Genomic DNA, 110935 nt, shown 5'->3' on the forward strand with positions numbered 1-110935 from the left:
ACGTCTATGTGCAGCAGCCACCGCAGGTCATCTATGTGCATCAGGCGCCTGTGGGCTATGCGCAGCCGCCAGCCGGAACCGCGCGCGTGATCTATCGTGAAGGGCCGACGCAGGTCGCTCCGCCACAATATGGATATGGCTATCAGCCGGGTTACGGCGGGGTCCCTACCTATCTGCCGGCCGGGGCGCAGGTCGTGGCATTCGATCGCAACGCATGGCTCGAGGAATGCCGTGCCCGGCTCGACACTTATGAGAGCGATAGCGATCGCGGTGAAATCATCGGCGCCTTGGTCGGAGGCGTTGCAGGAGGAGTGCTCGGCAATCGCATAGCCGGACGCGGCAATCGCACGGCGGGCACCTTGATCGGCGCGGGCACTGGCGCGCTTGCCGGAATGGCCGTCGGGGATGCAATCGAGGATGCCAACCGCCGTCCAACCGACAGCTACGGGCAATGCCAGGCCTATCTCGACGACTATATGCGAAAAGCCACCGCCAGTGCGGGAACCACACAGTATGTCCAGCCGGGTCAATACATGCTGGTCCCGGTGACCGTGGCAGTGCCCCAGCGCGCAGTGTATCGCGACGGAACACCCGCGAACTAGCCCCAAGGGTGATGGTGATGCAGCGCACCGCCATGTCGGACACCAAAGGCCGGCGAAGGTGAATAGCGCGCGGACGGAATAACGGTCTCTAGCCAGGCTATATGCGCCGCCCCGCGAATGTGCAGGTTCGTTACTCCGCGCCGCGCCCCGCGGACTTGGCTAGCACGAGGGGCGACGAAAGCCGCGATTTGCGCGGGCTCCACCCGGTCGAAACGCGTCGAGATGCGAATGGACTATCCCCGCCAGAGGGGGAGCAGTGCCCGCAGCTCCCAAGTCGCGCCGCGCAACATCGATGGCGCTGGGACCATGGCCGGGCCGGAGACTTCTCTACCGCCAGTCGCCGGATTATACGATCGAAGCCGAGCGAAGCGATTCCTGATCAGGCAGCCTGATGAAACCGATAATCCCGGACCATCCCTATCGCCCTCGATAGCCTGAGCCCCTCTCGGCCGCGAAAGGGTCTTCTGCTCGATCACCAAGGTAGACAAATGCTGTCAGGCCTCGCTTCTGTTAGCCGCCCCTAAATATCGCCGCCCGTAAGCCTCTGACAAATAAGGTCAAGTTGATCGAGCGTGCGATAGCGAATGGTGACGCTACCCGTGTTGGGCGTGACATCGGTGGTGATCTTGACCGGCATGCCGAGAAATTCTTCGAGGTGACCCTGCACGGCAGTGATATCGGCGTCGTTTTCGCTTTGATGGGGGTGGGCCGAAGGCGTATCCGACCGCGATTTTCGCGGCTTGCGGGTCAGCGCCTCCATTTCGCGCACGGACAAACCGTCGGAAACCGCTTTTTCCGCGAGGCTTTCGGCCTCATCCCGGCCGACCAAGGCACGCGCATGCCCCATGGTAAGTGCTCCCTCGGCCAGTAACGCCAGCACGCTGTCCGGGAGGCTCAGGAGGCGCTGGATATTGGCGACGTGGCTGCGTGACTTGTCGACAAGCTTTGCGATCTCCGCTTGCGTCATCCCCTCATCTTCGGCGAGCTTCTGATACGCACGCGCCTCATCGACCGGATTGAGATCCTCGCGCTGGAGATTTTCGATGAGCGCCAGCGCCATCACTTCGCGCCGGTCAAGCTCGCGAACCAGTGCCGGTATCTCGTGCAATCGCGCCTTTTGCGCCGCGCGCCAACGGCGCTCGCCCGCAACCAAGCGGTAACGACCCTGCCCTAGTGGCGACACGATGACAGGCTGGATCACGCCACGCGCTTCGATGGAAGAAGCGAGTGCTTCGAGCGATTCCTCGTCGAAGCGCGTCCGGGGCTGTCCGGGAAGCGGCTCGATATCCGCCACCGGAATGGAAGCGAGCCCATCGGTCGGATGAGCCTGGCCCATACCCCCCGATGCCCCCGTCTGCTGGCCCCCGCCCCCATCCGCGCCCGACCGGACGAGCGGTTCCTCGCGGCGGGTTTCGCCCAACAGGGCTCCAAGTCCCTTCCCCAGCTTCTTCTTGCGATCGATCGTCCTGGCTCCCGATTTTTCCGCGCCGTCACTCATGCCGCCTTTTTCCTTTCCGGCAGACGCCCGATGAGTTCCCGGGCCAAGCCGATATAGGCCCGGCTTCCGGGGCAATTGTGGTCGTAGACCAGCGCCGGCATTCCATGGCTCGGCGCTTCGGAAAGGCGCACATTGCGCGGAATCACATGTTCGAAGACCAGATTGCCGAGACAATCGCGCACATCGTCGGCCACTTGATCGGTTAGCCGATTACGGCGGTCGAACATCGTCAAAACAATCCCGACGATGCCCAGATCGGCGTTGAATCCCTGTTGTACGCGCTCGACAGTCTGGAGAAGCTGGCTGAGGCCTTCAAGCGCGAAGAACTCGCACTGCAGCGGCACAAGCAACGTATCTGCGGCGGACAGGGCGTTGAGAGTCAGAAGCCCGAGCGAGGGCGGACAATCGATGAAACATACATCATAGCCCGCAAAACTCCCGCGAGCTTGTGACGAGAGCGCACGCCTCAGCCTTGCTGTGCGATCATCGACGGAAACGAGTTCAACCTCTGCTCCCGATAGATCTTGCGTCGCCGGAACGATATCGAGGCCGGGTATGTCCGTCGGCTGTGCACATTCTGCCAGCGACGCCTGGTCCAGCAGGAGATCGTAGCTCGTATTTTCACGCGCGGCAGCCGCTATGCCAAGCCCGGTCGACGCATTGCCCTGAGGATCGAGGTCGATCAGCAAAGTCTTCCACCCCGTCGCAGCCATGGCCGTCGCGATGTTGATGGCAGTGGTCGTCTTGCCCACTCCGCCCTTCTGATTGGCGATAGCAATGGTGATCATGCTTTTGCGCTCCATTTTCCGCGACCAACCACGATCCCCGCCTCCGGATCGGTTACCGATTGTTCCACGTGAAACATGGCACGGCGATTCTTGGGCAGTCCCGCCACTTCATGCGCCGCCGATCGCCCCTTGGGCAACACCCAATGGGTAGAGCTTGTGGAGAAGGGCGCGGATAAAGTCAGCAAGCGGTCGAGTGGAGCAAAGGCCCGAGCGGAGATGGTCCGGGCCTCGAACGGGATAACATTCTCCAGACGCTGCCCCTCTACCCGACAATTATACAGCCCCAAATTCCCAATGGCGCCTTCGAGCCAATCTATACGGCGGCGTCTCGACTCCACGAGAACCACCGAAAGATCCGGGCGCATCGCGGCGATGATCAGGCCTGGAAATCCCGCGCCGCTTCCGAGATCGAGCCAGGGGCCGTCGCACGGCTCGCACAGCTCGAGCAACTGGGCCGAATCGGCGATATGCCGCTGCCAGACCATCGGCAGTGTCGCTCGGGCAATCAGGTTCTGCCGCTGATTCTCCGCGGATAATTCCCTGACGAGCATATCGAGCCGATCGAGCGCGAGACGGTCGGAAAGGCGGGCAACATAGGTGCGGGCTTCGTCTTCGCTGGCGATCATGCCGCGCGATCCCTCTTTCGGACATGAACGAGCAAAGCGGCGAGCGCCGCCGGCGTGACACCGCTGATACGGCCCGCTGCCGCCAGCGATTCCGGCCGTGCAACCGACAACCGTTCTATCATTTCATTGGACAGTCCAGGAACCTCGGCGAAGGGAAAATCGGGAGGCAGGCGCTGCGCTTCGCTTGTGCGCAGATCGGCAAGCTCGGCCCTTTGCCGCGCGAGATAAGGCGCATAAAACGCATCCTCGGCCAACTCGGTGGCAAGCGAATCGTCGGGATCAACACCGTCCAGCCACGGCCCCAGAGCGGATAAATCGGCATGACCGCCGGCTATCCACTCGGAAGCCGGACGAGGTCCGGTGTCACGTTTCACGTGAAACCCCGCCTCCGCCAGAACTTTCGAATGAATAGGGGTAGCGAGCGCTTGTTCAAATCGCGCGCGACGCTCTTCACGCCTGTCGTACCATTCCGCACGTTCTTTTCCGACCAGACCGTGTTTTATTCCCAGGGGCGTCAGGCGCGTATCGGCATTGCTCGCCCGAAGGCATAGCCGGTATTCCGCCCGTGAGGTCAGCATGCGATAGGGTTCGGTGATACCCTGAAGCGTCAGATCATCGAGCATCACGGAAATGTAGGAATTCGCGCGATCCAGCGGCAGCGCTTCGACGCCAAGGATCGTCGAAGCGGCATGCATACCAGCGACGATCCCCTGAGCCGCCGCCTCTTCATAGCCCGTCGTACCATTGATCTGCCCCGCGCAGTAAAGGCCCGGAATAGCGTGAAGCTCCAGCGAAGAAGCCAGTGCGCGCGGGTCGATATGGTCATATTCGACTGCATAACCCGGAACGGACATTTCCACCCGGCTCAAACCATCCATCGCCCGCAGCATGGCCAATTGAACATCAATGGGAAGCGATGTCGATATCCCGTTCGGATAAACAAGCTCGGTATCTAACCCCTCCGGCTCGAGGAATACCTGATGCCCGTCGCGATCGCCGAAGCGATGGATCTTGTCTTCGATAGAGGGGCAGTAACGGGGGCCTGCCGCGCCGATGGCTCCCGAAAACAGCGGTGACCGATCGAGGTTGGCGCGGATAATGTCATGCGCGCGTGCATTGGTACGGGTGATTGCGCAGAATAGCTGAGGGTTTGATCTCGCCTCCGTCAGCGAACTCATCGTCCAGCATTCACTGTCAGACGGTTGCTCCTCCAGCGAAGCCCAATCGATCGTGCGCCCGTCCAGACGCGGAGGCGTGCCGGTCTTAAGCCTTCCCATCGGAAGATCGGCCTCGCGCAATTGCGTCGCCAGACGGTGGGCAGCCCCCTCCCCTATCCTCCCGCCTTCGAAGCGTTCTTCACCGCGATACAATATACCGCCAAGGAAGGTGCCGGTGCACAAGATCACCGCACGCGACGTGATCTGCGTTCCATCCGCCAATTCCAGTCCGCACACCCGCCCCCCTTCGAGACGAAGGGCAGCTACCTCCCCCGCGACCAGTTCCAGTGATGGCTGCGCGCGGACCATCGCTTGAACCGCCCGATGAAACAACTTCCGATCCGCTTGAACGCGCGGCCCCCATACCGCGCTGCCCTTGGACCTGTTCAGCATGCGATAGTGTATCGCTGCGGCGTCGGCAGCACGGGCGATTACGCCGTCGAGCGCGTCGACTTCGCGGACGAGATGCCCCTTCCCCAGCCCCCCGATTGCCGGATTGCAGCTCATGGCGCCGATCTTCTCGAGATCGAGCGTCACCAGAGCCGTACGCGCGCCAATTCGGGCGGCTGCGCAGGCCGCTTCGACCCCAGCATGGCCGCCGCCGACTACAAGAACATCGAAATCGTGCATGGGATCGGCGCTCTACCGAAAGCCGGGATTCACGTCAAAGGCGCATGTTTCACGTGAAACAACTATTTCCCGATACAAAATTTGCCGAAAAGCGTGTCGAGCATTTCCTCGGTCGACTCGCGACCAACCAGTCGATCGAGCGCGCGCCGCGCGGTCCGAAGATGTTCAGCGGCAAGCAGGAGGTCGTGGTCCGCTCTCACGGCGGAGAGGGCCTCGGCCGCGGTCAACGCCCACTCCCGCTGACGACGATTGAAAGCCAGTCTATCCACGGGGGGCAAAGCGGTGCGCCCCCGCTCAACCAAAAGCGCGGTCAATCGTTCGATCCCGGCACCAGTTACCGCTGAAACTTGTAAACCGTCACTTTCTGAGGGGCGCAGATCCGATTTGGAGTGCACGCAAATCGCGCCTTCGGGCGCGTCTGCCTCCTCACCCAACCACAGGACGATCTGCCCCGCCGAGACCTCGCGCCGGGCTCGCTCTATCCCGATCTCCTCGATGGCGCCCGCCCCGCTCTCCCGCATTCCCGCCGTATCCACGAGTACGAATGGAACTCCGCCAATCGCTACGGGGCGTTCGAGAACGTCGCGGGTTGTCCCCGCCTCGGCAGTGACGATCGCGGCATCGTCCGCCAACAATGCATTGAAAAGCGACGATTTCCCCGCATTGGGAGGACCCGCCAAAACGACCCGAATGCCATCCCGAAGGCGCTCGGTGGCAGGCTGGGCGGCGATGCCGCGGATCTCCGCAGCGAGATCTTCCAACCGGCGATAGAAGTCACCCGGCAGGCCGACAACATCGTCCTCGTCGGCGAAATCGATGACGGCCTCGACCGCAGCGGCGAAGCCAAGGACGCGTTCACGCCACCCCTCAATGCGGCGCGATAGCTCCCCTCCGACCGAGAGCATCGCTCCCCGCCTCTGCATTTCGGTTTCAGCTGAAAGCAAATCGGCGAGACCCTCCGCCTCGGCCAGATCGATCTTGCCATTGCCAAAAGCACGCCGCGTGAACTCTCCCGGTTCGGCCTCGCGCAATCCTAAGTAAGTCCCGAGTTCCTCAAGTATGGCCGCGATTACCGCTCTGCCCCCGTGGCAGTGAATCTCGGCCAGATCCTCACCAGTCACGGTCGCCGGACCGCGAAACCACAGGACCAAAGCCTGGTCGAGCGTATCGCCGACGCCATCGCGCAGGGTTCTCAGGCGCGGGGAACGTTCGGGAGGAAGGCCCCCGCTAAGCCGTTCGAGCGCCGCCCCGGCACCCGGCCCACTTATGCGGATAACACCGATCCCCGCAGGCGGCGCACCGCTCGACAGGGCATAGATCGTCTCGCTCATCGCGCCGTAATGGCCTCAATCTTCGTCGGAAGTCTTCTTCGCCGATGAGCTACGCGCTGCATTGGCGCCTTCCATGAAACTTTGAAAAAGTTTGAAACCGGCCTGCCCCATCGGTGCCAACTGCTTCGCATATTCCTGCAATTGGTCCGTGTTGTTCACACCCTTCATCGCCTTCGACATCATGTCGACATAGACGGCATTTGCCTTGCCCACATCGGGCAGCCCCATAAAGGTCCTTGCCTCTTCGGGCGTGCAATCGATTTCGATATGGACCTTCATCGCGCTTCCTCCGTTATGGCTTGCGAGACCCTATTTGGGTCTGCAATGCGCGTCATGCAAGCATAAGACACCATTCGAAGCGAGCGAGGCACCAATCCCATGACCGAAACCGTCACCATCCCCACACTGTCTGGCACGGAAGAATTCACCGCTTACGTCGCAAGGCCCACCGAGCGTCCCAAGGCCGCGATTCTCGTCATCCAGGAGATCTTTGGGGTCAATGCGGGCATCCGGCGCAAGTGCGACAAGCTCGCGGAAGAGGGTTATCTCGCGATCGCTCCCGACCTGTTCTGGCGGCTAGAACCCGGAGTCGAGCTCGATCCTGATATCGAACCCGAATTTCAGCGCGCACTCGATCTGATGGGCCGCTTCAATCAGGATCAGGGAATTCGGGATATCGAAGCCACCATCCATTACATCAGGCGTGAGGAAAGCATTCCCAAGGTTGGTTGCGTTGGTTACTGCCTGGGTGGACGTCTCGCTTTCATGACCGCCGCCCGCACCGATATCGATGCAAGTGTCGGCTATTATGGCGTCGGTATCGACGGCCTTCTCGGTGAAAAGCATGCAATCGCGAATCCGCTCATGCTGCACATTCCCACAGAGGACGGTTTCGTCGACAAGAATACGCAAAAGGCCATGCATGAAGGCCTGGACGACCACCCGAAGGTCACGCTGCACGATTATGAAGGGCTCGATCACGGTTTCGCCACCGAATTCGGCAAGCGCCGATCCGAGGACGCCGCGCAATTGGCAGACAGCAGAACCGCTGAGTTTTTCGCCCGGCATCTCGGCTGACGCGTGGAGCATATCCCCTTTCGGTATGTCGTGCCCGCCGGCCTGCTCGCGCTGGGCGGGCTCGCTTGGTGGTGGGAACCGGCGCGCTGGACGCTATGGCTCCTAATTCCGCTTGTCATCCTGGCGCTCTGGGATTTTCTACAGCACGAACATACACTTAGGAGAAATTACCCGATCCTCGCGCGGATTCGCTGGTTGATGGAGGACCTGCGCCCCTTCGCACAAGCCTATATCGTAGAGGACGATCTCGATGGTCGTCCTTTCAGCCATCAGGCGCGAGCGCTCGTCTATGCCCGGGCAAAGGGCGACCTCGATTCTCATCCGATGGGAACCGAGCTCGATGTCTATTCCGATGAATATGAATGGCTCAGCCACTCAATCGCACCGAAACAGGATGCACCCGATCATTGGCGCGTCACCGTGGGCGACGGCACCTGTGCCAAACCCTATTCCGCCGCCCTGCTGAATATCTCGGCAATGAGCTTCGGTTCGCTTTCCGCGCGCGCGATTGAAGCTCTCAACGCGGGCGCCGCCCTTGGCGGGTTTGCGCACAATACCGGCGAAGGCTCGATCAGCCGCTATCACCGTTCCCCCGGCGGCGATCTCATCTGGGAGCTGGGCAGCGGCTATTTCGGCGCGCGCCGGTCCGACGGGCATTTCGATCCGGACCAGTTTCGGGACAATGCCTCCAGCGATCAGGTGAAGATGATCGAAATCAAGCTGAGCCAGGGTGCCAAGCCGGGGCATGGCGGTGTGCTGCCGGGCGCCAAGGTGACCGAAGAGATCGCAGAGGCGCGCGGCGTGCCCGTGGGTGAGACGGTGATTTCGCCGGCGGCCCATCCGGCCTTCTCGACACCGGTTCAATTGCTCGAATGGCTCACCTCTCTGCGCGATCTATCGGGTGGCAAGCCGGTGGGCATCAAGTTGTGTGTCGGGCAGCCGCACGAACTCTTCGCGCTTGGCAAAGCGATGTTGGAAACCGGCTTGCATCCCGATTTCATTACCGTCGATGGCGCCGAAGGAGGAACGGGCGCGGCACCGCTCGAATTATCCAACTCGGTGGGCATGCCCTTGCGCGAGGGGCAAATCATGGTGCGCAACATGCTCGTGGGGCTGGCGCTCAAGGACAAGGTAAAGATCGCCGCTTCGGGCAAATTGCATTCGGGCGCGCAACTCGCCAAAGCCTTCGCGCTCGGTGCCGATTGGTGCAACGCCGCCCGGCCCTTTATGTTCGCCCTGGGCTGCGTACAGTCGATGAACTGCCATAAGGGAACTTGCCCCACCGGCATCGCCACCCAGGACGCATGGCGGCAACGCGGCCTGGTGGTAGAGGAGAAGGCTCCACGTATCGCGCGCTTCCAGCAGCAGACGCTCCACTCGCTCCGCGAAATCGTGGTGGCCATGGGGCTCGCCAGTCCTTGGGAAATCGACCCGCACGATATGCGCGAACGGTTGAACGGAGCGCGCTCCGATGCCATCGACCGTATCTACACCTTCCTCGAGCCGGGTCAGCTGCTCGAGGATGCCGACGCGACACCCTATGCCCGGCACTGGCATGCCGCCCGGGCGGACACTTTCCGGAGAGCAGAATGAGCGCAGAGCTAGGCTTGAAACGCTGGCACGAAGTGATCGAAAACGGCAGCTGTGCCGAAGAGCTCTCTGCCATCATCCGTGACGACGCCGTATTCCATTCGCCCGTCGTGCATACCCCTCAGGTCGGCCGTCCCATCGTAGTCGCCTATCTTTCCGCCGCCGGAAATACACTCGGCAATGACAGCTTCGAATATGTCCGCGAACTCATCGACGGTGATAACGCCATGCTCGAATTCACGACCGAGATGGACGGCATTCACGTCAACGGTATCGACCTCATCCGTTTCGACGCGGACGGCATGATCGTCGATTTTAAGGTGATGGTGCGCCCACTGAAGGCAGTCAACAAAGTGTGGGAGCAGATGGCCGCGATGTTGGAGAAGATGAAAGGCTGATTGGCCTTCCCTGTGCCTTCTCCTCGGCGGCATGGTCGAATGGAATGCAGGGCAGCAATCCAGGACAGATAGCCACTGCCTGCATTCAGCCGCATCGCCAATGCACCGAGCACCGACGATTACATCCTGTCCTCGCGTAGCTGGTTGAGCACCACGTCCGCTCCGATCCAGATCGGGGAGCACTGCCTTCGGTCCCACCTGCTGTAGCCGCATGCCCAAAGAGCCGAAGGATATCAGCATCTTTCAACATGCGGGACCGAGACGTTACTGATTCATCGTCGCGAAGAAATCTTCGTTGGTCTTGGAATCCTTCATCTTGTCGAGCAGGAATTCCATCGCATCGATTGTGCCCATCTGCATGAGAATCCGGCGCAAGACCCACATTTTCGAAAGCTTGTCCTTCTCGACAAGGAGCTCTTCCTTGCGCGTCCCGCTCTTGCCGACATCGAGCGCCGGGAAGATGCGCTTGTCCGCAACCTTGCGGTCGAGCACGATTTCGCTGTTGCCCGTGCCCTTGAACTCTTCGAAGATGACCTCGTCCATACGGCTGCCGGTATCGATCAGCGCGGTCGCGATGATCGAAAGTGATCCGCCCTCTTCGATATTGCGGGCCGCGCCGAAGAAGCGCTTGGGGCGCTGCAATGCGTTTGCGTCGACACCGCCGGTCAGCACTTTGCCCGAGCTGGGCACGACCGTGTTGTAGGCACGACCGAGACGCGTGATCGAGTCGAGCAGGATAACCACATCGTGCTTGTGTTCGACGAGGCGCTTGGCCTTCTCGATGACCATTTCGGCAACCTGGACGTGCCGGTTTGCAGGCTCGTCGAACGTGGAGGAAATCACTTCGCCCTTCACGCTGCGCTGCATGTCGGTGACTTCTTCCGGACGCTCGTCGACGAGCAAGACCAGCAGGAAGACTTCCGGGTGATTATCCGTGATCGCTTTGGCGATGTTCTGCAGCAGCACGGTCTTACCGGTGCGCGGCGGCGCGACGATCAGCGCACGCTGGCCCTTGCCCTGCGGCGAGATGATATCGATCACGCGCGCCGACTTGTCCTTGACCGTCGGATCGAGCGTGTCGAGCGTGAGCTTTTCTTCCGGATAGAGCGGCGTGAGGTTGTCGAAATTGGTGCGATGGCGAACCGCGTCGGGATCGTCGAAATTGACCTTGTACAGTTCGGTCAGCGCAAAATAGCGCTCGCCCTCCTGCGGGGCACGGATTTCCCCTTCGACCGTATCGCCGGTGCGCAGGCCCCATTTGCGGACCTGATTGGGAGAGACATAGATGTCGTCGGGTCCGGCGAGATAGTTCGCTTCCGGGCTGCGCAAAAATCCAAAGCCATCCTGCAGCACCTCGATGGTGCCGATGCCCATGATCTTTTCTTCGTAATCGTCGTCCTCTGCCAGTTCGCGCAGAATGCAGAACATCAGGTCCTGCCGGCGCATGGTAGAGGCACCTTCGACACCCAGCTCCTCGGCCATCGCGACCAGGTCTGCCGGAGTTTTTTCTTTCAAATCCTTGAGATGCATGTGTTTTACTCGGTATTCTCAGTTTGGGTGTCCGACGGGTCGGTATGGGCTTGGAGAAAGCGGACCCGGCCTCGTGCGAATGCGAGACCTGTAGCCGGGAGATGGGAGTGCAGTTACGCCCGCGCCGAATGGGCGTCAATCGGCAAAGCGATATAGCGGTCCCTCACGGGCTCCAAACGAGCAAGGAATATCGCACAGACGCGGGTCAGAATGGCTTGACGACCACCAGCACCACGATGATGGCCAGCGCGATCCCCGGAAATTCCCCCCAGATACGCAATTGCTTCTCGGTCATCGGTCGTTCGCCCGCGATCATTTTCTTCGCCCGCGCAACCATGATGCCGTGAAAGGCCGTCAGGAGCACGACAAAGAGCAATTTCGCGTGGAACCAGCCCTGGTCCCAGGCGCCGATCGCCATCGCCAGGAGCAGGCCCAAGACCCAGACCACAATCAGGCTGGGTGTCAGGATGACCTTGCGAAGCAGCCCCATCCGCTTCCCCCACAGGGCGGACGCTTCGGATCCCTCGGAGGCAGGGTGGAGATAAATCATCTGCCGTGGCAGCATGAACAATCCCGCCATCCAGAACACCATGAAAATGATGTGGCCGGCTTTGAGCCAGAAATAGGTCATCGCGAGAACATCTTGCATCGCACTGTCATCTAGGGACGGCTCTCGCTTCCGTCACCCTCGAAATCGCGAACGACCGCAATCAATCGCTCGACATGCTCGATCGGGGTGCGGCGATCGATACCGTGCCCGAGGTTGAAGACATGCGGTCGGTCGGCAAATGCCTCCAGGATGAAGCGCGCGCGGCTTTCCAGGCCTGCGCTTCCCGCAAGCAGCAGCAAGGGATCGAAATTGCCCTGTACCGGCATGCCCGCAGGCAATTCGCGCGCGACCCATTTCGGATCGAGTGTCTCGTCGACGCCTACCGCCTGAACGCCGGTCTCGCGCGCATAGGCTGGCAGTTTTTCGCCCGCCCCCTTCGGGAATCCGATGATTGGCGTTGCCGGGTGGCGCCTGCGCAGTTCGGCAACGATTTTCGCATTCGGAGCGATAACCAACCGCTCGAACTCATCGGGAGCAAGGCTGCCCGCCCAGCTATCGAACAGTTGCACCGCTTCCGCACCGGCTTCGATCTGGCCGGAAAGATAATCGATGGTTTCGGATACGATCCGCTCGAGTATCGCATCGAGCTTGGCCGGGTCGCGATAGGCCAGCGCGCGCGCCTCGTGCTGGTCACGGCTACCCTCGCCGGCCACCATATATGTCGCCACGGTCCAGGGGCTGCCGGCAAAGCCCAGCATCGTCACCCCTTCGGGCAGGCGCCGACGACAGAGGCGTACCGTCTCGTAGATCGCTTCATAGCGCGAGGGATCGGGAGTCAGGCCTTCCAGCGCTGCATCGACAAGCGGCGGCGAGAGCTTGGGACCTTCGCCAGCAAGGAACTCCAGATGCTGGCCGATGGCATGCGGCACGATGAGGATGTCGGAAAACAGGATCGCCCCGTCGAAGCCGAACCGGTCGATGGGCTGCAAGGTGATCTCGCAGGCCGCCTCGCTATCATAGGCCATGGCGAGAAAACCGCCCTTTTCGGCGCGCAAAGCCCGATATTCGGGAAGGTAGCGACCGGCCTGGCGCATGAGCCAGAGAGGGACGCGTGCCCCCCGTTTGCCATTCAACGTGTCGAGAAGGAGACCGGGCATCGATGAGTCCAATCCAATAAATAATAGTATTTATATAGAGGTAGAAGGAGTCTGTTGGCCCTGTGGATTTCAGGGATAAGCGGCCCCTGCCCGATTTCTCCGGCGCTGCAAAGGGTGGAGCGGCAAATCCGACTCGCCAGCCTCCTTGAGTCGAGTCAAACTTATCCTCGCTGTCCTCACCCCTGCGTACAACTTCCATTTGCTGTGCGGGAATCGGCCCGCGAAGGACTCGTTTCGGGGAGGGTTTTTGTTCCCGAACTTGTCGCCAGCTTTCTCCCGTGGTTTATGCCTCGCGTTCTCCACAGGCCCCAGGGTACCGAAATCTCCAACCGGATTCATCTCCACCTGCTGTCCGATTCCACCGGCGAGACGCTCGAAATGCTTGCGAAGGCAGCGCTTGCACAGTTCGAGGATGCCGACGTGGTGCGGCATTTCTGGCCCATGGTCCGCAGCCACCAGCATCTCGAACGCATATTGCCCGAACTCAAGGCCAATCCCGGTCTGGTGCTGTTCACCCTGGTCAATCCCGAAACGCGCGAACGGTTGGAACAAGCGTGTACGCAGTCGGGCCTTCCCGCGGTACCGATCCTCGATCGCGTGACCGAAGCGCTGGAAAAGGCGCTCGGCCAGGAAGCGCATGGGCGTCCCGGTCGGCAACACGCCATGGATCAGGCCTATTTCAACCGGGTCGAAGCAATCCAGTTCACCATTGCGCATGACGACGGTATCGGTTGGGAAGACTGGGAAGAAGCGGATATCCTGCTCGCGGGGGTTTCGCGCAGTTCCAAGACGCCGACCAGCATCTATCTTGCCAATCGCGGCTACAAGGTGGCCAATATACCTCTGGTTGTCGAAAGTCCCCCACCTTCCAAACTGTTCGAGCTCAAACATCCGATGGTGGTCGGTCTGACCACGGCGCCCGAACGCCTCGTACAGATCCGGCGAAATCGGCTGCTGACGCTCAATGAAGAGCGTCAGACCGATTACGTCGATAACGAGCGTGTAAAGGACGAGCTCAAATTCGCCCGGCGGATGTTTGCCGACAATGGTTGGGCGGTAATCGACGTGACACGCCGCTCGATCGAGGAGACCGCTGCCGCCGTGATCCGCCTCTATAACGAACGAAAGGCGCGCGGAACGCGTCAGGGAGCCAAACCGATATGACACGGATTACAGGGAGCGGTTTGATCCTTGCCTCCAACAGCGCCTCTCGCAAGGCGATGCTGGAGGCGGCGGGTATCGCTTTCACGGCAAGCGGCGCGGATGTCGATGAACGCGCCCTCGAATCCGAAATGGATGGAGCCGATCCCGGGGAAATCGCGCAGGCGCTGGCCGCGGCCAAGGCTGCGGCGGTCTCCGACGGGCAGCCCGATGCTCTGGTGCTGGGGTCGGATTCTCTGGTCGAGGTCGATGGCAGACGGTTCGATAAACCTACCAGCCGGGAAAGTGCGGCGGAGCATTTGCGGTTCTTTTCCGGCAAGGTCATGACCTTGCACAGCGCCGCGGCGCTTGCGCGTGACGGCCAGATCCTCTGGATCGGCTCCGATTTCGCGCGTTTGCGGGTGCGTGACCTGTCGGACGATTTCATCGCCGCCTATCTCGATGCGGAATGGCCCGTAGTGAGCTATTGTGTCGGTGTATTCCGGATCGAAGGGCCGGGCGTACAGCTTTTCGATAGCATTGTGGGTGATCAGTTCACCGTGCTGGGTATGCCCTTATTGCAGGTTCTGGACGCCTTGCGGGGGCAAGGTGCGTTGCTGTCGTGACTCGATATGCCGAAGTGATCGGCGATCCGATCCGTCAGTCGAAATCCCCCGCGATCCATGGATTCTGGATAGAGAAGCTCGGTCTCGCGGCTGAATATCGCGCGCAGCATGTCGAATCCGCCGCGCTCGAGGATTTCATCGCCGAACGACGCGGCGATGCGGACTGGCGCGGTTGCAATGTCACCATGCCGCACAAGCAGGCGATCATGCCGCTCATGGACCGGCTGGAACCGCTCGCCAAACGTGTCGGAGCGGTCAACACGGTGGTAAAAGCGTCCGATGGCAAGCTGGTCGGGCGGAACACCGATGTCGCAGGATTTCTGGAACCGCTCTCGGTTCGCCTGCGCACCAAGCACTATTTCCGCATGGCTCGCGTGATCGGAACCGGCGGCGCGGCCCGGGCCATCGTGGCCGGATTGGCCGGAGAGGGGTTCACACTGGTTCTTGCGGGCCGAAACCCGGACAAGGCGCGAGCTTTGCTCGACGAGCTGGATCCGAGGGGGGAACACCATGCCGCTCCGCTAAGCCATTTTGTCGACGCCACCGATTTCGCCTTCGATGACCGGGAGGGATGCTGCGATCTCGTCGTCAACGCCTCCCCGCTCGGCATGCGCGGGCAACCCCCCCTCGCCTTTGACTGGTCCCACGCTCCGCCTGGTTCGATCGCTTACGATATCGTCACCGATCCGGTGGAAACCGAGTTCCTGCGCAAGGCGCGCGAGGCCGGCTTCGAAACCATAGACGGTCTCGCCATGCTGATCGGCCAGGCCGCCGCGGCGTTCACCCATTTCTTCGGTGTCGAACCGCCACGAGATCATGATGCGGAACTGCGCGAAAGGCTGATAACGTGACTCGCCCGCTGATTATCGGCCTGACCGGGTCCATCGGCATGGGCAAATCCACCGTGGCCGCCATGTTCGAAGCGGCGGGTGTTCCGGTGTTCGATGCCGACGCGGAGGTCCGCGCCATGCAGGGGCCGGGGGGCGCATTGGTCCCGGCCATCGAAAAGGCCTTTCCCGGAAGCACAGACGAAAACGGCGTTGCGCGAGACAAGCTCGGGGCACTGGTGTTCGGCGATTCGGAAAAGCTCGCCCGGCTCGAGGCGATCGTCCATCCTGCCGTCGCGGCAAGGCGGGAAGCATTCCTGATCGAGCATGTCGGCGCGCCGATGGTGGTTTTCGATATCCCCCTATTGTTCGAAAAGGGCGGTGCCGAAGCGGTCGATCAGGTGATCGTCGTTTCTGCGCCCGCTGAAACGCAGCGCATGCGGGTTCTCGCCCGCCCCGGCATGACCGAGGAAAAGTTCGCCCACATACTCGAACTCCAGGTCCCCGATTCGCAAAAACGCGCCCGCGCCGATCATGTGATCGACACCGGAACGACATTGGAAAAAACCGAAGACGCCGTGATCGCCCTGATCACCGAATTGGGCGATTCCTACTCCGCTCGCCAAGCACCGTAACCCTCTTGTAATCTTGTTCAGCGAAGCCGATAGAAGACTCGATGCGTGAAATCGTGTTCGATACCGAGACCACCGGACTCGATCCCAAGACGGGGGACCGGATGGTCGAGATCGGCTGCATCGAGCTGGTCAATCTCGTGCCGACCGGTGAAAGCTACCACGCCTATTTCAATCCCGAGCGTGACATGCCTGCTGGCGCCGAGGCCGTGCATGGTCTGTCGTCGGCGTTCCTGTCCGACAAGCCGTTGTTTGGCGATCTGGCCGACGAAGTCCTCGACTTCATCGGGGATTCCCCTTTGGTCGCCCACAATGCCGGGTTCGACTTCGGCTTTCTCAATGCCGAACTGACGCTCATCGAGAAGGAGCCGGTCTGCACCACAAGAATGGTGGATACCGTGGCCCTGGCGCGTAAGCGGCACCCCGGCGCGAAGCTGTCGCTCGATGCGCTGTGTTCGCGTTACGGAGTCGATCGGAGCCACCGGGTAAAGCATGGAGCGCTGCTCGATGCCGAATTGCTGGCGCAGGTTTATGTCGAGCTCAGGGGCGGTCGCCAGATCGGTCTCGAACTCGCGGCAGAGGCGGCTGCGGCACATACTTCCCGGCCGGTCGAAATCTCGGCAGTGCGTAAGGCGCCTGCGGGTCCCCGGCGCGAACCGCGTCGGCATGTTCCGAGCGAGGCCGAACTGGCGCGGCACAGGAGCTTTCTGGCCGGGATAGAGAACCCTTTATGGGGCTAGATCGCGGGCCATCGGGAACCGGCGAAGGGGCCGGGGATTTGGGATCGCTCGAGGGACGGTAAAGGAGAAAACGACAAGATGGATATTCGTGTTTCCGGCCACCAGATCGATACCGGCGCAGCCTTGCAGGAGCATGTCGGCGATCGTTTGAACTCCATCGTCGAGAAATATTTCAACCGTGCGATTTCCTCGCATGTCACGTTCGGCAAGGGGCCTGGAGGCTCCTTCACGTCGGATATCGTGACTCATGTGATGCAGGGCCTGATTCTCAAGGGCCATGCCGAGGCGCATGACGTCCATCAGGCGTTCGACGCGGCGGCAGGCAAGATCGAAAAGCAGCTACGCCGGTATAAGCGCCGCATCCAGGACCGTCACAAGCAGACCGCGCAAGCGGTTCGGGAAGAAGAGGCTGCCTATACGATCCTTGCTGCGCCGGAACCCGACAATGACGAAGAGATCACCGCCGACAGCCCGCCGGTCATCGCCGAGACCAAGGCGATCATTCCCGAATGCAGCGTTGCGGATGCCGTGATGATGCTGGACCTGCAAAACGCCAATGGCCTGCTGTTCAAGAATGCGGGTAGCGGCGAACACAATATGGTCTATCGGCGCCACGATGGCTCGATTGGCTGGGTCGAGCCGCGCTGAGGGAGACCGCATCACCGTGACCGGGGCTGCAACCAGCGGGGCACAGCGCCATTATCGCGCGCTTGAAAGCCTCTATGCATCGGCGCCGGTCAATGCGCTGTTTTCCTCACGGCTCGAGATAACCGGCGAAGGTACGGCGCGGATCACCTTCGACGTTACGGAAGAGGTCTATCACGCGGCGGGGGCGGCGCATGGCACGATCTATTTCAAGATGCTCGACGATGCCGGATTCTACGCCGCCAACACCTTCGTTACCGACCGTTTCCTGCTGACGACTTCTTTCAACCTACATTTTACCAAACCTGTACGGGTGGGCGAAGTCGTGGCCGAGGGGCGCTGGGTGAGTGGGCGCAAGCGCGTGTTTGTCGCCGAATCGCGGCTGGTCGACGCCGAAGGTGACGAAATCGGCCGAGGAACCGGCACATTCATGCGCTCGCACATCCCCTTGTCGAGCCTGCCTGGCTATCTGGCAAATCCCTGATCCATATGGATGAACGTCTGCCTGCCCATATCGAGGTTTCCGGTCTGATCAGAGCGGTGGAGGCTGCAGGGGGCTTCGGAATGGTGCTGCAAAAAGGCGAGAAAGATGCAGGAGTCATTCTGATATTGACCACACATAGTGGCAAAAATACCCGCCTGTGGGAGCGCATGCCCCAGCTCGACGGGTCCCGGCGCTTCATATGTACGCGTGAGCAAGGTTCTGAAAATCTGAGAGAATTTGACGAGTATGTAGCAAAACGGCGAGCTTCCGACCCGGATTGCTGGGTCATCGAGCTAGACGTCGAAAATGCCGAACGCTTCGTCGCAAGCGCGGTCGATTGACTTGACTTGATTTCAGTTGCGACTATTTGGCCGCCAACTTCGATGCGCAGGCGGCGTAGGACGGCAATGGGGTCGGTACGCTAGCACGCAGACGGGGGGTGGCCGGCAGGCCCGTTAACGGATCCGCCATCAAGGACGCAATCAACGCGCCATGGGTCCCAGCCTGCGACAGACCGCCAACCGCTTAGTTGTCTGCCAATAATGATTCGCAAGTTCACTGGTTTCACCGCGCTTGTCGCGGCGATTGCCCTTACGACGTTTGCCGGAGCGGAAGGTTCCGGCGCCAACGCCCAGGTTGCGGCGCAAGCAACCGAAACAGCTACCACCGAAGCCCCCCTCACCGAGGAAGTGGTGCCGGTATTCGTTGAAAACGAGGTGGTACAGGAGCTTCCCGCCCAGGCGGAAGCCGAATCCGAGAATTCCGCCGATGACGTGCCGCAGGCCGATAGCCTGCGTGCCCTTATCGATGCCATGCCCGCTGCGGGGCAGTTGTCCGAAGAACTGCATTGCCTCGCCGGTGCGGTCTATTTCGAATCGCGCGGCGAACCGCTTGAAGGCCAGCTCGCCGTCGCCAAGGTAATTATGAACCGCGCCGAAGATCGCCGTTGGCCCTCAAGCTACTGCGCCGTCGTGTATCAGCGGTCTCAGTTCTCCTTCGTCAAGAACGGCCGCATGCCGCGCATCAAGACAGGTTCAGCCGCATGGAAGCGCGCGCAGGCCATTGCGCGTATCGCCCATCGCGGCCTGTGGGACAGCAGCGCGGACGATGCAGTGTATTTCCATGCGAAATATGTGCGCCCCGGCTGGAGCCGCCGCAAGGTAGCCGTGGCGACGATCGATACCCACGTCTTCTATCGCTGAGAGCGAGCTTCGCTTACGGATGAAGGGGCTGCCGCTTGCGCGGTGGCCCCTTCTTCTTGAGCTACGTCAGCGTCAGTCTCGCAAGTCGACCCATACCGGCGCGTGATCGCTGGCTTTCTCGCGTCCGCGATATTCCCTGTCGACACCCGCCGCATTCATCCGGTCGGCCAATTCGGGCGACAGCAGAAGGTGGTCGATCCGGAAACCATGATCGCGCTGCCAGGCGCCCGCCTGATAGTCCCAATAGGTCCACACGCCGCCCCGCAGGTTGAGCGTATCGATCGCATCCGTCCATCCATCGGCGAGTATCCGCGCATAGGCATCGCGCGATTCAGGCTGCATCAGCGCGTCCGAGGCCATCGCGCGGACCGACCACACATCCTTGTCTTCGGGGATGACGTTGAAATCCCCCAGCACCACCGCCGGAACCTGCTCTTCCCAGATAGCGCGCAATCTCGTGCGTAATTTCTCCATCCAGGCCAGCTTGTAATCGAATTTCGGCCCGGGCTGCGGATTGCCATTGGGCAGGTAGAGATTGCAAATGCGCAGGCCCTTCACGTCCGCTTCGAGATAGCGGGCCTGTTCGCCCTCTCCATCCTTCGGTCCGTCAATGCCCAGGCCGCGCTGAATCTCCACCGGCTTTTCGCCATCGGCAAGGATAGCGACGCCATTGAAACTCTTCTGGCCATGCCAGATCGCCCGGTAGCCGATGCTTTCGAATTCTTCGGCCGGGAAGCCCTCATCCATTGTCTTGATTTCCTGCAGGCAGGCGACGGTGGGGCGGGTTTCCTCGAGCCATTCCTTCAGGCGCGGCAAACGGGCCTTGATCCCATTGATATTGAAACTGGCGATACGCATGGCGTGGGTCTTATGGCGTCGCCCCGGCCTTGGCTAGCATCAAGGCCGACACGCGGGTTCCGCGCGTTCCGCGCGTTCCCCTCGCCAAGCGGCGGCCGGGCTGCGCAAGCGAATGCGCCGCGGCGCCGGGGAAGCGTGCAACCCCTTCCGAACAGGCGGGCAGGACCTTAAATCCCGAAACTGGACCCACAGCCGCAACCGGCGGCGGCTTGCGGATTTTCGACCTTGAAAGCCGCCCCGCCGAGCGACTCGACGAAATCGACCGTGCTTCCGGCGACAAGGTCCATGCTGACTGCGTCGACGACCAGTTTCACACCGTCGTTTTCGCTCACCGAATCGTCGCTTTCGGGCGACTCCGCGAGGTCGAATTTGTATTGGAAACCGGAACACCCGCCCCCTTCGACCGACAGGCGCAATATTGCGGGCTTGGCCTGCTTTTCGGCGATCGCGGCAATGCGGGCCGCAGCGGCATCGGTCAGTGTCGGGGCGGTGGTCATGAGCTGGATGTAGGGAGCGCTGCGGCCGGTCTCAAGCGGTCTGGATATATTCGCGCATCGCTTCCGCCTCGTGCTGGATCTCGTCGAGCCGAGCCTTGACGAGGTCGCCAATCGAAATGAAGCCGCACATCTCGCCTCCATCGACGACCGGAAGGTGGCGAATGCGGCGGCGTGTCATCAAGGCGAGCGCTTCGAGCACCGGCGTATCGCGGTTCACGGTGATCGCCGGCGCGGTCATCACGTCGCCAAGCGGTCTGGAAAGGCATGCATCGCCTTCTTCGGCAAGGCGGTAGATTACGTCGCGTTCGGAAAAGATGCCGACCACCTTCCCGTGTTCGGTTACGGGAATGGCGCCGATCCTTTTCGAAGCCAGAAGAGCGATGGCTTCGCGGACCGGTATGTCCAACGCACAGGAAATGATGTCCGAACTCGTGCGCCCTTCGATCAACCTGCGGATTTCCATACGCCTTATCCTCCTGTGATGAAGGTGTCAGAATGCCATCTCCGACCCGAAAAAGCGAATCGGATTGCGGGAAGCGTTGATTATCATGCCGGTGCGCGCCATGTGGCTTGCCGATGACGCACAAATCCCTCCTCGACGACCCGGAAAGCGCGGCCTTTGCCTGGGCTCGCTTCAGGCGCATCATGCGCTTCATGTTCCTGCTGACCGTCGGGATCGTGGCGATCGCGATGGCGCTGCTTTACAAATTTGGCGACGAAGAGGTGTCGATTCACTTCTACATCGCCACTGCGCTCGGCGTTGGCTTCACCATGTTGCTCACCAGCGCGCTGATGGGGCTCGTATTTCTGTCTTCAGGTACGGGGCATGACGAATCGATCGAGGAACCGCTCAAGAAAAACGATTAGTCGCCCGGCCTGAGCCGGTATTCCTCGACCGGCACGCCGCCGATCAGATGGCGCTGGATGATCGCCTCGAGCACTTCGGGCGTGCATGAATGATACCAGACATTATCCGGCCAGACGACGGCGATGGGGCCTGAATCGCAGATTTGCAGGCAATCCGCCTTGGTGCGCTGAACCGTTCCTCCCCTACCCGCCAGACCCAGTTCCTTGAGCCGCCGCTTCAGATAGTTCCAGGCCTCTTTCCCATCGGCGCGGTTACAGCATTTCTGCTTTTCCGACAGGGCGCAAAGGAATATCTGGCGTTCCGCGCGCGCACCGCCCGTCTTGGCCAGCGCTTGTTCGGCCTTGCGCAGCGATTTGGGCTTCACGGTCAAGGTGTTCGAATGCGCGCCTAGCTGCGCTTGCCGGCGATCCGGGATATCTCGGCCTTGACCAGCTCTTCGACCATTCCGGGAAGATTATCGTCGAGCCATTGCGCAAGCATCGGACGCAGCATCTCGCGAACCAGGCCTTCGAGCGAGGTTTCCCCCGAGCGCACGATTTGTGGTTGCTTGCCCGGTTCGGCCAGCATTGCGAGCGCGGCGAAGTTCTGCCGCATAGCTTCGCGTGTATCGCCCCGGGTCAGCGCGTCTTCGCCGCTATCCCCATCGTCGAGAGCGGTTTCTTCCGGCAGCTCGAACACTTCTTCCGTCTCGCCGGAAGCGGCCGGTTCGGTTGCTTTTTCAGCGGGTGCTGCGCGCTTGCGCCGTTCGAGGATCGCGCCTTCGCGATTGTCGCGTGCGATGACCTTCTTGATTGAGTCGAGAATTTCTTCGACCGAGGGTTCACCCGGTTGCTGCATCGTCTCTCAAGCCCCTGCTGGCGAATCGGTACGTTCCGATTCGGTATATTCTCTCAATAGCCTGATTCGGTTCCGGTTTCATCCTCTGGCGGAACATCGGCGTTCGGGGCGGGTACCGCAACGGTGCTGGTCGAGATCGCGACCGGTTCGGGATCTCGATCCCAGTCCCAGACGCGCTCGCGCACTCGCTCGTAATTTTCCGCCGGATCGTAAAGCAGGCCTTCGCCGATGAAGCCGAGGTCGCGGGCTTCGGCACGGCCCATCGCCGCGAGCAGCGTGAACCCTGCGACATAGGCATTGCGGCGAGCAGTGACGAGCTGGACGCGCGCATTGAGCAGTTCCTGCTCGGCATTGAGCACATCGAGAATCTGGCGGCTGCCGATCGAATTTTCCGCGCGCACGCCTTCGAGGCTGAGAGCGGCCGCATCGACGGCGATACGACTGCTTTCGATCACGGCGAGCGAGGCCTGCCAGCTCGACCAGGCGGCCCGCACCTGCGCTATGATCTCGCGCTCGGTAGCGATCACCTGTTCCAGCGCCGCCGTCTCCCGCGCCTGTGCCTGGCGCTGGCGCGCCGCCGGCAGACCACCCTGAAAAATAGGAATGGTTATCCGCACGCCGGCATTGGCCGTCGTTTCCTCCTGAGCGATACCGCCCGCGCCACCGGCAAGAGTGTCGAAATAGTCGGTATAGGCCGTGTTTGCGAACAGGGACACATTCGGCAGGCGCCCCGAACCGGCGACCTCGCTATCGAAACCGGCGGCCTGGGCGCGTTCCTTGGCGGCGATCAGATCGGGATTGCTGGCCAGCGCGGTATCGACTGCGGTTTCGACATTCGCCGGTAAATTGGGGAGGGGCGGCGGCGGCTGCAGATCGGTGGGGGCTTCCCCTACGAGACGGATATATGTTTCGCGGGCATTGATAAGGGTGGCCTGCGCATTGCGCAGATCGCCCTGGGCGAGAGCGAGGCGCGATTGCGACTGGGCCACGTCGGTCCGGGTGAGGTCTCCGATTTCGAAACGGTCGCTGGTCGCCTGCACGTTGACCGACAAGACTTCCACCTGATTGGCGGAAAGCGAAACCAGCGCCTGACTGCGCAGAACATCCATGTAAGCGGCGACAACCTGGTTGAAGAGCGCGCTCTCGATGGCGCGCAAATCGGCCTGCCCAGCCGTTACGCGTTCCTTGGCCGCCTTGACAGCGTTGCGGATCGCCCCGCCGGCATAGACCGGAACTTCCAGGCTTGGTCCGATCTGCAAGACCCTTTCTGGTGCCGTAAAGCTGTTGGGCGAATTCTTGATGAATTCGGTATAGGTCGCAGTCGTGTTGATGCTTGGAATGCCCCGGGCTTCGTTGATCGGCACGTCTTCGTCGACCGCGCGCTGATTGGCGCGGGCGGCAAGCAAAGTCGGATTGTTCCGATAGGCCTGCGTCAGGGCTTCCTGGAGGGTGTCCGCATGGGCCGGTGCGGACAGTGCCAGCGCACCCACGCTTACCCCCAGAACAAGATTTTTCGAAAACCCTCCGCGACGCATTCAGAAACTCCAGCTTTGCGGCCGGTCGAATGCGCCGAGCCGCGGGATCCCCATTTCGGCAAGCGGCAACAATGCCAGCGCCTTGCCCGATTTGCGGCCGGTGGCGAGACGGGTGACGCCGCGCTCGACCATGCCGGTTACGATCCGCCCGCCATCCGCCACCAGCTTGGCCAGCGCGGCGGGCACATGTTCGATCGCCCCGTCGACCAGGACGAGCGTGTAGGCGCCCCGCTTTGCGCCATTGGCAGCCTTGTCGGGCGTGACCGTGTCGAGCTTCCCAACCAGCGGCTCGACCAGCGCGGGCAGATAACCGCTCCCGCCGTCGATCACGAGGACGCTGTCGTCCATCGTGGGGCGCGCTTCGGCCAGCATCGCGCCATGAAACAGCGGGGCGGGCAGGAATCCACCGCTCTCGAGCCGAATCGCGCGGTCCATATAGGCCGTGGCCTTCGCGCCTTGGGGGACGAAATCCTCACGCGCCACGGTGCCCATGCGTTCGAGCACGAAATCGTCGTTGACGCCGCTGGTTCGCAACTGGCTGTCGAGCATCGCCTTGCGGGCGGCGGCATAATCGAGGCGGGTAGTGGTCAGGGTCATGGGTCGTTCCGCGAGCTGTATTACATCAATAACACGCTTATGCAAGCTCCGGTTGCCTTAGGCGCAAGGCCCGTTGTGGCCAAGCGCTTTGACCGATGGCGGCAAACGCGCCTATCGGGGAGCGCAAATCTGCAACATGGGAATTTGCGGCGATGAGCGACATGACCGTCATCAGCGAAAACGACTTGATCGAGAGCGTGGCCGACGCACTCCAGTATATCTCCTACTACCATCCGATGGACTACATCCGCGCGCTGGGTGAGGCATATGAGGCGGAAAAAGGTCCGGCGGCGAAGGACGCGATCGCGCAGATCCTCACCAACAGCCGGATGTGCGCCGAGGGGCATCGGCCGATCTGCCAGGACACCGGCATCGTCAACGTCTTCGTCAAATGGGGCATGAATTGCCGCCTCGATAGCGACCGGTCCTTGCAAGAGGTCGTCGATGAGGGCGTGCGCCGCGCCTATAATCATCCGGACAATAAGCTGCGTGCCTCGATCCTAGCCGACCCGGCCTTCACCCGCCGCAATACGCGCGACAACACGCCGTCGGTGCTGTCGGTCGAAATGGTGCCAGGCAGCACGGTGAGCATCGATGTGGCCGCGAAGGGCGGCGGCAGCGAGAACAAGTCCAAGTTCAAGATGATGAACCCGTCGGACAATATCGTCGACTGGGTGATCGAGCAGATCCCGTCGATGGGTGCGGGCTGGTGCCCGCCGGGCATGCTCGGCATCGGCATTGGCGGCACGGCGGAGCATTGCATGAAGCTCGCCAAGCTGAGCCTGATGGACCCGATCGACATGGGCCAGTTGAAACAGCGGGGCGCGCAGAACGATATCGAGCAGCTCCGCATCGACATCTTCGATGCCGTCAATGCCATGGGCGTCGGCGCGCAGGGGCTGGGCGGTTTGTCGACCGTTCTCGACGTGAAAATTCTCGACGCACCCTGCCACGCGGCGGGCAAGCCGGTGGCAATGATTCCCAATTGCGCCGCCACGCGCCACGCGCATTTCACGCTCGATGGCTCGGGGCCTGCCTATCTCGAACCGCCCAGGCTCGACGAATATCCACAGGTTACCTGGAAGCCCGATGCGGCGGCCAGGCGAGTCGATCTCGATGCCCTCACTCCCGAGGAGGTGTCGAGCTGGAAGCATGGCGATCGCCTGCTGCTCTCCGGCAAGATGCTGACGGGGCGCGATGCGGCGCATAAGCGCATCAAGGACATGCTCAATGCGGGCGAAGAGCTGCCGGTCGATTTCAGGGGCCGGGCCATTTATTATGTCGGCCCGGTCGATCCGGTGATGGGCGAGGTCGTCGGCCCGGCCGGTCCGACCACTGCCACACGCATGGACAAGTTCACCGAGATGATGCTCGATCTCGGCCTCCTCGCCATGATCGGCAAGGCCGAACGCGGTCATAACGCGGTCGAGGTCATCTCCAGGTTCAAGGTCGCCTATCTGATGGCGACGGGCGGTGCTGCCTATCTCGTCAGCCGCGCGATCAAGGGGGCCAAGGTCGTCGCTTTCGAGGATTTGGGGATGGAAGCGATCTACGAATTCGAGGTGGAGGACATGCCGGTTACCGTCGCTGTCGATGCCGCAGGCAACAACGTCCACACGCTTGCGCCGGCCGAATGGCGTCGGCGGATCGCCGAAGGGGACCTCGAGCCCGCCGAATAGCAGGGCTCTCGACCAACCGCACAACCCATTCGACCGCCGCGCTGGCAATTGCGCGTGCGAATGGGCACATCGCAAAGCGTGTCGATCGATGAACGTCAGATGAATCCGCCAGATGAGCGCCTGTCCGGCAAAGTTGTCTTTGCCTCGATGGTCGGTCTGTGGCTCTGCTATTTCCTTCTGATCACGCTTCGCGGCGTGGTCGTCGGCCTTGAATTCCAGGACGAGCTGCTCTGGCGCCGCGCGCTGGTCTGCGTCATCGGCGTCGGGGTGACGGCTCTTTTGTGGCTTTGTCTACGTGCCGTTGAGAACCGGTCGCTGGGTATAAAAATCGCCGTTGCGCTGATCGCGGCAATGCCGGGCGCCATGATGATCGCGCAGGCCAATCGCTGGATCTTCGATTCGATCGAAGCCAAGGTCGAGCAGCAGATGGGCAAGGAACGCGGAATCGCGTTGCGGCGCGACGATGCCGGGAATCTCCTGATCGACCTTCCGCGCAGCCAAATGGGCGAAGAGGTAGAAGAGGCGGAGCAATCGGTGCCGCAGAGCGTGGTCATCGCGCCCGCGCCCACTTCGCTCGATCAATGGCGGATGACATTCGACCTTGCGATCGGGCGGTATTTCCTCCTGCTTGCCTGGGCGGCGCTATTTCTGGCTCTCCTTGCCGGCGCACAGGCGCGTGCCGCGGAACGTCGGGGAGAACGGTTCCGTAGCGCGGCGAAGGCGGCAGAGCTGCGCTCCTTGCGCTATCAGGTGAATCCGCATTTTCTGTTCAACACGCTCAACTCGCTTTCAGCTCTGGTCATGACCGGCAAAGCCGAACGCGCCGAGCAGATGATTCAAACGATATCCCGGTTTTACCGCCACAGCCTTGCCGACGATCCGACGGGCGATGTGACTCTGGAGGACGAGATCGATCTCCAGGAACACTATCTGGAAATCGAATCGGTCCGCTTCCCCGAGCGGTTGAAGGTTAAGGTCGATCTCCCGTCCGAACTGGCCGGTTTCAAAGTCCCTGGCATGATTCTACAACCACTCGTGGAAAATTCGGTAAAATACGGCGTCTCGGCATCGAGCAGGCCGGTGACGATCACCATCGCCGCGCGCGAGGAATATGGGCGGCTCGTGCTCACCGTTAGCGATGACGGGCCAGGCGCGTCTGGAACCCACGGCTTCGGCATAGGTCTCGCCAACGTTCGCGACCGCCTCGAAGCCCGGTTCGGCAATGCCGCGACGATCGTTTCCGGGCCATCGTTGACCGGCTATGAAACCGAGCTGAGGATCCCGATGGTGAAGCATGGCTGAGGAAGAAACCGAAAAACTCAAGACCCTGATCGTCGATGACGAGCCTCTGGCGGTCGAGCGGATGCAGGTGATCTGTTCGAAGATCGACGAGCTGCAGGTCGTCGGCACCGCCAGCGATGGCGCGCAGGCGCTGCGCTTGGTCGACGCGCTCACGCCCGACCTCATCCTGCTCGACATGACCATGCCGGAAGTGGACGGAATGTCGGTGGCCAAATCGCTGGCCAAGAAAGCGGAGCGACCGGCGGTGGTCTTTGTGACCGCGCATGACAATTACGCGGTCGAAGCTTTCGATCTCGATGCCGTCGATTATGTGCTCAAGCCGGTCAAGCCCGAGCGATTGGAACGGGCCGTGTCGCGCGCGCTCGCCCGGAGAGGCGATGGCGAGAGGACCGACAGCACGTGGTTGGACGAATTGTGGATACCGCACCGTTCGGAACTGATCCGCATTGCAACGTCCGAAGTTGGCCGGATCGATGCAGAGCGTGACTATGTCCGCCTGCATGTCGGGGAAGGTGAGGCCGGGAGGACTTATCTTCTCCTGCAGACCATTGCCGGGCTGGAAAAGCGGTTGGACCCCACAAAATTCATCCGCATTCACCGTTCGACCATCCTTCGCAGAGATCGCATTACCGGCCTGCGACATGATGGTCTGGGGGTCTGGTCGGTCGAACTCGACGACGGGGAAGCGCTGCGGATCGGCCGAACCTATCTGCCGAAGGTGAAGGCGATGGCTGGGCGCTAAAGGCGCTCACGCCGGTTTCCAACGACTACATACCTGACGTTATGAAGCGTGTCAGAGATGCGTGTGAGACATGCCGGGTCGCGGTGTGTTCGACCTGCCGACTGTCCGCTCGATTGCAGCGGGCAAAAAGTGACCCCGGCCGGGGGACTGCATCCGGCCGGGGTCGGTGGTTGGGCGGGAATGGGGTTTCAGCCGCCCAGGGACTCGTCCTTGATGCGCGCTGCGATCTGCTCGCTGGCGCTGATCTTGGCCGCCTCATAACACTCGCGCGAGCCCGGGCTTCGGACCCTGGTTCCAGTGCGCTGACGCTGGAAGCCGCATGCTTCACGCGCTGCGGCGTCGATACGCCGTTCGAGGGTCTTCTGGCCTGCGGCCGTGTCGAGATTGAGATCTTTGTAGGTGACGTTTACCGATTCGGCCTGCGCCGTGGTAGCGGACAGGGCGAGGCCCAGGGCGGCGAGTGTAGCGAGAGGTGTCTTCATGGTATCATCTCCGGGTCTGCGGCCGGCTCTATCGATGAGGGGAAACGCCTGCCGCACCAACTGTATTGCACGGCTACATCTGTAATCACACCTTCCGTTCGACAGGCAGCAGAGCGATTTGACCGGAGGTGTAGATTTGCCGACCAATGGTATTTGGCCATCGGCGGACGACGAGCGTAAGACACTCGTCCTATGGCGCTCGGTATCATCTTCGTGCTCGGGATCGTGAATTTCGCGCTTCACAGGGCAGTTCTCGATTCGAACCACCCCTTGCTCGATACGCTGCCCGCATCTTTCCGATCGGGTGGCGGGCGATTTGCCCTGGCGTTCGAATTCGTGGTCTTGCTCACGGCCATGCTTCTGGCCGGTCATGGCTGGCCCGCAGCGGCCTGGGCATATGGGTTTTACAGCTTGCTCAACGGAATAACCGCGTGGCTGATACTGAATGGCCGTATGTGACTGCGGGAACCGGGCGTGCGTTTCGGCGCTTCATCGTCATGGATTCCCCACGTTCCTGGTTGGTCGTCAATTCGCGCAGCGGTAGCAATAGTGACGCCGCGTACGATTCTTTGCTGGGCGCGTTGGCCATGCGCGGCTTGTCTCCAGATCGGACCGTGGAATTTCCTGCTCGGGCTTTGCCAACGCCGACCAGCCTTCGGGATGATGGAGTGACGCGTCTGGTCGTCTTTACCGGTGATGGCAGTCTGAACGCAGTGATCGAGGCTATGTCGGGATGGGACGGCGAGATCCTGGTCTTGCCCGGTGGCACGATGAATCTCATGAGCGCGCGCCTTCACGGCCAGGATGTCGCTTGCGAAGAGATACTCGATTGTGTTTCGCGGGGTGCCTACCGCCCGGTTCGTCCCATGATGGCGCGTTGCGACGCGGGCAGTGCGCTCGCAGGCCTTCTGGTAGGCCCCGGGACGGCATGGGCGGAAGTGCGCGAGGCAATGCGTGACTTTGACGTTGCCGGTTTGGCTCAGGGTGCCGGCGAAGCCATAGCCGAGACGACCGGAGGATCACGCGTGCGTCTGATCGAACCAGTGATTGGTCATAAGGATGGCTATCCGCTGATCGAATTGACACCAAGCCATCGCGGGCTGCAGGTCGACGGATATCGTCCCGAAAGCGCTAGCGATATCCTCCAGCAAGGCTGGGCGGTTCTGCGACGACGGTTTCGCGAAGGGCCTCACGAGCGGTTGGGTCTGCTCGACAGGGTGCGAATGGAAAACTGTGCCGGCGAACCCTTGCAGGTTCTGATCGACGGAGAGCCAGCGACTCTCCCCTCGCGGGCGGAATTCACTGTAGCTGATTGCCCCGTCGACCTGCTAGCGACATCCCATGGCTTCTGACTTCCGGCGGATTTTTCACCTCTCCGACATCCATTTCGGGCTGGAGAACAATCGCGCGCTTGACTGGGTGAAACAGGAAATCGCGGAAAAACGGCCCGATGCGGTCGCAATCACAGGCGATTTGACGATGCGAGCGAGGCATCGCGAATTTGCCGCGGCAACTCGCTGGATCAACTCGCTAGAGGCGCCTGTCACGGTCGAAGTCGGCAATCACGACATGCCATACTTCAACCCGATCGAACGCTTCTTCGCGCCCTATAGGCGGTTTCGTGGAATGGCGGAAAAGGTCGAAAAAGAACTCGATCTGGGCAGACTCGCGATTGTCCCGCTCAAAACGGCGGTCCGCATGCAGCCGCGGTTCAACTGGTCGAAGGGGTGGGTCAGCGGTAGAGCGCTTGCGCGATGTCTGGACGCCCTCGACGCTCTTCCAAGCGGGACGCGTGCGATAGTGGCAGTGCACCATCCCTTGCGTGAAGTCGGGACCCAGGGAACAGCCCTTACAAAACATGGCGGCAAGGCGCTGCGCGAACTGGCGAAACGCAATGTCGAAGCCGTTCTGTCAGGTCACGTCCATGATGCGTTCGATATCATGGAGAAGACCACCGAAGGGCCGGTTCGAATGATCGGTGCGGGCACCTTGTCGCAGCGCACGCGATCGACTCCGCCCAGTTTCAACGAAATCGAATGGGACGGCGAGAAACTGAGCGTCCAGGTGCGCAATCTGCAGGATGTCGACACGCGAGACATGCAGATCGACGATGTTCCGGAGAATGCGCTGCCGCCACGACAGGAGGGTGAGCCGGTCGCTCCGGTGCGCCAGGTCCCCCGCGTGGATCCTCCGATCCATTAACCACTGAGACTAATCCCGTTCGTCACCGCTCTGGAAATGCGCTTGCGTTCACGAAAGGATGCGCAACGGTGCAACGGTGCAACGGTGCAAGGGGGCTAAACGATGGAGCTCGTCAAGGCGGTGCCGCTGGGCGCCATTCTCACTCTGATAGTGGCGCTGACAATCGGGTCGCAGGGGTCCCGGGGTGGGCAGTTGGCGATTTTCCGGGTGGAGCTTTACCAGTTCGATTTCTGGTGGTCCTGGCCGCTCTTCATAGGCGGCACCGCGCTGGCCTGGGGCATTATGCTGTTGCAACGCTAGGCAGGTGCGCAAACAAGAAGGGCGGCTCCTCGCGGAACCGCCCCCCTTGGTGATCGGATGATCGGGTAAAGCCCTAGCGCTTCGAGAACTGGAAGCTGCGGCGTGCCTTGGCGCGGCCGTACTTCTTGCGCTCGACCACGCGGCTGTCGCGGGTCAGGAAGCCAGCGGCCTTGACCGTGCTGCGCAGCGCGGGCTCGTACTTGGCGAGAGCCTGCGAAATGCCGTGCTTGACCGCACCGGCCTGGCCCGAAAGACCGCCACCGCGAACGGTGGCGACGACATCGTACTGGCCCTGGCGATCAGTGATCGTGAAGGGCTGGTCGATGATCAGGCGTAGCGTCGGACGTGCGAAATAGACTTCCTGGTCCTTGCCGTTGACGGTGACCTTGCCGCTGCCGGGCTTGAGCCACACGCGCGCAGTGGCGTCCTTGCGGCGACCGGTGGCATAGGCGCGGCCCTGCGCGTCGAGTTCCTGCTCGCGCAGGGGAACTTCGGCGACTGCCGCGATGTCGGCGGCATCGCCCTGGGGCGCGTCACCGGCGATGTCCTTCAGATCGGCGAGATCCGAGACGGTTTCGTTCTTGGTTTCGTTCGGCGATTCGGGGGCCATTACGCGGCAACCTTGTTCTTGCGGTTCATCGAGGCAACGTCGAGCTTTTCGGGCTTCTGGCCGTCATAGGGGTGCTCGGTGCCGGCGAATACGTGGAGCGCGCGCATCTGTGCACGGCCAAGCGGGCCACGCGGAATCATGCGTTCCACGGCCTTTTCCAGGACGCGCTCGGGAAACTTGCCTTCCAGCACCTTGGCCGGAGTGGTTTCCTTGATGCCGCCCGGATGGCCGGTGTGCTTGTAATACACCTTGTCGTTCAGCTTCTTGCCGGTGAACTTCACCTTGTCGGCATTGATGACGACGACGTGGTCGCCGCAATCGACGTGCGGGGTGTAGCTCGGCTTGTGCTTGCCGCGCAGGATGTTGGCGATGATCGCCGCGACACGACCGACGACGAGACCTTCGGCGTCGATGATGTGCCACTTCTTTTCGACCTCGGCCGGTTTGATCGACCGGGTGGTCTTCGTAAGAGCCTTCATGGCTGGTTTCCGTTCCTAGTGTTCGTGCCGGGTCCCTAAGGTGCCGGCGTCAGTCGGCGAATCCGCGCAAACGGAACCGCAAAGCGCGCGGCAAATGACGGTCCTTGACGCTGTAGTCAAGCAATTCCGCGCGTGTCAGAGGAGGTAAAATAAAACCACAACCTATTCGAGGCGCAGAGACCAGCTTTCGCGAGCCAGGCGCGCATCGTCCCTTACCCGAGTGGCAATTCGGCGTTCAAACGTGTCGAGCAGGCCTCCCGGACCGGCGCTGGCCTTGAGAACAACAGAAACCTGGCCTTCCTCTCCCCCGGGCAGTGTCAGTGTCCTGCGTTCGCTTGCCTCCCCCACTACCGGAAAGAAGAGATCCGCCGGAATCTCTCTCGTCATGGCGTCGGCCGAGCTGGCCAGACGAGAGAGATAGGCCCTGCTTTCGTGCAATTGGTCAAGTGTGTGGCCCGCACGTTCCAGCATGGTCATGGCCACCTTCACTGCTTCGGCCTTGCCAGCAGCGGATTCGGTTGCTTCACCCACAATCCTGCCGTCCATGTCGAGACGCGCGGGAAATGGTCCGGAAGAGCGCCGTGCGCGCTCGATGGCGGCGATGGGCTCGAGATGAGCGGGGGCGACAACCCGGCTCGATATCTGTTCGCCGGTGACCAGTGCCGTCTCGCCATTGGTTTCGAAGCGTCCACGCCATGCGCGCGCGACCAGCAGTGTGGCTCCACGCGCCATCTCCCGTTCGAGTTCTCGGCGGAGGATGAATTCGCCACGCGGGAAGGTGATTGCGGTGCCCTGCGCAGCGAAGGCCGGACCGCCAGAAATGAAGAGCATGGCAGCTGAGGCCAGCCCGGTGAAAAGCTCCAGACTTTCCCTGCGGTCGATCGTTCTCAACAATGCCCCCGTTTGTCGACGTCATATCGCACCGAGCCAGCGTTGCGTTGCCCGCCCGGCTGCGTCGCAATTCCAGCCCACTATTGCGGGGGTATCATAGGGGTGCAAGTCTTCGAGACGCGCAATGGCCCGTGCGAGCAGTTTGCTCGACGTCTTCAAAAGGCAGGGGGCTTCCTCGCCTTCATCCACCGTTCCCTCCCACGCGAAGATCGATCGAACCGGCGAGCCGATATTGATGCAGGCCACGAGGCGTTCCTCGATCAAAGCACGGCCTATGGCCTCTGCGCTCACCGCATCCGGGAAGGGACAATAAATGAGCGCGGTCACGATCTGCGACCGAGCACGTGGGCACCCCAGGCGAAGCTGGCGACCAGCAGCGCGCCGACTACTTGGTGCGCCACCGCGACCCATAGCGCCACGCCGGTCCAGACCGTTGCGATCCCGAGCAATATCTGCGTGCCGAAGGCGGAATGGATCGCGATCGAGGCCGGTCGCGCGAGCGGTTTCACCTGCCTCGCCATCACGACCAGCGCCACCACCGCGACCCAGGCCCACCAGCGGTGCAGGAAATGTATCAGGAAGGGATCGTGTGTGATCGCGTAAAGGAAGCCGCGCGAATTGTCATATTCGGGAACAAGCCGACCCTGCATCAAGGGCCATGTATCCGAGGCGAGCCCGGCGTTGAGGCCCGCCACCCACGCACCCAGAAGGAGCTGGAAGAAAAGGATGGCACCAGCCCAACTTGCCGTGAAACCCCAGCGCGCCGGCCTGGAATTGCCCCTTGCCAGTTGCCTGAGGTCGAGCGCGGTCCAGACCAGCCCGCCAAGCGTGAAAAGCGCCGTGAGCAGGTGGATGGAAAGCCAGAAGTGACTCACATCGGTCATCGTTCCGGCAAGTCCGCTGCGCACCATGAACCAGCCGAACACGCCCTGGAGCCCGCCCAGGGCCAGCAGCGCTACCAGCCGCCATTTGTAGCCCTGCGGTATCGCGCCGCGTATCCAGAACCAGGCGAGTGGCAATGCAAAGGCCAGCCCGATCAAGCGGCCCAACAGGCGGTGAAACCACTCCCAGAAAAAGATGAACTTGAAAGCCGCGAGGTCCATGCCCGCTGGCCCGGTGACATTCTTGTATTCGCCGGTGGCTTTATAAAGATCGAATTCGGCCTGCCAGGCGCTTTCCGTCAGCGGCGGGATTGCACCGGTAATCGGTTTCCACTGGGTGATCGACAGGCCGCTTTCGGTCAAACGTGTGATACCGCCCACGGCGACCATCAGGACAACCATCGTCGCGACGACGAATAGCCAGTTTGCCAAGGCGACCGGTCGCCTGTTTCTGCTGGTTTCAGACATGGCTCTTTCTGTGGTTTCCACGCGAGCGCAGTGCAAGTGCAAAACGGACAAGCGCCAGCCCGGCCGTCGCAATCGATGAAAAGAGACGATCCCCAAGCGGTTTTCCTTGAAACGGGATACAACATAACATAACTGCCACACCATGCTGCAACGCGCCATCTTGCCGATTCGTCGGAGGCTCGACCGGGCGGGAATTTTCCTTTCCGGGGCCTGTGCATTGCATTGCCTGCTGTCGATCGCGCTCGTGTCGGGCCTGGGGATCGGGGGTGAACTTTTCCTGGCTCCCGAAATCCACGAGATCGGGCTCCTGCTGGCAACCTTGATCGCGGGCGTGGCGATCGGCTGGGGCGCGCTGCGCCACCGCATGGCCGCACCCTTCGTCATTGCCATGACCGGCCTTACTTTCATGGGCGCCGCGCTGGCGGTTCCGCACGGTATCAAGGAAGCCGTCCTGACCATCATCGGCGTCGCGCTGGTTTCTTTCGGACATATCCTCAATCTGCGCCATGTGCATTCCTCCGCTTGCAAGGAGCGCTGCGGGGACTAAGTCGGGCGGCATGATTGCCCTGACCGTAAACGGCGAAAGCCGCCGCACAGCCGCCACCACCATCGCTCAGCTCGTGCAAGAGCTGGAACTCGATCCCGCCAAGGTCGCGGTGGAGCACAATGGCACCATCGCTCCGCGCAGCGCCCTCGCCGATCGCGCGATCGCGGAGGGCGACACGCTGGAAATCGTTCATTTCGTGGGGGGCGGCCAGGGCGATGATACATGGTCGGTCGCCGGGCGCACATTCACAAGCCGCCTGATCGTGGGCACCGGCAAGTATAAGGATTTCGAGCAGAATGCCGCCGCGCTCGAGGCATCGGGTGCGGAAATCGTCACCGTGGCGGTGCGCCGCGTCAATGTCAGCGATCCGAAAGCGCCGATGCTGACCGATTACATCGATCCCAAGAAGGTCACCTATCTGCCCAACACTGCCGGCTGCTTTTCTGCGGACGATGCAATCCGTACGCTGCGGCTGGCGCGCGAAGCCGGCGGTTGGGACCTCGTCAAGCTGGAAGTTCTGGGCGAAGCCAAAACGCTCTACCCCGACATGCGCGAAACGCTCACCGCGACCGAAACCCTGGCCAAGGAAGGGTTTCTGCCGATGGTCTATTGCGTCGACGACCCGATCGCCGCCAAGCAGCTCGAAGATGCGGGCGCGGTCGCGGTCATGCCGCTGGGTGCGCCGATCGGTTCGGGTCTGGGCATCCAGAATCGCGTCACCATCCGCCTGATCAAGGAAGGCGCAAGCGTCCCGGTGCTGGTCGATGCGGGCGTCGGTACTGCCAGCGATGCGGCAGTGGCGATGGAACTCGGCTGCGACGGGGTGCTGATGAACACCGCCATCGCTGAGGCCCGGGACCCGATCCGCATGGCCCGCGCGATGAGGCTGGCGGTCGAGGCGGGACGCGATGCCTATCTCGCAGGTCGCATGGCAACGCGGAAATATGCCGATCCGAGCAGTCCGTTGGCAGGATTGATCTAGCCCCTAGAAGGCGACGCCCGAACATTCGCCAAGACACGCAGCGCGAGGGGATACTGCGTCTATCGGCCCGTAGGCCGAACAGCAAAAAGCGCAGGCAGCCAGTTCAGCGCTAACGCGACTTACCGCTTGTTAACCATATTCGGTGACACTCGGCCTTGTAGCTAGGGAGTGCCGATCATGGCCGCAACGGGTACCGCATCGATCACTATCGCCGAAATGCGCGAATTCGCCGGACTGACTGCCGCCGAGCAGCGCTATATCCGCCGCAGCCTCGATATAGGTCTTGGCCGCTGCGATGCCTTTCGCATCTGGGGCCGCAATGCGAGCGAAAACGCCGCGATCCGCAGCCAATATGTCGCCTATCAGGAACTGAAGGCGCTGCGCCAGTCGATCCCCGAACAATCGGGCCTCGACAGCGTCGAAGGCTTTGTCGGCAAGCTCACCCGGGTTGCCGCCTTCGATCTGGCGCAGGAGAGGATCGACAGCTTCTCTGCCTTCCGCTTCCTCTATGAACGCCTGATTTCAGCCGATGTGCGTCCGTGGCTGCCAAGCGCCTTCTGTGCTGCCTCCGCCTTGCCGCACATCCGCCCCGAACGCCGCAAGATGCTGCTGCAGTCGCTCAGCGAAGCCGCCGCAACCGCGCCGGGCTGGAGCGACCGCGCACCGAGCTTCTATCCCGAGTTTATCGAGGAAGTCGCGGCTTAGCCCCGATACAGCCCATCGAGCCGCTCGCCGTAGCGTTCCTTGATCTTGTGGCGGCGGATTTTCATCGAGGGGGTCATTTCCTCGTTCTCGATGGTGAACGGCTCGTCGGCGAAGGCGAACTGGCGGACCTTCTCGACCACTGAGAGATCCTTGTTCACCCGGTCGACCGCGGCGCGGATAGCGTTGCGGAACTCGGGTAGTTCCTGGACCTTCTTGCAGTCGAACTGCTTGCCCTGTTCACGGCACCATTCGAGCGTCCATTCGGCATCGGGCACGATGAGGCCGACGATGTAGGGCTTCTTGTCGCCTGCCACCATCGCCTGACCGATCTCTGGCTGTAACGTCAGCATGCCCTCGACCTTTTGCGGGGCGATGTTGTCGCCCTTGTCGTTGACGATCATGTCCTTCTTGCGGTCGGTGATGACGATCCGGCCCCTTTCATCGAGATGGCCGATATCGCCGGTGTGCAGCCAGCCGTCCTTGATCGTCCGCGCGGTCTCGCTCTCGTTTTGCCAGTAGCCGTGCATGACCAGCTCGCCGCGCACGAGAATCTCGCCATCCTCGGCGATCTTGATGTCGACCCCGCGCATGGCCGGGCCAACCGAATGCATCGCAATCCCCGCCGCCGGACGGTTGCAGCTAATCACCGGGCCGGCCTCGGTCTGGCCATAGCCCTGCAGCATGGTCAGACCCATCGCGTCGAAGAAAATGCCGACTTCGGGATTGAGCGGCGCCCCGCCGGAAACCATGGCTTTGATCCGCCCGCCGAAGCGTTGACGAATTTTCGGTTTGAGCAGGCGCGTGACTGCGAAATCCTTGAGTCCGTCGCCGAATTTCGAGCTATCTGCTGCACGCCGTTCCCCCACTTCGATCGCGGTGTTCATCAGTTTTTCGGCGAGACCGCCCTGCTTTTGGATCTGCTTCATGATCCGGGTGCGCAGCACTTCGAACAGGCGCGGGACGACGACCATGATCGTGGGGCGGGCTTCCTCGATATTGCTGGCGAGCTTTTCGAGTCCCTCGGCATAATAGATCTGTGCGCCAACGCTGATGGGCAGATACTGCCCGCCAGTATGTTCGTAGGCATGGCTGAGAGGGAGGAAGGAAAGAAACCTTTCATCTTCGGCAATACCGAAATCCTCGATCAGGATTTCCGCTGCCCCCGCAATGTTGCACAGGATTGCACCGTGGTGCTGGAGCACGCCGCGGGGAGCCCCGCCCGTGCCGCTCGTATAGATAATACAGGCGGTGTCGCCGCGGCCAATGCCGGAAATCCGCTGTTCCACGGCGCCGCGCGCGCCAGACGCGTCACCTTCGAGCATTTTATCCCAGTTATGGAAGGTAAAGCTGCCCGATTGCTGCCGGTGCAGATCGTCGATGCCGATCACATGTTCCGCGATGCCCGAAGCCTGAAGCGCGCCGTGGAGCGGCCTGAGTAGTTTCTCGGTTGAGACTATGACCGCTTTCGCGCCCGAATTGTCGAGAATGTGGACATGGTCGCGTTCTGTATTGGTCGTATAGGCCGGAACGGTGATGCAGCCCGCCGCCATAATGGCGAGATCGGAGATGCACCATTCGGGCCGGTTTTCCGATACCAGGCACACCCGGTCGCCGTCTTTCAGGCCCAATTCGCGTAAATTTTCCGCCAGAAGACACATTTGGTCGGCCGCTTCACGCCAGCTCAGCGTTTGCCAGGCACCATCGATCTTGGCGCCGAGAAAAGGCTGGTCGGCCTTTTCGTCGGCGCGCTTGAGAAAGAGTTCGACGAGATTGTTGGCTGAATCGATATCCGTCAGCACGGCAGGCTCCTCAGCAGTTCTTTTTATATATGTCGCTTTATGGGCACTGGCTTAGGATGCCTGCTGCGCTACGGCAAGCGGCCGACCATGCGGATCACGGTGTGTGGATTTGGTCCGCGAGTCTCGGATCGCGGGCCGCTTTCCAACCTGCGGCGGTGCGCAGAACCGCGCCGCCCTTCACCGGCGCCTCGCGGAGAAAAACCTGCCGATGGCCCAAGGACCGGAACACATCCGCCCGATCTTCGAGCCAGGTCCCCTTCTCGAGCAACAGGCGATCGCCAAAGGCCATGACAAAGGGCAGGCCGAGGATTTCGTCGGCCGAAAGCTGAAAATCGATTGCTCCGATGATGGCGCGCGCGGTCTGTACGGGGATAGTGCTGCCGCCGGCCGCGCCCACGGCGAGGAACGGCTTGCCTTCAGGGTCCCAGACGACCGTCGGCGACATCGAGCTGCGCGGTCGTTTGCCGCCCTCGACCCGATTGGCGACGAGCTTGCCGTCGACGACCGGCGAACGGCTGAAATCGGTCAGTTCATTGTTGAGGAAGAAGCCCCCTGCCATGAGGCCCGAGCCGAATGCACCTTCGATGGTCGAGGTGTAGCTGACCATTGTGCTGTTTGCGTCGACGACCGCGAAATGAGAGGTGCCGTGTTCTTCTGGTTCGTTCCCGTCCGCTACGGCGGTCGGTGCACCTTCCGGAATGCCGGCAGTGACTGTGCCGAGGGCCGTGTCCGCCTCGATCAGTGCGCTGCGTGAGTCGAGATATTCCGGATCGACCAGACCCGCGACCGGTACCGAAACGAAATCGCTATCCGCGAGGTAAAGCTCGCGATCGGCATAAGCGAGGCGCTGCGATTCGACGAAGAGGTGCCAGGTCGCCGGATTGTCCACCCCCAGGGCTGTGAGATCGAACCGCTCGAGCTGACCGAGAATCTGCAGCACGGCGATACCCCCCGAGGTCGGCGGACCCATGGTGCATATCCGATAGGCGCGGTAGGTGCCGCATACGCCATCGCGCGTTTTGGCTTTGTAACCAGTGATGTCCGCATAGGACATGGCGCCATCGCGCGGCGTGTCCGCGGAAACCGTTTCGGCGATCTCGCGGGCAAGACCGCCCGTATAGAAAGCTCTCGGGCCTCCCGCCGCGATCGCTTCGAACGTCCTGGCCAATCGTTCATTGGTCAGGCGGGTTCCGACGGGAAGAGGATTGCCTGCAGCATCGAAGAATAGTGCACGCGCCTCTTCGGTATGCGCGGACCGGTTCTTCGCTCGTTCGAGCATGCCATGCAGGCGCGGATTCATCTTGAACCCCTCGCGCGCAAGTCGGATCGCCGGATCGAAAAGGGTCGCCCAGCCAAGCTTGCCATGCGCTGCGTGGGCCTTGGCCGCCAAGGCGATATTGCCCGGGACACCGACCGACAACCCGCTGCGGACGGCTTCCATATAGGGCAGCACGTTCCCTTCTTCATCAAGGAACCTTTCCGGCGTTGCCGCCAAGGGCGCCGTTTCTCGCCCATCGTAGGTCCCGACGGACCCGTCCGCCGTTCCGCGCACCAGGAAGCCGCCGCCTCCAATGCCCGAACTCTGCGGTTCGACGACGGTCAGGGCCAGCATCACGGCAATCGCCGCATCGGTCGCGCTTCCGCCCCGAGCGAGCATGTCTTCGCCGGCGGCTTGCGCACGGGGATCGGCCGCCGAAACCGCTCCCGCGAAGGCGAGCGCTGTCGGCGCGGTGTCGATAATGGATTGCGTGGTGGTGGTGGTGGCGCAGCCGGCAAGGGCCATTGCCATCAGCGGGCCGGAAAATATCCTGATCATCCGCCGCTGCCTATTCGCTTCCGACCGCTTCCGCAATCGACGCGAACCCATCCCGGCGCATTAGCTTCTCGACGCCCCGCAGGATGCGGCGCGGCAGGCCGGGGCCTTCATAGACCATGGCGCTATAGAGCTGGACGAGGCTCGCGCCCGCGCGGATACGCGCCCACGCATCCTCGGCACTGGCAATACCGCCGACACCAACCAGCGGTACCGCGCCGCCAGTGGCCGTGCGAAAATCCCGCAACCGTTGCTGGGCAAGGTCGCGCAAGGGGGCGCCCGACAGGCCCCCGCTTTCGCATGCGTAGCTGCTTTTGAGCGGGGGGCGTGCGATCGTGGTATTGGCCACGATCAATGCGCCCAGCTCGCGCTCGACGGCAATACGCGCAATCGCGTCGATATCCGCTGGCTCGAGGTCCGGCGCGACTTTCAGGAAAACGGGCGGACCGGCTTCGCCGCGCGCGTCGATGACCGCGTCGAGCAGGCCCGCCAATGCGCCTTCGTCTTGCAAAGCACGAAGGCCCGGGGTGTTCGGGCTGGAAATATTGACGGCGAGATAGGACGCAAATGGCGCCATGAGCCGGGCCATGACCGCGTAATCGGCGGTCCGATCCTCGCTGTCCTTATTCGCGCCGATGTTGATCCCCACGATACCGGGGCGGCTTGCGCGCTTCTTGAGACGAGTCAGCGCGTCCTGCGCTCCGCCATTGTTGAAGCCCATCCGGTTGATGACACCGCGGTCCTCGACCAGCCGGAAAAGGCGCGGCCTGGGGTTGCCCTTTTGTGGGCGCGGGGTGATCGATCCGACTTCGGCAAATCCGAAACCGAGACCGAGTAGCTGATCGGGGACCTCGGCATCCTTGTCGAAGCCGGCCGCCATACCCACAGGGTTCGGAAAAGCGAGCCCGGCAATCTCCACGGCCAGAGGGCCTGCACGTTGCGGCCCGACCCGAGGGGAAACGGACAGTGCCTTTACGGTAAGACGGTGCGCACGCTCTGGATCGAGAGCGAAAAGAGCGGGGCGGGCGAGGTCGAACAACATGCCAGCGCCATGCCGTCTCATGCTTCCGCTGTCGAGGTTTCCGGGGCTGGGCGAGGCGCGCACCATGCGAGCAGAGCGCAAAGAAAAACTCGCATTTTGAGGCCTGTCGCTTGCATACAATCAATTGTCACAGACTCAGCCTAACACACTTTTGCGACCCGAAGGGCTCGGAGCAGTTCTGCAACGAGTTCTCGACTTCAGGGGGCGGTCTTCACAGGCCGCCCCTTTTTTGTGAAGAGCGCCTTTCTGTAGCGCTTGGCGAGCGAATGGAATTATTTCTTCATATTGCAATTGCGAGTGTAGCGCTTTTGGCGTATTTATACAATTTACTGGGTGAGGCAAAAAACGGGGCAGGGGTTTGTCGGGTCTTCCGGGTGACGACGCGTCACAACTTTTCGAATTCGTAGCCGCGCCGCCCGAGCTCGCGCCATACCTGAACTCGCTATACATCTGGCGCAGCCCGGACGATCAGCTGGACGATGTGCTGCCAGCCTATTCGGGCCAGATGGTGGTGTTCGCGCAGGGTCTCGGCCGGATGCAGTTCGATGGTGACGACGTTGGCGAAACGAGCGATGCCTTCTTTCTCGCACCCCTGTGTCAGGCGCGCCATTTCAGCGTTTCGGGTCCGGCCACGTTATTCGGCGTATCGCTGAACTTCCGGGGGTGGGCGGCTCTTTCCGGCCTGTCGGTTCACGACTACCACGATTGTTTCCTGGATCCCGGAATGGTGCTCGGGGCAGGTCTCGCGGATGAATTCGGGGCGCTGGGCGAGCAATGGCGAGCCAATCAGCTCGATGACAAAGGCTTGCTCGATGCCATGTGCGATATCGTCAGGCGGGGCATTTCCGAGCTGCCCGAGCAGCATCTCGCGGTGATCGACCGGACGCTCGAATGGCTGTCGGGCTCGTTCAAGCCGGACCTCGACGACCTTTACGAACGATTGCCCTATTCCAAGCGGCAGTCACAGCGGCTGGTGGCGCAATTCTTCGGGCAATCGCCCGTTCGGTTGGTGCGCCGCTACCGTGCGGTGCGCGCTGCCACTCTCCTCTCCATCCCGGAGCTGCCGGAAGAACTCGAAGCGGAAATTCGGGAGGCATTTTACGATCAGGCACATCTCATCAAGGAGATCCGCTTTTTCACCGGGCGCACGCCCAAGCGCCTGCAGCCCGATGCCGGTTCTCCCATCAACGACATGCTGGGGCCTGATGGCTACAGCTCGGTCGACCTGTTCGGCTCGGGCGAGGCGGAACAACTGGGCAGGGCCCCGCTCACCGACAGCTAATTGCTAACGACTCGCAAGACGGCGATTCTCGTTGAAATGGCGCTTTTCCGAGCCTACTTGATCAATCGGACCGATTTGGTCCGATTAAGCTTGGCGTTGCCGATATGAGATTGTCCAACCTTGCCGATTATGCCGTTGTCGCCATGTGCGCGGCCTCGCGCCATTGCGGCGGGGGAAAGACCAGCGCAGCGGAACTGGCTGCCGAAACCGGACTGCCGGTGCCGACGGTGCAGAAACTGGTCAGCAAGCTCTCGGCGGCGGGCCTGCTGCGCTCGACACGCGGTGCCGGCGGCGGGTTACAACTGGCCCGGCCGGCGGCGGCCATCACCGTGGCCGATATCGTAGAGGCGGTCGAGGGGCCAATAGCGCTGACCGCCTGTGTCGAGGGCGCGGATTGTCTTGTCGAGCATGATTGCTCGGTCAAACCGCATTGGCCGGTCGTGAACGAGGCACTTCGTGGTGCGCTGGCGGCGATCCCGCTGACCCAGCTTGCCCGAACAAGAGAGATTGCATGAGCGAAGAACTGGACATTCAGGCCACCCACGAAATGGATGCCGAAGCGAAGGAAGCTGCCGAGAAGGCGGCCGAATACGAACACGGCTGGTCGGCCGAGATCGAAACCGAATTCGCCGAAAAGGGACTGACCGAAGAGACGGTCCGCTTCATTTCCGCCAAGAAGGGCGAGCCCGAATGGATGCTCGACTGGCGGCTCAAGGCCTTTCGCCTATGGCAGGATATGGAAGAGCCCGACTGGGCCAAGCTTGGCTATCCCGAAATCGATTACCAGGACGCCTATTATTACGCGGCGCCCAAGAAGAAGGAGAAGCTCAAGTCGCTCGACGAGCTCGATCCGGAGATCAAGGCGGTCTACGACAAGCTCGGCATTCCCGTGGCGGAACAGGAAGTGCTCGCCGGGGTCGAGGGCGCGCGCAAGGTCGCGGTCGATGCGGTGTTCGACAGCGTCAGCGTTGCCACCACCTTCCGCGAGGAGCTGAAGAGGGCAGGCGTCATCTTCCTCTCGATAAGCGAGGCGGTGAAGGAATATCCCGATCTGGTGAAGAAATGGCTCGGCAAGGTCGTGCCGCAGCACGATAATTTCTTCGCCACACTGAACTGCGCGGTCTTTTCCGACGGCACCTTCGTCTACGTGCCCAAAGGCGTGCGCTGCCCGATGGAGCTCAGCACCTATTTCCGCATCAATGCCGAGAATACCGGCCAGTTCGAACGCACGCTGATCATCGCCGAACCGGGCAGCTATGTCAGCTATCTCGAAGGCTGCACTGCACCGATGCGCGACGAGAACCAGCTCCACGCCGCGGTGGTCGAACTGGTTGCGCTCGAAGATGCGGAGATCAAATATTCGACCGTGCAGAACTGGTATCCGGGCAATGCGGAAGGCGTCGGCGGGATCTACAATTTCGTCACCAAGCGGGGGCTGTGCCAGGGAGCGCGGTCCAAGATCAGCTGGACGCAGGTCGAAACCGGCAGTGCGGTGACGTGGAAATATCCGTCCTGCGTGCTCAATGGCGAGGACAGCGTGGGCGAGTTCTACTCGGTCGCGGTGACCAACAATTACCAGCAGGCCGATACCGGCACCAAGATGATCCACAACGGGCGCGGTAGCCGCTCGACGATCATCTCCAAGGGTATCTCGGCGGGCAAATCGAACAACACCTATCGCGGGCTGGTGCGTGTGGCCGCGAACGCAGACGGCGTGCGCAACCGCACCGAATGCGATTCGCTGCTGATCGGCGACCAGTGCGGCGCGCACACCGTGCCTTATATCGAGGTGAAGAACCCCGGCGCGCAGATCGAGCACGAGGCGACCACCAGCAAGATCAGCGACGACCAGCTCTTCTACGCCATGCAGCGCGGGCTGGACGATGAGGAAGCCATGGCGCTGATCGTCAACGGCTTCGCGAAGGACGTGCTGAAGGAGTTGCCGATGGAATTTGCTGTCGAAGCGCAGAAGCTGCTGGCGATCAGTCTGGAGGGCTCGGTCGGATGACCAACTTCCCATTCCCTTACCGTCGTCACCCCGGCCCCCGAGCCGGGGTCCCGCTTTCTTCGAGCGCAGCGCTTGAAGGTAGCGGGACCCCGGATCAAGTCCGGGGTGACGGGCTGTGGTTTGCGTCTGGAGTGCGGACGCTGCTAGCGATTTCGCTCGAGGGGAGTGTTGGATGACCGACCGCAAAACCCTCCAGCTTCGCGACCCTGGCGAAACCGCAGACGACACCCCAGCGCTCAAGAAGAAGGGCCGCGGGTGGGAAATCTCCGAGCAGCGGCTCGACAAGATCCACGAGCGAGCGCGCTATCTGCGCCGCCATTCGAGCCCGGCGCACAAGGCGCTTAGCGAGCGCTTCGCCAAGGAAGATTTCGGGAAGTACAAGTTCACCCGGCACACGGTGGTCGGCTCGGCCATCCTCGACTTCGTCTCGCACCCGCTGGGCCTTGCCATCGCAATCGATGAGGAAGATCAAAACGACACCCTCGCCAAGCGCCGGGACAAGAGCCTTGCCAGCGTCGGCGTCGAAGTGTTCCGCATCCCCGCCGCGACCATCCTCGCAGATGTCGAGGAAGCGATGAAACCGATCTTCGCCGCGATGAATGCGCGGTACCGCGAAAAGGAAGCCTCGCGCCGCGCCCATCAGTCGAAATATGGATCGACGCCCAGGCGCGGGCGCCCGCAACGAGGGCCGCGAGACCGCTCATGACGCGCGCCCCCTCTTTTCCCGTCGTCCCGGACTTGATCCGGGATAGTGCTTCTCTTTCTGGCGCTGCGCTCAAGGCAGCACCGGCCCCGGATCAGGTCCGGGGCGACGACAATCTGGAAATCGCACCATGCTGAAAATCGACAATCTCCATGCCCAAATCGACGGTAAGACAATTCTGAACGGGCTCACGCTCGAAGTGCCTGCGGGCGAGGTCCATGCGATCATGGGTCCCAATGGCGCGGGCAAGTCGACGCTGTCCTATGTATTGGGCGGACGGCCCGGCTATGAGGTTACGCAGGGTTCGGTCGAATTCAACGGGCAGGACCTGCTCGATCTCGAACCGCACGAACGCGCGGCGGCCGGCTTGTTCCTCGGCTTCCAGTATCCCGTGGAGATTCCCGGCGTATCGAACCTGCAATTCCTGCGCGAGGCGCTCAATTCGCAGCGCAAGGCACGCGGCGAAGAACCGCTGACCGGCGGTGAATTTCTCAAGCTTGCCAAGGACAAGGCGGGTCTGCTCAAGCTCGACCCCGAAATGCTCAAGCGCCACGTCAATGTCGGCTTCTCCGGCGGCGAGAAGAAACGCGCCGAAATGGTCCAGATGGGCATTCTCGATCCGAAATTCGCCGTGCTCGACGAGACCGATAGCGGTCTCGATATCGACGCACTGCGCGTCGTGGGCGAAGGCATCAACGCGATCATGCGCGCGCCCGACAAAGGGGTGCTGCTCATCACCCACTACCAGCGCCTGCTCGAAGTGGTGAAGCCCGACAAGGTCTCGATCCTGTCGCAGGGCCGGATCGTGCGTACCGGCGGCCCCGAACTGGCAATCGAGCTCGAAAGCGAAGGGTATGATGCGGTGATGGCAGATGCCTGAAGCAGCCGAACTTCCCACGCGGCGCGAAGAGGCCTGGCGTTATTCCGCAGTCGAGCGGTTACAGGGCGAGGCGCTGGACGACTGGCGCGTGATCGACATAGCGGCGGGCGAGACCTTCCGCGAAACGCTCCTTATCGCCGATGCGGCGGATACGAAGCCGACCGAACTGCATCGCTGGCGTGTGAGTGTCGGCGAGGGCGCGCGCTGCGAGATTTTCGCCGTGCTCTCCTCGGCCGAATTCGCGCGGCTGGAGATCGAGGTGACCCTCGGCAAGCGTGCGCATTTCGAACTTGGCGGCATTACCGTGGGTGGCCGCGAGACGGTGCGCGAGATCGTCACCCGCACCATCCATGCCGAACCGGAGGGCACCAGCAACCAGACCGTTCGTGCGGTTCACTGGGGCCACGGGACAGGTAACTTTCTCGGCAATATCGACGTTGTGCGCCATGCGCAGAAGACCGATGCGGCGCAGGACTTCAAGGGGTTGCTGCTCGAAAAGGGCGCGAGCGTGAATGCCGTGCCGCAGCTCGAAATCTTCGCCGACGACGTGAAGTGCGCGCATGGTGCCAGTGTCGGCCAACTGGACGAGACCGCGCGGTTCTACATGGCGGCACGCGGCCTTTCGCCCGACCTTGCCCGCCGTCTGCTGGTGCAGGCCTTCCTCGGCGATGCGCTGGTCTCGCTCGACGATGACGAGACGCGCGAATCGATGATGGGCATTGCGCTCGACAAGGTGGACAGGGCGCTATGAGCGAAGCGGCGACCTTGACCCGGAAAGCGGACTTCCCCGGCCTGCTGACTGCCGATGGGCAGCCGTGGCACTATCTCGATACGGCGGCTTCGGCTCAAAAGCCGCAAGCCGTGATCGACGCCATGTCCCGTGCGCTCGGCAAGGACTATGCCACGGTTCATCGCGGGGTCTATTCGCGCAGCGCGCAGATGACGCTTGGCTACGAATCCGCGCGCCGCCGGGTGGCCGAGTTCATGGGCGCCAGGAGCGAGAACGAAATCGTCTTCGTGCGCGGCGCAACCGAGGCGATCAATCTCGTCGCCGCGAGTTGGGGCATGGCCAATATCGGAGAGGGCGACCGGATTGTCCTTTCCACGCTGGAGCATCATTCGAACATCGTGCCCTGGCAGATGGTGGCCGAGCGTACCGGCGCGCAGATCGACGTCTGCCCGCTGACCGAAGACCACCGGATCGATCTGGGCGCGCTCGAAGCACTGCTGACGCCGCGCACCAGGCTGGTTTCCCTGGCGCATGTCTCGAACGTTCTGGGTAGCGTGCTCGATGCGCGTGAAGCCGCCGATCTGGCCCATTCCGTGGGCGCGAAAATCATTCTCGACGGCTGCCAGGCCGCGCCGCGCATGGCGCTCGACATGGCCGCGCTCGATTGCGATTTCTACGCTTTCTCGGGCCATAAAACCTATGGACCCACCGGCATCGGGGTGTTGTGGGCACGCGAGGATATCCTCGATGCCATGCCCCCCTGGCAGGGTGGCGGTGCGATGATCGATCGCGTGACCTTCGAGAAAACCACCTACGCCCCGCCGCCGCAGCGTTTCGAGGCGGGCACGCCGATGATTACCGAGGCGATCGCCCTGCATGCGGCGATCGATTATGTCGACGCGCTCGGCCCCGACCGCCTGTTCGCGCATGAAAGCGCGCTGGCGAAACAGCTCCGCGACGAGCTGCGTTCGATGAACTCGGTCACGTTGTTCGGACCGGAGGAAAGCGCGGGCATCGTGAGTTTCGCGCTTGAAGGGGTTCACCCGCACGATCTCGGCACCATATTGGATGAAGAGAATGTCGCGATCCGTGCGGGCCACCATTGCGCGCAGCCGCTGATGGACCACCTCGGCGTTTCGGCCACCGCCCGGGCAAGCTTCGGGCTTTATTCCGACGAAAGCGACATCGCTGCGCTGCTGCGCGGCATCGAAAGGACCCAGAGGATCTTCGGATGAACGACGATCAGGACAAGGATTTCATTGCGGCGCCGTCCCCGGCGGATACCGTCGTGGACAAGCCGCCGCGGGCGCGGGTCGAGGACGCCGTCGATCCGGAGGAGAGCCCGCGCGAAACCATGGAGCGCAAGCGCGACTATCTCGAAGGCTTTCTCCAGAAAAAGCCCGAGAACGTGCCCGCCGGTGCACCCGGCGGCGACTTGTATGAAGCAGTGGTCGCTGCGCTCAAGGAAATTTACGATCCGGAAATTCCGGTCAATATCTACGATCTCGGCCTGATCTATGGCGTCGAGGTGGACGATGAGAGCGACGTGACCGTCACCATGACGCTGACTACGCCGCATTGCCCGGTCGCCGAAACCATGCCCGGCGAGGTCGAATTGCGCGCCGCCAGCGTACCGGGTGTCCGCGATGCCGAGGTCAACCTAGTATGGGACCCGCCCTGGGGGCCGGACAAGATGACCGACGAGGCGCGCCTCGAACTGGGAATGCTGTGATGAGCGACACCAAGACCCGTCCCGCCCCCAAGGCTGCCGTCATCCTGACGCCCGCCGCCGAACAGCGCGTCGCCGATCTTATGGCCAAGGCGCCCGCCGACGCGATCGGCGTCAAGCTGTCGACCCCGCGTCGCGGCTGTTCGGGCCTCGCCTACTCAGTCGATTACGTCACCGAGGAAGCCAAGTTCGACGAGAAGATCGAAACGCCCGGCGGCGTGTTCTACATCGACGGTGCCAGCGTCCTATATCTCATCGGCAGCACAATGGACTGGGTCGAAGACGATTTTACCGCCGGCTTCGTGTTCGAAAATCCCAATGCCAAGGGTGCATGCGGCTGCGGTGAGAGCTTTATGGTGTGAGGGCATCCCCGATGCTTTGATTGTCTAGTCCAGGCACGCCCGCCTGTAGTCATCGACCACGCACAGGATGCACAAGCGCCGACCGCATAGGAGGCTGTCGGAGACGAAATCGAGCCCCCCGCCGCTGGTTTGGACCATCCGGCATTACACCCACCCGCAAGAAGGTGCTGTGCGCCATTCTCGCCCGAACCCCTTGCGTCGGAATCTTGCAAAAACCAGCCCCATTTCAGGGAAGCGCGTCAAGATCGACCTCGTGACGCCTGGAACGAGCCGTGCCCTCGCTATGCTCTCGACCCGTTGAGACTTAACAGCATTTGTAAATTGGCCGCGCGCCCTCATTCGTCCACCCATGCGGGTATCACGAACCGGGGGCAGGTCCGATTTTTCGAAGAGTTTCAAAACCAGGACAATCGGACAGGCTTCGCCGGGCGAGATCGATCGTACTCGCCCTCGCCTCGTTCGGTTGGCTGGTTTGTAATCCTGGCGCTGCTCAAGCCAAGAACACGCCTCAAATCTCGCAGGCGATCGCTGCTTGCGAGCAAAAGTCGCCGACCGCCTGCGGCACGGTCGGTCTGGCTTACTCCGATCCTGCAAACGATAGTTACGACATCTTCCTGAGCCTGAGATATCTCCAACAGGCCTGTCGCGGCGACCATGCGGCTGCATGTGGGCGCCTCGCGCTGATCTATCTTGAGGGATCTCCGGATATCGAGGCCGATCCGGCTACGGCGGGGCGGTTTGCGGTCAAGGGGTGCGCCCTATTCGATCGCACGGCGTGCGAAGTCGCCGAGGCGGTCTTCGCCGAGGCATCGTCCGATCATTTCGATGCCGAGAAAGCCCTGCGCTACCGGCGAATAAACTGCGACCACGGCGGATGGCGGTCGTGCGAGGATCTCGCGCGCATCTATTACAATCTCGGAGAATTCGTGCCGGCGGAACAGGTGGCTGCCAAGGCATGCGATCCCGGGCAAGCGGCGCACCAGTCGATCTGCGAGTTCGCCTCGAGCCTGCGCAAACGGCGGCAGGAAACCGAACGGGCCTTGGTCAACCGGCAGGAAGCGCAGCGCCGTCGCCAGGCCGAACGTGAGCGCGCCTCCGAAGTCGTCCAATCCTTCCTCCGCCAGGGCAAATACGACAGCGCGATCTACGCAGCGATCTATCACAGTCGCCAGCTTGGCGATGCGCGTGCGGCACTCGAGGCGACGCTACAGGCGGGCGCTTTGGGCAGTGTCTACAAGGACCACCTCTACGTGCTCGACCATTGGTTCCCATCGGGCAGGCTGAATGCCGCTGTGAATGGAGAGATTGCACGGCGCAGCCGGGGTAACGACTGCGGGATCTACAACTGCACCAACATGCCCGGGGCGTCGAGCCGTCGCTGGGCGGCCGGGGTGGGTCGAACAGCGACATCGCGTTCCTCTTCCCCCGCGTCTTCGTTCAAGCCGACCCGCGTGAAAAGTGCAGCGGAAATCTCCCGCGAGACGCGCAATCGCTATCGCGCGGCGCACTGCACGATGAACAACAATGCCAACCGCTACCTTTGCAATTGAACATGGAGCGTCCAGCCATGAACCTTCGACCTCTTGTTGCGGCTGCTGTCCTGTCGCTGACATCGATTTCAGCTCTTCCCGCATTCGCGCAGAGCAACGCAGAACAGGCGCAGGCGCGCTACAATGCCGGTGATTTCCCGGCTGCTCGTGCGCTTTACGAGAAAGCGTGCATGACGGATGGCAAGGATGAGGCGTGCCATAACCTGGGTTCGATGGCGTGGCGGGGACAGGGCGGTGCGAAAGACCCGGTGCAGGCGCGCGATGCCTATCGTCGCGGGTGCGAGGCCGGCTTGCTCAAATCCTGCGGCCAGTATGGTGCATTGCTCAAGGACGGGCTTGGAGGGCCGGGCAATCCTGCCGAGGCGCTGGGGCCGTTGGGGCTTGCCTGCAAGGCCGGCGAAGCAGGCGCTTGCTACAATCTGGGACAGATCCTCTATTTCGGCGACGCCGGTGAGCGACGCTTCGAAGAAGCGCGAGTGGCTTTCGCGGGAGCCTGCCCGGGCTATGCAGCGGATGGCTGTTATGCGCTCGGCGTGATGAAGCGTGACGGGCAAGGCGGTGCGATCGATACCGCGGGGGCCATCGAGGCTTTCTCCATTGCGTGCGAAAACGGCAATGCCGAGGGATGCATCGAATCCGGCGTGGGCTACTACGACAATGGACAATTTGTCGAAGCCCGCGATCTGTTTGCGCAAGCCTGCAACAATGGAGCTGCCGGCGGATGCATGAACGCGGGCATGATGTTCCGCGACGGGACCGGGGCCGCTCCCGATCACGCCAAGGCGATGCGCTATTTCACCAATGGGTGCAAGCTGGGCATCCAGGATGGCTGCGCAATGGCGAAGGCGCTGGGACAATGAGCGTTCCTGCCAAAGACATTGCCGTCGCCATCCTGCTCCTTGTGACCGGCCTAGTGTTCAACACGACGCAAGCTGTCGCGCAAGGCCAGGAGCATGCGATTGCCAAACAGGCGATAGCGAGTTTCAAGGCGGGCGATCATATCGCTGCGAGAAGGCTCTATGCGCAATCCTGCCGGGACGAGCAGGTCGATGTTGCGTGCCACAATCTTGGGCTGATGTTCGAAAAGGGTCAGGGGGGAGCCGAAGACCCGAAACTGGCTCGAGAAGCGTTTCGCAGGGCTTGTATCAAAGGTTTATGGCAATCCTGCGCCAGGTTCGGACGCATGGCATTGGATGGTATCGGAGGGGCGCCGCAGCCCGAACTTGCGCAGGCCGCGTTATCCTTCGCCTGTACAGCCAGCGATGGCGCGTCCTGCCATCGACTGGGAAATGCGTTCCGTTCCGGTACATTCGGCGGCCGCGATCTCCCCTCCGCGCGCCGGACGTTCGGCCAGGGCTGCGATACTGCGAAAAGCCCGCATAGCTGCCATTCCCTGGCGATTATGATGCGGGATGGCTCAGGCGGTCCCGTCGACCGTGCCGGTGCCCTCAAGAGCTATGGAAAGGCATGCGACCAATCCCTTGTCGTCAGCTGTGTCCAGCTTGGCTCTCTCCATCATACCGACGGCAATTTCGAGAGTTCGCGCGCGGCGTTTTCGAAGGCGTGCGATGCGGATCATGCAGAAGCATGTCTGCTGACCGGTATGAGCTACTATGCCGCTCAAACAGGCGTCTTCAACGAAAAGGAGGCGCGCCGATATCTCGGCAAGGCATGCAGCCTCAATTCGAAGGAAGCCTGCGACACGCTGGAGCGTTTGCCGTGAATCTTTGCAGGTTCGCATTCATCTTGGCCCTTGCAGCCTGGTGGGCTCCCCTCAGTGCTTCCACGCGAGACCAAACCGCCGCCTCGGAAAAATCGGCTGTCGAACGCAATTGCGAGGCCGGGGATGTCGCGGCCTGCCTGAATGCCGGCAGGATACTCGTCCAGCTTTCCGGGGAAGCGCGCGCGATCAGGGCACGCGAAATGTTCGTGCGGGGCTGCGAACTCGGCAGTGCGGACGCATGCCATCTTCTGGTGCCGATGCTGATCGAAGGGCGCGGAGGCGCGCAGTTGCTTGATGTGGCCGCAGAGGTTGCAGAAGTCCTGTGCGAGGCTCAGTCCGGCCAGGGTTGCAACTGGCAGGCGAATATCCTTTCCCGGCAGGCAGCGGCGGGGCAGGAAATCGACTACGGCAAGTTGATCGCCGCACGCGAACTCTATCTGAAGGGCTGCGAACTGGGTGCGATGGAGGCCTGCGGGCAAGCCGGCGCCCTTCTTGCGACGGGCACGACCGGACTATCGGACCCCGCCAGGGGGTACGACCTGCTCGAGCGCGCTTGCAGGGCGGAGCAATGGCAAGCCTGTGCCAATGCCGCGATCATGGCGCGTGACGGGTTGGCACATGACGCCGACTGGGCTTCCGCACGAGACTATTTCGAGATGGCTTGCGACGGCGGCATTGCCAGCGCCTGCAACGATCTTGGCATCATGTGGATGCAATTGGCCGATCGCAGCGGGGATGAACGCTGGCGCGATCCGGCGCTGCTGGTGTTCATTGCTTCATGCGATGGCGGGGACGGTGCGGGATGCTCCAACGCGGCGAGACAATTGCGCGAAGGTCGTGGTGTGCCGACGGATCCCGTGCGCGCCTATGATCTCGCTTTGCGAGGCTGCGATGCGAAGAGCGCCCGGGCCTGCCTGCTTACGTCCGAAATGCGCCGTACGGGCGACGGTGTCGAGAGCGACCAAGAATCCGCTCGCGAGCTGCGGCAGAAGGCTTGCGATCTGGGTCGGCCCGCAGCTTGTGACCTGGTGGATTCGACAGCCGATTAAAACTGACATGAAATCGCAATTCGGGAGGCACGGCATATGCCGGAAGCAATCGATCTCGTTCACATAGATGCACATAAGGGCAGGTCCGGGAGCGTGCGGAGCATGGGTGACAAGGTGTACCGGAGAGTGGCTGCGGGTGCCGCGCGGCTTATCGCGCTGGCAATCTTCGCTACGGCGGCAGTCGGCTCACTTGCCGAGGCGAGAGAACGGCCTTTCGACGACGAGGCAATGATGGAGATCCATCGCGGCGGACTTGCCTATGAACGTGATGGCGACACCTATGCCGCGCTGTCGATGTACGGGCAGGCTTGTGACATGGGACTGGCCGCAGCGTGCACCCTTGCCGGACAGATCGAGCACGAAACGGCATCCGACAACAAGGATCACATAAGGGCGGCGCGCATGTTCGCTACCGCCTGTCGCGCGGGCGATGATCTCGCCTGCACGCGGACTGGCGTTGCGTTGGGTCCGCTTTCGCGGGCAAATTCACCGGAGCCGGATGGGCTGATGAAGCTTGCGCTCCTCGCCATGGGCGAAAAGTGTCGTCACGAGGGGGGTGACCAAGCCTGTGTCGATGCCGCACAGCTCCTTGGAACGACCGAAGAGATCGGCGCGGATATCGCGGCGGTTCGCCGCTACGCTGTGGAAGCCTGCGCGGAGGAACAATTCGCAGGATGTATCAGTGCCGCGATGCTTCCTGGCGAGGAGCCCGATGCAGCAGAGACGCGCGCGCGCAACGTCCTGCTTTGCAATTCGGGCTGGGCCGGTGGGTGTGACGCGCTGCTGGAACCCCTGATGACAGGGGATGCGAAAGGCGAGGTCGACCAGCTCAAGCAAGCCCTGAAAGCAGCCTGCGACGATTGGGTCGGAATAGCCTGCGCGAACCTCGGTCTCTATTATACGCAGGGGCCGAAAGACGCCTACTTCCCGGGCATCGGCTTTCGCTACATGCGCAGCGCATGCGATCTCTATGTCGCCAAGGCGTGTTTCGCATACGGGGTGATGCACAAGAAGGGCATTGGCGGCCGGGTCGATGAAACCCGCGCGCAATCGCTCGTCGCACACGCCTGTGAAATCGGAAGTCCGAAGGCCTGTGCCACCGTAGCTCGCATCGCGAGCGAAACCGAAAAGGGCGAAGTCGCGGGCATCTCCACTACGGAGGCCCTCCGGCGCGCGTGTCGACTGGGCGACGCGCCATCTTGCGTAAAGGATAGCTGATGAAAAGTGCGGTCCGATCGACGATCTGGGGAGTAGTGTCCGGGGTCATGGCCCTGGCGGTCCCCTTGCACGCTCAGAGCCTTGCTGAAATCCCGGTGGAACAGCGTCTGCAGGTGATGGCAAAGAACCAGTCGGCGCGAACGCTGATGGAAGTGTACGGAATTGCCACCTTCGCGGCGGGTGCCGATGAAAGCTGCCAGCTCTTCGATGTGGGCGAACTACGCGCGTTCCAGGTGCTCAAGGGCCAGATCGGCAGGCAGTTGGCGCGGGTCGGTGGTGACGAAGTGGTCGCAGCGATAGACCAGACCGAACGTGGCACGCGGCAGGCGAAGGGCTGTGCCCTGCCGGACGATGCCAAGGTCACGATCGAGCGTGGCAGGGTAATCGCGAGGGCCTTGCAGGACGCCCCGGCAATCATGAAGGCCGACCAGCAGCAGTGCGCGGTTGAGGGAACGCACTGGCGCTTCCATCGGCGCGAATGGGAATTCGTCCCGAAAGGGCATTTCGTCGAGTACGAAGACCCTCAGCTCGAGGCGATGTATCACGGATTGCGGACCAATTTCGCGAGTATCGCGGATCAGGCCTGCGGGTCGGTCAAGCAGACGGTTATGTTGATTCCTGCTTTCGAAAAACTCCGCCTGATGGAAGAAGCCAGCAGCTTTGCTGCTCCCGACGCGATGGCTTTCACTTCGCTCGGGTCGTCCGAACGCACCGTCACCTCTCGACACCTCGGCCTGTGGCGGTCGCAGCGTTCATGGACCGGGGGCGGGTATACAGCCGATGTCGACTTCTATCGCATGGCTCATAAAGGCGACGTAAAAACGGGCTTTGCCAGGCTATCCAGCCTGGGCCTTTTCGGCGTGGAAGGGCACATGTATTTCACCACCGGTGGAAGGTGGATTGCGGGCATCAACCGGAACATCGAGGCGGTCGAACTTCGGCTCAGCAATGGCACCAGTTTGCCTATGGAAAAGACCGCTGGCGAAAAGGAGGGGATGGAGGGCACATCGACCTTCGAACTTGGCGAAAGCGGTTTGACCGTCCTTGAGAGACAAGGTCCGGAAATTTCGGTCCGGGTTGCCTTCAAGCAAGAGGGCGGGGAATGGCGCTTTTTCGACGCCCCGGGCAAGGGGAGCGGCGCGCAGCAAATCGGTCTGGGCGCGGTCAGGGACGGGTTGGCCTGGTCGAATGCACCGCGACCCGCGAAGAACTGACGCGATCGCGGGTGTTTCCAATCATCCGGGCGCGCTATCTGGGGGCGGCCTGGTATCAGGGGACGGGGGCGGAACGTGGATGGACTGAATATCCTGTATATCGAAGACGATGCGCATACCGCGACGCAGGTGAGGGATATCGCCCTGTCTCGCGGTGACCATCTGCACTGGGAAAGCGACGGAGCGTCCGGCCTGCGGAAGGCGGGGCAGGAAAAATTCGATGTCATCATACTCGATCGAATGCTGGGCGATTTCGACGGCCTCAAGATCCTGTCCCGCTTGCGTGAGAGCGGCGTCGATACGCCTGTTCTGATGCTTAGTGCGCTGGGGCGAACCAGTGACCGCGCCGAAGGGCTCGATGCAGGTGCCGACGACTACCTTGGCAAGCCGTTCGAAGCCGCCGAATTGATGGCCCGCGTGAACGCCCTGCACCGGCGTGCGTCGGGCAGCGTGCATAGCGCGGTCATCCTGTACGGGGCCTTCGAGTGCCATTTGAAGGCGCGGACTGCATTTCGCGAAAACCGGCATCTGGCGTTGAGTCCACGCGAATTCGAACTCTTCCATTATTTCATGGAAAACGCCGGAGAGGTGGTTACCCGTGAAATGCTGCTGCGCGATGTATGGAACATGTCGTTCGATCCGCAGACCAATGTGGTCGACGTCAATATCGGGCGTTTGCGGCGCAAGCTCGAAGATGGTTTTGCGACCCCCGCGCTCGAGACGGTCTGGGGTACGGGCTTTCGCTTGCTGGCCGGCAATTAGGCGTGTCTCCGGCCCGCTCCATCTTCTCCCGGTTCGTCGTGGCCGCCATCCTGCTGGCGACCGTTACCGTGCTGGGGCTTTGGCTGGTAACGGAGCGAACGATCGATGCGGCACTGAACGAAAGCGGGCGCGAGGCCGTTGACGTCGATCTTGCCGGTCTGGCGGATATCTATGCCAGCGGCGGGGAAATCGATCTGGTACAGAGGATCGAGGATCGCCTGGCATTGCGCCCCGCCGACGGGAGTGCACCGCACTACCTGCTCATGCGCCCCGATGGGGTCCGTCTCGCTGGCGATCTGGAAGTCTGGCCGGACCTTGATGCGGCGATCTCGGAACGGGGCACGATTGCGATAGGACATCGTTCCCGCGCCCACGCCCGTTCAACCCGGCTCGCGCCAGACGCATGGCTGTTGGTCGCACATGAAGTCGATCCCGCTACAGCCTTGAAAGGAGGCGTGCGAACCGTGTTCCTGGTGGGCGGATCCATTCTCGTCTTGGTGGTGGCGATGCTGGGCAAATTGTCTGCCGACAGGTTGAAGCGCCGTATCGCGCGCATCAACCGTCTCCTGTCGCACCCCGACGAACTCGCCTCCATGCCAGAGCTTCCACGACAGGGGCGCGACGAGATCGACGAGCTTGCAGCCAACAGCGCGCAGGCCATTCTCCGCATACGAGGTCTGCTGGAAGCACACAGAGATACGACCGACAGGCTCGCCCATGAAATCCGGACTCCGCTGACGCATCTCGACGCAAGACTGGTCAAAGCGCTCGAAACGCGACCCGACGAGCAGGTCACCGCGCGGCTGACAGAAGCCCGGGGCGAGATCCGGCGGCTTGTGGGCATGCTGGAATCGTTGCTCGATATCGCGTGGAGCAAGGCCCGGTTCAGCGATCGATCCACACTCGAGCCGGTCGATATGTCCGCTCTCGTTACCAATATGTGCGAGCTCTATGCCGATAGCGCGGAAGATGCCGGACTGTCGCTGGAATGGGATGTAAAGCCGGGCATCGTCATGGATGGTGAAGAGGCTCAACTCGGGCGGCTACTGGCGAACCTGCTAGACAATGCCCTCAAATACGTGCCGACCGGAGGGACCGTTCGCGTGACGCTTCACGATGGACCGGTTCTTGTCGTGGCGGATGATGGCCCGGGTATAGCCGAGGCCGACCGATCGCGGATTTTCGAACGTTTCCAGCGTGGACCGGATGCAGAGGGCGGGGAAGGACGTCCGGGAGCGGGACTGGGTCTTGCCCTCGCCTCCGCAATCGCGCAGCGCCATTCAATGGTCCTGGAATGTCTTCCGAGCGAAACCGGTGCAATGTTCCAGTTGCGCAGGGAGGCACCATGACAAGGGTATTGTTGATCGCCCTGTGCTGCGTCCTGACCAGCAATTGCACCCGATCCACCGAAGCGCCTCGAAACGCACCAGTTGCGAGCACATCGGTAACGCCTCCAAGTTTGGAAAGAATGCCGGGAGCGGTCCTGTACCGCGCGCAGGTAGCTTTCGAACAGGACGACCTGACGGGTTTGGCCCTCGCGCTTTCGCAATTGGACGCTGTCGGGCTGCATCCAGTCGGGGACGAAGCGAGAGATGTTCTCGCCCGCTGGCGGGCCGCTGCAGCAGATCGAACCCACGTCACACGCGGGCGTGTCTTGGGGCCGGGCTTTATGGTTGGCGAACTTGGGCCGCGGGAAGAGCGAGTGCTTCAGCAGACGTTCCTGTCGGGGCGCAGAGCCGCGATCAGCTTGTCTTCGCTCGAAACAAGGTCCCTAGAAGTCACGGTCCGTAACCGCAGAGACGAATCGCTCTGCCGAGAAATCGCGGCCCATGTCACCTGTCGTTGGATCCCGCTCTATACCCATCGGCACACGATCACACTGCGCAACCCGAACGCGAAAAAGACGCGTTATCAGCTTGTGATCGATTGATCGTCCTGCGATGCGACATCCCTGCAATATCGAGGGGGGATACATCGACATGCGCCGGCGGATACTTGCAACTGCCATTATCGGGCAGGCTATCGCTTTTTCTCCACCTGCCCTGTCTCAAACCCAGGACGCGGTTGAGAATGCAGGGCAGAACACGCTCGAGAGTTTGAGAGCGGCCGCGGAGGCAATCGACCCGCTCGCCGAGGCTGCGAAATCAGAGGGAGCGTGGTCTGCCTATCTGGAAGCACTGGAAGCTCAGGACGGACCCGCAGAGGAACAGGCGCGCGCACTCAACCGCATTGGCGACAGCCGCTATTATCAGCAGAAAATGGCAGGCGCGCTCGCATCCTCGCTCGAAGCGGAACGACGCTTGGTCGCCGCCGGAGCGACCGGTGGCGAGATCATGGCCGAAACCCTCTCCAATATGGCCGCCTTCTACACAGGCGTGGGGCAACCCGAAAAAGACGTTCCGCTACAACAGCGGTCATTGCAAATTCGGAACGCCCTGTACGGTTACGATCCTGAGAGAGTTCCGCCTGCCGACGCCAAGCCTCTGGGTTTGGGGTACTTGAACTATGCGGTCGCTCTTTATGAGGCAGGCCGATTTGGCGACGCGGCGAAGTATGTTGATCCGGCGATCAAGGGGCTGGTCCGTGGTGGAATGACGGACTCTACGCTTTTTGTGGCCCTTTCCAGTGGCGCGAATATTTACATCGATGCTGGTCGTCAGATCGATGCGCTGCGTCTGGCGCGACAGGGGGTCGCGAAGGCGAACGAGTTGCTTCCAGCAGACCATCCTTTCCATGGCTTTGCTCAGGCCACGCTGGCGAAGGTACTGCTGCAGGCAGGGCGATACGAAGAAGCCGAGCAACCGGGCCGGAATGCGCTCGACATCATGACCGAAAGGCTCGGCCCGACACATCGCCATACGCTCGTGGCCCTTCACAATCTGGGCGTGGTTCAGATGCGCCTTGGTCAATATGACGAGGCGATCGCGCTCATGCTGGCGCGACATGAGCGACTGACAGAGATCGATCCCGGAGAGGCGGTGAACTCGCTGCTCTCTGCGTCGAACGCCGCCCTGGAGGCCGGTCGTGACGACGAAGCGATGCAACTCGCGCTCAAGGGAGCAAGCCTCGCCCGTGAGCTACCGGCGGAGGACGAGAAAGCGCTTCGTGGGCTGCTTACGCTGGCGCTGCGTTACAATGAGAACGGAGAAACCGATGCTGCACTAGGCGTGATCGAAGAAATCGAAACGCGCGCCAGCATTACGGGAATCGAGCCGTCTATCGATGTGGCCGCACTGCGGGGCCTGTCGCAAATTCGCGCAGGACAGGCTGGCGGCTGGGAAATGGTAGCAAAGGCCCGCGCACAAATCGTCGATCGGATGATCGAAGATGCGAGCAGCTTCGAGCTCGGTGCGGATCTCGAAAATTTCTACGAACCGATCATGCAGATCGCTGAGGCTGCGATTGTTTCCGGGCGTGCCAACGATGCCCTCGATGCATTCGAACTGGCCAGTTGGGGCGTCAATGCCCGCGCTCGCCAATTGGCCAAGCTGCGTCATAGCCAATTCGACAAGCCCGAACTAGCTGCCGATATCGAGAAGCTTCGGGGCGGGACGGCGCGCCTTCGGCTGCTCGCGCGCGAACGGTCGGCAATGTTGGCTGCCGGGCGATCCGAAGCGATCGGCCAGGTGGAAGGGGAAATTCAGGACCTCGAGCGTTCCGTTGCCGGTGCCGAGGCGGCATTGCGAAAGGCGCTCCCCGAGTTCGATATGTCGCGGCGACCAGCCGATTTATCGATCGAAGCCGTCCAGTCCCGATTGGGACTGGACGAGGCTTTGCTGATCGTCATGCCCGCCAGGCACCGCATGCTCATCATGGCTGTGACCGCTGAAACCGTCACGATGAAAGTGGGGCCGTGGGGGCGGCCGTCCGTTCGGCCACTGGTGGAACGGCTTCGTCGTGCGCTCGACGCTGGCGAGGGCGCCGACACTTTCCCTGTCGACGACGCGAAGGAGTTGCACGACCTCGTTCTGCCCGCCGACATCGCTGCAACCCTGAACGGCAAGACCCTCGTCTCGTTGGTAACGGGGGATGCCCTCTCGCGCCTGCCATTTTCCGCATTGCTCGCCTCGGAACCCGGGCACCAGAAGCGCGACTTCGGCGCGATGGACTGGCTGGTACGTCATCACGCATTCGCTACGGTCCTTTCGCCGTCCGCGGTCCTTGGCTCGACACACAAGGGCGGGAATGCCCAGCGGTTCCTCGGCATAGGCAGCCCTGCAACTTTGAACGAAGCGCCCACGGGCGATATACGGGGGGCACTCGAAACCGCTGAGGAATTGCGGTCGCTGCCAGCGCTCCCCGCCAGCCGCGAAGAAGTCCAGCTCGCTGGAAGGGCGAGCGGCGCAAGGGATCAGGTTATTCTGGTCGGTGCCGACGCAACCGAAGCCCGGCTTCGTCGGCTGGCCGAAGATCAGTACGGCGTGGTCCTGTTCGCCACGCATGGTCTCATGGAAGGGGAACTGGGCGGTCTCAAGGAACCGGCGCTCGTCCTGACACCCGGATCGCAAATGGGTGGCGCCTCCGACGATGGTATCCTGCACGCCAGCGAGATTGCGGAGCTTGGCCTTTCGACCCGGATTGCAATCCTCTCCGCTTGCAACACTGCGGCGGGACGCAGTCATGCGGCTCCTGCCTATACGGGGCTTGCAAATGCGTTTCTCGCTTCGGGTAGCGAGCGGGTCATGCTGTCGCACTGGCGCGTACAGGATGAAGCCGCGACGCAGCTAAGTGTGGAATTCGTGAAGCGGCTGCGTGAGGGGCTCCCACACGCCGATGCACTCCGCCATTCGCAATTGGCGATGCTGGAGGGCGGGGCGAATGGTGGATCCGCCAATCCTGCCCGCTGGGCGAGTATGGTGCTGATAGACGGCCGATAACCGCCCGGTTCGCTTTTGGAACGTAGGCGGTTAAGCCATGTCGGCAGACCCGCAAGAGGCGGCAGATTCACCGACCGGAGAATGCGCGCGAAGCGACTAGCAAGTCGCCAACCAGCTCATCATCGAACTGACTTGGCTTTCGGCACCGGTGGCATAGTCGGCGGCTTTGCTGTCCGCCCAGCTTTCGGCCTCGCCGTGCATCTTTTCGAAATAGCGCACATCGCTGTCTTCTCGCACGTCGCGCCGTGCCTGACGCCGCCAGTAACGATGGCGGTTTTCCGCGCGAGCGGCGGACAGTTCTTCGCGCAGGCCCGCGCCGAAGGCCGGGTCTTGAGAACTCCCTACGACGACGGACCAACGTTGCCACAGCGCCGAACATTGCAGCATTTCACCCATTGTTTGGGGCGAGGTGTAGGAGTCCGCCAATCCTCGATCATAGGCTGCGTTGTGCATCGCCGCGCTAGCCGCGCCGTCCTGAACGATCTGCTGCGGCTGCGCGTGGGCTACAATCGTCAGGCCAGGCACGCCCGCCGACAGGGCTAGCGCAAAAGCGCCCATCCCCAAGACTTTCATCTGCAGATCCATTTCACAATTCCCTCAAGTGCTTGCCCCCGGGCCAGACCGGAGCGCAGGATTGCAAGCGTGCCGCCACACCGGTGCATCAGTCTTCCTTGCACACTCGCCCGCCGCCGGTGCCCTTGTAAGTGGTGCAGACGACAACACCGCTGCCCGGCTTGGGTCTGGTGGAACTCCCGCCGCCGAGCGACCCGACATAGGGCGCATTCGCCTGTCGCGCTTGCGCCGCGCGATCGTCGGCCGCGCGCTGCGCCCAGCGTTGCGCCTCCGACTGGGTTTGGCGCATCATCCGCATGCGGCGCCGATACTCCGCATCGATCAGGCGCGTGGCGGGCGGATTATACTGCCAGTAATGCTTGTTCGCGATCGCATAGATCGCTTCGTCGCTCCATCGACGCAGCCCTGACGCGCCGGCTTCCACGATCAGTTGGCCGAGCAGATCGCCATCCTCGTTCGGCTTGAACAGGTCCTTGCCGTAGGGGTAATTGTAGATGAGGTAGTTGGCGACTTCGCCGAGATCGCCCGTGCGCGTGGCGTAGGATCGAAGCGCTGCAGCGGACAAGGTGCCAAGCGAATTGAGCTGGCCCTCTACCTCCGCGGCCTCGCGCTCCGCCAACTCGATGTAGAGATCGGAGCAGTCCTGCGCCACGGAAAGGATGTACCGCTCCAGCGCCGGGCGCCCATCGCTTTTCCTGAACTCGTCCCAGACAGTGCGAATTTGCCGATCCGCCTCCTTCCGAAGGCTCGGATCATTCCGCGTCACATCGGCGAAATGGTTCATCGCACGGCTGGCGGGAACGGGGAGCTGAAGGCCTTTCTTCGCAGCGAATTCCATTGCCAGCCCGCACTCGTAGATCAGCTCGGCGTCGTCCGTATTGGCGCGTAGCGGAGTTGCCGACACCAGCACGCAAACCGCCACGCCAAGCGCGATGGTTCCGGGGGCTGCCCGGAATGCGCTGCGGCGTGCAGGGGGCGCCGGGGCTATCACGACTGGATCACGGCCATTTCGCGGTCGCAGTCGCGCGCGCGTTTGAGCATGTGGCTGCGTGCCTCGTCCGCGCCCATTACGCGCGCACGTTTATTATACTTGGCCTTGGCCTTTTGCATCGCTTTTTCGCCGTCGAGACCGGTCCGCTGCTCGAGAATCCGGACAAGGCTCAACCAGTCGGCCGAGCCATAATTCAGGGTGACATTGCTGCCCTCGGCAATCGAAACGACGTATGCGCAGCCCGCGCTCATCTCCATGATTTTCTTCGGGCTCACATCCTTGGCAATGACTGGCTGCGCAAATGCGAGCAGCGCGGCGCCACATACCAGCGGAATCGTAGAGTTAGCCGTCATAATTTTCCCCTCGGTTCGGTCTTTTCCCGCTACCGAAAGCCGACACCTGCCGAAATGTACAAATGCTGTTATGAAAATGAGCAAGGCTGTCCGGTAACCCAGAGGCCTTCAATACAGCGGTATCGTTGCGTCCGGACGGGCAGATCGCGAGATCGCCACGATGCCGCTCACGCGTCCTGTAAAGCCGCATCGGCAACGACACGATTGCGGCCTTTGTCGTCGGTCTCAGGATGAAGCTCACCGAGCCCGACAATCCGGCCCCGCGCAAGAATTACGTGCAGGCTCTCGTGAGTGAGGTCGTGACGGCCAAGGAGCGCATCACCGTGCGCGGCCCCGTGGTCAGTTTGGTCCAGGCGCTGTGCTCGCCTGATGCCAACTGCCTGCCGGTGCGTACTTCCATGGAAAATGGCGCACCCGACAGGATTCGAACCTGTGGCCTCTGCCTTCGGAGGGCAGCGCTCTATCCAGCTGAGCTACGGGTGCCTATGGTGCCGTTAAGCGAGCGGGGCGCTTAGCAAAGCCAGCGTGCCCCCGCCAGCCTTAAAACGGATCGGCGGAAATGACGATGGGGGCGTTAGGCTTTTCGCAAGACTGGCCGCCTAGTCCTGTCGGGCATGAACGCGATGTCCCACCCGTTCGATCTGGCTCACGCCACCATGCTGCCGCCCACCCAGGTCGGGCTGCACGAAGCGCCGGACAGCACCATATTGGCACAGCGATGGGAAGCGGTTCATGAAGCCGCCGCGGCAGTGGGCAATCTGGCCCAGCTTGGCCGCGAGCCACTCTCCCGCGAAATCGTCGGACTGCCTGAGCGGGCGGCTGTGAAGGGCGGCTGGCATTACGATAGCGTCGCGCGCGGGATCGATGATCTTGCCGCGATGATGGAACCCGGTCTGCGGGCGCTCCTGTCGTTGACCGCACAGGGACAGGACACGACTGCCGCCGCACTTACCCTCTGGCGCGAATTTCACACCGCGCGCGCAGCGATCGTCGCTATCCTCGACGCCGCTTGAGTTTCGGAAAATCGATGGCCACCGCGGTGGCGTCGGCATAGTTTCCGGCGCGGTTAAGCCTTGACGATGTTCGGGGTATGTTCCATTTCGCGGGCATGACGGAATCGCTTCTGGACGGATATACGGCTTCCCATGTCTCGCGGGGCATAGCGCGGCTGTTCGCGCGCAACGATATATGGTGCCTGGCCGAAATGCCGCTGCGCAGCGGGCGGCGGGCAGACCTCATGGGTGTCGACCCCAAGGGGCGGGTCATCATCGTCGAAATCAAGGTCCAGCGGGGCGATTTGCTGGGTGATGGCAAATGGCCCGATTATCTCGATCATTGCGACCGGTTCTACTGGGGAGTGCCCCCGGGGTTCGATCACAGCCCGCTGGACGGCGAAGGCTATCGACCGGACAGTTGCGGAATCATCGTTGCCGATGGCTATGACGGGGAAATAGTGCGGCCCGCGCCGCTCGCCCCACTGGCCGCGGCGCGGCGCAAGGTCGAAATCGAACGGCTTGCCCGCGCCTCCCTGCGCCGCGCCACGGTGGCGTTCGACCCGCATTGCGCGCCGTGGGGCACGATCGAATAGTTTTTGCCGGTTCCCCGGCAGGCGATTGCGCAGTAGGGTCGATTGCACGATGTGGATCGCGATCACTCTTTCCGCCCTTGCCATGACCGCGATCGTGGCCGGGCGCTATCTTGCCTCGAGCGGGATTTTCGCGGCGATCACCAATCGCGTGCGGCCGGGGTATCACGCTGGGCTCGGCAGCCAGATTCGCAAGGAGATCGGCTGGTCGCTCGTCTCGGCCGCGATTTACGGCATTCCTGCGGGCGTGGTCGCGTGGGGCTGGCAGGAGCGTGGGTGGACGCAAATCTATATGGATCCGGGTGCCTATCCGTTGTGGTACCTGCCCTTGGCCCCGCTGCTCTATCTGCTGGCGCATGACGCCTGGTTCTACTGGACGCACCGGCTCATGCATCGCCCGAACCTGTTCCGCACCATGCACGCCGTTCATCATGCAAGCCGCCCCCCGACCGCATGGGCTGCGATGAGCTTTCACCCGTGGGAAGCGATCACGGGCGCGGTGGTCATACCGGTTCTGGTTTTTGTCATCCCGATCCATGTCTCCATGCTGGGCCTGGTATTGATCGTAATGACGGTTATGGGGGTCACCAACCATATGGGCTGGGAGATATTCCCGCGGCGACTGGTTCATTCCAAGTTAGGCGGATGGCTGATAACGGCCAGCCATCACCAGCGCCATCATGAAGAGTATCGATGCAATTACGGCCTCTATTTTCGTCACTGGGATCGTTTTTGCGGTACCGACAAGGGGCTCAGCCCCAACATATGAGCCGACTGGGCGCGGTAGCCTTCCTGCCGCTCGGCGCGGTGCTTGCCGCCGCCTCGCCCCCCGCGCCTCCCGAAGACGGGGCGCTTTCCGGGGCCACGATCAGCGTGACCGTGACCGAACTGCGCAATGCCAAGGGGATTGTGCGCGCCTGCATGACTACCGACAAAGGCAAGTTTCCGCGCTGCCGCGGCGTCGCGGGAGCCCATGGAGCCACGGCCCAAGCGCGCGAGGGGAGTGTGACCTTTACCTTCGCAGGCGTGAAGCCCGGTCGCTATGCCATTGCCTTGCTGCATGACGAGAACGCCAATGGAAAGGCCGACCGCGCACTGGGCATGATGCCCAAGGAAGGCTTCGGCTTCTCGCGCGATGCCAAGGTGCGGATGGGACCACCCCGATTTTCCGAAGCCGCTTTCGACATCGGCACAGAGGATCGCGCTCTGACTATAAGGATGCGCTACATGCTCTGAAAATCTCCCGCAAACGGCCAGCTCCATGGTTAATTTCCTTAATCATATCTTTACTGCGCGACGTCCATATCGATGTCGAATGGGCAGAACTCTCGGGAGCCAATGCAGTGATGGACAGGCTAGGCGGTTTTTTCGGCTCGCGCGAAGCGGAGGAAGACCGCGACGACGACTATGTCGAGCCGTTCGACGCCGATATCGAGCCGCCGCCCTCGCCCGTTGGGCAGGACGAGCGCCGGATGCAGGTACGCGCCTATAATCACTGGGCGGGTCTGCTGGGCGATCTCAACTTCCCGCCGATCGCAGACCTCGAGCCCGGCACGCTGAAGGATTTCGGCCCCTATTCGGTCCTGCTGGATCTCTCGGACGATGTCGAGGATCCGAAAATCGGCTTCGTCGGTGCCGAACTGGCGGCCGAGTGCGGTCCCACGGGAGATCTGGTCCGGCTTTCCGAAGTCCCAAGCCGATCGGTGCTCAGCCGCATTACCGATCATTACATGCAGATCCTCGCAAATGAGGCGCCAATCGGTTTCGAGGCCGAGTTCGTCAACGAAACCGGGGCCTCGGTCCTCTATCGCGGAATTCTGCTGCCCTATTCGAGCGACAACGCGACGATCGATTTCATCTATGGGGTGATAAACTGGAAGGAAATGGCCGACCGGGAAACCGCCGATGCCCTGCTGCTCGAGCTCGATCAGGCGCTCGGCACAATGGACGAATACGGCTTGGACGGCGAGGACACGATCGACACGGTCGAAACGCTTGCGGCCTCTACGCATGGCCACCATGACCGCGGGATTCTCGAACTCGGGGATCGTGCGATGATGGACAGCCACGGATCGGGAGCGCTGCCGCGACCGGCGTTCGGACCTGCCGAAGAACATGGCGGTGCCGATGAGGCACCCGGCCGTGCATCGCAGGCCTCCGCCGCGCCGCGCATGGATGCGCTGGGCAATCCGGTCGGCACCCATGTCGCCGACGACGAGTTCGGTGGCGCGGGCGATGATTTCGACAGTGGCATGAAGACCGCCGCCGATTACGGACTGCCCGAATGGGATGAGGACGAAGAAGACGAGGAGGATGTCGACGGGGTCGTCGATCCCCTGGCCGACGAAGATACCGCGAGCAGCCTTGTCGCGCTGGTCAGCCGCGGTGAACGCACGAAGAAAACCGTTCTTCTCTCGCGCAGCGCACCCGCAGCCACCCTGCCGCAGGCCTATGGGGACGAGGAAATAGCTGCGCCGCCGCGCCGCGCCGAATTCGATGCGGAGCGGTTCGAAACGCCCACCGATCCCATCGCCCGATATGGAACCCTTTCCGAAACTACCGAATCCGGCATCGCCGCAGAAAATGAGACTGTCGGGGCCGATGCGCATACGGAACCTGCGGGCAAGGCCATCGCAACGAACACCGAGGCGGAGGAGATTCCCGCCGATGCACAGGCATCACCGGAAGGTCTGTACGATTGCCTCGCCGCGGCGCGCGAGATGGCGCAGACCGCGCAGAACACGGAAGATCGCAGCCGCAAGGCGCTTTATGCCGCTGTTGGCCGAGCCTATGATTTCAGCCTCGAAGCGCAGCAGGCACCCGACGATTTCGACGAGCTTTTAAATGAAAACGGGCTGACTTTCCAAGACCGCGCGCCGATGACTCCGGTGGTCAAGCTGGTCTTCGGTGCCGATTACGACAAGACGCGCCTGACCGAATACGCCGCCGTTCTGATGCATGCCCACCGCGTGGGCGTGGAGCGCGGCAAGCTGACCGCATTCCTTCGCGAGGCGGAAGGGGGCCTCAAGGGCGTGGTCCAGGCGGAGCGCCGTGCACGAAAGGAAGAACAGGGCAAACCGGTCGCCGACGAGAAAGCGGTACGTCCCGCGCTCGCCGGGAAATTGCGCGCGCTGGACCCGCTCTCGCTCGCCGAACTGGACGAGGAAGGCGCCGAATTCGCGCTTGTGATGGTTCGCCGCACCCCCGAGGGCGCGCTGGAAATTATTGGCGAAGTGCCCGAGGATATCCCGCTGGTGGAACGCGCGGCGCGCAAGCTGCTCGGCTAGAACGGCACTTCCACAAAGGGCTTGTCGGTCCTGCGCCGCAACGGCTAGCGCGGGGCGATGCCGTTCCTGCCCACCGCGCCCGTCCGTATCCAGCCTTATTTCGGTTACCGGAATCGAGAACGATTGCGCATTACAGCGCGTGCGCTGCGATCGCGGGTGGGCCGGTTCGAGAAACGCGGCAAATGGCGCGCCGCCAAAACGATGCTGGGCCAGTTCGCCAGCCACGAGGTCGCGGAATTTCCCGTGGAGCTCGAAATCGCGCGCCCCGGCGCCAATAGCCAGCGCCACCAGGGCCTGACCGACAAGGAAGGCTTCGTCCATTTCGACATTCGCCTCGATCCCGAATGGTCTTATGGCGATCATCCGGCCTGGGAAACCGTGGTCTTTCACTGGAAGACGGAGGGGGAGGAGCAGTGCCTCGATGCGCATGTGATCGCTCCCGGCACCGATACTGCCCTGGCGGTCATTTCGGATATCGACGATACGATCATCGAAACGGGGATTACCGGCGATTTCCGCAAGGTCCTGCGCAATTGGCGGCGCGTTCTGATGCAGATGCCCGAAGAACGCATCATCGTGCCGGGAGCGGATGTGTTCTACAATGCGCTGGGCGGAGGCGACGTGCTGGCGGAAGGCGAGGGCCATGTAGGCGAAACCCAGCCGGCCACGCATCGGCCCTTTTTCTACGTATCGTCCAGTCCGTGGAATCTGTTCAGCTATCTCGTCACCTATATCCGCGGTCGCGGTCTGCCGCTGGGGCCGATCTTCCTGCGCGACTGGGGGCTCAACCGCGAAACCTTCGGTTCATCGAGCCACGGTGCGCATAAGCGCGCGGCGATCGACGGTATCCTTGGCGCCTATCCCGAAATGAAGTTCGCCCTGATCGGCGACGACAGCCAGGGCGATCTCACCGCTTTCGCCGATGTGGCGCTGGAGAATCCGGATCGCGTGCGCGCCATATTCATCCGCAAGGTCGGTGATGCGATGACTCCGGAAGAACTGAACGCGAAGGCAAAGCTGAAGGCGGCGAACATACCGCTGTGGCTGGGCGCCAGCTACGATACGGGGCACAAGTTTCTGGCCTCGGTGGGGCTGTTGGCGGACGAGGAAGCCAGGGCGATCGTCGATTCGGTCGAACGAACCGATCCTTCGATCGCCGGGTGAAGCGCCCGATGAAGCTTCTGATCGGCGTCGTGGCGGTGCTGGCTGTGGCAGGCGGCATGCTGATGCTGGCAATTCGCAATAACGGGCCTGCGGTTCTCGACGCGATCGACCGGCTGACCGGGGGCACGCGGGGTGTCATGCTCGTCGCCAAGACGAGCTATGGCGCGCATCCGGATCAGAAGCTGCGCATCTACGCACCTGCCGCCGCGAAGCAGCCGCTCCCGGTGCTGGTCTTCGTTCATGGCGGGAGCTGGCGCTGGGGCGATCCCGACGACTACAATTTCGTTGCCCGTTCGCTGGCGCCCGATGGTTTCCTGGTGGTGCTCGCAGGCTATCGGCTTGGCAAGGACGGGCGCTACCCCGTCATGCTCGAGGATACTGCCTCCGCCATCGCGCACGCTGCGCGTCTCGCGCCTCGCTATGGTGGCGACTCGACCAGAATGGTCATCGCGGGCCATTCCGCCGGTGCCTATAATGTCGTGCAAACCGCGCTGGAGGGGAAGTGGCTGGCAGACGCCCCGGGCCGCATACGCGGCGTCGTGGGACTGGCCGGGCCTTACGATTTCTTCCCCTTCGACAGCGAATCGACCATCGCCAGCTTCGGTTCGGTCGAGGCAGGAGCTGCGAGCCAGCCGGTCAACCACGCCCGCGGCGATGCGGTGCCCATGCTGCTGATTCACGGCGAGCGCGACACGCTGGTCAAGCCGCGTAATACGCGCGCCCTGTCCCGTGCCCTGCGCGAGGTCGGGGCACCGGTCGAAACGCTGTTTTACGAGGAGTTCGATCACAATGCGCCACTGGTTTCGCTGGCCAGTCCCTGGCGGCGATCGCGCGGTGTCGATAATGCGCTGATCGATTTCGCACGTCGGGTGAGCGAGGTTTCAGTTCCGGTTCAGGCCGAAACCCCTTAGGCTGCCCGCCAATGCGCCTGATTGCCCGCCTGCTCGCCATTCTTGCCGCCGCCATGCTCGCGGCGCAGCCGGTCGCCGCCCAGTCGATCCTGCGCGATGCGGAGACCGAGGCGTTTCTCGACGAGATATCCGCCCCCCTTATCGCGGCGGCAGGGCTCGAACCCGAGAATGTGGATGTCGTTCTCGTCAACGACCGTTCGATCAATGCCTTCGTCGCTGGCGGGCAGATAGTCTATATTCATTCGGGCCTGATCGAAGCGGCAGATTCGGCCGAGGAAGTTCAGGGCGTGATCGCGCATGAGCTCGGCCACATTACCGGTGGCCATATTCTGCGCTATGGCGAAGGCGCGGCGTCTGCGACCAAAATTTCGCTGCTCTCGGTGCTTGCCGGGATCGGCGCCGCGCTGGCCGGAGCGGGCGAGGCGGCTATGGGCGTGATGGCGCTGGGCCAGCAGGCGGCGCTAGGCCAGTTCCTGTCCTTCAGCCGGACGCAGGAATCCTCGGCCGATTTCGCGGGCGCCGAATATCTTTCGAAAGCGGGAATTTCCGGCCGGGGATCGCTGACCTTCTTCGGCAAGCTGCTCAACCAGGAATATCGCTATGGCTACAGCCAAAGCGACGAGGCCGGCTTTTATCGTACCCACCCCTTGTCGGGCGATCGGATTGCCACGCTGCGCGAAGTCTATGAAAAGGACCCGGCCTGGGATCGGCCGCCAAATGCGCGCAACCAGGCCAATTTCGACCGCGTAAAGGCCAAGCTGACCGGCTACATCGCCAAGCCTTCCGCAACCCTGCGTGACTATCCCGAAACCGACCAGTCGATCCCCGCGCTCTATGCCCGTGCCTATGCCTATCACCAGAACGCCCGGGTGGACCGCGCGCTCGATGCGGCGGATGCACTGATCGCGACGAGCCCAAACGATCCCTATTTCCTCGAACTTAAGGGGCAGGTCCTGCTCGAATCGGGCCGTCCGGGCGAAGCGCTTGATCCGCTGCGCCGCGCGACTGCCCTGACCAATTCCGAACCTCTGATTGCCAGCATGTTCGGCCATGCGCTGATCGCAACCGAAGATCCGGCCAATTACGAAGAGGCCGAACGCGTATTGCGCGCCGCGGTAGGCCGCGACCGGCGCAACCCGTTTGCCTGGTACCAGCTCGGCGTGGTCTATGCTGCCCGTGGCGACACCGCCCGGGCGCGGCTCGCGACGGCGGAGCAGCAGGTGATGAGCGGTCAATATGCGCTCGCGCTGCGCAGCGCCCAGGCGGCCGAGGGCGGGCTCGAGCGGGGAACGCCCGACTGGATTCGCGCGCAGGATATCGGCATGCAGGCGCGCGCGCTGCTGGAACGGCAATGCGAAATGGAACGCGGGCGCAATTGCGCACCGCGCTGACTGACGGATTAGGGGCCTTATGAGAAATCATCTGCTGACCGCGCTGATCGCGCTGGTGTTCGGCTTTGCCGGTGCCGCGCTATGGTCGCTGTCCGGACTCGGCAACGGTCAGACTCGCGACTATTTGCTCGCCAACCCGCAGATCCTGCCCGAGATGGCCGAAGCCTATCAACGTGGAGATGCGCAAAACCGACTGGCGCAGATCGCGGATGAAGTGAAGCAGCCCTTCCCTGGCGCGGTGCTTGGCAATCCGCAGGGATCGAAAGTGCTGGTCAAGTTCACCGATTATGGCTGTACCTATTGCCGCCAGTCGGTCGCAGCGATCGACAAGCTGATCGCCACCGATCCCGAGCTCAAGGTGGTGGTGCGTGAATGGCCCATCTTCGATGGCAGCGAACAGGCGGCGCGCATGGCGCTCGCGGCAGCGAAACAGGGCAAGTATCCCGCCTTCTATCACGCGATGTTCGAACAGGGTCCGCCGAGCGAGGCAGGGATTGCTCGCGCTGCGGAAATCGCCGGGCTCGACATTGTCGCCGCCGAGGCTTTCGCGCAGTCCGACGAAGCGACCGCCGAACTGGCGAAGTCCATGGCCTTCGCCCGCACATTGCAATTTACCGGCACGCCGAGCTGGGTAGCGGGCAGCGAGGTGATCGAAGGGCTGGTTCCCGCCGAGCGGCTCGCCAAGGCGCTCGACGCCGAAACCTAGGCGCTCATTCCTCTTCCAGCGCCTTCGCATAGGCCGAGGCGATCGGTTTCGCCATCACGCGGCGCACCATCGGTTCGAAGAACTCAAGCGGTTCGTTTTCGTAATCGGGATCGAACGCTGCCTGATCGTATTTTTCGCAAAATTCGCGGCAGGCCTCGAAATGGGGGTGGTCGGCGAACTTGTCGCGCGCATTCTGGTCCATGCCGAGGAAATGGAAGTAGTAATAGCCCTGGAAAGCACCGTGATTCTGGCAGATCCAGTGCACTTCCTCGCTCACGAAGGGCTTGATGATCGAGGCGGCGACTTCGGGATGATTGTAGCTTCCCAGCGTGTCGCCGATATCGTGCAGCAGCGCCATCACGACATATTGCTCGTCGCGCCCGTCGCGGTGTGCACGGGTCGCGGTCTGCAGGGAATGCTGGAGTCGATCGACTGGAAAACCGCCGAAATCGCCGTCGAGCAGCTTGAGATGGTCCAGCACACGGTCAGGCAACCCCTTGGCGAAGGCGCGATATTCGCCGCCAATGATCGCCCAGTCTTCGGCCGTGCCTTCCTTCATCTCGCGGAACTTGGCGCGTTCGCTGGCTGCATGTTCGATATTTTCCTGCACGCCCATCGCGTCTCTCCCTCGCTTCGGCTGTCGGCGGCACTCTAGCGACTGGCGCAGTTCGTCGCAATTGCGCTAGGGGATGCAGCACATGGCCGTGTTGCCCATCCGACCCACGCCGTTCTTCGAGAACAAGAACCAGGCGTTCTGGAACCTCCAGCTGGCTGGCTGGGGCGGCGCGACGGTGCTGCGTGCAATGTCGGCGCTGGCGAACGACCTTCCGCCCGACCGGCTGGTCATCAATCTGATTTCCACCATTACGGGATTTTCGATCAGCCTGTTGCTGGCCGTCACCTACAACCGGCTCATCCGCCAGAAGCCGCTCGTCACATGGGGTGCGACGGCCGTGGTTCTTGCGATTGCGACCGGAATCTATGCCTTCATCGACAGTTGGGTTCTCGAAGTGGCGGGCGGCGCGACGAGCCAGAATTTCGCCAAGTTGTTCATCGGCATCTATTTCTTCAACCTCACCCTGCTCGGCGCCTGGTCGGCGCTGTATTACGCGATCAATTTCTTCCTTCAGGTGGAGGAACAGGCCGACCGGCTCGAACGGCTGGAAGCGCAGGCGACCAGCGCACAGCTCGCCATGCTGCGTTACCAGCTCAACCCGCATTTCCTGTTCAATACGCTCAATTCGATCAGCACGCTGGTGCTGCTCAAGCAGAGCGAGACGGCCAATGCCATGCTCACCCGCCTGTCGAGCTTTTTGAGGCATACGCTGGTCACCCAGCCGGGCGGGAAAGTAACGGTAGAGCAGGAGGTCGAGACGCTGCAGCTCTATCTGGGCATCGAGCAAATGCGTTTCGAGGAACGCCTGCGTTCCACCTTCCGCATCGAACCGGAGGCGGCAAAGGCTCAACTGCCGGCCATGCTGCTGCAACCGCTGGTCGAAAACGCAATCAAATACGGCGTCAGTCCGCAAGAGGAGGGCGCAGAAATCTCGATCGCAGCGCAGGTGGTCGGCCCGCGCCTGCGCGTCACCGTGTCCGATACCGGCCCCGGCATGACGATGAACAATATCGAGGACGGTCTGCCAGCCGTCAGGCCCAGCCGTGCGCGGCGCGATTCGACTGGCGTCGGCCTCACCAATATTCGCGACCGGCTGGCCCAGGCCTATGGCGAGGAACATCGCTTCGAAATCCGGTCGCCCGAAAGCGGCGGGTTCTCGGTGCTGATTGAACTCCCCTTCGAAACGGAGGAGGCCGAGGCGTTAAGCCGCGAGCAAGCCCCCAGCGCCCAAGTCGAACCCGTTCAGAAACCTGCGGCTCGCCCGGTCGTTACACCCTCACCAACACCCCCGAAAGCACACCAGGCATCATGACTATTCGAACCATCCTCGTCGACGACGAGAAGCTTGCGATCCAGGGCCTCCAACTGCGCCTCGAACCCTTTGAAGACGTCGAAATCATCGAGACCTGCCAGAACGGTCGCGAAGCGATCCGCGCGATCAAGACGCTCAAGCCCGATCTCGTCTTCCTCGACATCCAGATGCCCGGTTTCGACGGCTTTTCGGTCGTCCAGGGCGTGATGGAGATCGATCCGCCGCTGTTCGTTTTCGTCACCGCCTTTCAGGAACATGCGATCCGCGCCTTCGAAGCCAATGCGGTCAATTACCTCATGAAACCGGTCGACGAGGACAAGCTCGCCGACACGGTCGAACGCGTGCGCCAGCGCCTCGCCGAAAAGAAATCGACCGAAGAGGCGGAGAAGCTCAAAAGCGTCCTTTCCGAAGTCGCTCCCGAAGCTGCGGAAGGCTTCGCCGGTGAGGAAGCGGAAGCGTCGAACAGGTATGAGAAGCTCATCAACGTCAAGGATCGCGGCCAGATCTTCCGCGTCGAAACCGACACGATCGAGCATATCGAGGCGGCCGGCGATTATATGTGCATTTATACCGGCGACAATTCGCTGATCCTTCGCGAGACGATGAAGGACCTCGAACGACGGCTCGACCCGCGCAAGTTCCAGCGCGTGCACCGCAGCACAATCGTCAATCTCGACCAGGTACGGCAGGTGAAACCGCACACCAATGGCGAATGCTTCCTGGTGCTGGACTCCGGCGCGGAGGTGAAGGTCAGCCGCAGCTACCGCGACGTCGTCGCGCGTTTCGTGCATTAGTTTGCATTTCGCACCGATATCCGTCGGTGCGTCCTCGCTAGACATGCAGCAAGCTGCACCCGCTGCGGGCGGGCGGTCGCCCTTGCCGGGCCTCTCCCGGCCCGGCAAGGAGCACTTCATGGCTTTCCAACTTTCCGGTTTCGACCTTTCCGCTTTCGTTCGCGACACTCTGGACGAGGATCTCGGCAGGGGGCTGGCGGGTGGCGGGCGTGACGTCACCAGCGAAAGCGTCATTCCCGCCGAGGCGCGCTTTGCGGGCGTGATGGATACGCGTGATGCGATTCATGTGGCTGGTCTTCCGGTAGCGGCAGCCTTCTTTCGTGCGCTCGATCCGGACATGAGCGTCGACCTTCTTGTGGAAGAAGGCGCGAGCGTGCCGGCGGGCACCGATCTCATGCGGCTCGAAGGCAATGCCCGCGCCATGCTGACCGCCGAACGCAGCGCGCTCAACACCGTCCAGCACCTCTCGGGCATCGCCACGATGGTCGCCGAATACGTCCGTGCGATGGATAATCCCGATTGCACCCTGCTGGATACGCGCAAAACCATTCCCGGCCTGCGCATGCTCGAAAAATACGCCGTCCGCATGGGTGGCGGGTCGAATCATCGCATGGGGTTGTGGGACGCCGCGATGATCAAGGACAACCATGTCCTCGTCGCCGGTTCGGTCGGCGAAGCGGTGCGCCGCGCGGTCGAGGCGGGCGTCGAAGACATCATCTGCGAGGTCGACCGGATCGACCAGATCGAGCCCGCATTGCAGGCCGGCGCGACCCGTCTCCTGCTCGACAATATGGAGCCGCCCGTGCTGCGCGAGGCCGTGGCGCTGGTCGCGGGCCGTGTGCCGACCGAGGCGAGCGGGGGCATCAATCTGGATACCATCCGGGCGAAAGCCGCCACCGGGGTCGATTACGTATCGGTTGGCCGCCTCACCCAAAGCGCTCCTGCCGCCGATATCGGTCTCGACTTTACCCCCTTGTGATTTGCGGGCATTCTTTCCCGTCGAAAACGGGGGAAGTGGGGATGCGTCCGGTTTCTATCCTATGGTTCGAGCGCCTGTTTCTGCTCAGCCTCGCGCTCGTGCTCGTCAACAGCGTGGTCCAGTACGACGCTTTCCTGGCACAAATCCGGAGCGAGCCTGCCCTTGCCGCCATGGGTCCGGGCAACGTCCTCGCCATCGGCGTGATCGCGATCAGCCTGCTGATTCCCTTGATCCTGTGGTACTTCATCGCTCGCCGCGCGAGCATTCTCGCGAAAGGGATGCTGGTCGTCCTGACCGTTTTCGGGCTGCTATTCGTGAATTTCGATCCCGCAACCATGTTTAATCCGGCCAGGCTGACGAGTCTGGTGGTCACGGTTCTCCAGCTTGCGGCCATCGCCTTGCTTTTCCGCGCCGATGCCAGAGCCTGGATGAACCGGGCCGAGGGCGATGATGCGGCGCCCTAGCCATGGCGCCGCCCTGCTGCTCGCCGCGGCGCTGCTTCCTTCCGCACCGCTTGCCGCGCAGCATTACCAGTGCGATTTGCCGACCAGCCTGCGCCTGCCGCAAGTAACTCCCGATGCACCGCCGCGCCGCCTGCCGGTCACCGGCTATACGCTGGCGCTGAGCTGGAGCCCGGAATTCTGCAAGCCGCGCAAGGGCCAGCGCCGCCATACGCGCCAATGCAGCGGACGCGAGGGGATGTTCGGCCTGGTCGTCCATGGGCTCTGGCCGGAAAGCGGGCGAACCTGGCCGCAATGGTGCCCTGCCCCGCGCGGCCCCTTGCCGCGCGAGGTGGCCGCAAACATGTGTATCTCGCCTTCTGCTGCGCTCCTTGCGCGCCAATGGGCCAAGCACGGCGCCTGCATGACGAAGCGCCCCGCAACCTATTTCAAAGTCACCCGCATATTGTGGCGGGGTCTGCGCATCCCCGACCTCGATCGCGTGAGCCGCGAGGAGAGACTCACCGCGGGCACCATCCGCACCCGCTTCACCGATGCCAACCCAGACTGGCCGCGCGAAGCAGTCGGCGTGAAGCTCAACGCTCGGGGATGGCTCGAAGAACTGCGCCTGTGCTACGATAAGCGCTTTCTCCCGACAGGCTGCGACAAGGCGCGGTTCGGGGCAAAGGACTCGGCTCCTGCCCAAATCTGGCGGGGGCTCTAGCGGCGCTCCCGGAAAAACGCCCGCAACAGTTCCGCCGCCCTCGCCTCGCCGATACCGGCATAGACCTCGGGCCGGTGCAGGCACTGGGGCTGCTCGAACACCCGCGCACCGTGTTCAATTGCGCCGCCCTTGGGGTCGCTTGCGCCGTAGTAGACCTTGGCGAGTCGTGCGTGGACGATGGCGCCGGCACACATGGCGCAGGGTTCGAGCGTAACCCATAGTTCGCAGCCCGTGAGGCGTTCGTCGCCCAGCGCCTCGGCGGCGCGGCGAATCGCGAGGATTTCAGCGTGGGCGGTGGGGTCGTGCGTATCGCGCGGGGCGTTGTGCGCCTCGGCAATGACCTCGCCGCCGCGCGTTACCACCGCGCCCACCGGCACCTCGCCCCGCGCGGAGGCCTTTTCTGCGAGCGCAAGAGCGCGCTGCATGGGTTGCGGAAGGGTCCAGGAGGCCATATCGCCGCATCGCTAGCCCGCACCCGCCGGGGGCGCAACGTGCTTGACGATTCGCACCCTCGCCGCTATGCGCGCCGCTTTCCGGGACAAGAACGGACCCACACTGCTTTTGCGCAGAACGGGAAAGCTCGCCCGCCCATTCGAACGAGAGACGTATCATGTCGCGCATTTGCGAACTCACCGGCAAGGGCCGCCAGGTCGGCAACAATGTGAGCCACGCCAACAACAAGACCAAGCGGGTCTTCCTGCCGAACCTCCAGAACGTCACGCTGATGAGCGAAAAGCTCGATCGCAGCTTCAAGTTCCGCGTATCGACGCAGGGCCTGCGCAGCGTCGAGCACAATGGCGGCCTCGACAACTGGCTGCTCAAGACCGGCGACGACAAGCTGTCGGCCAATGCGCTCAAGGTGAAGCGCGAGCTGAAAAAGGCGAACGCCGCGTCCGCTTGAGGTCTGCGGGGCGCCGGGCGCCCTGGCACCAGCGGAAATTCGAAGGGCGCGCGAGGGCTAATCGCGCGCCTTTTCGCGTTCGTCCCAGCGTAGTTTGAGCAGCAGCGTGCGCTGGATCGACATGAAATTGTCGTCCGAGATCAACCACAGATGCGTCCCGTCATCGTCGCGGGTCAGCGCCAGCCCCTCGTAATTTTCCTGCGGAATCGCATCGCCGAATTCGGTCACCAGACGCGCGGCGATACTGCCATCGGGGTTCCGCCGATCGATATTCACGTGAGCGATCGCCGATTCGAAGCCGGGCGGGATGCCCCAGACCACACGGCGCAGAAGCACGAGTGCCTGCCCGCCGCCGATCGGCGTGCCGTCGACGGGACGGTAGCCCGCCGGAATGCCCACGATCACTCTGGCGGGGTCCCGATCCTTCACGGGGTCGGTGGCGAAGACAAGGGCATGATGCTGCCCCCGCCCGCGGCGCGCGCGTTCCTCCACCACGAGAAAACGGCCGTCCGCCAAACGGACCAGCGTCTCGGCTCCGGCATTGTCTTCCCAATCGCGCATCCCGGCTGGACGAACCTCGGCATCGGGATTGAAGCGTGTGTCGAAACGGACAATCGACTTCCGATATTCGTAGCCACCCCACACTGTGCCGCTGGCCGGATCGACCGCCAAGGATTCCAGATCGCGCCCCACTTTGGCGCTCGCTTCCTCATCGGCGAACCGGGCGAGTACGCCTGGCTGCGCGCTTCGGTCGGGCCGCTCGAATTGCAACCTTCGCCCCGTATCCGACCCGGCCAGAAAACGCCTATCGTCCCGTGCGACCAGCGCGGAAAACCCGCCGAACTCCAGCCGGTCGCCGGTCAATTCCCATGCGGCGGAGAGCGTAAAGGGGCCGCGCCGCTCCGGCGTTATCGCCAATGGCCGGATCGTCACCGAGTGCTGGAAATCGCGCGGGGGTTCGGGCGCGCGCCACCAGAGGCCCGGCGCAAGCGCCGCTGTGAGCAGGATGATGGAGAGCAAACGCGTACGGCGCATGGACGGTACGTTTCCTTGGCTGGGCGGGCGGGCGCGTCAGGCGCTCAGCGCATCGGACCGGTGAACAGCAGCGGGTCGAGCCGGGCATTGCGCCATTTGAGGCTCCAGTGCAGATGCGGCCCCGTCGCCCGGCCGGACGAGCCGATATCGCCGATATGCTGGCCCTGCGTCACCCTGTCGCCCTTGCCCACATAGAGCCGCGAAGAGTGCAGGAAGGCGCTGTTGAGCCCCTGCCCGTGATCGATAATCAGCAACTTGCCCTCCAGGCTGAAATCGTCTTCCGCCAGCACGACCACACCGTCGGCGGGGGCGACATAGGGCGTTCCGCTGGTGCCGGTGCTGATGTCGATTCCCGAATGGTAGCTGCCCGGCTCGCCGCGATAGATGCGCTGCGCGCCGAAGCGGCCCGAGATTCGTCCCGCTACCGGCCAGATGAAATCCTGCTGCCAGCCCCGCGCGCCGGTTTCGGCCAGCCGTGCATTCCAGATTGCGTCGAGTTCTGGCTGGCGGCGGCGCATGAAGGCCGCGTTCGACCCCCGCGGCCTGCGCGCGACGTTGACGTGTGCGATATCCCAGGCGCGCGGGGCCACGGTCAGCGAGCTGTCTATCGTCCGCCCATCGGCCAGCCGCGCGATCAGCCGCATTGTTTTCGGCGAATCGCGATCGAAGGCGGCGAAGAACCGCCCCTCGCCATCGAAAGCAAGCTTTTCCTCGCCCAGCATCGCTTGGGCCGTCCCGTTCGGCACTGTTCCGCGTATCCAGCCGCCCTGTTCCAGCTCGCCCGCGAAAGTGAAAACTGCGGGGCGCGGCGGGGACGGCACCGGAGTCGGAGTCGGCGTGGGGGCCGCGCGAACCGGCTGTACCACTTCCGTGCGCGGCGGCGGCGTCTGCTCCGGCTCGGGGGCGGGAATGCAGGCTGCAGTCAGGAAGAGAAGCGGTGCGACCCGGGTGAAACTCACGGCGCCATTCGCTCGGTGGCGAGTTGCGCGCTGGCATAGGCTTCCTGGTGTTCGACCGACCAGTAACGCAGCTCGTCGAGCGGAATCGGCACACCGCTCATCGCACAGAAGACGTGATTGCCCGCGCGCAGGACGCGGAAGCCGGAAGGGCCGTATTGCAGCTTGGCCTCGCCATTGGACGGGCCGGAATTCTTGTTCATCAACATGGTGCGAATCCTAGCAGGTCGACCTTAACCGAACAAATCGTCCTGTTTCGGCGCGGTTCGGGTCTTGCGCGGTTTGCGGCGGGGCGTTGCAGGAGATGCAGCGTCTGCGGTCGCGACATCGAGCTCGCCGTCGCGGAACTTGAGGGTGAGGGCGGCTTCCTTGACCGCAGCGGCCTTGTCCGTGATGGTGCGCCCGTCGGGTCCGGTCACCCGGACATAGCCGCGCTGGAGCGGGCGGTCGGGGTGGAGCTGCTCGGCGAGCCGCGCCAGAGCGGCCAACCGCTGGCGCCGCTCGGCAAGGGGCCGTTCGACCAGCGCGGGCACAAGCTTCTGCCCCGCCAGCGCGCGCTGCGCCTCGCGCAGATTGCGGCGGAGCGCAGCCGGAGCAAGGCGCAAGTTGGAGAGCTGCTCGCGCCCCTGCGCTGCCCGATCGCGCAGACCCCGACGCAGGCGTTCGGCAAGATCGTCCAACCGCTGTGCATGCGGTTCGAGCAACGCCTCGCGCTTCGGCAGCCGGTCCGCGCGCGCCTGCAACCGCTCGCGGCCCAATTGCACAGGGCGCAGGATCGCACGTTTCTTGCGCGCTGCGAAATCGGCCAGAGTCGCGGCCAGTTCGGCGCGCACGGGAACGGCGATCTCGGCGGCGGCGGTGGGGGTCGGCGCGCGGCGGTCGGCCGCATAGTCGGCGAGAGTGGTGTCGGTCTCGTGCCCGACCGCGCTGATCGTGGGGATCGGGCAGTCGGCAATCGCGCGGACCACCACTTCCTCGTTGAAGCTCCACAGATCCTCGATCGAGCCACCGCCGCGCGCAACGATGACGAGATCCGGCCGGTCGGGGTGGCCTTCGGGAATGGCCGAAAAGCCGCGCACCGCACCGGCAACCTGCTCCGCCGCGCCCTGCCCCTGCACCAGCACCGGCCACACGATCACCCGGCTGGGGAAGCGATCCGCCAGCCGGTGGAGAATGTCGCGGATGACCGCCCCGGTGGGCGACGTGACCACGCCGATGGTGCGCGGCAGGAAGGGCAATGGCTGTTTGCGCTCCTGCGCGAACAATCCTTCGGCCTGCAACCGGGCGCGGGTCTTCTCGAGCAGCGCGAGCAACGCGCCTTCGCCTGCCAGCTCCATCCGCTCGATGACGATCTGGTATTTCGAACGGCCCGGATAGGTGGTCAGCTTGCCACTGGCGACCACCTCCAGCCCGTCTTCGGGATTGAACGGCAGGCGACCGGTATTGCCCCGCCACATCACCCCGTCGAGCACCGCCTTCTCATCCTTGAGCGCGCAATACATATGCCCGCTCGCCGCGCGCTTCACGCCCGACAGTTCACCACGCAGCCGCACGAAGCCGAAGCGATCCTCCACCGTGCGCTTCAGCGCCTGCGAAATTTCGCTCACTGTCAGCGGCTCGGCGTTGTCGCCTGCGCGCGCCTTCGCTACCAAGCTTGCATCTTCTGCATCTGACGGGAAATCGGTGGGCATGAATATCCTTTTGCTTGGCTCGGGCGGTCGCGAGCATGCATTGGCGTGGAAACTGGCGCAATCGCCGCTGTGCGACAAGCTGTGGGCGGCACCGGGCAATCCCGGCATTGCGCAGGACGCAGAATGCGTCGCGCTCGACGCGACCGATCATGACGCCGTGATTGCGTTCGCGCGCGAGAAGGAAATCGGCCTCGTCGTGATCGGGCCAGAGGCGCCGCTGGTCGACGGATTGGCCGATTCGCTGCGCGCGGCAGGCATCGACGCGTTCGGCCCTTCGAAACAGGCTGCACAGCTCGAAGGCAGCAAGGGCTTCACCAAGGAGCTGTGCAAGCGCGCGAACATACCCACCGCGCGCTACGAACGCTGCACTTCGCTGGAGGCGGCCTGGGGGGCGCTCAAGAAATTCGATCCGCCTTTCGTGCTCAAGGCCGACGGGCTGGCTGCGGGCAAGGGCGTGGTCATCGCCGAGACGCGCGAGGAAGCGCAGAATGCGCTGAACGAGATGTTCGATGGCAAATTCGGCAGCGCGGGCAGCGAGGTGGTGATCGAACAGTTCCTGACCGGCGAGGAGGCGAGCTTTTTCGCGCTCACCGATGGCACTGCGATTCTCCCCATCGGCACCGCGCAAGATCACAAGCGCGTGGGCGAGGGCGATACCGGACCCAATACCGGCGGCATGGGCGCCTATTCCCCCGCCCCGGTGCTGAGCGAGGCGCTGCAGGCACAGGTGATGCGCGAGATCGTCGAGCCGACTGTGCAAACGCTGCGTGAGGAAGGCATGCCCTATTCAGGCGTTCTTTATGCCGGGCTGATGCTGACGAAGGACGGCCCGCAGCTCATCGAATACAATGCCCGCTTCGGCGACCCCGAATGCCAGGTGCTGATGATGCGGCTCGAAAGCGATCTCGTCGACCTGATGCAGGCCTGCGCGCGCGGCACGCTGGGCGAGGTGGCTGCGCCGGTATTGTCGGACGATTTCGCGCTGACCGTGGTGATGGCAGCCGAGGGCTATCCCGGTACGCCGAAAAAGGGCGGCATGATCGATCTGGGCGAGGCGGAAGCGAATGGGGCGAAGGTTTTCCATGCCGGCACGAAGCTGGAGGGCGACACGCTGATAAGCAGCGGCGGCCGTGTCCTCAATGTGACGGCACGCGGAGCAAGCGCGACCGAGGCGCAGAAAAACGCTTACACGGCGGTGGATGCGATCGATTTCCCGGACGGCTTCTGCCGTAGAGACATCGGGCAACGGGAGGTTCGAAGGGAGCGAAGTTGATAGCATGAAGATCTTTGCACACCCCAACAACGTGCAAAAGAAATCGAATAATCTTTATATATCTTTCAAACCTGCTAAATGCGCCTAGGAAACTTTACATGAGATTCCGATGGTGCTGACTCCAAGCTACAAACTGCCGACATTGCCGCCCTCAGGACTTCGAGAAACCCCCACCATCCTCAAGGCCCTCGTTCCGGCCCATCGTTATCTGGCAGAGCTGAAGGGGCGCGCCGCCACCATCCCCAATCAGGGCATCTTGATCGACACATTGTCGTTACAGGAAGCCAAGGCCAGTTCGGAAATCGAGAATATCGTCACAACGCAAGACGAACTGTTCCAAGCGAATGCCTTTCCGGAGAAGCCGGGTTCACCAGCCGCTAAGGAAGTCGCGCGCTATCGCGATGCTCTGCGTCATGGCTATGAAGCCCAAGCTGCATATCGCGGAGTGTTGTCGAACAACATGATCATCGCCATGTTCCAGATTTTGAAGCGCACCCAAGGCGGGTTTAGAGGGACCCCGGGGACCGCCCTGAAAAACGAGATTACCGGGGAGTTGGTGTACATCCCGCCCCAAGACCTTCGGGAAGTGCGCGAGCAGATGACAGCGTTGGAGGTTTTCATTAACCAAAGCGCCGACGAATCCCCTCTCGACCCCTTAACACAGATGGCCATCATCCATCACCAATTCGAGAGCATTCATCCCTTTCCGGATGGGAATGGGAGGATCGGTCGTATAATTAATGTGCTTTACCTTACCCGCTGCGGCCTTCTCGACACGCCTATTCTTTATCTGAGCAGGTACATTACCAAAAGCAAAGGAGAGTATTATCGTCTTCTCCAAGCGGTCAGGGAAACGGGTGAATGGGAAGACTGGCTACTCTACATGATTAATGGAGTCGAGCAGACTGCGAGGGATACGCTTCATTTAGTCAGTGAAATTAGAGCCTTAATGGCGCTAGCGAAACAAGCAATGCGCCAGAATCACCACAAAATCTATTCGCAAGACCTGCTGAACAACATGTTTCGGCATCCATACACTCGGATAGACTATGTCCAAGAGGATCTCGGAGTATCGCGTCCGACGGCAACCAAATACCTAGAAGAGCTTGTCGATGGCGGGCTCCTCGCAAAGCATCGCGAGGGGCGGAACAACTACTACATCAACCAACCGCTGGTTCGCCTTTTTGTCGAAGGCGAGTAGCTCCAAAATCGTTCCATCACCCCAACTTCTCAGCCACCAGCGCCTTCAAATCCGCTTCGCTCCTCGCGCCGTAGTGCGAGATGATTTCGGCGGCGCAGATGGCGCCCATGCGCAGGCAGGTCTCGAGGCTCTCGCCGCGGGCGTGGCCGGTGAGGAAGCCAGCGGCGAACAGGTCGCCCGCGCCAGTCGTATCGACAACCTTGTCGATCGGCTCGGCGGCCACTTCGGCGCGCTGGCCATTGGCGATGCCGACTGCGCCATGGGCGCTGCGGGTGGCGACGAGGACGGGGATCTGGTCCTTCACCATGGCGAGGCCTGCTTCGAAATCGTCGGTCCCGGTCAGCGTGTCGAGTTCGTGTTCATTGATGAAAAGGATGTCGATCTGTCCTTCTTCGATCAGTGCGCGGAAATCGTCGCCGTGGCGGTCGATCACGAAGCTTTCCGAAGCGGTGAACGCGACCTTGCGCCCCGCCCCCCGCGCAACCTCGATCGCCCGGCGCATGGCGCTGCGCGGCTCTTCGGGATCCCACAGATAGCCTTCCAGATAAAGGATGCCCGCACTGGCGATCAGCTCGTCGTCGAGCGCTGCGGGCGGCAGAAACTGGCTCGCGCCGAGGAAGGTGTTCATCGTACGCTCGCCATCGGGCGTCACGAAGATGAGGCAGCGCGCGGTCGAAGGTTGGCCCTCGCGCGCGGGCGTGTCGAAATCGATGCCGACCGCGCGGATGTCGTGGCTGAAAACGTCGCCGAGCTGGTCGGTCGCCACCTGGCCGATAAAGGCACATTGCGCGCCCAACGCGCTCATCCCGGCCAGCGTGTTGGCTGCCGACCCGCCCGAGATTTCCCGGGCCGGACCCATCGCCTCGTAGAGCCGCCGCGCGCCATCCTCGTCGACCAGTGTCATGCCGCCCTTTTCGAGCGCGAGCTCGTCGATCAGCTCGTCGGTGCAGGGGGCCATCACATCGACGATGGCATTGCCGATCGCGATTACGTCGTAGCGGGGTTCGGTCATGGGTACTCCGGCGGGGGGGGGATTCGAATTGTCGGGCGCCGTTAGCGGTTCGTCGCGCATAGGCCAAGGGCGGCGTTGACTTGGTCCGGGGCCGCGCGCATCCCCGCAGGCGCATGATGTCGCTGCCCGCCGCCCTCGCCCTGTCGCTGCGCCAGTTGGGCGACCCGGCTATCTTGAAGGTTCTGTTCAAGACCGCGCTGGCGACCCTGGCCATTTTCGCCGCAGGAGGCGCGGGGCTGTATGTTCTGGTGGAGCGCGCGATCGACAATGTGACGAGCGCCGACACCTTCGGCATGGGTGCGTTGGTCGCAGCAGTGGGAATGATTTTGGCAGGCTGGTTCCTGTTCCGTGTCGTGGCGCTTTTCGTCCTCCAGTTCTTTGTCGAGGACGTTGTGCGGGCGGTCGAAGCGAAGCACTATCCACAGGCCGCGCATACGGTGCGCAAGATTCCCCTGCACGAAGAAATCGGCAATGCGTTTCGCTCGCTGCTGCGCACGGCCCTCGCCAATGCTGCGGCGCTGCCGGTCGCGGGCCTGCTGCTGGTTACGGGTATCGGCGCGGCAGCCGTGTTCTGGGCGGTCAATGCCTATCTCATCGGGCGCGAGCTGCGCGACATGGTCTGGCTGCGCCACCGCGCCGATACAGCAGAAATTGCACCCATGGGCGGTGCCAAGCGGTTTTTGCTTGGTGGTATCGTGGTCGCCTTGCTCGCGATACCTTTCGTCAACCTCCTCGCCCCGATAATAGGTGCGGCCAGTGCGACCCATTTGGTCCACCGTGCCCGCGAGAAAGGCATCGATGCGTAAGTCCGCCCTGTTCCTGCTTCCCTTGCTGGGTGCCTGCACCACCGTTCCCGCAAGCGTGCCATCCGCGCCCGCCGCATCGCGGCCAGCCGCTTCGCCGCCGCCGCAGGAGGTGCGCGTGGCACCGACTACCCCATCCTTCCGCGCGCCGAGAGTGATGAACGTACCCGGCCTGGAAGGTGTGATCGGCAGAAACGAGACGGCACTTACCAATATGTTCGGTCCGCCGCGCCTGAACGTGACGGAAGGCGATGCCAAGAAGCTCCAGTTCGCGGGCGACGCCTGCGTGCTCGACATCTACCTTTATCCGCTGGAGCCGCGCGGCGAGCCGAGCGCGACCTATGTCGACGCGCGGCGTGCCAGCGACGGCCTCGATGTCGACCGGGCCGCCTGTGTGCAGGCCCTCAAACGCTAAGCTCCGCGCCAACGCCTGCGGGTGTGTGCCGAATCGATGTGATGGGCCTGGCGCGATGCTGGCGATTGACAGCGACGATGGAAGCACAGCTGTGCTCGGCACGATACGGCATTCCAGGCGCGGGCAAGGTGGGTCGGCGCCTCGTTCGGATCCGCTGATACCGCGCCGATCGTATCCTTATCGGCACACCCGATCCGAAGAATGCGAAGCGGCACCATTACAATTTGACGAAAATATCCTAGGTAGGCGCCAGCGGGGGCGATTAAGGCACAAGGGCCATGGAACGGGTAATCTACAATTTCGACAGCCTGCCGCTACGGCATAGCGCGACGACGGCACCCAAGCGCCGTTCGATCTACCGTGCGCGGCGCGTGCCCGAGCCCCGGATCGGAATCATCTACAACCCGCGAAGCCATCGCAATCAGGGACAGGATCTCGCCTGTGCGGGCGCCGACAGCGTCATGGTCGCGCAACCGCGCACGCGTGACGAGATCGCGCATGCCCTGGCCGGTTTCGCCCGCGACGGGATCGATTTTCTCGTCATCAACGGTGGCGACGGCACGGTTCGCGACGTGCTGACCATGGGCCAGGCGGTATTCGCCGATCGCTGGCCCGCAATAGCGGTGCTTCCCAAGGGCAAGACCAATGCGCTCAACGTCGATCTGGGCGCCCCGGCCGACTGGTCGCTCGAAGGGGCGATTGCCGCCTATGCTTCGGGTCGGCGGCTGGTTCGCCGCCCGCTCACGGTGAGCCGCGATGGCGAACAATCTCCCGCAATGCTCGGTTTCATTTTCGGTGCCGGGGCGTTCACGCTGGGAATCGAGGCCGGGCAGGACGCGCATTCGCTGGGTTTCTTCAACAGCCTGGCGGTTGGCGCAACCAGCGCCTGGGGCGTGCTCCAGGGCCTGTTCGGGAGCGATCGCAACAAATGGCGGCGGGGCACGCAGATGGAGCTGCGCTTCCTTCCCTCCGGCACGCCCGTTCCGCGGTCGGCCCATGGCAATCCCGCACGCCGCAGCGTCATGCTGGCATCGACGCTGGAGCGCATGCCGATGGGCATCGAGCTTTTCGGCGCACCGCGTCGGGGCCTCAAACTCGCCGTGCTCGATCACCCGCGTCGCCGCGTGCTCGCGGCGCTGCCCGCCATTCTGATGGGGTGGCGTCCGGGCTGGCTCGCCAAGGCCGGGCTCCACCAGCTCGATGCCGAGGCGCTGGCGGTCGACGTCGATGAACCGGTCATTCTGGATGGCGAGGCCTTTCCTCCGGGCCGCTACCGGGTCGGGCAAGGGCCGGAACTCACTTTCATCAGCGCGTGAAGTCCGCACTCTCGCAGCGGATCGCGGTCGCAATCGATCGCCCGGTGCGCGACGAGGTCGCGGCCTATGCCCGGCAGCTTGGCGAAGAGGCAGGCGCGCTTGCCGTGTTGTTCTACGGGTCCAATCTGAGGACCGGCTCGCTCGAGGGCGTGCTCGATTTCTATGTCCTGCTGCCCGGCCCCCAGCGCGAGCGTGTCTGGCCACGCGTCGGCTATCGCGAATGGGATCATGCGGGAGAGTGCCTGCGCGCCAAGATCGCGACCATGTCGCTCGGCCAATTCGCCAGGGCCGCGGAAGGGCAATCGCGCGATACGACGATCTGGGCGCGCTTCGTCCAGCCCTCGGCCCTGGTCTGGGTGGCGGACGATACCGCGCGCGCCGCAGTGCTTGCGGCGCTGGCATCGGCGGCCGTCACCGCAGGGCGGCTGGCCGCGGCGGTCGGCCCCGAAAGCGGGCCGGCCGAAGAGTATTGGCGGGCGCTGTTTCGCGCTACCTATCGGGCGGAATTCCGGGTTGAGAAGCCGGGCCGGGAAAACTCGATACTCGATGTGAATGCGGTGCATTTCGATGGCCTGCTACCGCTCGCCTGGGAGGCTGCCGGGATCGGTTTTACGCGTGAGGACGGGGTGCTGCGGCCCAACCTGCCCGCTTCGCAGCGCCGTCGCATTCTCGGCTGGTGGCGCCGCCGCGCCCGGCTTGGCAAGCCGCTCAACCTGCTGCGGCTGGCCAAGGCAACCACCACCTTCGATGGCGCTGCCGATTATGCTGCGTGGAAGCTGCAGCGGCACACCGGCATCGCTCTCGAAGTGACACCGTTCCGCGCGAAATACCCGCTGCTCGCCGCGCCGGGGGCGCTGGTCGAGCTATGGCGCAAGCGCCGCACTCAGCGGTAGCGCATCCGGATCGACATCGTCTTCACGCCCGTGCCGACATCGAAGGCGGTCTTCTTGTAGCTCGGCTTGCCGAGATTGAAGATGTTGATGCTGGGATTGTTCGACATCGCGCCGCCATCGGTGAAGATATCGGTCTGGCCATTGCCATTGACATCGTGGCGTACCGCGATGCCGTATTTGCCGGGTGCGGGGAGCGGCATGCAGAACGTCATCGACCCTGCCTTGGCCGGCGCCTCCATACGGTAGATCCACCGGCCCTTTTCGAGCCAGTCCTGCTTGGTTCCGCGATAGCTTTGAATGCGGATCGTGCCGGTACTGGCTTTGATGTCATTGATCGTCACCCACACGGCAGGGCCGCTGCCAGAGGCGCATTTGCTGGCATCATGGGTGATTTTTTCGCGATATTGCGCTTCGGCGGGAGCGGGCGCGGCCAGTCCCGCGAGCGAGAGCGCTGCGATGCCCGAAGCGGCGATTGTCGTGGGTTTCATCAGCATTGTCCGAATCAAATCCGTAGAAGACCAGCATATGGGCGCTGGCGAAGCGAGGCACGCGGCCCCGAGATATGGCTGCTGTTTACCTATATTGCGCTGAATTGCGGCTGAATTACTTCGCCGCGCACGATCTGGTCCGCATGGATCGGAATGAGGCCATCGACCGTAGAGCAGATGCAGCCCATGTGGAAAAGGGCTTCCCGCTCGCTTGTTAACCCTCCTTTCGCGCGCGTAGGGCTGGCCAAAGCTCCCACGCGACCCAAGGCCCGTGCCCCGCATGACCACCCCGTTGATTTCCCCATCCATTCTGTCTGCCGATTTTTCCGCACTGGGCGCGGAGGTGCAGGCGATCGACGCGGCTGGTGCGGACTGGATCCATGTCGATGTGATGGATGGCCATTATGTGCCCAACATCACCATTGGTCCGGCCGTGGTGAAGGCGTTGCGTCCGCATACCGACAAGCCGTTCGACGTCCACCTGATGATTGCACCGATCGATCCCTATCTGGAGGCGTTCGCCGAGGCCGGGGCCGACATCATCACCGTGCATCCCGAAGCAGGGCCGCATATTCACCGCACGCTGCAGGCGATTTCCAATCTCGGCAAGAAAGCGGGTGTCGTGCTCAATCCGGGCACGCCGGTCGAATCGCTCGACTATATTCTGGAAGATGCCGATCTCGTCCTCGTGATGAGCGTGAATCCCGGATTTGGCGGGCAGAGCTTCATCCATTCGCAGCTTCGCAAGATCGAGGCGATCCGCAAGCGTATCGATGCGCTGGGTAAGCCCATCCATCTGGAAGTGGATGGCGGTGTGAATGCCGAAACCGCGCGGCTTTGCGTCGATGCCGGAGCCGACGTGCTGGTTGCCGGATCGGCGACCTTCAAGGGTGGGCCGTCGCGCTATGCGGCGAATATCGCCGCGCTGAAAGGGCAGCAGTGAGCCACGACGCGCGCACTCTCCTGCGCGCGGATGGCAGCGCCGCCGAAAGCGAGGCTGCGCCGGCCCTGCCGCTCACCGGCATGGCGGAACCGCTGGTGGATAATGCGGCGCCCGCCGAACTCGAAGCGGTTGCCGTGGAACCGGCGCGTGCGCTGGTCCTGTCCGACTTTCGTCCGCCGCGCGCAGGCCCCGTCGACAGCGTGGTGCGCTGGGCCTACCGGATCGGCGTGCCCGGCTCGGTGCTTGCGGCGCCGCTGCGCAAGCCCTCCGCCCTGCGTATGCTGGCAACCGTTACCAGCCCCCTGGAAGGGGAGCGGGCTGCGGGGATGGCGTTGCGGGCGGGGCAATTCCTCGTCCATGGGCTCAAAGTGCCGGTCGACAAGGTCGATTTCGCCAGCAATGCATCGCTGACCCCTCCGGTACAGCGCGTAGTGCAGGGTTTTACCTGGCTGCGCGATCTCGGTGCCTGCGCCCCGCGTGAGGAATGCGCTGCGATAGGCGAGAAGCTGCTGGCCCGCTGGCTCAAGGCCAATCCGGTACCCGCCAAGGGGCCTGCATGGAGCGTCGAGCACGCCGGGCTGCGATTGCTGGCCTGGCTGGTTCATGCGCCATTGCTGTTGGGCGGTGATGCCAAATTGCGCGGACAGGCGCTGGAAGCGATGGAAGCGACGGCACGCTTTCTCGACCGGCAGGTGGCCAGTGCCGACGATCGGCTCGGGCAGGTCGCGGGCTGGTGCGCGATCGTGGCAGCGGGTCTTCTCATGCCCGATGGCCGCCCGCGCCGCCTGTTCGGGGAAGCAGGATTGCTGCGCGCCCTTGGCGAACTGGTCAGCGAGGATGGCGGCGTGCTCTCGCGCAGCCCGCTTGCACAGATGGAGGCCATCGCGCTGTTGGTCGATCTGCGCGCCTGCTATGAAGCGGTCGATCGCGATCCGCCGCCCGCGCTCGAGACCATGCTCGCCATGCTCGTTCCCCCGCTTCTGGCCCTGCGGATGGGGGACCGCGGGGTCGGTAGCTGGCAGGGTGCGGGGGCGACGTCGGCCGCTCGGCTCGATGCGCTGATCGCGGCCAGCGGCGTCCGTGCGCGGCCGGGCAAGGAGTGCAGGCATTGGGGCTATCAGCGCGTCGATGCAGGCAAATCGGTGCTCGTGCTCGACGCGGCCCCACCGCCGCGTGCGCGCCATGCACGCCATGGCTGCGCGTCCACACTCGCCTTCGAACTGTCGCATGGCGAGCAGCGCATCATCGTCAATTGCGGTGGTGGAGAGCTGGCCGGGGGGCAGGTGCCGGTGCGCATCGAACAGGGCCTGCGCGGCACGGCAGCCCATTCGACGCTGGTGCTCGACGATGCCAATTCCACTGCCGTGCTGATCAAGGGGCAGATCGGCAAGGGTGTCGAGGAAGTCGATATCGCGCGCACAGCGGTCAAGCAAAAGGGCCGCGATGCGGTGCGGCTCGAAGCTTCGCATAATGGCTATGCCGCGCGTTACGGCCTGATTCATCGCCGCACGCTGTTGCTCGGCGCGGATGGCGGCGGGTTGTCGGGCGAGGACATGCTCGAACCGTCGGGACGGCAGGGCAAGCGCGGCAAGATTGCCTTCGCGATCCGCTTCCACCTCGGTCATGGCATCGAAGCCGGACTGGCGGACGACAAGCGCGGGGCCGGACTGGCGCTGCCCGACGGAAGCTACTGGCAATTCCGGCTCGGAGGCGATAGCGGCGAGGCGCAAATCGCGGTCGAGGACAGCCTCTGGGTCGACGGGCAGGGACGCCCGCGAGCGACCAAACAGCTTGTCGTCGAAGGACTGACATCGCGCAGCGGGGGGCGTTTCCCCTGGCTGCTCAAACGCATGGGATAACCGACACGTGACGGATGTAACGATCAAGCGGGCACTGCTTTCGGTGTCCGACAAGACCGGCTTGGTGGATCTGGGCAAGGCGCTCGCGGCTAAAGGCGTGGAGCTGGTTTCGACCGGCGGCACGGCCAAGGCGCTGCGCGAGGCGGGGCTCGAGGTACGCGACGTCTCCGACCTGACGGATTTTCCCGAAATGATGGACGGCCGCGTGAAGACGCTGCACCCGATGGTCCATGGCGGCCTTCTGGCCGTGCGCGATAATCCCGAACACGCCGCCGCCATGGAAAAGCACGCGATCGGCGCGATCGATCTGGTGGTGGTCAATCTCTACCCCTTCGAAGCGACCGTGATGCGCGGGGCGGAGCGCGACGAGATTATCGAAAACATCGATATCGGCGGGCCGTCTATGGTGCGCAGCGCGGCGAAAAACCACCAGTTCGTCACCATCGTCACCGATCCGGCCGATTACGATACGCTGATCGGCGAACTCGAAACCGGTGGTGCAACCTCGCTCGATTTCCGCCGCCAATGCGCGGCCAAGGCCTTCGCTGCCACCGCGGCCTATGATTCGATGATCAGCCAGTGGTTCGCCTTTGCCGATCAGCAGCAGCTCTTCCCGGATTTCCTCGCCGTCAACGGCAAGGCGCCGGTCGAGCTGCGCTATGGTGAGAACCCGCATCAGAAGGCCGCGCTCTACACGCCCTCCGGCCCGCACACGCAGGGTATCGCGCAGGCCGAGCAGTTGCAGGGCAAGGAACTCAGCTACAACAATTACAATGACGCCGATGCCGCGCTCGAACTGTGTGCCGAGTTTAGCGGCGGCGATCCGGCGGTGGTGATCGTCAAACATGCCAATCCCTGTGGTGTCGCGCAGGCTTCGACCTTGCTCGATGCGTGGAACGAGGCGCTCGCCTGCGACAGCGTCTCGGCCTTCGGCGGGATCGTGGCGGTCAATACCGAACTCGACGGAGAAACCGCGCGCGCGATCTGCGAAATCTTCACCGAAGTCGTCATCGCCCCGTCAGTCAGCGACGAAGCGCGCGAGGCCTTTGCGAAAAAGAAGAACCTGCGTCTGCTGGTTACCGGCGACTTGCCCGATCCGCGTCGCGGCGGGCTGTCCGTCAAGCCGATAACCGGCGGGCTGCTGGTGCAGACGCGCGACAATGGCGCGATCAGCGAAGCCGACCTCAAGGTCGTCACCCAGCGCGAGCCGAGTGAGCAGGAGCTGAAAGACTGCCTCTTCGCGTGGACCGTGGCGCGCCATGTGAAGTCCAACGCTATCGTCTATGCCAAGGACGGTGCCACGGCCGGGATCGGCGCGGGCCAGATGAACCGCCGCGATTCCTCGCGCATTGCCGCGATGAAGGCCGCCGAAGCGGCGGAGAAATACGGCTGGGACCAGAGCCGCACTGTCGGCAGCGCGGTAGCCTCCGATGCCTTCTTCCCCTTCGCCGACGGCCTGCTGGCTGCGGCGGAAGCGGGCGCGACCGCGATCATCCAGCCGGGCGGTTCGATCCGCGACGAGGAAGTGATTGCGGCGGCGGACGAAAAGGGGCTGGCCATGGTCTTCACCGGGATGCGCCACTTCCGTCACTGATCCCGCGAGCGGGCGCCCGATCGCCTGAACCGATCACAACGATCCGATTAAGCGCGTTGCAATGGCAGCGCGTGTAACCACGTCGGCAATCCCGACGAAAGATAGTGTATGACCCTCTTCACTCCCGACCTCTATCGCAATTTCGGCATTGGCTTCGGTGCCGGTGCCATCGCCGTGCTGCTTACCAGCGGTGGCGAAATCTTCGCGGCCGTGCCGCAACTGATCGCCGCGATTTTCTGATGTACTGGCGCGCCGCCCTTGCCGCGGCAGCGCTCGGGCTTGCCCTGTCGGCCTGCCAGGAGCCTGCCAGTGCGGCAGAGAAGACGGTCGCGGCGCCTGCCGCCAAGCGTCTCGCCGAGGAAGGCGAGGGGCTGAAAACCGCAGTCTTCGCTGGCGGATGTTTCTGGGGTGTCGAAGGGGTCTTCAGCCACGTCAAGGGCGTGAAGAGCGCTGTTTCCGGCTATCACGGCGGCACCAAGCGGCAGGCAGCTTACAAGCTCGTTTCATCGGGCATCACCGACCATGCCGAGGCCGTGAAGGTCACTTACGATCCCAAGGCGATCCGCTACGATCAGTTGCTTCGCATCTTCTTCTCGGTGGTTGCCGATCCCACCCAGCTTAACCGGCAGGGTCCCGATGTGGGGGCGCATTACCGCAGCGCGCTGGTGCCCCAATCGCGCGAACAGGCCGTGGTGGCCGCTGCCTATCTCCGGCAATTGCGCGCGGCCAGGCTGTGGTCGAAGCCGATTGTAACCAAGATCGAGCGCGCCCAGACCTTCTACCCAGCCGAGCGCTACCATCAGGATTTCATGCTCAAGAACCCCCGACACGGCTATATCGTGCGCTGGGATGCACCCAAGGTGAAAGCTTTGAAGGCGCTGTATCCAGGGGTCTATTCGGCGCGCTTCCAGCCGGGCTAGCTTGCGGCGAGCGGGCCGGGCGCCTATTTGGGCTCTTCATGGCTATTCACGCACACGCTCACCACGAACATGCAGGCGATGCCCTGCTCGAAGCCGCCCGCCTCGCGCTGGTCGACAGCGGCGAGCAATGGACGGGTATGCGCCAGTCGGTGTATGAAGAGCTCGCCCGGCACGACAAGCCCGCCAGCGCCTACGATATTGCCGACAATCTTTCGCGTTCGCGCGGGAAACGCGTGGCCCCCAACAGCGTCTACCGGATTCTCGATCTGTTCGTGCGCACCAACCTTGCCAAGCGGATCGAGAGCGCCAATGCCTATCTGGTCAATACGCATCCCGGCTGTCGGCACGACTGCATCTTCCTGATCTGCGACGATTGCGGGAAGGCGACGCATATCGACGATGATCGCGTGACCGGCGCGTTGAGAGAGGCGGGTAGAGACGCAGGGTTTACCGATGTGCGCCCGGTGGTCGAACTTCGCGGCCTGTGCGATGAATGCGCAGAGTAATTCTCGACGGCAAACCGTTCATTTTCGTCGACGAACCGTTCATCGACAGTTTCGATTTCCAAGTGTAGAGCAGTGGCCATGACAAGCCGCCCCAAGACGCCGTTGCTCGATACGGTCAAAATTCCCGACGATCTTCGCAAGCTGAAGCAGAGCCAGCTTCGCCAATTGTCCGACGAACTGCGCGCCGAAATGATCGATGCGGTCGGCACGACGGGGGGGCATCTGGGTTCGGGCCTGGGCGTGGTCGAATTGACCACCGCCATCCATTATGTCTTCGACACCCCGACCGACAAGCTGGTGTGGGACGTCGGCCATCAGTGCTATCCGCACAAAATCCTGACCGGGCGGCGCGACCGCATTCGCACTTTGCGCCAGGGCGGCGGCCTGTCGGGTTTCACCAAGCGCGCGGAAAGCGAATACGATCCCTTCGGCGCGGCGCACAGCTCGACCTCGATTTCTGCGGCGCTCGGCTTTGCCATGGCCAACAAGATGCAGAACCGGCCCGGCCGCGGCATTGCGGTTATCGGCGACGGCGCGATGAGCGCGGGCATGGCCTATGAGGCGATGAATAATGCCGAACAGGCGGGCAATCGCCTGGTCGTGATCCTCAACGATAACGACATGTCGATCGCCCCCCCGGTGGGCGGCCTGTCCGCCTATCTCGCGCGGATGGTGTCGAGCAGCGAATATCTCGGCCTCCGCTCGATGGCTTCCAAGATCGCCAAGAAGCTCGGCCGCCGCGTGTGGGGCGGGCTGGAAAAGGCCGAGGAATATGCCCGCGGCATGGCCACTGGCGGCACCTTGTTCGAGGAACTCGGCTTTTATTACGTCGGCCCGATCGACGGCCACAATCTCGATCATCTCATCCCGGTGCTGGAGAATGTGCGCGACAGCGAACAGGGGCCGGTGCTGATCCATGTCGTAACGCAGAAGGGCAAGGGCTATGCCCCGGCTGAAAACAGCGCCGACAAATATCACGGTGTCGCCAAGTTCGATGTCGTCACCGGCGAACAGAAGAAGTCGAAGGGCGGTCCGCCCGCCTATCAGAACGTCTTCGGTGAAACGCTGGCAAAGCTGGCAAACGACGATCCGCGTATCTGCGCGATCACCGCAGCCATGCCGAGCGGGACGGGCGTCGACAAATTCGCCAAGGCGCACCCGGACAAGGCGTTCGATGTGGGCATCGCCGAACAGCATGGCGTGACCTTCGCCGCCGGTCTTGCCGCCGAGGGTATGCGCCCCTTCGCGGCCATCTATTCGACCTTCTTGCAACGTGCCTACGACCAGGTGGTTCACGATGTGGCGATCCAGAACCTTCCGGTCCGCTTTGCGATCGACCGCGCCGGTCTGGTGGGGGCCGATGGCTGCACGCATGCGGGTTCGTTCGACATCACCTACCTCGCCACGTTGCCCAACATGGTCGTCATGGCCGCCGCCGACGAGGCCGAGCTGGCGCATATGACCTACACGGCCGCCGAATATGACGATGGCCCCATCGCCTTTCGCTATCCGCGTGGCGCCGGGACCGGCGTCGAGATTCCCGAGACGCTCGAGAAGCTCGCAATCGGTAAGGGCCGCGTAGTCCGTGAAGGCACCAAGGTAGCGATCCTGTCGCTCGGCGCGCGTCTGGAAGAGGCGAAGAAGGCTGCCGACCAGCTCGAGGCGAAGGGCCTGTCGACCACCGTTGCCGACATGCGCTTTGCCAAGCCGCTCGACACGGCGCTGATCGAAAAGCTGATGCGCAGCCACGAGGTTGTGGTGACGGTAGAGGAAGGCGCCGTTGGCGGCCTCGGCGCGCATGTCCTGACGTTCGCCAGCGATAGCGGGCTGACCGATGGCGGTCTCAAGGTCCGTACCATGCGCCTGCCCGACCTGTTCCAGGACCATGACGATCCGGCCAAACAGTATGACGAAGCGGGTCTCAACGCCCCGCATATCGTCGACACAGTGCTCAATGCATTGCGCCACAACAGCGCCGGTGTGGAAGAGGCGCGGGCCTGATCGGCACGCGGTCGGCGCGACTCGTGGCGATTGCGCTGGCGACACTCGCTGCGACCTATCTTGCGCTGGTTGCCGTGCTCTATGTGGCGCAGAGCGCGCTGATCTATCCTGCGCCGGATGGTATCGGGCCATCCACCGGCGGCTTCGAGGAGGTTGGCTATGCGACTTCCGACGGGCTTGAACTGACGGCAGGTTACCGCGCGGCGCGCTCGGGCTTTCCGACCATCGTATATTTTCACGGCAATGGCGCGGACTGGGTGTCGAGCGTCGTCGCTACCGACCGGATGGTGCCCGAGGGCTATGGCGTATTGGCTGCCGAATATCGTGGCTACCGCGGCAACCCGGGCAGGCCGAGTGAGGAGGGGCTCTATCGCGATGGGCGCGCAGCGCTGGCCTTTCTCGCGGCGAATGGGGTGCCGTTCGACCGGATCGTTATCATCGGCAACTCGATCGGCGCTGGCGTCGCCGTCCAAATGGCAAGCGAAGCCCCACCGGCCGCCCTTGTACTCATCTCTCCCTTTGCCAGCCTGTCGGGCCTGGTCGCCGAGAAATTCCGCTGGTTGCCGACCGGCTTGCTCCTCCGCGATCGCTATGAGAATGCTGCCAAGCTGGGCGCGATCGAGGCACCAGTGCTGGTCCTGCACGGCGATGCCGACACTCTCATCCCCTACTCGCATTCCGAGAAACTGGCGTCGTTGCGAGCGGATATCGAGTTGCACATCTTCGAGGGTTACGGACACGATCTGGCATGGCATGACATAGCCGAAGAGGCGGTGCTGGACTTCATGGCTCGCCACCTTGGAAAGGACGAGAACCCATGAGCTTGCTTGACATCGAAACCGCCGACCACGTCACGACCCTCACCCTCAACCGCCCCGATACGATGAACCCGCTTGGGGTCGCAGGCGATGGCGATACCTTCGCGGCCGCCTGCGATGCGATCAATGCGGACATGGATGTGCGCTGCGTGATCCTGACCGGGGCCGGGCGGGCGTTCAGTGCGGGCGGCGATATCAAGGCGATGAAGGAACGCACCGGCACCTTCGGCGGTACCGCGCCGGAGATCTCGGACGGCTATCGGAACAACATCCACAAGGTCCTGCGCGCACTGTATGGCCTGCGCGTCCCGCTGATCGCGGCGTTGAACGGCCCGGCGATCGGTCTGGGCTGCGATCTGGCCTGCCTGGCCGACATGCGCATCGCCAGCGCGCGGGCGAAGTTCGGCGTCACCTTCCTCAAGCTCGGCATCATTCCGGGCGATGGCGGCACCTGGATCCTGCCGCGCATCATCGGCGAAGCGCGGGCGGCGGAGCTGTTCTACACCGGCGATGTGATCGACGCCGCCACCGCGCAGGAATGGGGCCTGGTCAGCCGGGTAGTCGAGGGCGACCGCCTTATGGACGAGGCCCACGCGCTGGCGGCCAAGGTCGCCGCCATGCCCCCGCATGCGCTGCGGCAGGCCAAGAACCTGATGCGGCAGGGGCGCTCGATCTCCTATGACAGTGCGCTGGAAATGGCCGCCAATACGCAGGCTCTGATGCACCTGACCGAGGATCACATGGAAGGTATCGACGCGCTGCTTGAAAAACGCGCGCCGTGCTTCACCGGGGGGTAGTGTCCTTATCGTCCCGCCGCTGCGCTGCTTGAGGGCCTATGTTCGCCCTATCGCTGCGCTGCTTGAGGGCTTAGCCCACCCAGCGCCAGATGCCTGCGGGAATCCCATTGGCGTGGATATGGCCATAGGTTGCCGCCAGCCAGATCACGATTCCGCCGATCCATGCGGTAGGCCCCGCCTTGGCGAAACCTGAAAGGCGCGGCCAGAAACGCGTGCGGCTTTCCCAGTCCGCCCAGGCCTCGCCCATAAGCGCTTCCTTCTTGCGGTCCTGCAGATGCGCGCCGACCAGGGCGAGAAAGCCAAGCGCCCCTGCCAGAACGATCTGGCGCGGGGTCGGGCTCGTCAGAATATGCATGGCCGACCACAGCGCGAAACTCCACATCATCGGATGGCGGGTAATGTGGAACACCCCGTGGACCGGCAGCGCCGCATTGGTCGCGGCGTTCGGATCGGGCAATGCGGGATTGCGCGCGAAGCTGCCTGCGAACAGCACCGAGGCGAACAGCATGATCGCCGTCGCGGCGATCCAGATGCCTTCGCCCATCCCATCCCATAGCGGTACGCCGCCCGGCCCGACCGCGCGAAACGCGAGCACTGCCCAGACGAAGGTCGCCAGTGCAACCAGCGAATAGAGCCCGCGAAACCCGTTCTCGCCGATCGTCCCGACGAGCGGTGCCCTCAGCGGGTGCGAAAGCGCGAAATGCGTGCCGACGAATGCAACCGAACCGGCAACCAGAGACAGCAAAGGATCCATATCCTTATTCCCCTTCCATACGCCAAGCTATCACAGGGCGGCCAAGCGGAAAATGGCGCTGTCCTACAGATGTGCGGTGCGTCTAGAACGGCGAGGTTCGCAAACCCGCCGCCGATACGGTAGGCGGGGGGGGGGGGGGAGGCACACATCGTCCGCCTCCGCTCCAAGCCATTAAACCCTTTTATATCCGCTGCTTGGCGCCGCCGATTCTGGGTGACGGGGTGTAAACTTCGTCATCCAGGCGTCACCCTGATCTAGCGCCCTTCGATGCCGATCAGCTTGACCTTGAACAGCAAGGTCGCACCGCCGGGGATCGGTCCCTTGCCGCTCGCGCCATAAGCGAGGTCCGCCGGCGCGGCGATTTCGATCGTGTCGCCCACGCCCATTTCGGGGATCGCCATCTGCCAGGCCTTTATCAGCCGGCCCAGCGGAAAGGTGGCGGGCTCGCCGCGCTCGAAGCTGGAATCGAACGTTTCGCCATCGATGAAGGTGCCCGCATAATGCACGGTAACCGTGTCTTCGACCTGCGGCCTCGCCTCGCTCGCGGCATAGTCGACATAGCGCCATTTGAGCCCGCCCGGCATCGTGCGCCAGCCGTCTTCATGCGAGAGGCCCGCGAGATAGGCCTGCTGTGCGTTCATCCAGGCGATGTCCTGCGACCGGTCGGGTTTATCCTGCGCCGAGAGCGCATGAAAGCCGACCGCAGCGGCTGCCGCGCCAAGCGCGAGCAGGGTGGTGCGCATTTCTCTCACGTTCTTACCAATCATAGGCTTTCGGCAGGTCGCTCTCGTCGAGATCGCGATAGCGCTCCTTGAGGCGGCTCTGATGATTGTCGAGCGGCTGTTCGACGCCATCGATGAACACTCTCACCGGCATCGAACCGACTTCGAGCGGATCGCCGTCCCAGATGACGAGATCGCCCATCGCGCCCGGCGCGAGCACTCCGGCCTTGCCGCCCATGCCGCTGATCGCGGCGGGAACCGAGCTGATCGCGGCGAAGGCCTGGCCCCAGCTCAGCCCATCGGCGCCCGGTATCCGGGTCAGCGCGACGAGATTGCCGGCATACTGATTGAGGTTGCGCGGGTTCTCCATGGCGGCGGCATTGATCGCCACCTTCACGCCCGCCTTGACCATGCGGCCGATATTCGACTGGGTGCTGGCGAGCTGATCGAACCCTTGCGGCAAATCGTCCAGCCCATCGGCGATGACCGGCACGCCTGCTGCGGCGATTTCGCGTGCCACGAGCCAACCCTCGCTCGCGCCCACAAGGACCATGTCCAGCCGCGGGAATTCCTGCTTGAGGGCCAGGGCGCTGCGGATGTCGGCCGCACGCTCGACCATGACGTAGAGAGGCTGCTCGCCCCGCGCCACGGGCACCAGCGCCGCTGCGTCGAAGCGCGTCAGCAGAACGTCCGAAGCGCGATCGCGAGAGGTGCGCGCCATACGGCTGTCGATGCCGATATCGTCGCCTTGCCGGGTGATCCCTCGCCCGCCGCCCGGGCTTGTGATCGTACCATTGCGCTCGAACTCGCCCGCTTCGAGCAAGGCGTTGCGGAAAAGCGCCTGGGCCGAGGCGCGGCTACCGCCCGCAAGGCGGGCACCGCCTTCTCCCAATTCGACCACCTGGAATGCGCGGGGGCGGGTTACCGCCTGGGCATCGGAGCCCAGATCGATTATTGCCCCCTGCCCTGCGAAAATCGACCCGCTGGCCGCCCCCGACACGGCGGCACGGGTTATCCCGGCTGCCCGGTGAATCAGGATATGCTGCGAGGCAGGATTGACGACGGGGGCGACATCCAGCGCCGCACTGAAGGGCGAGCCGCCCGCGCGGATATCGTTGGATTCCCTTACCGCACCGACGTCCCACAGGCCGAGATTTGTCATCGTGGCGAAGAGGCCGGGCGTGACCCACGTGCCGCTCCCGTCGAGCACCTGCACACCGGCGGGCACGTTGATGCCGGTGCCTGCGGCCACGATCTTGCCGTCGCGCACGACGACCGTCGCGTCTTCGATCGGCGCCGAGCCGTCGCCGGTGGCCACGGTGGCATTGGTGATCGCGACATTCTGCGCGGTGGCGGGTGCGGCGGCGAGTGCGAGAAGGCTGGCCGCCATGGTCAGGGCGCGCTTCATTTCACATCTCCTTCACCGGGCTGGCCGAGTTCGAAATCGCTCACCGGTCGGCGCTTGCGGTCCAGTGCATCATACATCAGCGCGCCATCGATCCAGACCTTTTCCGGCCGGGCATAGACCGATAGCGGATCGTCGTTCCACAGCACCACATCGGCCATCTTGCCAGGCTCGAGGCTGCCGGTCATTTCATCGATGCCCATCGCCTTGGCGGCGTTAAGCGTGATCCAGCCGATCACTTCGGCATCGGGAATGTCGATCCCCACACGGCGTCCGGCGGCCTGTGCCTTGGCAGCTTCTTGGTTGAGCCGCTGGATGCCATTGGCATCGTCCGAATGGATGACCACGCAGGCGCCGGCCTGGCGCAGGAAAGCGGCGTTTTCGAGAATGCCGTCATAGGCTTCCATCTTGAAGCCGTACCAGTCCGCCCAGATCGCGCTGCACACGTTGTTTTCGCGCAGCAGATCGCCGATCTTGTAGGCTTCGACCGCGTGGTGGAAGGCGGTCACCTTGTAGCCCATTTCCTTGGCCATATCCATGACCAGCGCCATTTCGTCGGCGCGATAGCAATGGTTGTGGATCAGGATCTCACCGTCGAGCACGCCTTTGAGCGTTTCCTTGCCCAGATCGCGTTTCTTGCCGTCGTAAGCCGCAGCATCGAGCCACATCTGGCGATTGACCGCGAAATTGCCCATGCGGGTGGAAGGGGTGCGGCCCTTGCCGCCATAGACGCGCTTGGGATTCTCGCCGCAGGCCATCTTCATGCCGTAGGGCGCGCCGGGGAATTTCATCCCCTGAACCGTGCGCGCGGCAACGTTTTTCAGCGTGACCGAGCGCCCGCCGGTCAGATTGGCCGAGCCGGGAAGGATCTGCAGCGCGGTAATCCCGCCATTGGCCAGCGCGCGGGTAAAGCCCGGATCCTGCGGCCAGACCGAATGTTCGGCCCACACCTCCGGGGTCATCGGGCTGGTGGCCTCGTTACCGTCGGAATGGGCTTCCACGCTGGGCGTCGGATAATCGCCGAGGTGCGAATGGATGTCGATGATGCCGGGGGTGACGAACTTGCCGCTGCCGTCGATCAGGTCATAGCCCTCGGTCGAAAGCGAGGCATCGCCGACCGCCGCCACCTTGCCATCACGGAACAGCACGGTGCCATTGTCGATGCGGCCACCTGTGCCGTCATAAACCGTCGCCCCCACGAGCGCCGTCGGGCGGCCGGGATAGGGCGCGTAGGTCGAGGGGAAGGGGGCGTTGCCGTCCGCACCCACGGGCGCGTCCCAATCCTTGGCCGAAGCGGACGCGACGCCATCGCTCCCGCCGGTCGTTGAGCATCCGGCCACCGCGAAGGCAGCCGCACAGGCGAGCAAAACGTGTTTTTTCATGAAACCCCCAAATGCAGTCGGGCCGGAGCATTGCTGCCCCGGCCCGCCCGGTCAATCGGTTTTGGTCGAGGAGAATCGACGCTCCGACGATTCTCCTCCGAGGGGCGATCAGGCGCGGCTGGTTGGGTGGACACCCGCTTCCTGCGCCTCGAGCCCGGCCTCCGCATGGCCTTCGAGGGCGTCGTCCTTGAGCGTGTCGAGATGCATCAGCTTCTTGATCAGCGGGCTGATGACCATCACGAAAACGCCGACGCCGATGGCGAACCATCCGACGTTAGAATAGACGTCCATCACGACCTGGCGCCCGGCCTCCTCGCCGACGCCTTCGGCACCGGTCGCAGCGGCGATGAGGCCGGCGGCGAAATTGCCGGTTGCCGAAGCGAAGAACCAAGTGCCCATGATAAGCGACGCCATATGTGCCGGAGCCAGCCGGTTCATGGCCGACAGGCCGACCGGTGACAGGCATAGCTCACCAGTGGTGTGCAGCAGGTAGATCAGGAAGATGAAGACCACCGGCACGGCCACTTCCGGACCCACGCTGGAGGCGCCCCAGACGAGGACGAGAAAGCCGAGGCCGACCTGAACCACGCCGAGCCCGAACTTGAGGGGTGCGGAGGGTTCCATCCCCTTGCGGCCAAGAGTCTGCCAGACAATGGCGAAGACCGGCGCGAGCAGGATGATATAGATCGCATTGATCGACTGGAACACTGAGGCAGGTACCCCGCCGCGATCGACATGCCGGTCGGTGAACAGGTTGAGCGAGGAGCCTGCCTGTTCGAACAGCGCCCAGAAGACGATCGAGGTGAGGATCAGGAACATTGCGGCAAAGATGCGGTCGCGTTCCTCGCTGGGCAGTTTCACCACGGCGGTGAACAGCACGTAGAGCACGAGCGCACCACCGAAGCCGCCGAGCACGTAACCGACGAGGCTCTGGTACTGGATGGCGAGCCAGCACACGCCGACCAAGCCGATGCCGATGGCATACATCGTCCATTCGGTGTTCTTGGCGAGCGGCTTGGGCGGTTCGCCGCGGCCGAGCAGCAGCGGCTTGCCCCAGACGAAGACCACGAGGCCTGCCAGCATGCCGATCCCGGCAAGACCGAAGCCATAGGCCCAGCCATAGGTTTCGCCGATGTAGCCGCAGAGCAGCGAACCGATAGCTGCGCCGAGGTTAATGCCCATGTAGAAGATGGTGTAGGCAGCATCGCGGCGGGTGTCGGTGCGCGGATAGAGCTGGCCGACGATCACCGAGATGTTCGCCTTGAGGAAGCCCGAGCCGACGATGATTAGCGCGAGCGCCAGCCAGAACACCAGCACGATGGGATTGTTTTCGGTCCCCGCCGCCGGTTCGCCTTCGAAGGCCATGAAGAAGTGGCCCAGCGTCAGCAGGACGGCGCCGAACAGCACGGCTTTTCGTTGCCCGAGGTATTTGTCGGCGAGATAGCCGCCGACCACCGGGGTGATGTAAACCAGCGCGGTATAGGCCCCGTAAATGATGCCCGCATCGCTGTCGGAAAACAGCCAGTGCTTGGTCAGATAGAAGATGAGCAGGGCGCGCATCCCGTAATAGGAAAAACGCTCCCACATCTCGGCGAAAAACAGGACGAAAAGCCCCTTGGGGTGGCCCAGGAACGTCCCTGCCGAATCCCCGTCAAGCGGTTGTGTCGTGGCCATGTGTGGCAAACCCTCTTAGATTGTCCGGGAAGCCAGATGCCATCGGCCTCCTCCCCACAAGAAGCGGGCACCGTAACGTTTTCGCGCCTCATGTGAAGCATTAGTTACACTCGTGACTGTCTGCAGGGGCCAATAACGGGCGGAAGCGCACTCGGGAGGGAACCTTGTGCGCCGCGCTGTATTATGTCACTGTAGCAGTCTGTCGTCGGGGAATCGTTATGTCGAACCAGTCCAAGCCGGTCTATCTCAAGCTGCGGGATATGATCGCGGCTGCGATTATCGATGGCCGTTATCCCGAGGGCGAAATGCTTCCTTCCGTACGCGCACTGGCGGCGGAACAGGGCGCCAACCCGCTCACGGTGGCCAAGGCCTATCAACAATTCCAGAACGATGGCCTCGTCGAGGTCCAGCGCGGCGTAGGCATGTATGTCGTGAGCGGTGCCGCCGATCGTCTGCGCCAGTCCGAGCGCGAGGCTTTTTTGTCGGAGGAATGGCCCGAAATCCGGGCGCGGATGGATCGTCTCGGCGTTTCGGCGAGGGAACTTCTCGCTGACGCCTGATGGCGATGGCGAAAATATACAATCGCGAACTTGCGGGCGCCGGTGGCTTCTGCCACAAGTCATCTCGCTGGAATCGAGCGCAAAAGCACAATTCCTTCAGGGGCGCATCGTGTGAACGAATTGTTGCGGCTATATCGGCCGGGAGACGCCAGATGATCCGATCCGAACTTCTTTCCGCCCTTGCACAGGACAATCCCGAGCTGCGCGCCGAAGAGGTTGAACAGGTCGTCGATATCTTCTTCGAGGAAATAGCGCAGCGCCTGACCGAAGGTGGCCGGGTCGAATTGCGCGGTTTCGGGGCTTTTTCCACGCGCGAGCGCGAAGCGCGCAAGGGCCGCAACCCGCGTACCGGCGAAACAGTCGATGTACCGGCCAAGCGGGTGCCCTATTTCAAGCCGGGCAAGGATATTCGCAGGCGCCTCAACGAAGGCTAAGCGTCCCAAGAAAACGAGAATGCGATAGGACGTTGCTCCCATGCCGGGCAGCGATTAGGGCGGCCTGGCGCTGGCGGGTGTGGCGGAATGGTAGACGCCGGGGACTTAAAATCCCCTGAGCTTTGCTCGTGTGGGTTCGAGTCCCACCACCCGCACCATACCTTCTTTGTGGCCAGAAAAGTCCGATAAAGCCTTGAATGGCAAGGATATTTCTGGGGTTTGAAAACCGTTTTCACGGTGGAACTTGATGTGCCCGCCAAAGACCAGTCTTAGCATGGCACGGCGATCTTCGAGACGGCCAGTTTCCCAAAGATTCCAAGGGTTTGAGAGGAACTGGAGAGCGGTTTGAAAAGTTGTGTCATAGTCCCTTGCAGGACGACCGCATTTCGCGACTTTCTCCTTGAGAACCGCCTTGCGGCGCTCAAGCTTTTCGACCTTGGCCTCATAGGCACTAACGACAGCAGTTGATTCTGCTTCAACGAGCCTGTCCACAAGCTTTGAGATTTGTTTCTCAACCGAGCCGATCTCGACGCGATTTTGGGTTGCTTCTAGCCTGCTAGCTTCTGCCCGCTTGTCCCATCGATCTCGAAAAATTGCATCAGCCAACTCAAACAACTCTGGTGCAGGAGTCAGCCCTTCAACGAGGTCTTGAAGTTCCTCCTCCACTCTATCGCGCGAGATGGACTTCTTGTTGCTCACGCACCCGCGTTGGCGGCACATGTAATAGGCGTAATAGTCGTTGCGCCCCTTCGCCCATGTTGAGGTCATAGGATGACCGCAATCGCCGCAGCATACAAAACCGCGCATCGGGAAATCCTCGCTGATGTTCTTGCGAGCCGGAGCGCAAGCTTTCTCAGCTAACCGCTCTTGAATGCGCTCGTATGTCTCCAAGCTTATCAGGCCTTCATGCCGTGCGTTGCGCAAAGGGACATCCCATTTGGGATAATCGATGTGGCCTGCATAGAGGATTTGCTTCAACATATGCGTGACGCGCTCGATCAGCACCACGTCATGGCGGCACCTTGGAAACTGCGGTTTGGATTCAAGGAAGCGCTTCACCTCTGCCTGCGAGGTGAAACGACCGCTGGCAAACCCTTCTAGAGCCTCAGTCACGATTCTGGCGTATGGCTCGTCAGGAACCATAATTTTCCCGCCACCGGGCTCACGCTCAAAACGATAGCCCAACGGAGCATGGAACACCCAATATCCGTTGAGCATGCGGGCACGCATTCGGTTCTTGGTTTGCTCCTTGTTCTTTTCACGCTGATGCTGAGAAACACTGGCGAGCAGGTTTTCGACCAACTGGCTGTCGGAGTCCTCGCCAAACTCGATTGATGGAGATTCAAGCGTCGCACCTGCTGAGGCGATATCACCACGAAGACGAAGGTGCGCTTCCAAGCCCCGCGCAAGACGGCTGATGTCATCAATGATGACCACCAGCTCTTGCTTGCGCTTTAGCCGTAGAAACTTGAGCATGGCTTGCATGCCCGGCCGACTGACTGCCGATCCCGACATTTCATCGGTAAAGGTTTCAATAACCTCATAGCCACGATAGTCAGCAAACTCGCGGCAGCGGGTTTCTTGGGACTCAAGACCCGTGCCTTGCGTTGTCTGCTGGAGTGAGCTGACGCGGCAATAGATCACTGCTTTCGTTCTTGTGTTTTCGCTCATGGCTTCCGCTCTTTCCCAGAATCCTTGATGAGGCCGACGCGCTTGCATTGACCTTCAATTATCTGTTTTTCTTGTGTTTCTGTGAGTTTACCACAAGCCGAACGGCGCGGGAAAGCCCTATCTTCCCTTTGTTCAAGAGTAATTTGCTCGGAGGTCTGACCGAAAGCGGCATCGACGAAATGGGCCATGATGTCCGCGACAATGCCGATCAACTCGTCCTTGTCGGACTCCGGCATGTCGATATCGGCGACAAGCTGCCGATACCTCTTCAGATCATGATGCTCCAATAATGCCACCCAAAACCCTTCTGCCTCGCGCAGGAAGCAAATCATTCAAGATACGGGTTTTGGATAAGACGGCTTACCACCGCTTCTGGGAAAAACACCAACGCCCCACACCTCGGCTGTTTTTCCGGCACCTTTCTATCAGTTTACTACATTCGAAGGTGCGATTTCAAATTTGCTGCCAAAACGTGTAGGGCAGTCGCAGTAGATGGGGGTAAATATGTCGAATATAATTACCTATGTGGTGACTGAGGGCGATAAAGCGAAGTTAAGTGCAGCAGCAAAGATGGCTTGCAATATGTGGAATCGGTTTGTCGAACCTAGCTCCAACATCGTAATCCGCTTGGGAATAAGGTCACGGCCCTTATCTCGAACGACAGCGTGGGCGTTTGAACCGTGGTCCAGAAACGGAGTGACGTACGGTCGCGTCGATTTTAACACAAAGTTTCTCAAGAAATGGTCTGCCCTACAGGCAGCACAGACCATAGCGCATGAGATTGGTCACGCACTCGGTTTTGGGTGGTCCGATTGGATGTCGATCATCGATACACAAAGCGGCAAGTTCACAGATGCGGCCATTGCGAGAGTCCCATCTCTCAACGCCATGAGGGTGGAGTTGACAGGTGGTTTTGGAGTTGAGCACTCGCATTGGGATGAAGCTATGTTCGATGATGCGTTGATGACACCTTATAAGGATGGAGTGGAGCGGGTTTTGCCAGTCACGTTCGAGGTGGTGGAACTGCTTGGGCATAACCAACGCCAAGGCATACCTGAACCGACTTCGCTCAATTCGCTCCTTCAAACCTCTCCTGATGCACAGGTTAGTAAGAATAAGAACTTTCAGATGATCGATCTGCTGTATTTCGAGGACACAGAGGTCTTTGAAACCTTGCCTCATCGCGTAGACGAAGATCAGGACGAGCCTTGATGTAAATCTCGCACATCCCCGATTTGCGACACCCAAGGTTCGACAGCATAGAAAGGAAGCATATCGCAGACGATCAGTTGCGGTAGCCCTGCCAGTTTTATGATCTGCTTGCCGTTGCCAATTGCGCGGATGTCTTCGGCCTGGAGAACAGGTCTGCGGCTCTCTCCGCGATTGGTGCCTGCGCTCTCAATCGTACCGCCGCCAACATTCTGCCCGCGTGTGACAAGCGTTCGATTACCAGACCATCTTTCGACATCACGCATGAGAGCGGGGTCCTCGATACCTGTCATGGTGAAGATAGCGGCCTGATCTTCAAACTCCCTGACCGCATCGCGTGACCATCGGCCTTCCATCGAGTAGCGACCTTGGCTGAAAAACCAGAGCTGGATGCCTTTGCCGCGATAGAGGCGAAGCGCTTTCATGAGCGCAGGCGCAGGCGGGAGTTGCGGGAATTCATCGAGCATGAAGCATGTGCGCAGCGGCCCGCGTTCACGGGCTATCGTCTCGACTGCGTAGTTGACAATCAAGCTGATCCACGGCGCGATGACACCGAGCTTCTCGCTCGGAGCCATGAGATAGACCGTGGTCGGTTCATGCTTGAGCCGCGCAAAGTCGAAATCATGTGCGGCAGTTGTGCGGTCGAGCGTTTTGCCAATCTCGAAGGCGGACAGTGCTTCGATTGCGTCCGACTTGTATGCCTCGAATTGCTTGGGAGCATCGGCGTAGGTTGCGCCAATCGCGGAGGCGCGACGCGCAATGCCTTCGAAGCCGCAGCTCACCATCATCTGAAAGTTGCTCGCAAAGTCGTCATCCGAAGCGTTCACGAACCGCCACAGATTGCCGAGCGTGCAATTCTGCGGTTCCATATAGGCGAGATATTCCATGCGCATGGCGAGCAATCGGATCGCGCCTTTGCGCACCCAGCCATTCTCGCCATCGCGCGGATTGGGTGGCAGCAGGATTTGCGCGATCTCTTCGGCCTGAGTGTCGATCTCTCCGCCATCCGCCACAATATCGACGAGCACATGCAGCGGGTTGATGCGGGTGTTATCGAGTCCAAGCAGATTGAACGGATTGAGCGTGATGCAATTCTGACCGAGCGTTTCCCTGCGATGCTCGATTGAGGCAAAGCAGTTTTCGCCATCCTTCACGTCTACAACGATAAGGCTGCGATCCCGAACATGGGCGAGATTGGGAAGGATCAAATCTCGCCCTTTGCCACTGCCGGTGCGGGCATAGGTCAGAAGCTGTCCATCACCCGCAAAGAACAGCATCCTGCCCTTGTAGGCTCCAAGAAACAGTCCGTCCGCATTGAACAAGCCTGCGCGTTCAATTTCCGGCGTCTCGGCCAGATGGCCGTCCCCCAATTGCCCAGACGGCCCCATGATGCTCATGTAGTAGTTCTGCCATTCGGCCCGTTCCCGCGCTTCCTTCTCGCGCTGAGCGCGATTGAGCGCCTGTGCCGTGTGGAACAGGCGCGGCAGGAGCACGCCGAAGGTCTCAAGCCGCATTGCCGTTACTCCTCTTCGAAGCCTTCGGACTTAGCATCTCGGCTGATTGAGGGCGGATCGGGGAAAGTGATCGGAGCGATATTCTCGAAGGCGCTTTGCACCTCTTGCGGAGAGGCAAGATCGATATCCCAGCCCTCGACATCGACCGTCACGCCTTGGGTGACACTTCGGTCGAGTTCCTCCTGAAGTTCTTCGCCAATAGTGTCGGCGTAGTCGATTGCCGATTGACCGAGTTCGGGATCGGCAAGTCCTGCCAGCCGACCGAACAGGCGGGCGAAGTTGACCACCGTCACATCCATGCTTTGCTGTGAGCGGGTGACATCCATGCTTTGCTGCACATAGGCCTGTTGCAAACGCGCTGTCGCATCGGCGAATATCTTGGTGCGGTCGTAGGTGGCCTGATAATTTTGCAGCATACTTTGCGCTGTCGCACGGTATTGCTCTTGCTGCTGCTCGGCGCTGACCCGAACTTCCGCTGCCCAATCCTCAAACTCGGCCTGCGTTTCTAGTTCGTGTGCTCTGATCTCTGCCGCATAGCGACCGCTGTAGGTGCCGGTGAAGGTCGATGGGCGATATTCAATCGGAAGAAACATCTCCGCTGCGTAGAAGGCTCCGGCTGCAAGCAGAGCACCGCCGATCATGCTGACACCTGCTGAGATAAGCGGACGTTTCGGCGGTGCGACAATCTGAAATGGAAACGGCAGCGCCGCTTCAGCCTGTTTGCTTGCCTGTTCGCCCAATTGGCGTGGCGTTTTGCCCGCATAGTCGATTGCGTATTCCTGGGTCATGGTGCTCTGCATCCTTCACTTGCGTGTCTGACGCAGAGACCAGATCGGTTGTCTCGAAGTGGGCGAAAGAGGCCCTTCATG

At 62.4% G+C, this 110935-nt stretch carries 120 protein-coding genes, 2 tRNA genes and 1 pseudogene (2 of these 123 only partly in view); 76 read left to right on the top strand and 47 right to left on the bottom strand.

All coding sequences use genetic code 11. The features are described from left to right. Positions 1–602, top strand: partial view of a glycine zipper 2TM domain-containing protein gene (locus MUY37_RS00295; protein ID WP_499193491.1) — the 3' portion only. 385 nt of this gene lie to the left of the window's left edge; 602 of the gene's 987 nt are visible here — the last part of the coding sequence; its start codon lies beyond the left edge, outside the window; the stop codon is at positions 600–602. A gap of 520 nt (positions 603–1122) precedes the next feature. Here MUY37_RS00295 and MUY37_RS00300 read toward each other — a convergent pair. The 6 genes from MUY37_RS00300 to MUY37_RS00325 form a co-directional block, all read right to left on the bottom strand. Next, a complete protein-coding gene (locus MUY37_RS00300; protein WP_499193492.1) occupies positions 1123–2100 on the bottom strand; it encodes a ParB/RepB/Spo0J family partition protein in 978 nt (325 codons plus the stop codon). Beyond that, a complete protein-coding gene (locus MUY37_RS00305; RefSeq protein ID WP_499193493.1) occupies positions 2097–2888 on the bottom strand; it encodes a ParA family protein in 792 nt (263 codons plus the stop codon). The genes MUY37_RS00300 and MUY37_RS00305 overlap by 4 nt, the downstream gene beginning before the upstream one ends. Next, positions 2885–3514, bottom strand: coding sequence for a 16S rRNA (guanine(527)-N(7))-methyltransferase RsmG (rsmG, locus tag MUY37_RS00310; protein WP_499193494.1), 630 nt, complete (start codon positions 3512–3514; stop codon positions 2885–2887). Before rsmG ends, MUY37_RS00305 begins: the two co-directional genes overlap by 4 nt. Further along, positions 3511–5361, bottom strand: a complete 1851-nt coding sequence (gene mnmG, locus MUY37_RS00315; RefSeq protein WP_499193495.1) for a tRNA uridine-5-carboxymethylaminomethyl(34) synthesis enzyme MnmG — start codon at positions 5359–5361, stop codon at positions 3511–3513. The genes rsmG and mnmG overlap by 4 nt, the downstream gene beginning before the upstream one ends. Before the next feature lie 62 nt (positions 5362–5423). After that, the gene (gene mnmE / locus MUY37_RS00320; RefSeq protein WP_499193496.1) at positions 5424–6692 is read right to left on the bottom strand and encodes a tRNA uridine-5-carboxymethylaminomethyl(34) synthesis GTPase MnmE; all 1269 of its coding nucleotides are present in this window, start codon (positions 6690–6692) and stop codon (positions 5424–5426) included. 15 nt (positions 6693–6707) lie between these two features. Beyond that, a complete protein-coding gene (locus MUY37_RS00325; protein ID WP_499193497.1) occupies positions 6708–6971 on the bottom strand; it encodes a DUF6489 family protein in 264 nt (87 codons plus the stop codon). Between the two features lie 99 nt (positions 6972–7070). On the opposite strand from MUY37_RS00325, the gene MUY37_RS00330 reads away from it, so the two are divergent. The 3 genes from MUY37_RS00330 to MUY37_RS00340 are packed head-to-tail and all read left to right on the top strand — an operon-like array spanning position 7071 to position 9757. Continuing rightward, the gene (locus MUY37_RS00330; protein ID WP_499193498.1) at positions 7071–7769 is read left to right on the top strand and encodes a dienelactone hydrolase family protein; all 699 of its coding nucleotides are present in this window, start codon (positions 7071–7073) and stop codon (positions 7767–7769) included. A 3-nt stretch (positions 7770–7772) separates the two neighbouring features. After that, positions 7773–9362, top strand: coding sequence for an FMN-binding glutamate synthase family protein (locus MUY37_RS00335; RefSeq protein WP_499193499.1), 1590 nt, complete (start codon positions 7773–7775; stop codon positions 9360–9362). Further along, entirely contained in the window at positions 9359–9757 is a 399-nt protein-coding gene (locus MUY37_RS00340) for a nuclear transport factor 2 family protein (protein WP_499193500.1), read from the top strand. The genes MUY37_RS00335 and MUY37_RS00340 overlap by 4 nt, the downstream gene beginning before the upstream one ends. A 264-nt stretch (positions 9758–10021) precedes the next feature. Here the strand turns inward: MUY37_RS00340 and rho are convergent, their stop codons facing one another. The 3 genes from rho to hemE all read right to left on the bottom strand — a co-directional run bounded on the left by rho (position 10022) and on the right by hemE (position 12994). After that, the gene (gene rho, locus MUY37_RS00345; protein ID WP_499193501.1) at positions 10022–11287 is read right to left on the bottom strand and encodes a transcription termination factor Rho; all 1266 of its coding nucleotides are present in this window, start codon (positions 11285–11287) and stop codon (positions 10022–10024) included. A gap of 205 nt (positions 11288–11492) precedes the next feature. Further along, positions 11493–11936 carry a CopD family protein gene (locus MUY37_RS00350; protein WP_499193502.1) on the bottom strand — a complete coding sequence of 148 codons (444 nt, stop codon included), beginning with the start codon at positions 11934–11936 and terminating at the stop codon, positions 11493–11495. A gap of 11 nt (positions 11937–11947) precedes the next feature. Next, positions 11948–12994, bottom strand: coding sequence for a uroporphyrinogen decarboxylase (hemE, locus tag MUY37_RS00355; protein ID WP_499193503.1), 1047 nt, complete (start codon positions 12992–12994; stop codon positions 11948–11950). Positions 12995–13279: 285 nt separating this feature from the next. Here hemE and MUY37_RS00360 point away from each other — a divergent pair, with 285 nt between their 5' ends. The 9 genes from MUY37_RS00360 to MUY37_RS00400 all read left to right on the top strand — a co-directional run bounded on the left by MUY37_RS00360 (position 13280) and on the right by MUY37_RS00400 (position 19290). Further along, positions 13280–14158 carry a pyruvate, water dikinase regulatory protein gene (locus tag MUY37_RS00360; RefSeq protein WP_499193504.1) on the top strand — a complete coding sequence of 293 codons (879 nt, stop codon included), beginning with the start codon at positions 13280–13282 and terminating at the stop codon, positions 14156–14158. Beyond that, a complete protein-coding gene (locus MUY37_RS00365) occupies positions 14155–14760 on the top strand; it encodes a Maf family protein (protein ID WP_499193505.1) in 606 nt (201 codons plus the stop codon). Before MUY37_RS00360 ends, MUY37_RS00365 begins: the two co-directional genes overlap by 4 nt. Next, entirely contained in the window at positions 14757–15611 is an 855-nt protein-coding gene (aroE, locus tag MUY37_RS00370; protein ID WP_499193506.1) for a shikimate dehydrogenase, read from the top strand. The genes MUY37_RS00365 and aroE overlap by 4 nt, the downstream gene beginning before the upstream one ends. After that, the gene (gene coaE, locus MUY37_RS00375) at positions 15608–16222 is read left to right on the top strand and encodes a dephospho-CoA kinase (protein WP_499193507.1); all 615 of its coding nucleotides are present in this window, start codon (positions 15608–15610) and stop codon (positions 16220–16222) included. Before aroE ends, coaE begins: the two co-directional genes overlap by 4 nt. Positions 16223–16263: 41 nt before the next feature. Then, the gene (gene dnaQ / locus MUY37_RS00380) at positions 16264–16959 is read left to right on the top strand and encodes a DNA polymerase III subunit epsilon (protein ID WP_499193508.1); all 696 of its coding nucleotides are present in this window, start codon (positions 16264–16266) and stop codon (positions 16957–16959) included. A gap of 78 nt (positions 16960–17037) precedes the next feature. After that, complete coding sequence (gene hpf / locus MUY37_RS00385; protein ID WP_499193509.1) at positions 17038–17607, top strand: ribosome hibernation-promoting factor, HPF/YfiA family; 570 nt, start codon at positions 17038–17040, stop codon at positions 17605–17607. Continuing rightward, complete coding sequence (locus tag MUY37_RS00390) at positions 17576–18088, top strand: PaaI family thioesterase (protein ID WP_499193510.1); 513 nt, start codon at positions 17576–17578, stop codon at positions 18086–18088. Before hpf ends, MUY37_RS00390 begins: the two co-directional genes overlap by 32 nt. A 5-nt stretch (positions 18089–18093) precedes the next feature. After that, entirely contained in the window at positions 18094–18429 is a 336-nt protein-coding gene (locus tag MUY37_RS00395) for a DUF1491 family protein (RefSeq protein WP_499193511.1), read from the top strand. A 201-nt stretch (positions 18430–18630) separates the two neighbouring features. Next, positions 18631–19290: a cell wall hydrolase gene (locus tag MUY37_RS00400; RefSeq protein ID WP_499193512.1), complete on the top strand. Its 660-nt coding sequence runs from the start codon at positions 18631–18633 to the stop codon at positions 19288–19290. A gap of 72 nt (positions 19291–19362) precedes the next feature. Here MUY37_RS00400 and xth read toward each other — a convergent pair whose 3' ends face one another. The 3 genes from xth to MUY37_RS00415 all read right to left on the bottom strand — a co-directional run bounded on the left by xth (position 19363) and on the right by MUY37_RS00415 (position 21108). Then, a complete protein-coding gene (xth, locus tag MUY37_RS00405) occupies positions 19363–20148 on the bottom strand; it encodes an exodeoxyribonuclease III (protein WP_499193513.1) in 786 nt (261 codons plus the stop codon). Between the two features lie 167 nt (positions 20149–20315). Continuing rightward, positions 20316–20645 (bottom strand): HesB/IscA family protein, encoded by a 330-nt coding sequence (locus MUY37_RS00410; protein WP_499193514.1) that lies wholly within the window; start codon positions 20643–20645, stop codon positions 20316–20318. A gap of 31 nt (positions 20646–20676) precedes the next feature. Next, positions 20677–21108, bottom strand: a complete 432-nt coding sequence (locus tag MUY37_RS00415) for a CBS domain-containing protein (RefSeq protein ID WP_499193515.1) — start codon at positions 21106–21108, stop codon at positions 20677–20679. A gap of 113 nt (positions 21109–21221) precedes the next feature. Here MUY37_RS00415 and MUY37_RS00420 point away from each other — a divergent pair, with 113 nt between their 5' ends. Then, complete coding sequence (locus tag MUY37_RS00420; RefSeq protein ID WP_499193516.1) at positions 21222–21512, top strand: hypothetical protein; 291 nt, start codon at positions 21222–21224, stop codon at positions 21510–21512. On the opposite strand, the gene MUY37_RS00425 is transcribed toward MUY37_RS00420, so the two are convergent. From MUY37_RS00425 to MUY37_RS00440, 4 genes are read right to left on the bottom strand one after another with little or no spacing between them, the layout of a single operon-like run. After that, the gene (locus tag MUY37_RS00425) at positions 21509–21877 is read right to left on the bottom strand and encodes a (2Fe-2S) ferredoxin domain-containing protein (protein WP_499193517.1); all 369 of its coding nucleotides are present in this window, start codon (positions 21875–21877) and stop codon (positions 21509–21511) included. The genes MUY37_RS00420 and MUY37_RS00425 overlap by 4 nt on opposite strands. Positions 21878–21900: 23 nt before the next feature. After that, positions 21901–22350, bottom strand: coding sequence for a DUF2497 domain-containing protein (locus MUY37_RS00430; protein WP_499193518.1), 450 nt, complete (start codon positions 22348–22350; stop codon positions 21901–21903). A 53-nt stretch (positions 22351–22403) separates the two neighbouring features. Continuing rightward, entirely contained in the window at positions 22404–23885 is a 1482-nt protein-coding gene (locus tag MUY37_RS00435) for a TolC family outer membrane protein (RefSeq protein ID WP_499193519.1), read from the bottom strand. Continuing rightward, a complete protein-coding gene (locus MUY37_RS00440; RefSeq protein ID WP_499193520.1) occupies positions 23886–24482 on the bottom strand; it encodes a protein-L-isoaspartate O-methyltransferase family protein in 597 nt (198 codons plus the stop codon). Between the two features lie 161 nt (positions 24483–24643). Between MUY37_RS00440 and MUY37_RS00445 the strand changes: the two genes are divergently transcribed. Genes MUY37_RS00445 through MUY37_RS00455 form a run of 3 tightly spaced genes read left to right on the top strand, consistent with a single transcriptional unit; the run spans position 24644 to position 28205 of the window. Next, positions 24644–26161 carry a fumarate hydratase gene (locus tag MUY37_RS00445; protein ID WP_499195094.1) on the top strand — a complete coding sequence of 506 codons (1518 nt, stop codon included), beginning with the start codon at positions 24644–24646 and terminating at the stop codon, positions 26159–26161. Between the two features lie 60 nt (positions 26162–26221). Continuing rightward, on the top strand, positions 26222–27463 hold the full coding sequence (locus MUY37_RS00450) for a sensor histidine kinase (protein WP_499193521.1): 1242 nt from the start codon (positions 26222–26224) through the stop codon (positions 27461–27463). After that, positions 27456–28205 (top strand): LytR/AlgR family response regulator transcription factor, encoded by a 750-nt coding sequence (locus tag MUY37_RS00455; protein ID WP_499193522.1) that lies wholly within the window; start codon positions 27456–27458, stop codon positions 28203–28205. Before MUY37_RS00450 ends, MUY37_RS00455 begins: the two co-directional genes overlap by 8 nt. Positions 28206–28393: 188 nt before the next feature. On the opposite strand, the gene MUY37_RS00460 is transcribed toward MUY37_RS00455, so the two are convergent. Next, positions 28394–28687: a UrcA family protein gene (locus tag MUY37_RS00460; RefSeq protein WP_499193523.1), complete on the bottom strand. Its 294-nt coding sequence runs from the start codon at positions 28685–28687 to the stop codon at positions 28394–28396. Between the two features lie 192 nt (positions 28688–28879). Here MUY37_RS00460 and MUY37_RS00465 point away from each other — a divergent pair, with 192 nt between their 5' ends. The 4 genes from MUY37_RS00465 (at position 28880) to MUY37_RS00480 (ending at position 31189) form a co-directional block, all read left to right on the top strand. Then, positions 28880–29146, top strand: a complete 267-nt coding sequence (locus MUY37_RS00465; protein ID WP_499193524.1) for a hypothetical protein — start codon at positions 28880–28882, stop codon at positions 29144–29146. Positions 29147–29184: 38 nt separating this feature from the next. Then, positions 29185–30039 (top strand): diacylglycerol/lipid kinase family protein, encoded by an 855-nt coding sequence (locus MUY37_RS00470; RefSeq protein ID WP_499195095.1) that lies wholly within the window; start codon positions 29185–29187, stop codon positions 30037–30039. Next, complete coding sequence (locus MUY37_RS00475; protein ID WP_499193525.1) at positions 30029–30889, top strand: metallophosphoesterase family protein; 861 nt, start codon at positions 30029–30031, stop codon at positions 30887–30889. The genes MUY37_RS00470 and MUY37_RS00475 overlap by 11 nt, the downstream gene beginning before the upstream one ends. A gap of 102 nt (positions 30890–30991) precedes the next feature. After that, positions 30992–31189, top strand: a complete 198-nt coding sequence (locus tag MUY37_RS00480) for a hypothetical protein (RefSeq protein ID WP_499193526.1) — start codon at positions 30992–30994, stop codon at positions 31187–31189. A gap of 73 nt (positions 31190–31262) precedes the next feature. Here MUY37_RS00480 and rpsI read toward each other — a convergent pair whose 3' ends face one another. From rpsI to MUY37_RS00505, 5 genes are all read right to left on the bottom strand, one after another. Beyond that, positions 31263–31799, bottom strand: coding sequence for a 30S ribosomal protein S9 (rpsI, locus tag MUY37_RS00485; protein WP_499193527.1), 537 nt, complete (start codon positions 31797–31799; stop codon positions 31263–31265). Then, positions 31799–32278: a 50S ribosomal protein L13 gene (gene rplM / locus MUY37_RS00490; protein ID WP_499193528.1), complete on the bottom strand. Its 480-nt coding sequence runs from the start codon at positions 32276–32278 to the stop codon at positions 31799–31801. Before rplM ends, rpsI begins: the two co-directional genes overlap by 1 nt. Before the next feature lie 162 nt (positions 32279–32440). Next, positions 32441–33169 (bottom strand): hypothetical protein, encoded by a 729-nt coding sequence (locus MUY37_RS00495; RefSeq protein WP_499193529.1) that lies wholly within the window; start codon positions 33167–33169, stop codon positions 32441–32443. Positions 33170–33190: 21 nt separating this feature from the next. Next, on the bottom strand, positions 33191–33496 hold the full coding sequence (gene cutA, locus MUY37_RS00500; protein ID WP_499193530.1) for a divalent-cation tolerance protein CutA: 306 nt from the start codon (positions 33494–33496) through the stop codon (positions 33191–33193). Continuing rightward, positions 33493–34518: a COX15/CtaA family protein gene (locus MUY37_RS00505; protein ID WP_499193531.1), complete on the bottom strand. Its 1026-nt coding sequence runs from the start codon at positions 34516–34518 to the stop codon at positions 33493–33495. Before MUY37_RS00505 ends, cutA begins: the two co-directional genes overlap by 4 nt. 160 nt (positions 34519–34678) lie before the next feature. Between MUY37_RS00505 and MUY37_RS00510 the strand changes: the two genes are divergently transcribed. The 3 genes from MUY37_RS00510 (at position 34679) to MUY37_RS00520 (ending at position 36752) form a co-directional block, all read left to right on the top strand. After that, positions 34679–35065: a MerC domain-containing protein gene (locus MUY37_RS00510; protein ID WP_499193532.1), complete on the top strand. Its 387-nt coding sequence runs from the start codon at positions 34679–34681 to the stop codon at positions 35063–35065. Positions 35066–35075: 10 nt separating this feature from the next. Next, positions 35076–36047, top strand: coding sequence for a sulfur carrier protein ThiS (gene thiS, locus MUY37_RS00515; RefSeq protein ID WP_499193533.1), 972 nt, complete (start codon positions 35076–35078; stop codon positions 36045–36047). Between the two features lie 177 nt (positions 36048–36224). Beyond that, positions 36225–36752: a hypothetical protein gene (locus tag MUY37_RS00520; RefSeq protein WP_499193534.1), complete on the top strand. Its 528-nt coding sequence runs from the start codon at positions 36225–36227 to the stop codon at positions 36750–36752. Here MUY37_RS00520 and MUY37_RS00525 read toward each other — a convergent pair. The 3 genes from MUY37_RS00525 to MUY37_RS00535 all read right to left on the bottom strand — a co-directional run bounded on the left by MUY37_RS00525 (position 36749) and on the right by MUY37_RS00535 (position 41406). Then, a complete protein-coding gene (locus MUY37_RS00525) occupies positions 36749–38551 on the bottom strand; it encodes an AMP-dependent synthetase/ligase (RefSeq protein WP_499193535.1) in 1803 nt (600 codons plus the stop codon). The genes MUY37_RS00520 and MUY37_RS00525 overlap by 4 nt on opposite strands. Before the next feature lie 94 nt (positions 38552–38645). Next, positions 38646–40367 carry a gamma-glutamyltransferase gene (gene ggt, locus MUY37_RS00530; protein ID WP_499193536.1) on the bottom strand — a complete coding sequence of 574 codons (1722 nt, stop codon included), beginning with the start codon at positions 40365–40367 and terminating at the stop codon, positions 38646–38648. A 10-nt stretch (positions 40368–40377) separates the two neighbouring features. After that, entirely contained in the window at positions 40378–41406 is a 1029-nt protein-coding gene (locus MUY37_RS00535) for a quinone-dependent dihydroorotate dehydrogenase (RefSeq protein WP_499193537.1), read from the bottom strand. A gap of 358 nt (positions 41407–41764) precedes the next feature. On the opposite strand from MUY37_RS00535, the gene MUY37_RS00540 reads away from it, so the two are divergent. From MUY37_RS00540 to MUY37_RS00625, 18 genes are all read left to right on the top strand, one after another. Continuing rightward, positions 41765–42688, top strand: coding sequence for a hypothetical protein (locus MUY37_RS00540; RefSeq protein ID WP_499193538.1), 924 nt, complete (start codon positions 41765–41767; stop codon positions 42686–42688). Positions 42689–42792: 104 nt separating this feature from the next. Further along, positions 42793–43203: an SUF system Fe-S cluster assembly regulator gene (locus MUY37_RS00545; RefSeq protein ID WP_499193539.1), complete on the top strand. Its 411-nt coding sequence runs from the start codon at positions 42793–42795 to the stop codon at positions 43201–43203. Then, positions 43200–44696 carry a Fe-S cluster assembly protein SufB gene (gene sufB / locus MUY37_RS00550; protein WP_499193540.1) on the top strand — a complete coding sequence of 499 codons (1497 nt, stop codon included), beginning with the start codon at positions 43200–43202 and terminating at the stop codon, positions 44694–44696. Before MUY37_RS00545 ends, sufB begins: the two co-directional genes overlap by 4 nt. A 172-nt stretch (positions 44697–44868) precedes the next feature. Next, positions 44869–45402 (top strand): DUF559 domain-containing protein, encoded by a 534-nt coding sequence (locus tag MUY37_RS00555; RefSeq protein WP_499193541.1) that lies wholly within the window; start codon positions 44869–44871, stop codon positions 45400–45402. Positions 45403–45529: 127 nt separating this feature from the next. Next, complete coding sequence (sufC, locus tag MUY37_RS00560) at positions 45530–46279, top strand: Fe-S cluster assembly ATPase SufC (protein WP_499193542.1); 750 nt, start codon at positions 45530–45532, stop codon at positions 46277–46279. Then, a complete protein-coding gene (locus MUY37_RS00565) occupies positions 46272–47030 on the top strand; it encodes a SufD family Fe-S cluster assembly protein (RefSeq protein ID WP_499193543.1) in 759 nt (252 codons plus the stop codon). The genes sufC and MUY37_RS00565 overlap by 8 nt, the downstream gene beginning before the upstream one ends. Beyond that, positions 47027–48244, top strand: a complete 1218-nt coding sequence (locus tag MUY37_RS00570) for a cysteine desulfurase (RefSeq protein ID WP_499193544.1) — start codon at positions 47027–47029, stop codon at positions 48242–48244. The genes MUY37_RS00565 and MUY37_RS00570 overlap by 4 nt, the downstream gene beginning before the upstream one ends. Then, positions 48241–48741 carry an SUF system Fe-S cluster assembly protein gene (locus MUY37_RS00575; RefSeq protein WP_115415531.1) on the top strand — a complete coding sequence of 167 codons (501 nt, stop codon included), beginning with the start codon at positions 48241–48243 and terminating at the stop codon, positions 48739–48741. The genes MUY37_RS00570 and MUY37_RS00575 overlap by 4 nt, the downstream gene beginning before the upstream one ends. After that, positions 48741–49100 carry a HesB/IscA family protein gene (locus MUY37_RS00580; RefSeq protein ID WP_115415530.1) on the top strand — a complete coding sequence of 120 codons (360 nt, stop codon included), beginning with the start codon at positions 48741–48743 and terminating at the stop codon, positions 49098–49100. The genes MUY37_RS00575 and MUY37_RS00580 overlap by 1 nt, the downstream gene beginning before the upstream one ends. A gap of 926 nt (positions 49101–50026) precedes the next feature. After that, complete coding sequence (locus MUY37_RS00585; RefSeq protein WP_499193545.1) at positions 50027–50650, top strand: hypothetical protein; 624 nt, start codon at positions 50027–50029, stop codon at positions 50648–50650. Between the two features lie 17 nt (positions 50651–50667). Beyond that, positions 50668–51510 carry an SEL1-like repeat protein gene (locus tag MUY37_RS00590; RefSeq protein ID WP_499193546.1) on the top strand — a complete coding sequence of 281 codons (843 nt, stop codon included), beginning with the start codon at positions 50668–50670 and terminating at the stop codon, positions 51508–51510. Further along, positions 51507–52373: a tetratricopeptide repeat protein gene (locus tag MUY37_RS00595; RefSeq protein ID WP_499193547.1), complete on the top strand. Its 867-nt coding sequence runs from the start codon at positions 51507–51509 to the stop codon at positions 52371–52373. Before MUY37_RS00590 ends, MUY37_RS00595 begins: the two co-directional genes overlap by 4 nt. A gap of 23 nt (positions 52374–52396) precedes the next feature. Continuing rightward, a complete protein-coding gene (locus MUY37_RS00600) occupies positions 52397–53422 on the top strand; it encodes a tetratricopeptide repeat protein (protein WP_499193548.1) in 1026 nt (341 codons plus the stop codon). A gap of 102 nt (positions 53423–53524) precedes the next feature. Further along, positions 53525–54640, top strand: a complete 1116-nt coding sequence (locus tag MUY37_RS00605) for an SEL1-like repeat protein (RefSeq protein WP_499193549.1) — start codon at positions 53525–53527, stop codon at positions 54638–54640. Further along, complete coding sequence (locus MUY37_RS00610; protein ID WP_499193550.1) at positions 54640–55854, top strand: hypothetical protein; 1215 nt, start codon at positions 54640–54642, stop codon at positions 55852–55854. Before MUY37_RS00605 ends, MUY37_RS00610 begins: the two co-directional genes overlap by 1 nt. 75 nt (positions 55855–55929) lie before the next feature. Further along, positions 55930–56616 (top strand): response regulator transcription factor, encoded by a 687-nt coding sequence (locus MUY37_RS00615; RefSeq protein ID WP_499193551.1) that lies wholly within the window; start codon positions 55930–55932, stop codon positions 56614–56616. A 2-nt stretch (positions 56617–56618) separates the two neighbouring features. Next, positions 56619–57965 (top strand): sensor histidine kinase, encoded by a 1347-nt coding sequence (locus tag MUY37_RS00620; protein ID WP_499193552.1) that lies wholly within the window; start codon positions 56619–56621, stop codon positions 57963–57965. Positions 57966–58595: 630 nt separating this feature from the next. After that, the gene (locus MUY37_RS00625) at positions 58596–61493 is read left to right on the top strand and encodes a CHAT domain-containing protein (protein WP_499193553.1); all 2898 of its coding nucleotides are present in this window, start codon (positions 58596–58598) and stop codon (positions 61491–61493) included. Positions 61494–61589: 96 nt separating this feature from the next. On the opposite strand, the gene MUY37_RS00630 is transcribed toward MUY37_RS00625, so the two are convergent. The 4 genes from MUY37_RS00630 to MUY37_RS00645 form a co-directional block, all read right to left on the bottom strand. Then, complete coding sequence (locus MUY37_RS00630) at positions 61590–62078, bottom strand: hypothetical protein (RefSeq protein WP_499193554.1); 489 nt, start codon at positions 62076–62078, stop codon at positions 61590–61592. A gap of 76 nt (positions 62079–62154) precedes the next feature. Then, positions 62155–63057, bottom strand: a complete 903-nt coding sequence (locus MUY37_RS00635; protein ID WP_499193555.1) for a hypothetical protein — start codon at positions 63055–63057, stop codon at positions 62155–62157. Continuing rightward, the gene (locus MUY37_RS00640) at positions 63054–63410 is read right to left on the bottom strand and encodes a hypothetical protein (RefSeq protein ID WP_499193556.1); all 357 of its coding nucleotides are present in this window, start codon (positions 63408–63410) and stop codon (positions 63054–63056) included. Before MUY37_RS00640 ends, MUY37_RS00635 begins: the two co-directional genes overlap by 4 nt. 406 nt (positions 63411–63816) lie before the next feature. Beyond that, positions 63817–63893 (bottom strand) — tRNA-Arg (locus tag MUY37_RS00645). Between the two features lie 131 nt (positions 63894–64024). On the opposite strand from MUY37_RS00645, the gene MUY37_RS00650 reads away from it, so the two are divergent. From MUY37_RS00650 to MUY37_RS00690, 9 genes are all read left to right on the top strand, one after another. Next, positions 64025–64423 carry a hypothetical protein gene (locus tag MUY37_RS00650; RefSeq protein ID WP_499193557.1) on the top strand — a complete coding sequence of 133 codons (399 nt, stop codon included), beginning with the start codon at positions 64025–64027 and terminating at the stop codon, positions 64421–64423. Positions 64424–64500: 77 nt separating this feature from the next. After that, positions 64501–64998 carry an MmcB family DNA repair protein gene (locus MUY37_RS00655; protein ID WP_499193558.1) on the top strand — a complete coding sequence of 166 codons (498 nt, stop codon included), beginning with the start codon at positions 64501–64503 and terminating at the stop codon, positions 64996–64998. A 49-nt stretch (positions 64999–65047) separates the two neighbouring features. Continuing rightward, the gene (locus MUY37_RS00660) at positions 65048–65764 is read left to right on the top strand and encodes a sterol desaturase family protein (protein WP_499193559.1); all 717 of its coding nucleotides are present in this window, start codon (positions 65048–65050) and stop codon (positions 65762–65764) included. Then, positions 65761–66231: a DUF2141 domain-containing protein gene (locus tag MUY37_RS00665; protein WP_499193560.1), complete on the top strand. Its 471-nt coding sequence runs from the start codon at positions 65761–65763 to the stop codon at positions 66229–66231. The genes MUY37_RS00660 and MUY37_RS00665 overlap by 4 nt, the downstream gene beginning before the upstream one ends. Positions 66232–66341: 110 nt before the next feature. Next, the gene (locus tag MUY37_RS00670; RefSeq protein WP_499195096.1) at positions 66342–68282 is read left to right on the top strand and encodes a PAS domain-containing protein; all 1941 of its coding nucleotides are present in this window, start codon (positions 66342–66344) and stop codon (positions 68280–68282) included. A 57-nt stretch (positions 68283–68339) separates the two neighbouring features. Beyond that, complete coding sequence (locus MUY37_RS00675) at positions 68340–69446, top strand: phosphatase domain-containing protein (RefSeq protein ID WP_499193561.1); 1107 nt, start codon at positions 68340–68342, stop codon at positions 69444–69446. A gap of 8 nt (positions 69447–69454) precedes the next feature. Then, a complete protein-coding gene (locus MUY37_RS00680) occupies positions 69455–70357 on the top strand; it encodes an alpha/beta hydrolase (protein ID WP_499193562.1) in 903 nt (300 codons plus the stop codon). An 11-nt stretch (positions 70358–70368) separates the two neighbouring features. Further along, positions 70369–71748, top strand: a complete 1380-nt coding sequence (locus MUY37_RS00685) for a M48 family metalloprotease (protein ID WP_499193563.1) — start codon at positions 70369–70371, stop codon at positions 71746–71748. A gap of 19 nt (positions 71749–71767) precedes the next feature. Beyond that, complete coding sequence (locus tag MUY37_RS00690) at positions 71768–72454, top strand: DsbA family protein (protein WP_499193564.1); 687 nt, start codon at positions 71768–71770, stop codon at positions 72452–72454. A 4-nt stretch (positions 72455–72458) separates the two neighbouring features. Here the strand turns inward: MUY37_RS00690 and MUY37_RS00695 are convergent, their stop codons facing one another. Then, the gene (locus MUY37_RS00695) at positions 72459–73070 is read right to left on the bottom strand and encodes an HD domain-containing protein (RefSeq protein ID WP_499193565.1); all 612 of its coding nucleotides are present in this window, start codon (positions 73068–73070) and stop codon (positions 72459–72461) included. An 82-nt stretch (positions 73071–73152) separates the two neighbouring features. Here MUY37_RS00695 and MUY37_RS00700 point away from each other — a divergent pair, with 82 nt between their 5' ends. From MUY37_RS00700 to MUY37_RS00720, 5 genes are all read left to right on the top strand, one after another. After that, positions 73153–74382, top strand: coding sequence for a sensor histidine kinase (locus tag MUY37_RS00700; protein WP_499193566.1), 1230 nt, complete (start codon positions 73153–73155; stop codon positions 74380–74382). After that, positions 74379–75176, top strand: coding sequence for a LytR/AlgR family response regulator transcription factor (locus MUY37_RS00705; protein ID WP_499193567.1), 798 nt, complete (start codon positions 74379–74381; stop codon positions 75174–75176). The genes MUY37_RS00700 and MUY37_RS00705 overlap by 4 nt, the downstream gene beginning before the upstream one ends. A 118-nt stretch (positions 75177–75294) precedes the next feature. Continuing rightward, positions 75295–76155 carry a carboxylating nicotinate-nucleotide diphosphorylase gene (gene nadC / locus MUY37_RS00710; protein WP_499193568.1) on the top strand — a complete coding sequence of 287 codons (861 nt, stop codon included), beginning with the start codon at positions 75295–75297 and terminating at the stop codon, positions 76153–76155. Between the two features lie 41 nt (positions 76156–76196). Beyond that, entirely contained in the window at positions 76197–76619 is a 423-nt protein-coding gene (locus MUY37_RS00715) for a hypothetical protein (RefSeq protein ID WP_499193569.1), read from the top strand. Further along, on the top strand, positions 76603–77319 hold the full coding sequence (locus tag MUY37_RS00720; protein ID WP_499193570.1) for a ribonuclease T2 family protein: 717 nt from the start codon (positions 76603–76605) through the stop codon (positions 77317–77319). The genes MUY37_RS00715 and MUY37_RS00720 overlap by 17 nt, the downstream gene beginning before the upstream one ends. On the opposite strand, the gene MUY37_RS00725 is transcribed toward MUY37_RS00720, so the two are convergent. Then, positions 77316–77771, bottom strand: a complete 456-nt coding sequence (locus MUY37_RS00725; RefSeq protein ID WP_499193571.1) for a nucleoside deaminase — start codon at positions 77769–77771, stop codon at positions 77316–77318. The two genes, MUY37_RS00720 and MUY37_RS00725, sit on opposite strands and share 4 nt — an antisense overlap. Before the next feature lie 158 nt (positions 77772–77929). Between MUY37_RS00725 and rpmB the strand changes: the two genes are divergently transcribed. Next, positions 77930–78220 (top strand): 50S ribosomal protein L28, encoded by a 291-nt coding sequence (gene rpmB / locus MUY37_RS00730; RefSeq protein WP_115415467.1) that lies wholly within the window; start codon positions 77930–77932, stop codon positions 78218–78220. 57 nt (positions 78221–78277) lie between these two features. Here rpmB and MUY37_RS00735 read toward each other — a convergent pair whose 3' ends face one another. From MUY37_RS00735 to xseA, 4 genes are read right to left on the bottom strand one after another with little or no spacing between them, the layout of a single operon-like run. Further along, entirely contained in the window at positions 78278–79255 is a 978-nt protein-coding gene (locus tag MUY37_RS00735) for an esterase-like activity of phytase family protein (RefSeq protein ID WP_499193572.1), read from the bottom strand. Positions 79256–79299: 44 nt separating this feature from the next. Then, complete coding sequence (locus MUY37_RS00740; RefSeq protein WP_499193573.1) at positions 79300–80214, bottom strand: M23 family metallopeptidase; 915 nt, start codon at positions 80212–80214, stop codon at positions 79300–79302. After that, a complete protein-coding gene (locus MUY37_RS00745; RefSeq protein ID WP_115415465.1) occupies positions 80211–80420 on the bottom strand; it encodes a DUF2093 domain-containing protein in 210 nt (69 codons plus the stop codon). Before MUY37_RS00745 ends, MUY37_RS00740 begins: the two co-directional genes overlap by 4 nt. Before the next feature lie 24 nt (positions 80421–80444). Further along, complete coding sequence (gene xseA / locus MUY37_RS00750) at positions 80445–81902, bottom strand: exodeoxyribonuclease VII large subunit (RefSeq protein WP_499193574.1); 1458 nt, start codon at positions 81900–81902, stop codon at positions 80445–80447. On the opposite strand from xseA, the gene purD reads away from it, so the two are divergent. Further along, positions 81901–83175: a phosphoribosylamine--glycine ligase gene (gene purD / locus MUY37_RS00755; RefSeq protein ID WP_499193575.1), complete on the top strand. Its 1275-nt coding sequence runs from the start codon at positions 81901–81903 to the stop codon at positions 83173–83175. The two genes, xseA and purD, sit on opposite strands and share 2 nt — an antisense overlap. 109 nt (positions 83176–83284) lie before the next feature. Continuing rightward, the gene (locus tag MUY37_RS00760) at positions 83285–84376 is read left to right on the top strand and encodes a Fic family protein (RefSeq protein WP_499193576.1); all 1092 of its coding nucleotides are present in this window, start codon (positions 83285–83287) and stop codon (positions 84374–84376) included. A gap of 16 nt (positions 84377–84392) precedes the next feature. Here MUY37_RS00760 and MUY37_RS00765 read toward each other — a convergent pair whose 3' ends face one another. Beyond that, positions 84393–85388 (bottom strand): adenosine kinase, encoded by a 996-nt coding sequence (locus MUY37_RS00765; protein ID WP_499193577.1) that lies wholly within the window; start codon positions 85386–85388, stop codon positions 84393–84395. Positions 85389–85501: 113 nt separating this feature from the next. On the opposite strand from MUY37_RS00765, the gene MUY37_RS00770 reads away from it, so the two are divergent. The 4 genes from MUY37_RS00770 (at position 85502) to MUY37_RS00785 (ending at position 88815) form a co-directional block, all read left to right on the top strand. Then, positions 85502–86194: an EI24 domain-containing protein gene (locus MUY37_RS00770; protein WP_499193578.1), complete on the top strand. Its 693-nt coding sequence runs from the start codon at positions 85502–85504 to the stop codon at positions 86192–86194. After that, a complete protein-coding gene (locus MUY37_RS00775; protein ID WP_499193579.1) occupies positions 86187–86606 on the top strand; it encodes a hypothetical protein in 420 nt (139 codons plus the stop codon). The genes MUY37_RS00770 and MUY37_RS00775 overlap by 8 nt, the downstream gene beginning before the upstream one ends. Before the next feature lie 278 nt (positions 86607–86884). Continuing rightward, positions 86885–87922 carry a diacylglycerol/lipid kinase family protein gene (locus MUY37_RS00780; RefSeq protein WP_499193580.1) on the top strand — a complete coding sequence of 346 codons (1038 nt, stop codon included), beginning with the start codon at positions 86885–86887 and terminating at the stop codon, positions 87920–87922. Next, the gene (locus tag MUY37_RS00785) at positions 87919–88815 is read left to right on the top strand and encodes a hypothetical protein (protein WP_499193581.1); all 897 of its coding nucleotides are present in this window, start codon (positions 87919–87921) and stop codon (positions 88813–88815) included. The genes MUY37_RS00780 and MUY37_RS00785 overlap by 4 nt, the downstream gene beginning before the upstream one ends. On the opposite strand, the gene MUY37_RS00790 is transcribed toward MUY37_RS00785, so the two are convergent. Then, positions 88806–89303 carry a DUF2141 domain-containing protein gene (locus MUY37_RS00790; RefSeq protein ID WP_499193582.1) on the bottom strand — a complete coding sequence of 166 codons (498 nt, stop codon included), beginning with the start codon at positions 89301–89303 and terminating at the stop codon, positions 88806–88808. The two genes, MUY37_RS00785 and MUY37_RS00790, sit on opposite strands and share 10 nt — an antisense overlap. A gap of 280 nt (positions 89304–89583) precedes the next feature. On the opposite strand from MUY37_RS00790, the gene rpe reads away from it, so the two are divergent. The 9 genes from rpe (at position 89584) to MUY37_RS00835 (ending at position 98741) form a co-directional block, all read left to right on the top strand. Then, entirely contained in the window at positions 89584–90246 is a 663-nt protein-coding gene (gene rpe, locus MUY37_RS00795; protein WP_499193583.1) for a ribulose-phosphate 3-epimerase, read from the top strand. Continuing rightward, a complete protein-coding gene (locus MUY37_RS00800; protein ID WP_499193584.1) occupies positions 90243–92105 on the top strand; it encodes a heparinase II/III family protein in 1863 nt (620 codons plus the stop codon). Before rpe ends, MUY37_RS00800 begins: the two co-directional genes overlap by 4 nt. Before the next feature lie 7 nt (positions 92106–92112). After that, on the top strand, positions 92113–93699 hold the full coding sequence (gene purH, locus MUY37_RS00805) for a bifunctional phosphoribosylaminoimidazolecarboxamide formyltransferase/IMP cyclohydrolase (RefSeq protein ID WP_499193585.1): 1587 nt from the start codon (positions 92113–92115) through the stop codon (positions 93697–93699). A gap of 108 nt (positions 93700–93807) precedes the next feature. Further along, positions 93808–93939 (top strand): hypothetical protein, encoded by a 132-nt coding sequence (locus tag MUY37_RS00810; RefSeq protein WP_499193586.1) that lies wholly within the window; start codon positions 93808–93810, stop codon positions 93937–93939. Next, entirely contained in the window at positions 93939–94619 is a 681-nt protein-coding gene (gene msrA, locus MUY37_RS00815; RefSeq protein ID WP_499193587.1) for a peptide-methionine (S)-S-oxide reductase MsrA, read from the top strand. Before MUY37_RS00810 ends, msrA begins: the two co-directional genes overlap by 1 nt. A 38-nt stretch (positions 94620–94657) precedes the next feature. Then, the gene (locus MUY37_RS00820; RefSeq protein ID WP_499193588.1) at positions 94658–95125 is read left to right on the top strand and encodes a Fur family transcriptional regulator; all 468 of its coding nucleotides are present in this window, start codon (positions 94658–94660) and stop codon (positions 95123–95125) included. Positions 95126–95203: 78 nt separating this feature from the next. Continuing rightward, positions 95204–97126 carry a 1-deoxy-D-xylulose-5-phosphate synthase gene (gene dxs, locus MUY37_RS00825; RefSeq protein WP_499193589.1) on the top strand — a complete coding sequence of 641 codons (1923 nt, stop codon included), beginning with the start codon at positions 95204–95206 and terminating at the stop codon, positions 97124–97126. A gap of 23 nt (positions 97127–97149) precedes the next feature. Then, a complete protein-coding gene (locus MUY37_RS00830) occupies positions 97150–97947 on the top strand; it encodes an alpha/beta hydrolase (protein WP_499193590.1) in 798 nt (265 codons plus the stop codon). Continuing rightward, positions 97944–98741 carry a crotonase/enoyl-CoA hydratase family protein gene (locus MUY37_RS00835; RefSeq protein ID WP_499193591.1) on the top strand — a complete coding sequence of 266 codons (798 nt, stop codon included), beginning with the start codon at positions 97944–97946 and terminating at the stop codon, positions 98739–98741. Before MUY37_RS00830 ends, MUY37_RS00835 begins: the two co-directional genes overlap by 4 nt. Positions 98742–98811: 70 nt before the next feature. On the opposite strand, the gene MUY37_RS00840 is transcribed toward MUY37_RS00835, so the two are convergent. From MUY37_RS00840 to MUY37_RS00860, 5 genes are all read right to left on the bottom strand, one after another. Continuing rightward, positions 98812–99495 (bottom strand): NnrU family protein, encoded by a 684-nt coding sequence (locus MUY37_RS00840; protein ID WP_499193592.1) that lies wholly within the window; start codon positions 99493–99495, stop codon positions 98812–98814. A 254-nt stretch (positions 99496–99749) separates the two neighbouring features. Beyond that, the gene (locus MUY37_RS00845) at positions 99750–100262 is read right to left on the bottom strand and encodes an FKBP-type peptidyl-prolyl cis-trans isomerase (protein ID WP_499193593.1); all 513 of its coding nucleotides are present in this window, start codon (positions 100260–100262) and stop codon (positions 99750–99752) included. Continuing rightward, positions 100252–101625: an amidohydrolase family protein gene (locus tag MUY37_RS00850; RefSeq protein WP_499193594.1), complete on the bottom strand. Its 1374-nt coding sequence runs from the start codon at positions 101623–101625 to the stop codon at positions 100252–100254. Before MUY37_RS00850 ends, MUY37_RS00845 begins: the two co-directional genes overlap by 11 nt. Next, positions 101622–103004: an amidohydrolase gene (locus MUY37_RS00855; RefSeq protein WP_499193595.1), complete on the bottom strand. Its 1383-nt coding sequence runs from the start codon at positions 103002–103004 to the stop codon at positions 101622–101624. Before MUY37_RS00855 ends, MUY37_RS00850 begins: the two co-directional genes overlap by 4 nt. Positions 103005–103112: 108 nt before the next feature. Next, positions 103113–104678 carry a peptide MFS transporter gene (locus tag MUY37_RS00860; protein ID WP_499193596.1) on the bottom strand — a complete coding sequence of 522 codons (1566 nt, stop codon included), beginning with the start codon at positions 104676–104678 and terminating at the stop codon, positions 103113–103115. 218 nt (positions 104679–104896) lie between these two features. Here MUY37_RS00860 and MUY37_RS00865 point away from each other — a divergent pair, with 218 nt between their 5' ends. The 3 genes from MUY37_RS00865 (at position 104897) to MUY37_RS00875 (ending at position 105830) form a co-directional block, all read left to right on the top strand. Then, positions 104897–105238 carry a GntR family transcriptional regulator gene (locus tag MUY37_RS00865; RefSeq protein ID WP_499193597.1) on the top strand — a complete coding sequence of 114 codons (342 nt, stop codon included), beginning with the start codon at positions 104897–104899 and terminating at the stop codon, positions 105236–105238. Positions 105239–105390: 152 nt separating this feature from the next. After that, positions 105391–105672: an integration host factor subunit beta gene (locus tag MUY37_RS00870; RefSeq protein ID WP_499193598.1), complete on the top strand. Its 282-nt coding sequence runs from the start codon at positions 105391–105393 to the stop codon at positions 105670–105672. 73 nt (positions 105673–105745) lie between these two features. Beyond that, positions 105746–105830 (top strand) — tRNA-Leu (locus MUY37_RS00875). A 505-nt stretch (positions 105831–106335) separates the two neighbouring features. On the opposite strand, the pseudogene MUY37_RS00880 reads toward MUY37_RS00875, so the two are convergent. Both MUY37_RS00880 and MUY37_RS00885 read right to left on the bottom strand, forming a co-directional pair. Beyond that, positions 106336–107391: pseudogene (locus tag MUY37_RS00880) on the bottom strand (recombinase family protein); the annotation flags it as partial. After that, the gene (locus tag MUY37_RS00885; RefSeq protein WP_499193599.1) at positions 107340–107675 is read right to left on the bottom strand and encodes a hypothetical protein; all 336 of its coding nucleotides are present in this window, start codon (positions 107673–107675) and stop codon (positions 107340–107342) included. The gene MUY37_RS00885 and the pseudogene MUY37_RS00880, both read right to left, overlap by 52 nt. Before the next feature lie 172 nt (positions 107676–107847). On the opposite strand from MUY37_RS00885, the gene MUY37_RS00890 reads away from it, so the two are divergent. Next, a complete protein-coding gene (locus MUY37_RS00890; RefSeq protein ID WP_499193600.1) occupies positions 107848–108555 on the top strand; it encodes a hypothetical protein in 708 nt (235 codons plus the stop codon). Here the strand turns inward: MUY37_RS00890 and MUY37_RS00895 are convergent. From MUY37_RS00895 to MUY37_RS00905, 3 genes are all read right to left on the bottom strand, one after another. Continuing rightward, positions 108540–110066 (bottom strand): type IV secretory system conjugative DNA transfer family protein, encoded by a 1527-nt coding sequence (locus MUY37_RS00895; RefSeq protein WP_499193601.1) that lies wholly within the window; start codon positions 110064–110066, stop codon positions 108540–108542. The two genes, MUY37_RS00890 and MUY37_RS00895, sit on opposite strands and share 16 nt — an antisense overlap. A 5-nt stretch (positions 110067–110071) precedes the next feature. Beyond that, positions 110072–110854, bottom strand: coding sequence for a hypothetical protein (locus tag MUY37_RS00900; protein ID WP_499193602.1), 783 nt, complete (start codon positions 110852–110854; stop codon positions 110072–110074). A 76-nt stretch (positions 110855–110930) separates the two neighbouring features. Beyond that, positions 110931–110935 carry the final stretch of a hypothetical protein gene (locus MUY37_RS00905; protein ID WP_499193603.1) on the bottom strand. The gene runs 487 nt beyond the window's last position, so 5 of the gene's 492 nt are visible here — the last part of the coding sequence; the start codon falls outside the window, past its right edge; the stop codon is at positions 110931–110933.

The organism is Qipengyuania sp. ABI-127-1, assembly GCA_022953095.1.
Classification (GTDB): domain Bacteria; phylum Pseudomonadota; class Alphaproteobacteria; order Sphingomonadales; family Sphingomonadaceae; genus Qipengyuania.

Bases quoted from the DNA above. Each gene is read 5' to 3' on its own strand.
- MUY37_RS00775 (WP_499193579.1), top strand. From the start codon at position 86,187: ATGCGTAAGTCCGCCCTGTTCCTGCTTCCCTTGCTGGGTGCCTGCACC.
- mnmG (WP_499193495.1), bottom strand. From the start codon at position 5,361: ATGCACGATTTCGATGTTCTTGTAGTCGGCGGCGGCCATGCTGGGGTC.
- MUY37_RS00890 (WP_499193600.1), top strand. From the start codon at position 107,848: ATGTCGAATATAATTACCTATGTGGTGACTGAGGGCGATAAAGCGAAG.
- MUY37_RS00340 (WP_499193500.1), top strand. From the start codon at position 9,359: ATGAGCGCAGAGCTAGGCTTGAAACGCTGGCACGAAGTGATCGAAAAC.
- MUY37_RS00835 (WP_499193591.1), top strand. From the start codon at position 97,944: ATGAGCTTGCTTGACATCGAAACCGCCGACCACGTCACGACCCTCACC.
- nadC (WP_499193568.1), top strand. From the start codon at position 75,295: ATGGCTTTCCAACTTTCCGGTTTCGACCTTTCCGCTTTCGTTCGCGAC.
- MUY37_RS00820 (WP_499193588.1), top strand. From the start codon at position 94,658: ATGGCTATTCACGCACACGCTCACCACGAACATGCAGGCGATGCCCTG.
- MUY37_RS00760 (WP_499193576.1), top strand. From the start codon at position 83,285: ATGGTGCTGACTCCAAGCTACAAACTGCCGACATTGCCGCCCTCAGGA.
- MUY37_RS00565 (WP_499193543.1), top strand. From the start codon at position 46,272: ATGCCTGAAGCAGCCGAACTTCCCACGCGGCGCGAAGAGGCCTGGCGT.
- MUY37_RS00780 (WP_499193580.1), top strand. From the start codon at position 86,885: ATGGAACGGGTAATCTACAATTTCGACAGCCTGCCGCTACGGCATAGC.
- MUY37_RS00475 (WP_499193525.1), top strand. From the start codon at position 30,029: ATGGCTTCTGACTTCCGGCGGATTTTTCACCTCTCCGACATCCATTTC.
- MUY37_RS00870 (WP_499193598.1), top strand. From the start codon at position 105,391: ATGATCCGATCCGAACTTCTTTCCGCCCTTGCACAGGACAATCCCGAG.
- MUY37_RS00590 (WP_499193546.1), top strand. From the start codon at position 50,668: ATGAACCTTCGACCTCTTGTTGCGGCTGCTGTCCTGTCGCTGACATCG.
- MUY37_RS00460 (WP_499193523.1), bottom strand. From the start codon at position 28,687: ATGAAGACACCTCTCGCTACACTCGCCGCCCTGGGCCTCGCCCTGTCC.
- MUY37_RS00505 (WP_499193531.1), bottom strand. From the start codon at position 34,518: ATGTCTGAAACCAGCAGAAACAGGCGACCGGTCGCCTTGGCAAACTGG.
- MUY37_RS00420 (WP_499193516.1), top strand. From the start codon at position 21,222: ATGACGCACAAATCCCTCCTCGACGACCCGGAAAGCGCGGCCTTTGCC.
- MUY37_RS00865 (WP_499193597.1), top strand. From the start codon at position 104,897: ATGTCGAACCAGTCCAAGCCGGTCTATCTCAAGCTGCGGGATATGATC.
- MUY37_RS00855 (WP_499193595.1), bottom strand. From the start codon at position 103,004: ATGAAAAAACACGTTTTGCTCGCCTGTGCGGCTGCCTTCGCGGTGGCC.
- MUY37_RS00395 (WP_499193511.1), top strand. From the start codon at position 18,094: ATGGATGAACGTCTGCCTGCCCATATCGAGGTTTCCGGTCTGATCAGA.
- MUY37_RS00470 (WP_499195095.1), top strand. From the start codon at position 29,185: ATGGATTCCCCACGTTCCTGGTTGGTCGTCAATTCGCGCAGCGGTAGC.
- MUY37_RS00715 (WP_499193569.1), top strand. From the start codon at position 76,197: ATGCGTCCGGTTTCTATCCTATGGTTCGAGCGCCTGTTTCTGCTCAGC.
- sufC (WP_499193542.1), top strand. From the start codon at position 45,530: ATGCTGAAAATCGACAATCTCCATGCCCAAATCGACGGTAAGACAATT.
- MUY37_RS00735 (WP_499193572.1), bottom strand. From the start codon at position 79,255: ATGCGCCGTACGCGTTTGCTCTCCATCATCCTGCTCACAGCGGCGCTT.
- MUY37_RS00765 (WP_499193577.1), bottom strand. From the start codon at position 85,388: ATGACCGAACCCCGCTACGACGTAATCGCGATCGGCAATGCCATCGTC.
- MUY37_RS00415 (WP_499193515.1), bottom strand. From the start codon at position 21,108: ATGGAAATCCGCAGGTTGATCGAAGGGCGCACGAGTTCGGACATCATT.
- MUY37_RS00680 (WP_499193562.1), top strand. From the start codon at position 69,455: ATGAAGCTTCTGATCGGCGTCGTGGCGGTGCTGGCTGTGGCAGGCGGC.
- MUY37_RS00605 (WP_499193549.1), top strand. From the start codon at position 53,525: ATGGGTGACAAGGTGTACCGGAGAGTGGCTGCGGGTGCCGCGCGGCTT.
- msrA (WP_499193587.1), top strand. From the start codon at position 93,939: ATGTACTGGCGCGCCGCCCTTGCCGCGGCAGCGCTCGGGCTTGCCCTG.
- MUY37_RS00725 (WP_499193571.1), bottom strand. From the start codon at position 77,771: ATGGCCTCCTGGACCCTTCCGCAACCCATGCAGCGCGCTCTTGCGCTC.
- MUY37_RS00545 (WP_499193539.1), top strand. From the start codon at position 42,793: ATGAGATTGTCCAACCTTGCCGATTATGCCGTTGTCGCCATGTGCGCG.
- MUY37_RS00745 (WP_115415465.1), bottom strand. From the start codon at position 80,420: ATGTTGATGAACAAGAATTCCGGCCCGTCCAATGGCGAGGCCAAGCTG.
- hemE (WP_499193503.1), bottom strand. From the start codon at position 12,994: ATGCCCGGTCTCCTTCTCGACACGTTGAATGGCAAACGGGGGGCACGC.
- MUY37_RS00660 (WP_499193559.1), top strand. From the start codon at position 65,048: ATGTGGATCGCGATCACTCTTTCCGCCCTTGCCATGACCGCGATCGTG.
- MUY37_RS00665 (WP_499193560.1), top strand. From the start codon at position 65,761: ATGAGCCGACTGGGCGCGGTAGCCTTCCTGCCGCTCGGCGCGGTGCTT.
- MUY37_RS00410 (WP_499193514.1), bottom strand. From the start codon at position 20,645: ATGACCACCGCCCCGACACTGACCGATGCCGCTGCGGCCCGCATTGCC.
- MUY37_RS00580 (WP_115415530.1), top strand. From the start codon at position 48,741: ATGAGCGACACCAAGACCCGTCCCGCCCCCAAGGCTGCCGTCATCCTG.
- MUY37_RS00465 (WP_499193524.1), top strand. From the start codon at position 28,880: ATGGCGCTCGGTATCATCTTCGTGCTCGGGATCGTGAATTTCGCGCTT.
- MUY37_RS00595 (WP_499193547.1), top strand. From the start codon at position 51,507: ATGAGCGTTCCTGCCAAAGACATTGCCGTCGCCATCCTGCTCCTTGTG.
- sufB (WP_499193540.1), top strand. From the start codon at position 43,200: ATGAGCGAAGAACTGGACATTCAGGCCACCCACGAAATGGATGCCGAA.
- MUY37_RS00860 (WP_499193596.1), bottom strand. From the start codon at position 104,678: ATGGCCACGACACAACCGCTTGACGGGGATTCGGCAGGGACGTTCCTG.
- MUY37_RS00630 (WP_499193554.1), bottom strand. From the start codon at position 62,078: ATGGATCTGCAGATGAAAGTCTTGGGGATGGGCGCTTTTGCGCTAGCC.
- MUY37_RS00850 (WP_499193594.1), bottom strand. From the start codon at position 101,625: ATGAAGCGCGCCCTGACCATGGCGGCCAGCCTTCTCGCACTCGCCGCC.
- MUY37_RS00570 (WP_499193544.1), top strand. From the start codon at position 47,027: ATGAGCGAAGCGGCGACCTTGACCCGGAAAGCGGACTTCCCCGGCCTG.
- rpsI (WP_499193527.1), bottom strand. From the start codon at position 31,799: ATGGCCCCCGAATCGCCGAACGAAACCAAGAACGAAACCGTCTCGGAT.
- MUY37_RS00675 (WP_499193561.1), top strand. From the start codon at position 68,340: ATGCCGTTCCTGCCCACCGCGCCCGTCCGTATCCAGCCTTATTTCGGT.
- MUY37_RS00720 (WP_499193570.1), top strand. From the start codon at position 76,603: ATGATGCGGCGCCCTAGCCATGGCGCCGCCCTGCTGCTCGCCGCGGCG.
- rpe (WP_499193583.1), top strand. From the start codon at position 89,584: ATGACCACCCCGTTGATTTCCCCATCCATTCTGTCTGCCGATTTTTCC.
- MUY37_RS00625 (WP_499193553.1), top strand. From the start codon at position 58,596: ATGCGCCGGCGGATACTTGCAACTGCCATTATCGGGCAGGCTATCGCT.
- MUY37_RS00895 (WP_499193601.1), bottom strand. From the start codon at position 110,066: ATGCGGCTTGAGACCTTCGGCGTGCTCCTGCCGCGCCTGTTCCACACG.
- MUY37_RS00365 (WP_499193505.1), top strand. From the start codon at position 14,155: ATGACACGGATTACAGGGAGCGGTTTGATCCTTGCCTCCAACAGCGCC.
- MUY37_RS00300 (WP_499193492.1), bottom strand. From the start codon at position 2,100: ATGAGTGACGGCGCGGAAAAATCGGGAGCCAGGACGATCGATCGCAAG.
- MUY37_RS00900 (WP_499193602.1), bottom strand. From the start codon at position 110,854: ATGACCCAGGAATACGCAATCGACTATGCGGGCAAAACGCCACGCCAA.
- MUY37_RS00435 (WP_499193519.1), bottom strand. From the start codon at position 23,885: ATGCGTCGCGGAGGGTTTTCGAAAAATCTTGTTCTGGGGGTAAGCGTG.
- xth (WP_499193513.1), bottom strand. From the start codon at position 20,148: ATGCGTATCGCCAGTTTCAATATCAATGGGATCAAGGCCCGTTTGCCG.
- purD (WP_499193575.1), top strand. From the start codon at position 81,901: ATGAATATCCTTTTGCTTGGCTCGGGCGGTCGCGAGCATGCATTGGCG.
- MUY37_RS00400 (WP_499193512.1), top strand. From the start codon at position 18,631: ATGATTCGCAAGTTCACTGGTTTCACCGCGCTTGTCGCGGCGATTGCC.
- MUY37_RS00690 (WP_499193564.1), top strand. From the start codon at position 71,768: ATGAGAAATCATCTGCTGACCGCGCTGATCGCGCTGGTGTTCGGCTTT.
- MUY37_RS00305 (WP_499193493.1), bottom strand. From the start codon at position 2,888: ATGATCACCATTGCTATCGCCAATCAGAAGGGCGGAGTGGGCAAGACG.
- MUY37_RS00450 (WP_499193521.1), top strand. From the start codon at position 26,222: ATGGGCACATCGCAAAGCGTGTCGATCGATGAACGTCAGATGAATCCG.
- MUY37_RS00655 (WP_499193558.1), top strand. From the start codon at position 64,501: ATGTTCCATTTCGCGGGCATGACGGAATCGCTTCTGGACGGATATACG.
- MUY37_RS00650 (WP_499193557.1), top strand. From the start codon at position 64,025: ATGAACGCGATGTCCCACCCGTTCGATCTGGCTCACGCCACCATGCTG.
- ggt (WP_499193536.1), bottom strand. From the start codon at position 40,367: ATGATCAGGATATTTTCCGGCCCGCTGATGGCAATGGCCCTTGCCGGC.
- rpmB (WP_115415467.1), top strand. From the start codon at position 77,930: ATGTCGCGCATTTGCGAACTCACCGGCAAGGGCCGCCAGGTCGGCAAC.
- hpf (WP_499193509.1), top strand. From the start codon at position 17,038: ATGGATATTCGTGTTTCCGGCCACCAGATCGATACCGGCGCAGCCTTG.
- MUY37_RS00790 (WP_499193582.1), bottom strand. From the start codon at position 89,303: ATGAAACCCACGACAATCGCCGCTTCGGGCATCGCAGCGCTCTCGCTC.
- MUY37_RS00840 (WP_499193592.1), bottom strand. From the start codon at position 99,495: ATGGATCCTTTGCTGTCTCTGGTTGCCGGTTCGGTTGCATTCGTCGGC.
- MUY37_RS00610 (WP_499193550.1), top strand. From the start codon at position 54,640: ATGAAAAGTGCGGTCCGATCGACGATCTGGGGAGTAGTGTCCGGGGTC.
- mnmE (WP_499193496.1), bottom strand. From the start codon at position 6,692: ATGAGCGAGACGATCTATGCCCTGTCGAGCGGTGCGCCGCCTGCGGGG.
- MUY37_RS00555 (WP_499193541.1), top strand. From the start codon at position 44,869: ATGACCGACCGCAAAACCCTCCAGCTTCGCGACCCTGGCGAAACCGCA.
- thiS (WP_499193533.1), top strand. From the start codon at position 35,076: ATGATTGCCCTGACCGTAAACGGCGAAAGCCGCCGCACAGCCGCCACC.
- MUY37_RS00770 (WP_499193578.1), top strand. From the start codon at position 85,502: ATGATGTCGCTGCCCGCCGCCCTCGCCCTGTCGCTGCGCCAGTTGGGC.
- MUY37_RS00685 (WP_499193563.1), top strand. From the start codon at position 70,369: ATGCGCCTGATTGCCCGCCTGCTCGCCATTCTTGCCGCCGCCATGCTC.
- MUY37_RS00455 (WP_499193522.1), top strand. From the start codon at position 27,456: ATGGCTGAGGAAGAAACCGAAAAACTCAAGACCCTGATCGTCGATGAC.
- MUY37_RS00885 (WP_499193599.1), bottom strand. From the start codon at position 107,675: ATGATTTGCTTCCTGCGCGAGGCAGAAGGGTTTTGGGTGGCATTATTG.
- MUY37_RS00640 (WP_499193556.1), bottom strand. From the start codon at position 63,410: ATGACGGCTAACTCTACGATTCCGCTGGTATGTGGCGCCGCGCTGCTC.
- MUY37_RS00480 (WP_499193526.1), top strand. From the start codon at position 30,992: ATGGAGCTCGTCAAGGCGGTGCCGCTGGGCGCCATTCTCACTCTGATA.
- MUY37_RS00360 (WP_499193504.1), top strand. From the start codon at position 13,280: ATGCCTCGCGTTCTCCACAGGCCCCAGGGTACCGAAATCTCCAACCGG.
- MUY37_RS00390 (WP_499193510.1), top strand. From the start codon at position 17,576: ATGGCTCGATTGGCTGGGTCGAGCCGCGCTGAGGGAGACCGCATCACC.
- MUY37_RS00445 (WP_499195094.1), top strand. From the start codon at position 24,644: ATGACCGTCATCAGCGAAAACGACTTGATCGAGAGCGTGGCCGACGCA.
- MUY37_RS00520 (WP_499193534.1), top strand. From the start codon at position 36,225: ATGGCCGCAACGGGTACCGCATCGATCACTATCGCCGAAATGCGCGAA.
- rplM (WP_499193528.1), bottom strand. From the start codon at position 32,278: ATGAAGGCTCTTACGAAGACCACCCGGTCGATCAAACCGGCCGAGGTC.
- rho (WP_499193501.1), bottom strand. From the start codon at position 11,287: ATGCATCTCAAGGATTTGAAAGAAAAAACTCCGGCAGACCTGGTCGCG.
- xseA (WP_499193574.1), bottom strand. From the start codon at position 81,902: ATGCCCACCGATTTCCCGTCAGATGCAGAAGATGCAAGCTTGGTAGCG.
- MUY37_RS00430 (WP_499193518.1), bottom strand. From the start codon at position 22,350: ATGCAGCAACCGGGTGAACCCTCGGTCGAAGAAATTCTCGACTCAATC.
- MUY37_RS00845 (WP_499193593.1), bottom strand. From the start codon at position 100,262: ATGATTGGTAAGAACGTGAGAGAAATGCGCACCACCCTGCTCGCGCTT.
- dxs (WP_499193589.1), top strand. From the start codon at position 95,204: ATGACAAGCCGCCCCAAGACGCCGTTGCTCGATACGGTCAAAATTCCC.
- MUY37_RS00670 (WP_499195096.1), top strand. From the start codon at position 66,342: ATGGACAGGCTAGGCGGTTTTTTCGGCTCGCGCGAAGCGGAGGAAGAC.
- MUY37_RS00810 (WP_499193586.1), top strand. From the start codon at position 93,808: ATGACCCTCTTCACTCCCGACCTCTATCGCAATTTCGGCATTGGCTTC.
- MUY37_RS00700 (WP_499193566.1), top strand. From the start codon at position 73,153: ATGGCCGTGTTGCCCATCCGACCCACGCCGTTCTTCGAGAACAAGAAC.
- MUY37_RS00350 (WP_499193502.1), bottom strand. From the start codon at position 11,936: ATGCAAGATGTTCTCGCGATGACCTATTTCTGGCTCAAAGCCGGCCAC.
- MUY37_RS00705 (WP_499193567.1), top strand. From the start codon at position 74,379: ATGACTATTCGAACCATCCTCGTCGACGACGAGAAGCTTGCGATCCAG.
- MUY37_RS00440 (WP_499193520.1), bottom strand. From the start codon at position 24,482: ATGACCCTGACCACTACCCGCCTCGATTATGCCGCCGCCCGCAAGGCG.
- MUY37_RS00325 (WP_499193497.1), bottom strand. From the start codon at position 6,971: ATGAAGGTCCATATCGAAATCGATTGCACGCCCGAAGAGGCAAGGACC.
- dnaQ (WP_499193508.1), top strand. From the start codon at position 16,264: ATGCGTGAAATCGTGTTCGATACCGAGACCACCGGACTCGATCCCAAG.
- rsmG (WP_499193494.1), bottom strand. From the start codon at position 3,514: ATGATCGCCAGCGAAGACGAAGCCCGCACCTATGTTGCCCGCCTTTCC.
- MUY37_RS00330 (WP_499193498.1), top strand. From the start codon at position 7,071: ATGACCGAAACCGTCACCATCCCCACACTGTCTGGCACGGAAGAATTC.
- MUY37_RS00535 (WP_499193537.1), bottom strand. From the start codon at position 41,406: ATGTTGTTCGACCTCGCCCGCCCCGCTCTTTTCGCTCTCGATCCAGAG.
- MUY37_RS00575 (WP_115415531.1), top strand. From the start codon at position 48,241: ATGAACGACGATCAGGACAAGGATTTCATTGCGGCGCCGTCCCCGGCG.
- MUY37_RS00695 (WP_499193565.1), bottom strand. From the start codon at position 73,070: ATGGGCGTGCAGGAAAATATCGAACATGCAGCCAGCGAACGCGCCAAG.